The sequence below is a fragment of the Nocardioides alkalitolerans DSM 16699 genome (genome assembly GCF_000426525.1).
Classification (GTDB): Bacteria; Actinomycetota; Actinomycetes; order Propionibacteriales; family Nocardioidaceae; genus Nocardioides; species Nocardioides alkalitolerans.
Map to the genome: position 1 here is coordinate 111675 of NZ_KE384533.1, position 108244 is coordinate 219918.

The window sequence follows — 108244 nt, forward strand, 5'->3', positions numbered from 1 at the left end:
CGCCGCGTTCACCCGGCGGACGACCTCGAACAGGCGGTCCGCCTCGGCCGCCGGCAGCGACGCCGTCGGCTCGTCGAGCACGAGCACCCGCGCGCCCTGCGTGAAGCCCTCGACCGCTCGCGCGATAGCGATGCCCGTGCGCTCGGACGCCCGCAGCTCGCCGACGGGGCGGGTGAGGTCGAACCGGTAGCCCAGCTGCCCGAGGAGCTCCACGGCTGCCTCGCGCTCCGCCCGCCAGCTGATGGTGCCGAGCCGGGAGCGGCGGTAGCCCCGACCGAGAGCCAGGTTGTCGAGAGCACCGAGCGACGGCACCAGGCCGAGGTCCTGGTGGACGAACCGCAGGCCCGCGTCGGCCGCGCCGGCGGCGTCGCCGAGGGCGAACTCCTCGCCGGCGAGGACGGCGGTGGCGCCGGGATCGGGGCGGTGGTAGCCGGCGAGGACCTTGATCAGGGTGGACTTCCCCGAGCCGTTCTGGCCGACCAGTCCGAGGATCTCGCCGGCTCGCAGGTTGAGGTCGACGTCGGTGAGGGCCCGCGTGCCGGCGAAGGACTTGGAGAGGCCCGCGATCCGGAGGAGGGGAGCCTCCTCGGTGTGCGCCGCCATCAGACGAGCGCCTTCTGGCGACCCGACCGCACGGCGAGGGCGACCGCGATGATGAGGGCCGCCCCGTTGAAGAGGTCGTCGACCCAGAAGGGCGCCCCGATGAGCTGGACGCCCTTGACGCCCGTCGCGAGCACGTACACGGCGACGAGTGTTCCGAGCACGTTGACGTTGCCCTGCCGGAACTGCGTCGCGCCCAGGAAGGCGGCGGCGAAGGCGGGCAGCAGGTACGGCGTGCCCGCGTCGAGGGAGGCCGAGCCGATCCGCATGACGAAGACGATGCCGGCGGCGGACGCGATGAGGCCCGACACCACGAGAGCGATGGTCGTCAGCCGGTTGACCCTCACCCCGGCGAGCCGCGCGGCCTCCGTGTTCGAGCCGATCGCGTAGAGGTAGCGCCCGGTCTGGCGGAGCTCGAGCACGTACCACATCACCACCGCGATCAGCACCATGAACACCACCGACATCGGGATCCCGAGGACCTCGTGGCGACCGAGGTCGGTGAAGCTCTGCGGGATCCCCGCCACGATCTGCTGGCCCCCGGAGATCCACTGGATGGCGGCGACCAGGATCGAGCCGGTGCCGAGGGTCGCGATGAACGAGTTGACCCGCAGGCCCACCACGATGAACGCGTTGACGAGCCCGATCACGACGCCCGACAGGAGCGTCAGCCCGATGGCCAGGGGCACGCCCAGCTCCAGCTTCGCCATGAAGGTGGCGACGAGCACGATCCCGAGACCCATCGACCCGGCGATGGAGAGGTCGAACTGCGCCGCCGCGATGGGCATGAGGAGGGCGAGGGCCATGATCGCCGTGATGGCCTGTCCGGCGAGCACCGTTCGGAACGTGTCCGTGGTCAGGAACGTCTCGGGGGTCAGCAGGCCGAACACGGCGATGAGGACCGCCCAGATGAAGAGCAGGCTGACGTTGCTCAGGGTGAAGAACCGGGCGGTGCGCGGGATGTCCTGCTCAGAAGGTGGTGCGGTCTGCTCGACCGGGGTGTCGACTGCGGTCATGTTCGGCTCCTGGGGCGCGTTGTCGGGTGCCGGTCCCGCTCCAGGTGGGAGCGGGACCGGTGAGGGGCGTTCGTCAGCTCGTGGCCTGCCAGAGCTCGAGGAACTGCTCCTGCATGTCGGTCGGCAGGTTGAAGAGCAGGTCCTCCTCGGACTCGCCCTCCACGGTGTCGGCGGTGACGAGCCGCAGGGGCATCTGCCACCGCTCGATCTGGGGGTCGCCGTTGAAGTGCCGCACGAAGGCGTCGACGGCCTGCCAGTTGAAGTACGTGACCGAGAACTGCACGTAGCCGTGCTCGGTGCCGTTGCGGACGTTCTCGAGCGAGCCCGCGCTGGCGTTGGCCCCGACGATGCGCACCTGGTCGGCGGCACCGGCCTCGCGCAGAGCGGCCGGCACGCCGCTCGTCATCACGGAGTCCGCGAACGCGACGTAGTTGACGTCGGGCGCGCGCTGCACCTCGCTCACGACGATGCCGGGGGTGTTCGTCCCGATGTCGGAGACCTGGGTCGTCACGACCTCGGCGCTGCACGACGAGCAGTTCTCCTCGATCGTCTCGGCCGCGGTGGCGATGATCTGCTGCCCGATGGGGAAGTTGGCCATCTCGAAGAGGAGGACGTTCGCGGTGCCCTCGCTGTCGGCGATGATGTAGTTGCCGAGCACCTCGCCGACCGTCTCGAACTCGGGGATGCCGTCCTGCACGACGACGATCGGACCTTCGGCCACGTCGGGGCTGGCACCGAGGACGATCGGGATCCCTGCGGCCTCGGCCTCCTCGTACGCCGCCGAGAAGGTGGCGCTGGGGACTCCGTTGACGGCGATGCCGTCGACCCCCTGGTCGATGGCGAACCGCACCTTCTCGAGCACGTCCTCGGGCGTCCCGTCGAACGGGATCGCGATGCCCTCCCACCCGATGGCCTCGGCCGCCTCGATCCCCGCCTCCTGGGACTTGATGCACACCTCGACGTTGCAGCTGAGGAAGGCGATGGTCTTGCTCCCGGACGGCGCCTGGCTCACGGGCGTGTCGGCACCGATCGAGGTGGGCGCCTCGCGGTAGGGCTCGACGAACGCCTCGGCAGCGTCGAGCTGCTCGTCGGAGGCCGGCGGGCCGGCGGATTCGGCGCTCGAGCCGCAGGCGGAGAGCGCGGCGGCCGCCACGGTGAGCACCGAGCCGATCGCGGCGGCTCGTCGGAGGTGGGGCTGGGTCTTCACGGCGGTTGCTCCTTCATCGGGTTCCGGCCGGTCACCCAGGGGATCCGAGCCCGGGCCGTGCCGTGTGATCTGCGTCTCAGCGGATTGAAGCGATTGATGATCACCGACGTCCACGCGCTCGGGGAGGTCTGCGCTTTTCGGCGCCTGCAGGGGCGGCCGGGGGCCGACGGGCGAGCGGCAGCGCGCAATTCGGATAGTCGCTCCCGGCCACCGACCGACCCGTCCTCGACGTGAGCAGCCCCCGTCCTGGGCGGAGGACGGGGGCTGCGGACGGGAGCGCCGAGCGGCGCGGGAGGGACTCAGAGACCGGCGACGTGCCCCCGGCGACGGGTGACCGAGGGCAGCTCACCGAACTCGCGACGGTAGCTCTCCGCGAACCGACCCATGTGGAGGAAGCCCCAGCGCTGGGCCACCTGGTTGACCGTCACGAGCGCCGCGGCGTCGAGGAGGTCGTCGCGCACCCGACGCAGACGCACCGACCGCACGTAGCTCATCGGCGTGGTGTCGTGCTCCCGGCGGAAGCCGTCCTGGAGCGAGCGGACGCTCACGTGCACCCTGCTGGCCAGCGAGAGCGCCGACCAGGGCGCCGCCGGATCCTCCTCGACGAGCTCGATGGCGCGGGCCACCGCGTTCGTCGTCGTGCTGCGGAAGCGTTGCTCGAGCACGTCGCTGAGCGAGTTGCGGTGGGCCAGCAGCAGGCCCTCGACCACGAGCCGTTCGAAGTGGTGGCGGGTCATGGCCTGCTGGATCAGTCCGGAGTCCGCCTCCAGCTCGCCCGCGAGCAGGTTCACCAGCCTCCACCAGCTGCGCCCGCTGGGAGTCGTGAGGTCCATCCTGGGCTCGAAGACGACGGGAGCGGGCGGGGTGCGGCCGAGGAGGGCCTCGGCCTCCGATCGCACCAGGTCGGGTGGGATCATGAAGCACATGAGCGTGGTCCCGGCGGCCCAGTAGGTGTCGGGGGTCTGACCCGGGCCCCACACGGAGGCCCGGCCCGGGGTGATGAGCTGGGGCTCGTCCGCCGCTCCCCCGCAGAGGACCTTGCCCGTGAGCGGCAGGCACACGTGGTACTGCCCCGACTCGTCGGTCCCGTGCAGGCGGCTCGGCTTCCGCACGTGCAGGCGGCCGGCGACCACGTGGCTCAGGGTGGCCGCGTCGAGCGTGAACTCGAACGACTGGCGTGGGCCGACCTCGATGGAGCTCGGCTCGTACGTGCTCGACACCGTCGACTCCGCGATCTCGCGGTCGTCGGTCCTCAGGACCCGCTTCACCACGGCACTACCCACTCCGCACCGACCACCTCTGCTCCGGTCAGTCCGTCCTCGAGCCGGGCTGCGCTGCCATCTCGTCGGGCGCGATCGTCACGTGCGCCCGGAGGCGTCCGTGGGCATCGACCCATCCCTTGCTCCTGGCATAGTCGACCATCGACCCGAGTTCGTCGAGCCATTCCGCGTCCACGCTGTCGCCGGCGAGCTCCATGAGCACGTCGCGGTGGATCCAGGCGTGCGGGGGCACCCTCAGCTCGATGCTCAACGAGTCGAAGACGGACGACTCCTCCAGGACGGTGCGTGGTGGGACCACGGTGTGGTCCGTGACGATGCGCATGGGGTGCTCTCCTTCGGGGTGGGGAGGGGTCGACGGTCACCACAGGTCGTGGTGGTCGGTCCCGAAGTCCGACAGCTCGACGCGGGCGGCCGAGTCGAGCGACGGCAGGAACCGGCCGAACGCCCCGGAGTGGTAGGTCAGCGGCGCGGTCGTCTGGCCCGACCGGATGGCGACGACCCGGGCGATGAACACGAGGTGGGTGCCGGCGAGCACCTCCTGGCTCACCTCGCACTCGAGCGACACGTGGGTCCCCCGCAGCACGGGGTGCTGGGCGGACGAGCGGTCGAAGGGCAGGCCCTCGAACTTGCCGGCCCCCTTGCCCGCGAAGCGCATCGCGAGCGCACCCTGCCGTCGGGAGAGGACGTTCACGACGAACCCGCGGTTCTCCTGCACCGCCCGGCCGGTGTCCGAGGTGACGTTGAGGCACACGAGGACGCTCGGCGGGTTGTTCGACACCGAGGAGAACGCGCTCACGGTCGCTCCGAGGTCCTGCCCCTCGTGCCGGGTCGTGATGACGGTGACGCCGGACGAGAACCGACCCATCGCCGACCGGAACTCCGCGTCGGTGACGGGGTGGACGACGGCCTCCTGCTCCACGACGCTCATCGCCCCGCCACCGGTACGTCGACCGCTCCGGCCGGTTCCGTCGCCCGGGCCGGTGCAGGTTCGAGCGAGAAGCCCTCGTAGCCGCGGCGTGCGACCTCCGCGCAGATGTCCCGGTAGGACTTCTGGCCGGCAGCCCACAGCGGGATCCGGCGCCACTTCCCGGCCACGTTCGCGCCGCTGTAGTAGGAGTTCGTCGCCAGCGGGAAGACCGTCCCCTGCACGATCTCCTCGACGCGGTCGGTCCACTCCTTCTGGGCGACGTCCGTCGCCTCGATCACGCCGAGCCCGTGCTCGGCCAGGTAGCCCAGGCACTCGTCGATCCACTCCACGTGCTGCTCGATCGCGACCGTCATGACTGCCAGCACCGCCGGGCTGCCCGGCCCGGTGACGGTGAACATGTTGGGAAAGCCGTGGACCCCGAGACCGAGGTACGTCGTGGGGCCGTCGCTGTCGCGCCACACCTGGTCGAGCCGTCGACCGCCACGGCCCCGGATGTCGATCCGGCCGAGGGCGCCGGAGAGCGCGTCGTAGCCGACGGCGTACACGATCGTGTCGACCTCGTACGTCGTACCGTCCGCCAGCTCGACGCCCTGAGGCACGATCCGACGGATCGGGTTCTCGCGCACGCTGACGAGCCGGACGTGCTCCTGGTTGTAGGTCGCGAAGTAGTTCGTGTCGCAGCAGAGGCGCTTCGCGGCGATCGGGTGGTCCGTCGGCACCAGCAGCTCGGCCGTCGCGGGGTCGTCGACGGTCTCGCGGATCCGGTCGCGCACGAAGTCGGCCAGGAGCGTGTTCGCGGCGACGTCCGTCATCGTGTCGACGAAGGCGACGTTGAAGATCGGTGCACCCCCGAACTCCCAGCGCCGGCGCATCTCCGCCTGGGCCTCGTCGGCGTCGTACGAGTGGGCGCTGCGGGGGTTCACGTCGACGGTGACGCCGCTGGGCGAGTCCCGCTGCGCCTGGCGGTGCTGCGGGTACACCGACTTGCGGGCGGCCACCTCGTCCGCGGTGAGCGGACGGTTGCGCGCCGGGATGCTGAAGTTGGGCGTGCGCTGGAAGACCGTGACCTCGGACGCCGCCTGCGCGATCACGGGGATCGACTGGACGCCGCTGGACCCCGTGCCCACGACCGCCACCCGCTTGCCGTCGAACGACACGTCGTGCCGGGGCCACCGGGAGGTCTGGTACCACTCGCCGCCGAAGGTCTCGAAGCCCTCGAACGGAGGGTCGAGCGGCGCGGACAGGCTGCCGGTGGCGAAGACGACGAACTGGGCGTCCAGCGTGCCCCCGTGGCTCAACCCGACCGACCAGCGGCCTCGCTCCTCGTCGTACGCGGCGCTCTCCACCCGCGTGTCGAGGGTGATGTCCCGGCGCAGGTCGAAGCGGTCCGCGACGTGGTGGATGTAGCGCAGGATCTCGGGCTGGGCCGGGTAGAGCTCGCTCCACGTCCAGTCCTGGTCGAGCTCGGGCGAGAAGGAGTAGGAGTAGTCCATGCTCTCGACGTCGCAGCGGGCCCCGGGGTAGGCGTTCCAGTACCAGGTGCCGCCGATGTCGGGCCCGGCCTCGATGACGCGCACGGTCAGGCCGCGTGCGCGGAAGCGGTGCAGCGCGTAGAGACCGGCGAGGCCCGCCCCGACGACGACGACGTCGGGGCGTCCGGTGGTGGGGGTGTCGTGGTTCATCTCTGGTGATCTCCTCGAGCCGGGTCGTGCCGCAGCAGGACCTTGATGTGGTGGGTCGCGGGGTCGCGCAGGTCCGCGAACGCGTCGGCGGCGTCGGCGACGTCCGCCACGCGGGTGATGAGGTCGTCGGTGGGAAGCGCGCCCGACGCGAGCAGCTCGACGGCCCGGGCGAAGTCGGCGCGGGAGTAGCCGGCCGAGCCGACGATCTCGACCTCCCGCAGGATGGCGTCCGAGGCGTCGAACGACACGGGACCACCGAGACCCACGAGCACGACCCGGCCGCCGCGACGCACGGAGGCGACCTGGGCGGCCACCGCGACCGGGGCGCCGGTGCAGTCGACGAAGGTGGCCGCGTCCAGCTCGGCGAGCTGCGCGTCGGTGGTGATCTCGGCGGTCCCGACCCCCAGGGACGACGCCAGGTCGCGGCGAGCGGGGTTGCGCTCCACCGTCGTCACGTCGGTGAAGCCCTCGGCCCGCAGGATGAGGGAGACCAGGACCCCGATCGGGCCGGCGCCGACGACGACGACGGGGTCGCCGGTCGCGCTCGTGACCTTGGTCGCCGCACGCCGCGCGACGGCGACGGGCTCGGCCAGGGCCCCCTGCTCGAGGGTGGTGCCGGGCGGGAGGCGCACCAGCGCCGCCTCGTCCGCCACCACCGTGGAGGCCAGCCCGCCGACGCGCTGCACGCCCAGCACGCTGCCGAAGTGGCCACCGTCGACGCAGAGGTTCTCGCTACCGACGGCGCAGTAGCGGCAGCGCCCGCAGCTCTCGTACGGCACCACGGCGACGTGGTCACCGACCGCGACGCTCCTCACGCCGTCGGCGACGGCGGCGACCACCCCGGCGAGCTCGTGCCCGAGCACCGACCGCACCGGGAACTCCTCGTCGCCCAGCATGTGGAGGTCGCTGCCGCAGATCCCGCAGAAGGCGACGTCGACCGCCACCTGCGTCCCCGCGACGGCGGGCGCCGGGCGGCGAGCGAGTGCCAGTCCGCGTCCCTCGGTGATCTCCATGACCCTCATCCGCGACGGCCCGCTCAGTCGGCGTCGGCGACGACGGGGCGCTCGGTCCACCACGCCGGCGGCCAGATCTCGCTGCCCTGCATGACCCCGTCGACGAGACGGCGGCGGCGCACCTGCTCCTCGGAGCGTCGGAACGCCGGCGCGACGTACCGCATGAAGAGCTCGTTCGACCGACGCCACTTGTCGGACGTCACCCAGTTGCGGTCGTTGAGGACCAGGGTGCCGAAGGGCCCGACGGTCTCCCGCAGCTGCTGGATCTGCTCGATGCAGTCCTCGGGCGAGCCCATGATCATCGGCAGGTTCTCGACCAGGTACTCCAGCGTGAGGACGTCGTCGGACTCGCTGGGGTCCGACTTCAGGAGCGCCCCGGCGCCGAGCCCGATGATGTAGTCGTAGGACTGCCGGGCGGCCTCGCGCAGCTCCTCGATCGCCGACGCCTTGCTGTCGGAGACGTAGACCTCGCGCAGGATCCGCCAGCCCTGACGGGCCACGAGCGGGTCGCGGCCCGCCTCGCGAGCGCCGCGGTCGATGGCCTCGCCCTGCGTCCGCAACGTCAGCGGGCCGTCCGCGGGACCGTCGGGACGCACGTAGTACATGCTCATCGCGCCGTACCCGTTGCGGCCGCACAGCTCGTACTTGCCCGGGGAGCGCAGCCCGGCCACCGCGATCGGCAGCGGCTCCTGCAGGGGGCGGACCTGGAGCTCCCGGTCCTTGAACTGCCAGAACTCCCCGTCGTGCGAGAACGGCTCGGTGGCGTTGAACAGCTGGTCGACGACCGGCAGCGCCTCCTCGAAGCGCTCCGCCGCCGTGTCGGAGGTGCCGAACAGGGCCTGGTCGAACGGCAGGCCGCCTCCACCGAAGCCCGCGATCAGGCGGCCGTGAGTGAGGTGGTCGAGGAAGGCCAGCCGCTCCGCGACCAGGAACGGGTCGTGGTAGGGCAGGTTGATCGTCCCGGTGCCGAGCTTGATGCGGCTCGTCAGGGCCGAGGCCTTCGCGATGTAGTAGTCGGGGACGGGCACGTTCTCGTAGCCGCCCGCGTGGTGCTCGCCGATCCAGAACTCGTCGAACCCGAGCTTCTCGGCGACCTGGATCTTCTCGAGGTCGAGGTCGTAGGAGAGGGTCCAGTTCTCCCACGGCACGTGCTCGGGCATGGAGAAGATTCCGAACTTCATGGTGGCTCCTTGTCGATGGGGCTGTCGATGGGTGCAGCGGTGGGGCGCGCCGGTCAGACCGACGGGCGCGCGGTGGTGTCGAGGTAGAGGTCCGACTGGAGGAACTCGATGCGAATGCCGTCCGGGTCGGTCATGTAGATGACCTTCCCGCCGTCCAGCGGCCCCCCGTTGATGGGGACGACCCGCCGGCTGACCGGGTCGAGCCCCAGGCCGACGAGGCGGTGGTAGAGCTCGTCGATGTCGTCGACGTACCAGGCGATGTGGCAGGTGCCCGGGTTCGGGTGGTACGGGTCCACCGGCGTGCGCTCGACGTTCCGGTACTCGATGACCTCCATGTAGGCGTTGGTGCCGGGCAGGCGGAGCAGCGCCATGTTGAGGCTCGCCTCCGGCAGGTCCACCGCCTCCCGCGTGTGGGCGTCCTCGACGAGCCACTCGGAGACGACCTCGAGGCCGATCTGGTCCCGGTAGAAGGGCAGGGACACGGAGAGGTCGCGCACCTGGATGCCGACGTGGCTGAACTCCGTCACGCGGTTGGGCGTGACCTGACCAGCGCGCGCCGGTCGGCTCTCGGGCTGCGTCGTGCTGTCGATGGTCGTCATCGGGTCCTCGTCTCGTCGGTGGTGGTCTGCTGTCGTCTGCTGGATCGGGCGGCGCGGTCGCGGATGGCCGCCGCGACGGCGCCGACGGCCTCGTCGGCCAGGGGTGTGATCGCGTGGAGGGTGGCGAAGCCGTGGATGGCCCCCGGGTACTCGAGGACCTCGCACGCCACTCCGGCCTCCTCGAGCCGACGGCCGTAGGCGATCCCCTCGTCATGCAGCGGGTCGAACCCCGCCACGACGACCAGGGCGGGGGCGACGCCGCCGAGGTCGGTGGTGCGGAGCACGGAGGCCCGGGGGTCGAACCGGTCGGCCTCGCCGACGTACTGGGTCCAGAACCAGTCCATGTCGGCGGTCGTCAGCAGGTAGCCGGCTCCGTTGCGGCGGTACGAGTCGCGCTCGAGGTCCGCGTCCAGGACCGGGTAGAGGAGCGCCTGGAGCGCGACCTCGACGCCCGCGTCGCGGGCCGCGACGGCCGCTGAAGCGGCGAGGTTCCCTCCCGAGCTGTCGCCCGCGACGACGAGCGGGAGGTCGTAGCGCTCCGCCGCCCAGGCGACCGCGTCGGCCGCGTCCTCGACGGGCCCGGGGAACGGGACCTCCGGCGCGTGCCGGTAGTTCACGTTGACGACGATCGCCCCGGCCTCCACCGCGAGCTGGCGGCAGAGCTGGTCGTGGCCCTCGAGGTCGCCGAGCACCCACCCGCCGCCGTGGAGGTAGACGACCACGGCCGTCGCTGCGCCGTGCGGCGCGTACTCCCGCGCCGGCACGGACCCGGCTCGGGTCGGGACGGCCAGGTCGACCACCGTCGCGACCTCGATCGTCCGGGTGCGCATCGTCGCGAGGAAGGCAGCGTTGCCGGCGCGCGCCTCCTCGGGCGTCCCGGCGGTGATCGGCGGGGCGTCGGCCTCCGCCGCAGCGGCGAGGAACGCCGCCAGCGCCGCGTCGACCTGCTCACCCATGGCACACCTCGATCCCGTTCGGACTGCGACGGTCACGTGACCGCCGTCACACGAGGATGAGGACCGGGGGTCGCCCGACTCAACGAAACGGGGCGGACCGGCTCGCACTCTGCGCAAAGCGGATAGAGCGGGGAGGCCGGCCGGCGACGCCCGGTCACGCCGCGGGAATATCTCGCCCCTCCCGATTGTCGTACGATCATCATGCAATCACGGCGGTCCCTCCGGACCGCCCCACCCGAGGAGAAACCCATGACCGACCTCTCAGGCCAGACCGTGCTCGTCACCGGCGCCAACCGCGGACTTGGGCGCGAGTTCGTCACCCAGCTGCTCGAGCGCGGTGTCGCCACGGTGTACGCCGGGGCGCGCGACCCGCAGTCGGTCGAGCAGACCGACGACCGCGTCGTCGCCGTCCAGCTCGACGTGACCGACCCGGAGTCGGTGCGCCGCGCGGCCGCGACCGCCGAGGGCGTGGGCATCGTCGTCAACAACGCGGGCATCTCGCTGGCCGGCTCGCTCCTCGCGACCGACACCACCGACCTGCGCCGCGAGCTCGACGTGAACCTCCACGGCCCGCTGGCCGTGACGGCGGCGTTCGCCGACAGCGTCCGCGAGCGGTCGGGCGCCGTGGTCAACGTCGCCTCGGCGCTCTCCTGGTTCGCGCTCGGCGGCACCTACAGCGTCGCCAAGGCCGCGCTCTGGGCCGCCACCGACTCGCTGCGCCTCGAGCTCGAGCCGCACGGCGTGCAGGTGCTCGGCGTCCACATGGGCTACGTCGACACGGACATGACGCGCGGCGTCGACGCCCCCAAGGTCGCCGCCTCCGACGTGGTCCGCCAGGTGCTGGACGGGCTCGAGGCCGGTGCGCGCGAGGTGCTCGCCGACGACACCGCCCGCGGCGTCAAGGCCACGCTGCACCTGCCGGTGGAGCAGCGCTACGCCGACTTCCTCCCCGCCACCGCCCCCGCGACAGCGGGCTGAGGCCGTCATGAGGGCGTACGTCGTCGAGTCCTACGGCACGGACGGCCTGGCGCAGGCCGAGGTGCCGCGTCCGACCGTCGGCCGCAGCGACGTGCTCGTCGAGGTGCACGCCGCCGGCATCAACCCGCTGGACACGATGGTGCGCAACGGGGAGTTCAAGCAGCTGCTGCCCTACCGGCGCCCCTTCGTCCTCGGCCACGACGTGGCCGGCGTGGTGGTCGAGGTCGGCGCCGACGTCGACCGCTTCTCGGTCGGCGACCGGGTCTTCTCCCGACCCCGCGACCTCCGGACCGGGACCTTCGCCGAGCTGGTCGCGATCGACCAGGCCGACGTGGCGCCCGCCCCGGCGAGCCTCTCGACCGCCGAGGCGGGCGCCGTACCCCTCGTCGCCCTGGCGGCCTGGCAGGCCCTGGTCGAGGTCGCCGACGTCCAGCCGGGTCAGAAGGTGCTGGTGCACGCCGGGGCCGGGGGCCTCGGGTCGACCGTCGTGCAGCTCGCGCGGCACCTCGGGGCCCACGTCGCGACGACGGCCCGCGGCGGCGACGCCGAGCGCCTGCGCGCCCTGGGGGTCGACGAGGTCGTCGACTACACGACCCAGGACTTCACCCAGGTGCTCAGCGGGTACGACGTCGTGCTCGACTCCCTCGGCGGGGCCAACCTCACCTCGTCGCTCGAGGTGCTCAGGCCCGGCGGCATCGCCGTCAGCGTCGTCGGTCCACCGACCCCCTCGTTCGCCCGGCAGCTCGGGCGCCCGGTGCTGGCTCCGGTGATGTGGCTGCTGAGCGCCAGGGTGCGCGCCCGCGCCCGGAGGCTCGGGGTGCGCTACTCGTTCCTCTTCATGCGGGCCGACGGCGACCGGCTCGCGCAGCTCGCGGCCCTGTACGACGCGGGCGTCCTGCGGCCCGTGCTGGACCGGACCTTCCCGTTCGACGAGACCCTCGAGGCCGTCTCGTACGTCGAGCAGGGCAGGGCCAAGGGCAAGGTCGTCGTCGTCCGCTGACCCCGGCGCGGGTCGGGCCCGCGCCTCGTAGGATCAGACCCTCCCTCGCCCGTCGGGCGGGGCCCCACCAGTGAGCAGGACAGGAGTCCCGTGGCCAGGTACGACGAGGCCCACAAGGCGGCCACCAGGGCGCGCATCCTGGAGTCCGCCGGCCACCGGTTCAAGAGCGACGGCATCGACGGCTCGGGCGTCGCGGTGCTGATGAAGGACGCCGGGCTCACCAACGGCGCCTTCTACGCCCACTTCGACTCGAAGGACGACCTGGTGGAGGCCGTGGTCGCCAACGAGCTGGCCCGCCAGGTCGAGAGCTTCTCCGACCTCCCCGAGGGAGCCGCCGGCGTCGAGGAGCTCGTGCGCCGCTACCTCTCGACGGCGCACCGGGACGACCCCGCCCACGGGTGCCCGTCGGCAGCCCTGCTCGACGAGATCGCCCGCTCGCCGGAGCACGTCCGGGTGGCCTTCACCGCGGGCCTCCTCGGTGTCGTCGACGCGATCGAGGCCCGCCTCGTGCCCGGCTCGACACCGACCACGCGGTCCCGCGCCCAGGGGATGAGCGTGTTCGCCCTGATGATCGGCACGGTCCAGGTCGCCCGCGCGACGACCGACCCCGTGCTCGCGGACGAGGTCATCGAGCGCGGGCTCACGAACGCGCTGACGCTGCTCGGGCTGGGTCCGGGCGAGGAGGGCTGAGAGCGCTCGGTCGGCGACCCCGCGTCAGTCCTCCCGCTTGCGCAGCAGGAACCGCTGCACCTTGCCGCTCGGCGTCTTGGGCAGCGCGTCGACGAAGTGCACGACGCGGGGGTAGGCGTGCGCCGAGTACCGGTTGCGCACGAGCTGCTGCAGCTCGACCGCGAGGGCCTCGTCGCCGGCCACCCCGTCGGCGAGCACGACGTACGCCGTGACCGCCTCGCCGCGGATCTCGTCCGGCTTGCCCACCACCGCGACGTCGACGACGGAGGCGTGGGTGATGAGCACGCTCTCCACGTCGAAGGGTCCGATGCGGTAGCCGGAGGCCAGGATCACGTCGTCGTCGCGGGCCGAGAAGAAGAAGTGGCCGTCCTCGTCGACGCGTCCCGTGTCGCCGGTGAGGTACCAGCGGCCGTCCGGCGTGAACCGCTCGGCCGTCTTCGCGGGGGCGTCGACGTACCCCGTGAAGAACATCGCCTGCGACGCGGGCACGTCGAGCGCGATCTGGCCGTCGACGAGGCCGGCGGCGAAGCCGGGCAGGGCCACGCCCATCGACCCGGGCCGCACGGGCTCACGCACGTCGTCGTGCCAGCAGTTGACGATGCACATGCCGTGCTCGGTCTGGCCGTAGTGGTCGCGCACCTCCACCCCCAGCGCCTGCTCGCCCCAGGCCAGCACGTCGGGGGTGAGCGGCTCGCCGGCGGACGACGCGCGACGCAGCGAGAACCCGGTGAACGCGGGGTCCTTCGACATGGCGCGGTACATCGTGGGCGCGCCCGCGAAGCTGGTCACGCCGCACCGGGTGAGCACCTCGCGCGTCGAGTCCGGCGTGAATCCGGCGTCGAGCAGGATGTTGGCGCGGCCCAGGGCCAGCGGCCCGAGGATCCCGTAGTAGAGCCCGTAGGCCCACCCCGGGTCGGCCGCGTTCCAGAAGACGTCGTCGGCCTGCACGTCGAGCCCGAAGTGCGTGTACGACGCGAAGGCCGCCAGCGCGCGGACGGGGATGGGCACCCCCTTCGGCTTGCCCGTCGTACCGCTCGTGAACAGCATCGCCAGCAGGCCGTCACCCCCGGCGGCGACCGGCGCGGCGAGCGGCTCGGAGGCAAGGAGGGCGTCCCACTCCGGCCCCGTCTCGAGCACGTCGAGCCCCTCGATCGGGTCGACCTTGGCGCGCTGGGACGGCTCGGTGACCACGAGCCTCGCGCCGCTGCCCGCGACCCGCAGCTCGATGGCCCCGGTCGCGAAGGCGGTGAACAGCGGCACCAGGGTGGCGCCGAGCCGCCACAGCGCGAGCAGCGTGACGACGTACTCGAGCCGCTTGCCCATCAGCACCCCGACGCGGTCGCCCTCGCCGACGCCCCGCTCCGCGAGGCCGGTGGCGACCCGCGACGAGAGGTCGCGCAGCTCGCCGTACGTCAGCGCGCGCGACGTGTAGTCGGCGTCGACCAGCGTGAAGGCGACGGCCGCCGGGTCGTGGCGGTCGCAGAGCAGGAGGGCGGCGGTCGCGCCGGGGTCGCCGTACTCGGCCAGCCAGCCGTCGAGGGTGCGGGTCACGGCGTCGTTCACGGGGGTCACGTCCTTGCGTCGGGGGCGGGGTCGAGGTCGGGTCGGGAGAGGTGGTCGGCATCACATCGTGGGCCGCGGGTCCCGGCGGCGCCACCCTCTGAGGAGGGGGCGCCGCCGGGCCGGTCGGGCGTCAGCGCACGCCGGCGGCGACGTCCATGCGGGACCGCCCGCTCAAGGCGAGGGTCGAGCCGATGCTGACGAGGGCGAGGACCGCGAGCATGGCCCCGATGGCGATGCTGCCGTGGTCGGCGGCCAGGCCGGGAGCGAGCAGCGGGGGCACCGCGCCGCCGAGCACGCCGCCGAGGTTGTAGCCCGCACCGGCGCCCGTGTAGCGGAAGCGCGTCTCGAAGAGCTCGGGCAGGTAGGCGCCCACGGGGCCGAACGCGAGCCCGAAGATCGACAGGGTGACCACGAGGCCGACGGCGAAGGCGAGCGACGAGCCGGTGTCGACCAGCGGGAAGAGCACGAGCGCCCAGACGAGGGCGGCCGCACCCGAGGTGAGGATGACCGGTCGTCGGCCGATCCGGTCCGACCACACGCCGCCGGCGAGGGTCGCGAGACCGAGGCAGAGGGCGGCGACGATGCCGACCGACAGCACGAACTGGCGCTCCAGCGCGGGTCCCTCCGGGTTGGTCCCGTACGCCGTCAGGTAGGCCGTGCCCATGTAGAAGAAGCCGAAGAGCACGCTCATCAGGCCCGCAGAGAGCAGGATCTCGCGGGGCTGCGTGCGCACGACGTCGACGAACGGCAACGACCGTCGGGCGGTGACGTCGCTGGCGTCCTGCTCGGCCCGGAAGACGGGCGTCTCCTCGATGCTGAGCCGGATGTAGAGGCCGACGGCCACCATCAGCGCGCTGGCGATGAACGGGATCCGCCAGCCGTAGGTCAGGAACGCCTCGTCCGTGGTGCCCAGCACCAGGTCGCTGACGAGGAAGGTCGCGCTCGAGAGGGCGAACGCGAACGCCGGCCCGAGCTGCGGGAAGACGGCGTAGAAGCCGCGTCGGCCCGGCGGCGCGTACTCGGCGGCCAGGAGGTTCGCGCCGGCCCACTCCCCGCCGACGGCGAGCCCCTGCAGGAAGCGCAGGACGACGAGCGCGATCGGGGCGGCGACGCCGATGGTGGCGGCCGAGGGCAGCAGGCCGATCGCGACGGTGGCGAGGCCCATCATCAGCAGCGTCGTGACGAGGGTGCCCTTCCGGCCGATCCGGTCCCCGTAGTGGCCGAACACGACCGCGCCCAGGGGCCGGGCGACGAAGGCGACGGCGAAGGTGGCGAACGACGCGACGGTGCCGGCGGTGGAGCCGAGGGCGGGGAAGAACACGGTCGGGAAGACGAGGGCCGCCGCGGTGCCGTAGATGAAGAAGTCGTAGTACTCGATGGTCGTGCCGACGCAGCTGGCGACGGCGACGCGCCGCATCGGGGTCGGGCTGTCGGCGGGGCCGGGGCCCGGGCCGTCACCGGGCTTCAGGGACTGGGTCGTCATGGGGGTCGCCTCCGTGGTCGGGGCAGACGTACGTCGTCTGCCGCCGCGGAGTGTTGTGCGGCAGGTCACAGACCTGCCACCCTCGGAAGGGGGTGCCGTGCCGCACCCTCCTTGGAGGGTGGTGATCGGCGTCACCCACCACGAGAGTGGGGCCCGGACCCCTCGGGCCGACGCGCACCGCGACCCCGAGGGACGCGAGATCAGGAGTGGTGATGGACGAGGACGGTGGCGGCGTCGCCGCGGTGCTGGACCGCGGCTTGGAGGACGCGCAGCGCAGGACGGGCCTCACGGTCGCGTTCACCGGCCTGGTGCACCCCGATCGCCGGCAGTTCGTCATCAGCGCGCTGCGCGGCACCTGGACGAACTCGCTGAGCAACCTCGCCGTCCGCTCGGGCGAGGGGCTCGGCGGCAAGGCGCTCGCCCTCTCGCGACCCGCCACGGTCGCCAACTACCGGGACGCGCGCGGGATCACCCGCCGCTACGACTACGCGGTGGCGCCGGAACGGCTCCGGTCGATCGTGAGCCTCCCGGTCGCGCTCCCCGGCCAGGCCCCGCTGGCCATGCTCTACCTCGCGGAGCGGCACGAGGTCGGGTTCGACGGGCGCCTCTACGACCGCCTCGGCCCGGCGCTGCTCACCATGGCGCAGGACCTGCGCATCGAGCTCGAGGTCGCCCGCCGGGTGCAGGCGGCCCGCGCTGCGGCGCTCGCCGAGCGGGAGCCCACCGCCGGCCGGTCCGCCGGGGCCGATCTCGTCGCCGACATCGCGTCGGTCATGGCGCGTACGACGGACGCCGCCACCCAGCAGGAGCTCCGCCGCATCCTCGCCGGCCTCGCGGACCCCCGCGCCTCCACGGACAGCCCGCCCGCCTCGCCGCTCACCCGCCGGGAGACGGCCGTGCTCCGCTCGGCCGAGACGGGTTGCTCGAACGCCGAGATCGCCGACGCGCTCGGCCTCGTCGAGAGCACGGTGAAGTCCTACATGAAGAGCGCGATGGCCAAGCTGGGCGCCGACAACCGGGTGCGCGCGTGCCGCACGGCGCGCCGGGCCGGCTACCTCGACTGACGCACCCCGGACGCCCGCCCGAGAACGAGAACAGCCCCCGGTCCACATCTCTGCGGATCGGGGGCTGTGCGTCGGAGCCGCCTGTCAGAATCGAACTGACGACCTAGTCATTACGAGTGACTCGCTCTACCGACTGAGCTAAGGCGGCGCGCTGCCCGGCCTTCGTCGTACGTGACGACTCCCGCCGGGCAACCCGGGAGAGTATAGGGGAGCCCTCGCCGGTGATGCGAATCAGGCAGCGACGAGCGTGCGCGAGCCGAGGACGGCCTCGGCGTCGGCCGCGTCGGCGCCCGGGCTGACCCAGGTCTGGCCGGTGTCGCCGCACCAGCAGGTGAACGTGGCGACGAAGCCACCGTCGACCGGGGTGGCGCTGGTGAACTGGCTCTCGAACGTGAGCTGACGGGTGTTGCACGCGGTGCAGTGGTGGACGAACACGGGTGACCTCCTCAGGGATGGATCGGGGACACTCCTAGTATGTCGACGTCAAGATTCAAGGGGTAGCCTCACTTTCCATCGGAAGGCATAGGATCTGCCTTGTGCTCTCCCTTCACCAGCTCACGTGCTTCCTCGCGACGTACGAGCACGGCTCCCTGACCGCCGCAGCGGCCGAGCTGGGCTACGCCCAGCCCAGCGTGTCCGAGCAGATCCGCGGCCTCGAGAAGTCGCTCGGCGTCCAGCTGTTCCGGCGCGTCGGGCGCGGCGTGGTGCCGACCACGATGGCGGAGGAGCTGCGTCCCCACGCCGAGAAGACCCTCGCCGCCGCCGAGGACGCGCGTCGCGCGATGGCGGCCGCGAAGTCCTTCGAGACCGGCACCATCCGCTTCGGCATGTTCGGCACCGCCCGGCTCTACGCCGGCGCCGGTCTCGTGGCCGACGTGCTCGCGCGCTACCCCGGCGTCCGGGTGGAGCTGATCGGCCAGAACTCCTCGGACGTGCACGAGGACCTGCGCCGCGGTCGGCTCGAGGCCGCCATGATCGCGGTGCCGGGTGCCGTGAGCGAGGGCATGACCGTCACGCCGGTCGCGAAGGACGAGCTGGTCTACATCAGCGCCGACCCCGCCCACCTGACCACACCCGTCACGGCCCACCGGCTGTCCCTGGCCAACCTGGTGATGCCCGAGACCACCTGGCGGGCCGACGACTCCACCCGCATCCTGCTGCGCCAGATGCTGCACGGGACGGGCCGCAACCCGCAGACCCGCATCGAGGTCGAGGACGTCGAGACCGCGGTCGAGCTCGTCGGCATGGGCCTCGCCGACTCCGTGATCCCCCTGGGTGCGGCCGAGCAGCTGCTCAGCCGCCTCGCGCCGAACGCGGGCTGGGTCTCGCTGCGCCCGCGCCAGTACGACGTCATCGCCGTCGTCCACCGGGCCGACGCGACGCTGTCACCGGCGGCGCGGCTCATGATCGAGCTGGCGACCGCCCGGATCCAGCAGATCGCGGAGCCCTACACGCCGCGCTGACCTCGGCCCACCGGACGGTGGCACCGCGCGATCAGCAGGTGGTGCCGTCCTCCGGCACGTCGCCGTCGACGAGGAACGCCTCGACGGTCTCGTCGATGCAGTCGTTGCCCGCGCCGTACGCGGTGTGCCCCTCGCCCTCCCGGGTCAGCAGGACCCCGGACTCGAGCTGCCCCGCGAGCGCGACGGCCTCCTCGTACGGCGTGGCCGGGTCTCCCGTCGTGCCGATGACGAGGATGGGCGCGGCGCCGGCGGCGCGGATCTCCCGCGGCTCCTCGCTCTGACGGCCCGTGTAGCCGCTGCACCAGCCGAGACCGAGCTCGCCGCCGTCGCCGAACGTCGGGGCGGCCTGCTCGAACTCGGGCGCGTAGGCCGCGGCCTCCTCGGGCGTGAGCGCGCTCGGGTCGTCGAGGCACGAGATGGCGTAGAACGCCTCCATGATGTTCGACCCGTAGGTGCCGTCGGCGTTGCGGTCGGCGTAGAAGTCGGCCAGCAGCAGCAGGAGGCTGCCGTCTCCGTCGAACGCCATCTCGAGGCCGTCGGTCAGGTAGGGCCAGTTCTCCTCGCCGTAGAGCGCGGCCTGGACGCCCGTCGTGGCCAGCTGCTGGGTCAGCAGGCGGTCGTCGCCCTCGACGACCATCGGCTGCGCCAGCAGCCCGTCGAGGAAGGCCTCGACGTTCGCGACGCCCTCGTCGACCGTCGCCCCGAGCACGCAGGACGGGCCGGAGACGCAGTCCTCGACGTAGTTGCGGAACGCCAGCTCGAAGCCGGCGGTCTGGCTGAGCGAGCCCTCGATGCGGTCGAGGGAGGGGTCGACGGCGCCGTCGAGCACGAGGCGCTCGGAGCGCTCGGGGAAGTACTCGGCGTACGTCGCGCCGAGCGAGGTGCCGTAGGAGAAGCCCAGGTAGTGGAGCTGGCTGTCGCCGAGGACGGCGCGCAGCACGTCCATGTCGCGGGCCGACTCGACGGTGGAGACGTGGTTGACGAGGTCGCCCGACAGCGCCTCGCAGCCGGCACCGAAGCGCTGCTGCCACTCGACGGCCGAGGTGGCCGCGGCGGGGCTGTTCGGATCGACCGAGACGGAGAGGTAGTCGTCGAGCTCGGCGTCGGAGAGGCAGTCGATGGGCGAGCTCTCCCCCGTGCCGCGCGGGTCGAAGCCGACGATGTCGAAGCTGTCGAGCAGCTGCTGGCCGTAGAGGGCGCTGCCGCGGGTGGCGAGCTCCGAGCCCGCCGAGCCGGGGCCACCGGGGTTCACGACCAGCGACCCGATGCGTGCCTCGTCGTCCTCGGCCGGCGACCGCAGGACCTTGAGCTCGAGGGTGTCGCCCTCGGGGTCGGTGTAGTCGAGCGGCACCTCGAGGCGCGCGCAGTCGTAGTCGTCGCCCTCCTCCTCGCAGGCCGTCCAGTCGAGCTCCTGGGAGTAGAACGGCTCGAGCTCGGGGCTCGGCGCCTCCTGCGCGTCGCCGCCGCCGGCCGGCTCGTCGCCGTCGCGGTCGCCGTCCGCCTGCTCGGTGCCACCCGTCACGCGCTCCCCGTCGTCGCCGCGCGTCAGCACGATCGCGGTGACACCCCCGACGAGCACGACCACCAGCGCCAGGACCAGCGCCACCACTCCACCGCGCTTCACGCGTTCCCCCTCCGTCGGAGGGCCGACGCGGCCCCCGCACCACCCGAGCCGCCCGCCGGGTCGACCGGGGGCAGCAGGCTCACCATCATCGACTCGAGCGCCAGCATGACAGGAACGTTGAACTCCAGCATCTGCTCGCGCGCCGCGAAGATCGCGTCGATCCGGCGCAGGTTGCCCTCCGGACCACCGTCCTCGGCGAGGGTCGTCACCTGCTCCCGCAGCTCCTCGTTCACGAGGCCGCCGGGCGCGCCGACCGCGGTCGCCACGGCGTCGCGGTAGACCGACACGAGGTCCATGAGCGCGCGGTCGACGACGTCGAGGTGGCGGCGCTTCGCCCGCGTCTTCTGCTCCCGCTCGAGCGCCGCCCGGGCGGGGGCGTACTCCCGCGGCTTGCGGCCCCGCTCCACGACGCCGTACGCCGCGTCGAGGTCGGCGCGCTCGACCGCGTCGAGCTCGGTGGTGATCGACTCGGCCTCCGCCTTGCTGGTCTCGTTGAGCTGCGCGGCCGCCGACATCGCCGCACCCAGCGTGCGCAGCCGCGTGGGGATCGAGACGACCTCGCGCCGGCGGGCCCGCGTCGCGTCGTCGGAGGCCAGGGCCCGGGCGCGACCGATGTGTCCCTGGCTGGCGCGGGCCGCGTACGTCGCGAGGTCGTCGGGCACCCCCAGGGTGCGCACGAGGAAGTCGGCGACGTCGGCCGCCGACGGCGTCGTGAGGGTCACGAGCCGGCAGCGCGACCGGATCGTGGGCAGCACGTCCTCCACCGTGGGCGCGCAGAGCATCCACACGGTGCGGTCGGTGGGCTCCTCGATGGCCTTGAGGAGCGCGTTGAACGCCTGGTCGGTGAGGCGGTCCGCGTCCTCGACGACCAGGATCTGCCAGCGGCGACCGGCGGGGGCGAGGGCGGAGCGCCGGACCAGGTCACGCACCTGGTCGACACCGATCGACAGCCGCTGGGTACGGATGACGCCGACGTCGGCGTGGGAGCCGGCGAGCACCGTGCGGCACTCGTGGCACTCGCCGCAGCCGCCCCGCTCGCACTGGAGCGCGGCGGCGAAGGCGATCGCCGCGTTGGAGCGGCCCGATCCCGGAGGGCCGGTGAACAGCCACGCGTGGGTCATGCCGTGGCCGGTCGAGGCGGCGCCCGACAGCGACGTCACCACCGGGCGCTGGCCCACGAGGCCGTGCCACACGCTCACTGCGGCGCACCGCCGTCGTCGGCGGCCGGGCGACGGACGGCCCGGTCGAGCAGCGGCTCGACACCGGCCCAGACGGCAGCGGCGATCGACCCCACCTCGCCGCGGGCGTCGAGGACGCGGTAGCGGGCGGGGTCGGCCCCCGCCATCCGGAGGAAGGCCTCCCGGACCCGCTCGTGGAACTCGAGGCCCTCGGCCTCGATGCGGTCGCGGCCCTCGAAGCGGCCCAGCCCGACGCTCGGCGGCACGTCGAGCACCACGGTCAGGTGGGGACGCAGGTCGCCCGTCGCCCAGCGCGCCGCCTGCTCGAGCCCGGCCAGCCCGGCGGGGCCGTCGTCGAGCGCGCGGCCGGCGCCCTGGTAGGCGAGGGTCGAGTCGACGTACCGGTCGGTGATGACCACCGCACCCCGCCGCAGCGCGGGGAGCACGACCGACTCGACGTGCTCGGCCTTGTCGGCGGCGTAGATGAGGGCCTCGGTGCGGGACGCGAGGGCGCCCGTCGAGGGGTCGAGCACGATGCGGCGCAGCTCGCGCCCCACGGGTGTGTCACCCGGCTCGAAGGTGGAGACGACGTCGTACCCCGCCGCCCGCAGTCGGTCTCCCAGGAGCCGCGACTGCGTGGACTTGCCGCCGCCCTCGCCGCCCTCGAAGCACACGAAGACGCCGGTCGTCGCGAGCTGGCCGGGTGCGTTCACGCGGACGAACCTACGAGGTGCCACCGACACCCGCCACCGGAGCCTCCCCCGCCCGGGTCGGGCGGCCGACGTCCACCCGCCAGATGCTCGGGTGTGATTGGGTTCAACTCCCCACGTGCGGGGTACGCCGGGTTGTCCTCGAACGAAGGAGCACATCGTGGGTTGGGTCATCGTCCTGGTGATCGTCGTCGCAGCAGTGGCTGCCGGCGTCGTGTGGTTCATGACGCGCAGGAAGGCACCGGCCACGGGCAGCCAGACCGGCCGCCCGGTCGACGTCGTCGCCGAGGCCGACCTCGCGTCGGTCGAGCCGCTGCGCCGCATCCGCAACGGCGACCTCGTGGAGTACGAGGGCGTCAAGCTCTTCGTGCGGGGCCGCATCGACTTCGACGAGTCGGGCTACACCTGGACCGAGCACTTCCTCGACGACGACACCACCCGGCGGTGGCTCTCGGTCGAGGACGACGAGGGCTTCGAGGTCGCGCTGTGGCGCAGCCTGCCCGACGGCGACATCGAGCAGGGCGCCCCCGGCGACCGCGACGTGATCGTCGGCGGCATCGCCTACCGCCGCCAGGAGGAGGGCTCGGCCTCGTTCACCTCGTCCGGCTCCACCGGCACGGCGCCCCAGGGCACGGTGCGGTACGCCGACTACGCGAGCGCCGACGGCAAGCACCTGCTCGGCTTCGAGAACTTCGGCAGCCGCTGGGAGGCCTCGCTCGGCGAGCCCCTCCAGCCCTGGGAGCTCATCGTCTACCCGGGCTCCGACGAGCCCACGACCCGCTGAGGAGCGCCCGTGAGCTCACGCGCCAAGGGCCTGATCATCGTCGGGGTCCTGCTCCTCGTCGGCATCGTCGCGATCCCGGTCGCGTTCGGCGCCTTCGGCAACGGACCCAAGGACTGGATCGACGACAACTACACCCACGTCAGCGGGTCCGACCCCGACGACGAGACCGTCACCTGGCGCTCCGACGACGACGTGACCACCACCGCCGCCGCGATCGCGTCCGGCACCGACCCGTCCGACCGGCGCGAGAGCAACGGCCAGGCCTTCCTGCGCTACTCCGACGACTGGATGGTCACGGTGAGCGAGGACGGTGACGGCTCGCGCATCCAGCTCGACGAGTTCGACCGCGGCTACAGCCGCAACAGCACGTACGTCGGCTACTGGGGCGGTTACTACGGCGGCCGCAGCGGCGGCAGCGACTACCGGGGCGGCGGCTCCGGCTCCGGCAAGTAGTCCCCACTCCCCCTCCTCGGCTCCCGGCTCTCCCTCGGCCCTCTCTCGGCCCTCTCTCGGCCCTCTCTCGGCACCGCCCGAAGAACACGAAAGGCACGACATGCCCGTTCTCCTCGACGAATCCCTCGCCACGCTGGCGTTCGCCGGCGTCGGGATCCTGCTCCTCGTCGTCGGCTTCTTCATGGTCGACCTGCTCACGCCGGGCCACCTCGGCCGCCAGGTCTTCACCGAGCACCGGCGCGACGCCTCGCTGCTCCTCGCGGCCAGCCAGGTCTCGCTCGGCTTCATCATCGCGACGGCCTTCTACACCGCCGAGGGCGACACGTGGGACACGCTGCTCGAGGGCTCCGTCTTCGGGCTCATCGGCGTCGCGCTCCTCGGCCTGTCGTTCGTGATCCTCGACCTCGTCACGCCCGGCAGCCTCGCCGAGCTGATCGTCGACGACACCGACGACCCGGCCGTGTGGGTCGCCGTGGCCATGCAGATCGCGGTCGGCCTCGTCGTCGCCGCGTCGATCACCTGAGCACCACCCCGGTGACCGCGCCGGCGTCGTACGACGGGGGCCGCGGCACCGCAGCCACCTCGCCTTCCGGCGACGGGCCGGCCCGTCCCGGTGCACGGGTGCTGCGCATCGTGGTGCTGGCGGCGGTGTTCGTGTGCGCGGCCTGCGGCCTCGTCTACGAGCTGTCGCTCGTCACGCTCGGCAGCTACCTGCTCGGCAACACGATCACGCAGACGTCGCTCGTCCTCGCGGTGACGATGTTCGCGATGGGCGTCGGCGCGGTGGCCGCCAAGCCCCTGCTCGGCCGCCCCCTGCGGGCCTTCGTGACCGTCGAGCTCGCCCTCGCGGTGGTGGGCGGGTTCGCGGTGCCCGTGCTCTACGGCGCGTTCTCGTGGCTCTCGATCTACACGCCTGCGATGCTCGTCGTGACGTTCGCGATCGGCCTGCTGGTCGGGGCCGAGATCCCCCTGCTGATGGCCCTGCTGCAGCACCTGCGGCGCCAGGACGCCGCCCGCGCCGTCGCCGACATCAACGCCGTCGACTACGTCGGGGCGCTCGTCGGCGGACTGGCCTTCCCGTTCCTGCTGCTGCCGCTCTTCGGCCTGCTCGAGGGCAGCCTCGTCGTCGCGGCGGTGAACGTCGTGGCGGCCGCGGTCGTGGCCGTCGCCCTGGGGCGCCGCGCCCGCACCCGTGGCCCGCTCCTCGCCGCGGTCGCCGCCTGCGTCGTCGTCGCCCTCGCCCTGGGTCTCATGGCGTGGCGCGCCTCGGCCTTCGAAGCGACCGCCCAGCAGGCGCTCTACCGCGACCCGATCGTCCACAGCGAGCGGTCGGACTACCAGTCGATCGTCGTCACCCGCGGCTGGGTGGCGGGCGCCGAGTACGACGACGTGCGGCTCTACCTCGACGGCGACCTGCAGTTCTCCTCCGTCGACGAGTACCGCTACCACGAGATGCTCGTCCACCCCGCCCTCGACGGCCCCCGCGGCCGCGTCCTGGTGCTGGGGGGCGGCGACGGCCTCGCCCTGCGCGAGGTGCTCGCCTACGACGACGTCGAGGAGGTCACCCTCGTCGACCTCGACCCGGCGGTCGTCGACCTGGCCCGCACCTACGAGCCGATCACCCGCCTCAACGAGGGCGCGTGGGAGGACCCCCGCGTCTCCTACGTCTCCGCCGACGCGTTCGGCTGGGCGCGCGACCGGGCCGACCAGCTGGCGGAGGGCGACGGACCGGAGGGCGACGCGCCGTACGACGCGATCGTCGTCGACTACCCGGACCCCGACTCCCCCGCCCTGGCCAAGCTCTACTCGGTCGAGCACTACCGCACGCTCGCCGGCCTGCTCGCCGACGACGGCCGGATGGTCGTGCAGTCCGGGTCGCCGTTCTTCGCTCCCGACGCCTTCTGGTGCGTCCGGCGCACGCTCGCCGAGGCGGGGTTCTCCACGACGCCGTACCACGCGGACGTGCCGTCGTTCGGCGACTGGGGCTTCGTGATCGCGACGCCCGCGGGCACCCCCGCCGCGACCCCGGGCCTGGGCGCCGGGGCGCCCGACGACCTCCGCTACGCGAGCCCCGAGATGCTCGCCGCGGCGACCGTCTTCCCGCCCGACCGCCAGGACCGTGCCGGCGACGTCTCCACGCTCCTCGACCCGGCGATCCTGCGCTACTCGCAGCAGGAGTGGGTGGGGTACTGATGCCGTTCCTGCTCGCCCGGCTCTGGGTCCGGTTCACCGGCAACATCAGCTGGCGCACCCCGCTGCTGGTGCTCGCGTTCGTCTTCACCACCAGCTGGGCGCTCATGGCGCTCGCCGAGGGCGACGCCGACATCGCCGACCCCGGCACCTACTGGTGGTGGTTCCTCGTCACCGCCTCGACGGTCGGGTACGGCGACTTCTTCCCCGCCACGATCGGCGGCCGCATCGTCGGGGCGTACGTCGTCATGGGCGGCGTCGTCACCCTCACCACGTTCTTCACCCACCTGGCCTCCACCCTGGCCACCGCGAAGGGACGCCGCATGCACGGCCTGCTGAGCCACGACCTGACCGGCCACCTCGTGCTCGTCGGCTACACGGCCGGACGCACCGACCGGCTCGTCGCCGACCTGCGCGCCGAGGGCGACCAGCCGATCGTGGTGTGCGCCTGGGAGGACCAGGTCGTCGAGCACCCCCTGGTCGACACCGACGGCGTGCACTTCGTGCGCGGCGACCTCACCGACCTCGCCGTGCTGCGCCGGGCGTCCATCGGCGCCGCCTCCGCCGTGCTGGTCGACGCCCGCGACGACAACGAGGCGCTCACGCTCACCGTCGCCGCCGAGGAGGCCGCGCCCGGCGTCCACACGGTCGTCACGCTGCGCGACGTCGCCCGCCGACGCACCATCCGGCGCATCGACGCCACGGTCCACTGCGTGCAGTGGCACGCCCTGGGGCTCGTGTTCGACGAGCTCGCCGACCCGGGCATCGCCGACGTCTACGACCAGCTGATGACCCCCGGTGGCGAGGGCACCTGGTCGACGACCGTGCCGACCGAGGTCTCGCTGTCGTACGGCGCCTGGCAGCGCGCCCTGGGCGAGCACCGGCGTACGACGCTGCTCGCCCTCGAGACCGACGGCGCCGTCGTGGTCAACCCCGGCTGGGACACCCCGGTGCCGGCCGGCGCCCGCCTCTTCTACGTCGGGCCGCAGCGCCTCGGCGCCGACGAGCTCGCGGCCGCCGCCCGGGGCTGATCCCCCGGCGCTCGCACGAACATCGCAGAACACCCGCCGATCGGGCCTGTGGAGGCCCGCCCGGCGGGTGTTTTGCGACACTCGTGCTGCGGACGGCGACCTAGCTCTTCGCCGCGGCCTTCGTGGTCTTCGTGGCCGCCGTCTTCTTCGTCGCGGTCTTCTTGGCGGCCGTCTTCTTCGCCGCCGTCTTCTTGGTGGCGGTCTTCTTGGCCGGCGCCTTCTTAGCGCCCTTCTTGGCCGCCTTCTTCGCAGGGCCCTTGGCCCGGCGCTCGGCGAGCAGCTCGGCCGCGCGCTCCAGGGTCAGCGAGTCGATCTCGTCGTCCTTGCGCAGCGTGGCGTTGTACTCGCCGTCGGTCACGTACTCACCGAAGCGACCCGCCTTCACCACGACCGGCTGCCCGGAGACCGGGTCGTTGCCCAGCTCCTTGAGCGGCGGCGCCGCAGCCGCGCGACCCCGCTGCTTCGGCTGGGCGTAGATCGCCAGCGCCTCGTCGAGGGTGATCTCGAGCAGCTGGTCCTCCGTCGTGAGCGACCGCGAGTCGGTGCCCTTCTTGAGGTAGGGGCCGTAGCGGCCGTTCTGCGCGGTGATCTCGACGCCCTCGGCGTCGGTGCCGACGACGCGCGGGAGGCTGAGCAGCTTCACGGCGTCGTCGATGGTCACCTGGTCGAGCACCATCGACTTGAACAGCGACCCGGTGCGCGGCTTCGCCGACTTCGGGGCGTCCTCGGGCAGCAGCTCGGTGACGTAGGGACCGAAGCGGCCGTTCTTGGCGACCACGACGAGACCCGTCTCGGGGTGGCGACCGAGCTCGCGCTCCTCGCCGGACGGGTTCGCCAGCAGCTCGATGGCCTTCTCGACCGTGAGCTCGTCGGGCGGCAGGTCGTCGGGCACGTTGGCGCGCTTCGCGAACGCGGTGCCGTCGTCGTCCGGACCCTCGAGGTAGGGGCCGTACTTGCCGACGCGCAGGTGGATGCCCGACTTCTCGGCCTCCTGGCCGCCGGAGTACGGCACCGGGAAGGTCGCCAGCTCCTTGGCGTCGATGTCGCCGAGCTCGTTGACGAGGGTCTTCAGCCCGTCGACGTCGCCGGAGCCGAAGTAGAACTCGCCGAGCTCGGTGTTGCGGTCCTTGCGGCCCGCGGCGATCTCGTCGAGCACGTCCTCCATCTCGGCCGTGAACTCGTAGCTGATCTGGCGCGGGAAGTGGTCGGTCAGCAGCCGGACCACCGAGAACGCGAGCCAGGCCGGCACCAGGGCCGTGCCCTTCTTGTAGACGTAGCCGCGGTTGAGGATCGTGCCGATGATCGACGCGTACGTCGACGGGCGGCCGATCTCCCGGTCCTCCAGCTCCTTGATGAGCGTCGCCTCGGTGTAGCGCGCCGGCGGCTTCGTCTCGTGGCCGTTGGCGCCGAGCGAGGCGGCCGACACCGCGTCGCCCTCCTCGAGCGCCGGCAGGCGGGTCTCCTGGTCGTCGGTCGCGGCACCGTGGTCGGTGCCCTCGACGTACGCCTTCAGGAACCCGTGGAACGTGATGACGCGACCCGAGGCCGAGAACACGACGTCCTCGCCCGTGGCGGCGGTGCCACCGAGGCGGATCGAGACGCTCTGGCCGATCGCGTCGCGCATCTGGGAGGCGACGGTGCGCATCCAGATCAGCTCGTAGAGGCGGAACTGCTCGCCGCGCAGGCCGGTCTGGGCGGGGGTGCGGAACGACTCGCCCGCCGGGCGGATGGCCTCGTGGGCCTCCTGCGCGTTCTTGACCTTGCTCGCGTAGGTGCGCGGGGAGTCGGGCAGGTACTCCGCGCCGTACAGCTCCCGCACCTGGTCGCGCGCCGCGCCCACGGCGCCGGCGGACAGCGTGGTCGAGTCCGTACGCATGTAGGTGATGAAGCCGTTCTCGTACAGCCGCTGCGCCACCGACATCGTCACCGAGGCGCTCATGCCCAGCTTGCGCGAGGCCTCCTGCTGCATCGTCGTGGTGCGGAACGGCGCGTACGGCGAGCGCTTGTAGGGCTTCGACTCCACCGAGCGCACGTCGTACGTCGCGTCGCTCAGCGCGGTCACGAGACCCTCGGCGCGCTGCCGGTCGAGGTGCACGACCTTGCCCTGCGAGGCGCTCTTCAGCAGCCCGTCGGGGCCGAAGTCGGAGCCGCGGGCCACCCGGGCGCCGTCGACGGAGTGCACCTTGGCCGGGAACATGCGCTGGTCGTGCTTGCTGCCGGCGTCGAAGGTGCCCTCGAGGTCCCAGTACGAGGCGACCCGGAAGCGCATGCGCTCCGACTCGCGGTCGACGACGAGGCGGGTCGCCACCGACTGCACGCGGCCGGCGGACAGGCCGCTCATGACCTTGCGCCACAGCACGGGCGAGACCTCGTAGCCGTAGAGGCGGTCGAGGATGCGGCGGGTCTCCTGGGCCTCGACGAGGTCCATGGCCAGCTCGCGCGGGTTGTCGGCGGCCTCGAGGATCGCGGCCTTGGTGATCTCGTGGAAGACCATCCGCTTGACGGGGATGCCCTTCGGCTTCAGCTCGTCGAGAAGGTGCCACGCGATGGCCTCGCCCTCGCGGTCCTCATCGGTGGCGAGGAAGAGCTCGTCGGCGTCCTTCAGGAGGCTCTTGAGCTTGGAGATGTGGGACTTCTTGTCGCGCGGCACGACGTAGTACGGCTCGAAGCCGTTCTCCACGTCGACGGCGAGCCGTCCCCACGGCTTGTCCTTGATCTTGGCCGGGGTGTCGGCGGCGTTGTTCGGCAGGTCACGGATGTGCCCGATCGACGACTCGACGACGTACCCGGAACCCAGGTACCCCGCGATCGTGCGTGCCTTGGCAGGCGACTCGACGATCACCAGCTTGTGTGCCACGGAACCTCTTCGACCTGCCTCTCCCCGGGGCGTGCGGGTTTCCGCACGGCTCACCGGCGGCTCACAGTAGCGCGCAGTCCCGACGCCGCGGTGTCGGCCGTCCACCACCGCCCCGCCTGTGGAGGAGCGGTCGCGCACCGTCGGTGGGCGGTGCGAGGCTCGTGGGCACTTCGAACAGGCGACCGAAGGCGTCGCCGCGACACCGAGGAGACTCCGCGATGACCGACCCGCTGTGGCCCCCGTCCGACCCGATGTTCCCCGAGCCCGTCGACGAGCGGTGGGCCGCCGACCCCGTCGGCCCGCGGGGGTACGACCACGTCGCCGGCCGGGCCTTCGAGCAGAGCGACGTGCTCCCGGGCGAGCAGCTGACCCACCTCGTGCTCGTCGACGGCCGCCTGGTCGACGTCTGGACGGAGCCGGTCGAGTCCACGCGCTGGGCCGCCGTCGCCCGGGCCTTCGACCGCGCCGGCCGGCCGGAGCCCGCACCCGCACCGGTCGACCCTCCCCGCCACGAGAGCGTGCTCGCGTGGCTCGACGACGTCGTCGGGGGCCGCCAGGCCCTGCTCGCGCTCACGACCGCTTCCGCGCCCGCCCCCGCCGAGGCCCCCGTCCTGCTGCCCGCCCACCTGCGCGACCGCTGGCAGGCGGTGCGCGACCTGCTGTCGGCCGTCAGCGACGAGTGCTTCGACGCGCCCACCGAGGCCGCGCTGCACCGCGCCCTCGACCGCCTCGTGGTCGACGACCCGCAGTCCGTCGCCGCGGCCCGCTCGGCCGTGCACCTCGCCGGCGGGCTCTGCTGGCTGGTCGGCAAGGCCAACGGCCTCTTCGGTGCCCACGCGGCCACCCAGGGCGGCGTGCGCGACCTGCTCGGGCTCTCGCCGTCGATCTCGACCCTGGGCCCGCCGCTGCAGCGGTCGTTCGGAACGCCGTGGCCGGCGTCGGTGGGTCGCTACGGCGGCCGCAGCTGGTACGGCGCCCCCGACCTCCTGACGACGGGTTGCGTCGACCTGCTCACCGACCGCACGCGCCGGATGGTCGTGCGGATGCGCGACCGCGCCCTCGAGGAGGCCGCCCGCACGGGCGCCGTCGACCAGGACGCGGCCTGACGGACGCCGCTCCTCAGACCTCCAGGTAGCCGCCGGCCACCAGGTCACGCGCGACGGGCAGGTAGGTCTCGCGCAGGGCGACGGGGTCCTCGTCGAGCAGCTCGCCGAGGGCGTCGACGATCTGGCCGAGCGTGAGGTCGCCGTCGCTCGCGCCGACGAGGGCGGCGGTCACCGTGTCGGCCGCGTGGCCGCGGCGGAACCCGCGCTGCTGACGCAGCACGATCGCCTCGGGGTCGGCCGCACCGGGCTCGCCCACCGTCTCCTGGCGCACGTCGGGCCGGCGCCGCAGCCGCACGTCGAGCAGCGACTCGTCGTCGATCGCGGCGAGGTCGTCGATCGCGTGGCCCCAGCCGCTGATCGCGGCGGCGATCGGCTGCTCCACGTCATACGGCCACTTCTCGAGACGAAGGGTCGGGGTGCCCGGGGCCTCCTCGGGGCGCCGGCGCAGGTTGATCCAGCCGAACCCGACGCCCTCGATGCCCTGGTCGGCGAACCACGAGAGCCAGGTGTCGTAGCGGCGCAGGTACTCCGGCGTGCCGGGGGCTCCCTCGTCGGCGAGCCACAGCTCGACGTACGCCGCCGGGTCGACGACCTCGCGCTGCACGACGAAGGCGTCGCACGCGAGGCCGGGCTCGCCCGCGGGCGGCTCGAGCCAGCCGGCGAGCCGCTCGTCCCACGGCGTCCCCTCCTTGATGACCCAGTTGGCCAGCACCTGGCACCACCCGCCCGGGGTGAGGTGGCGAGGCGCGGCCCGCACGATGTCCTCGACCACGCGGTCACCGGGCAGCCCGGAGTCGCGGTAGACGAGGCGCTCGCCGGTGCCGGGAGAGATGACGAACGGCGGGTTCGTGGCGATGAGGTCGAACTGCTCGCCCCGCACGGGGTCGAAGTAGGAGCCGTCGCGCACCTCGATCGAGGGCAGGTCGTTCAGCGCCGCGTTGAGGCGGGCCAGCCGCAGCGCGCGGGGGTTGACGTCGGTGGCGACGACGCGGCCGGCGTGGGTCGCGAGGTGCAGGGCCTGCACACCGCAGCCGGTCCCGAGGTCGAGCGCCGACGTGACGTCGTCGCGGATGGTGAGCTGGGCGAGCGACGTCGAGGCCGAGCTGATGCCGAGCACGTGGTCGCTCGTGACCCGGTTGGGCGTGCCGTCGAGACCGGGGGTGAGGTCGCTCACGACCCAGAAGTCGTGCTCGCCCGACGCGTCGGGAGCGGCGTACGGGCGGCAGTCCAGGCGGGCGCGCACCTCCCCGACCGTCGTCTCCAGCAACCCGTCGACCGCGAGCCGGTCGACCAGACCGGGCAGCGCGAGGTCGGCCGCGGCGCGGGGCACGGCGGTCTGCAGGAGGAAGAGCCGGGTGAGGGTCGCGAGCGGCGAGCCGTCCGTCGTGCGCCGGAGCCCGGGCGCCGTCTGGTTGCGGGCCAGGGCGGAGTGCGCGGTCGCGCCGAGCAACCGTGCCACGGCGTCCACGGTGAAGTCGGCGGCGATCAGCGCCTCGCGGAGCCGGTGCGGGAGTTCACTCGTTGCGGTCACGCCCGCGAGCGTAGCGATCCGGGGAGACCGGGCCCCGCGGGGTGCGCGCGTGTGGTCCCCGGCGAGGGGAGCAGCAACGAGACACGCAACGAGAAAGGCCCCCTCCGCCGAAGCGGAAGGGGCCTCCTCATGGTCTCGGACAGGTGCGTCCGAAGGCCGCGCGGTCGATCAGACCGGGCGGACGTTCTCCGCCTGCGGGCCCTTGGGGCCCTGCGTGACGTCGAACTCGACCTTCTGGTTCTCGTCGAGGGACTTGTAGCCCTGGGTCTGGATCGCGGAGTAGTGGACGAAGACGTCGTCGCCACCGTTCTCCTGCGCGATGAAACCGAAACCCTTCTCGGCGTTGAACCACTTCACGGTGCCCTGAGTCATGTGACTCTTCTCCTCTTGTCGGGGCGAGAGCCGTCACTTCGACGACCCACACCAGATGCGGTGATACGTCGCTCCGACTGTCGTGAGTGGCAGGCCCACGAAGAAAAGCGCCGTTGGATCACAAACTCCGCGGGCGATACCTGCTGGAACTTGCACCTGTTGCGACGACGACACTACCAACCCGAGCCCCGCGCAGGACATTCACCGGCAGGGTGAATTCCACGATGTGGGGTGAAGAGTCTGCAACGGGCTGATGACGACTGCGCAACACGGCCCTGGGGGCCGCTTCCCATGCGGCGGCCCGCTCGAGAATGACATCCGTTTGCCTCATGTGCGACAGTGTTGTCTCACATGCGACAGTGACAGATGTCGCTCCCCCGTGCTCAGGAGAGAACCCCAATGGTCACGCGCGACGACGTCCTCGACCGTGCTCTGCGCCACCTCAACGTCGACCCCACGGCGTCGATGGGCGCGATCGCCGAGGCCGCCGGCGTCAGCCGCGCCACCGTGCACCGCCACTTCGACAGTCGCGAGGCCCTCGTGCGCGAGCTGTGCGACCGGTCGCTCGACCGGTGGGAGGAGTCCCAGGTCGCCGCCGGCATCGTGGCGGCCACCACCGCGCAGGACGCCGAGCTCTGCCGGGCCGCCCTCGACCGGCTGATCTCGGCGTACGTCGACGACGCCGAGGACTTCGGGTTCGCGCTCACCGACTGCTTCATCGACGTCGACCCTGACCTGCGGTCCCGCACGGAGACCCTGTTCGAGCTCGACATCGCGTTCCTGGTCACGGCCCAGGAGCAGGGCGTCGTCCGCCGCGACCTCCCCGCCCGCTGGCTCGGCCACACCCTCTACGGGCTCTCCGTCGCCGCCCGCGACGCCCTGCGCAACGGCGACGTCGCCCGCCGCGACCTCGACGCCATGGTCCGCACCACCTTCCTCGACGGAGCCTCCGCATGAGCACCCCGCCCACGACCCCCGCCGGCACCCCCGCCGGAACCCCCGCCGGCACCCCCACCGGCACGCCGATCGACAAGGGCCACCCCCGCCGCTGGGCCGGCCTCGCCGTGCTCTCGGCCAGCCTCCTCGTGGTCGTCATGGACATGACGATCCTCAACATCGCGCTGCCCGAGATGTCGACGGAGCTGCGCCCCAGCTCCGTCGAGCTGCTCTGGATGGTCGACGTCTACGCGCTCGTGCTCGCGGGGCTGCTCGTGCCGGTGAGCGCGCTCGGTGACCGCTGGGGCCGACGCCGGATGCTCGTCACCGGTTTCGTGATCTTCGCCCTCGCCTCGCTCGCCGTGCTCGTCGCGGAGACCCCCGCCCACGTCATCGGCGTGCGCGCCCTGCTCGGCATCGGTGGCGCGATGATCATGCCGTCGACGCTGTCGCTGATCCGCTCGCTCTTCCCGGACCCGACGGAGCGCGCGACCGCGCTCGGCGTCTGGGGCGCGATGGCGGCCGTCGGTGGAGCGCTGGGCCCGGTGGTCGGTGGCCTGCTGCTCGAGAAGTGGTCGTGGCACTCGGCGTTCCTCGTCAACGTGCCCGTCATGGTCGTGGCGATCGCGGCGGCGCTCTGGCTGCTGCCCGAGAGCCGCTCGGCCCGGCCCCCGCGGGTCGACGTGACCGGCGTCGTCCTCTCCTTCACCGGCATGGCGGCGCTCGTGTACGCCGTGAAGCACGTCGGCAAGCACGGCGTCGACCTCACCGGGGTCGCCGTCGCCGTCCTGGCCGTGGCGGCTCTCGTGCTCTTCGTCCGTCGCTGCCTCACCACGCCCGACCCGATGCTCGAGGTGCGGCTGTTCCAGGGCCGCGCCTTCACGGCAGGCGTCGTCACGGCGCTGGCCACGAGCATCGCCATGATCGCGATGCTCCTGCTGGGCGCGCAGTGGCTGCAGCTGGTGCAGGGCTGGTCGCCGCTGCAGTCGGGCCTCGCCCTGCTCCCCCTCGCGGTCGGCGGCCTCATCGGCTCGCCGCTCGCCCCGTCGGTGGCGCGCGTCGTCGGCGCCCGCACCGTGCTGGCCGGCGGGCTCGCGATCGGAGGCACCGGGTTCCTCGTGCTCTTCCTGGCGCCGAGCCCGCTGGGCTACCCGGCGGTCGCGCTCGCCCTCAGCCTCGTCGGCATCGGGATGGCGTCCCTCGCCGTGGCCTCGGCCGTCATCATGGCCGGCGCGCCCGTGGACCAGGCCGGCAGCGCAGCAGCCATCGAGGAGAGCAGCTACGAGCTGGGCGGCGTCCTCGGCGTCGCGGTGCTGGGCAGCCTCGCGGCGGCGATCTACCGCAACGGCCTCCCGACGGCCGATCTCACGTCGTACGGCGTGAGCGACGCCGCGGCGGAGACCTCCCGCGAGTCCCTGGGCGGCGCGCTCGAGGTGGCCGGCGGGCTCGGCGGCAACGGCGCGGCGATGGCGGCCGACGCAGCGGCCTCGTTCACCGACTCGCTCACGTGGTTCGGCCTCGCCGGCGCGGTCGTGATGCTCTCGGCCTCGGTGCTCGTCGCCTGGCTCACGCCGCGCGACCTGGACCTGAGCGAGGTCGAGCACTGACGCCCGCGCCGGTCGCGGTACGGCGGGAGCTCCTCGGCCGGGCCCTCAGCCCGTACGGCGACGGGCGAGCAGCGCGGCCGCGGTGCCCGCGACGGTGAAGGTCGCCGTCGTCACCAGCACCACGGTCAGCGGCGCCGCCCAGGCGTCGGTGGAGTCGTGGAGCACCCCGAGGAGCGTCGGACCGAGGGCGGCCACGACGTACCCCGAGCCCTGCACGAGGGTCGAGGTGGCGGCGCCCTCGCGGTCGGTGCGGGAGACCCGCACCACGATGCTGAAGATGGCCGCGAAGCCGCCGCCCTGGGCGATGCCGCCGAGCACGCTGCCCACCAGGTAGGCCTCGGGCGCGACGAGCAGCTGGAGCGGGAAGCTGAACCAGAGCGCGCCGACCGCCACCACCGTGAGCCACTCGGGCACCCGCAGCGCGAGCAGCGGCACGCCCAGCGCGCCGATGATGGCGCTCACCTGGAAGACCGACGCCAGGCCGCCGGCCGCCCCGGCGCTCGCACCGGCCTCGTCGGCCAGCACCGAGGGCAGCCAGGCCGTGAGCGAGTAGTACGACGTCGCCTGGCCCGCGAAGGCGACGGCCAGCAGGAGCACGACGGGGTTGCGCCACACCGGACCGGTGACCACCGGCGCCGCGACCGGCGCCTCCTCGACCTCCGCGGCCCGGCGGCGGTCGTGCAGCACGTAGAAGCGCCAGGCCACGATCGCGACGAGGGCGACGACGGTCGGCACGACGAGGGCGAAGCGCCAGCTCGTCGCGCCGGCGAGCGGGGCGGCCGTGAGCAGCACGGCCATCGAGCCGACGTTCATGACGGCCGTGTACATGCCGGTGACGGCGCCGGCGTACGCCGCCGGTGTGCCCCGACGGATGAGCACCGGCACGACGATGTTGCCGATCGTGATGCCGAGGCCGATGACCACGGTGCCGGCCACGGCCGCCGCGAACGAGCCACCCGACCGCACCAGGCTGCCGACCACGACGCCGCCCAGGCACAGCAGCACCGCGGACTCCGCGCCGAAGCGACGGATCACCAGCAGCGCGACCGGCGCCGCCAGGCCGAAGCAGAGCACCGGCAGGCTCGTCAGCAGCCCGACCTCGCCACCGGAGATGTCGAGGGCGGCGCGGATCTCGTCGGTCACCGCCGAGACGCCCACGAAGGGCGCCCGCAGGTTGAGCGCCGCGAGCATCAGGGCCGCGACGAAGAGCCACGGGAAGGGGGAGCGGGCGGGCGTCGTACCGGGTCCGCTCGTCACGCGAGCACGCTACGCCCCGCGCATCGGGCCACCCGAACCGAGGTACGGCGCACCGCGGCCCCGGCGCCCGGCCCCGGGCTGCGATACTGCGGCTGGCGCTCGTGAGGTCCGGCCCCCGGCCTCCCTCGGCGCCCCGCGGGCCCTTAGCTCAATTGGCAGAGCGTCGGACTTTTAATCCGCTGGTTGTGGGTTCGAGTCCCACAGGGCCTACCAGGACTGACCTGGCGATACGGGCCACGGGCGCCCCCTATCGGAGGCGCCCGTGGGGCAAACGTGGGGCAGGACCCTCGACTAGGCCCCCCCGACGACGCCGAGCGCGGCCGCCTCGGGCCTCTTCTTCGGCTTGGCCGGGATGACCGGTGCTCCGAGCGCCCCGAGCACGTCGTCGCGGTTCGTGTTCTCGAGGTGCGCGTAGCGCTGGGTGGTGGCCGAGGAGACGTGCCCGAGCAGCTGCCCGACCTTCGCGAGCGAGTAGCCGGCCTGCAGCAGCCACGACGCGTACGTGTGCCGGAGGTCGTGGATCCGGGTGTGCCCGATCTCGGACGCGACGACCGCGCTCTTCCAGACGTCCGACCAGTTCGAGTTGCGGAGCACACCGCCGCGCGGGCTCGTCACCAGGAGCGGACCACGGCACGTCTGGCCGTGCTCGTGCGGCACCCCGCAGGGGCCGCGGTCGTGCTCGAGCGCGCTGAGCCGCGTCACCAGGTCGTCGGTGAGCGGCACCTCCCGCCGGCGCTTGCCCTTGGGGTAGGCCTTGATCAACCCGTTCTTCTCGTCGTACGCCTCGATGACGCTGAACATGCCGCGGTCGAGGTCGGTGCGGTGGACGTGGAGGCCAGCGAGCTCGCCCCACCGCAGGCCGGTGTAGACCAGGAGGTCGGCCACGAGCTGGTCGTCGGTGGTCGGCAGGTTGCCGAGGACGAGGGAGTACTCCGTCCGGCTGAGGAACCGCTCGGCGCCCTGGCTGGGCACGGAGAGCCGCATACGGGCGGTGGGGTTGACGTCGATGATCTCGGCGTCGATCGCCGCGGTGAGCGAGGCGGACATCAGCGCGACGATCCGCTCGATGGTCGCCGGCGTGAGCCCGGAGCGCCGGAGCTCCGCGACCCACAGCTTGATCGCGTGACGGTTGATCGCGCCCACGGGTACGTCGCGCCACTTCGGCTTGAGGTAGAGGTCGAGGCGGCTGGCGTCGACCTTGCGCGTGGAGGCCGCGACGTCGCGTACCTCCCACCAGGTGTCGCACCACTCCCCCCACGTCTGTCGGTGCGCGTCGGGGTTCGAGATCAGCCGGCGGCGGACCTTCTCCTCTTCCTTCGCGGCCGCGGCCCGTGCCCGGGCGGCGTGGGAGAAGGTGCCGTCGGCGCTGCGCTGCTTGCCGGCGTTGTCGCGGTAGAGGCCTCGGTACCGGCCGCTGGCCAGCCGCTCACTCCACGCCATCGTGGTCCTCCCGAGCCTGTGCGAAGCGGTTCGTGAGCCACGCCCGCTCCATCGGGCTCATGTGGCGCAGGCGGTAGCGGAGCACGTAGACGTCGACGCCGAGCTCCTCGGCGGCCTCCTCGTCCGTGTAGGCCCAGAGCAGCGCCTCGAGCACGTCGCGGATCTCGGGGATCATCAGGAACGCCGTCTCGCGGCGGACCTTCTCTTCGTCCTTCGCGCGGAGCCCGAGCGGTTGAGGGCCGCGCTCGATGTGCAGCACCTCGTGCTGGACGGTGCAGCGCCGCTCCTCCCACGACATTCCGCGACGCAGGCTGATGGTCTGGTCGCGGTGGTTGGTGAGCCCCATCGGCCCGTCGTCGTGCCACAGCAGCCGGACGTGGACCAGGCGCCTGAGGTGGCGCCATGGATTGACCCTGAAACCGACCCCCGTCATGCGGTGGACGGTAGCGACGGCCGCCGACATCAGTCGTCGTCGCCGAGCCGCTTCGGCTCGGTGTCCTCGCTGCGGGCGGCCATGTCCGCGTCGTCGAACGACGAGAAGTCGGGACGGGCCGGACGGGCTGTCGGGCCGTAGGTGGCCGGCTCGCGGTCGCGACGTACGACGGCGCGGACCATCAGCTCGCCCGGATCGAGCCCCAGGGCCTCGGTGACAGCCTCAACCACGGCGGTCGTCATGCCGCGTTCGGCCTTGAGGTAGCGGCGGAGCGTGAGGCGCTCGATACCGGACTCGTCGGAGAGCCACGTCTGCGTCTTGTCCTGCGCGCCGAGCTCGCTGCGGATCTCCGCCGCGAGCGCGCCGTTCAGTCCGCGCCGGTGGTCCTTCTCGATGGGGCTCATGGCCATCACTCTAGTGCCTAAAGCGGTCACAGTCTGTAGCCATTTGGATAAATCTGTTCCCGAACGGTTGTCTGAAATGCCACTCGTGTGCTTCTGTTGCCACATGGCAACGAACTACACCCAGATGGTCACGACCTCCGTCGTGACCCTGATGCGCGACCGTGGCCTCAACCTCACGTCCCTGGCGACGCGCAGTGGAGTTCCGCGCCGCGCGATCGAGAGCGCCGTGCAGAGCGGCAAGCCCTGGCGGACCAACCACCTCGAGGCTATCGCGGTCGCCCTCGACGCCGACCTGGCCGCGATCGTCTCCCCCGGGATGCTCCGGGCCGGTGATGCCGCGTGACCACCACGAACCGTCAGCTCTGGCTCTCGGTCACCCAGGCTGCCGAGGTCGCCCAGCGCCACCCCGTCACGGTGCGCAAGGCCCTGGCCGAGGAGAAGCTCCACGGCCACCAGCGCGCCGCCGGCGCCAGCTGGCGCATCCACGCGGACTGCCTCGAGGCATGGCTCCGCAACGAGCCCTGCCCCTGCGCGGCCGCACCGACGGGCGTCACCCAGCTACACGGCGCGAAGGCGGCGTCATGAGCACCGCTGCCGCAACCGCGGGCCGGCCGGTGCCGCCGGGCTTCGTCGCTCTCGACGACGAGCAGGCCGTCCACCCGGCCGAGGTGCGGGTGATCGTCGCGGACCGGACCGGCACCCGCGTCTACCTCCGCGGTGCTGGCCGCCCCTACCTCGACGTCGCGAAGCCGATCCACGAGGTCATGCGCCTGCTCGCCCACCTCCCCTGAACCTGCACCACCCCAGCACGACGGCAGCCCCAGCCGACCACGCCTCCACTCCGAAAGGCCCCACCCATGACCACAACCGTCCGGACGATCCCGCTGCGGGAGTTGTCCGCCCACCCGAAGAACCCTCGCCACCAGGCCGTCGCGGACGACGAGCTCGTGGTGTCGATCAAGCAGCACGGCCTCGTGCAGCCCCTCGTCGTTGCGCCCGCGGCCGACGGCGCCGACGGCTTCGTGATCATCGCCGGACACCGCCGCCACGCGGCCGCGAAGAAGGCCCGCCTGAAGGACCTGCCCTGCATCGTCCGCGAGGACCTCGACACCGACGCCACCCAGGTGATGGCGATGTACCTCGAGAACTCCTCGCGGGTCGACCTCACCCCGATCGAGGAGGCCGAGACCTACCAGGCCCTCATCGACCTCGGGCTGAAGCAGAAGGACATCGCGCAGAAGACCGGTCGCGCCGCCAAGACCGTGTCCACGCGGCTGCGGCTCCTCCGGCTGCAGAAGAGCACCCAGAAGAAGGTCCACGAGGGCCAGGTCACGATCGAGGACTCTCTCGCGCTGGTCGAGTTCGCCGACGACCCCGAGGCCACGGCCAAGCTCGAGAAGGCCGCGGGCACCTACAACTTCCAGTACGAGCTGGCGCGCGCCCGCCAGGCCCGCGAGGTCGCCGCCCAGATCGCGACCGACGTCGCCGCGCTCGAGCAGGAGGGCGTGCCGAACGTCGGTGACCTCCCGACCGACTTCAACGCGTACGGCAGTTTCGTTCGAGAGGCTGGCCTCACCGCGATCTCCCGCGACGCGGTGGCCGACCACGCCGGCCACGTGAAGTACGGGGTGCGCGGGCCGGGCTACCTGGGCGACGTCGCCCGCCTGATCATCTACTGCGCCGACCAGTCGGCACACGTCGCGGCGGACCAGGACCCGGCAGCGATCGCGGCCGAGGCGGCGCGTCGCGAGAGCGAGGAAGAGGCGGCTGCCGCGGACCGCGCGCACGCCGAGATGAAGACCGCCGCCCGCAAGGTGCGCCTCGACACCGCAACCGAGACCGCCACAGCCCACGTCGCCAAGGGCGGGCCCGCGGTCATCGAGTTCATCCGCGCCGCGCTGCCGTCCCTCATCGAGCTGTACGTCGAGCGGTACGGCCACGAGACGTACGTGCAGCGTCTCGACCTGCCGGGCGAGACGTGGGACATGTGGTCCGGCCCGGGCCTGCAGTCGTGGCGGGACCACTTCGCCGACCTCCGGGAGGCCTCCCCGGCCCGCGTCGCGCGCATCTTCACCGAGGTCCTCGCCCTGGCCCCCGACGGCGAGCTCGACGCCGAGGGCTACTCGGGTGCCGAGCCGGACCTCACCCACATGCTCCTGGCGCCCTGGCTGGACTACCTCGAGTCCGTTGGCCACGAGTGGCACGAGGTCGAGGTCCCCTACATCGACGCCGTACGCCGCGCCGATGAGGCAGAGACCGAGGGCGACGAGGCCGACGCCGAGGCGGTGCCGGCATGAGCGACCCGACCACCACCCTGCTGGACCCGCGCGTCCTGTTCACCAACCCGCCCTGCGTCTGCTGCGCGTGCTGCGAGGACTACTGCCCCGACTACGAGACGCACGGCGCCGAGCCCAACTGGGCCGGGCCCCTCTTCCGCGTCAACATCGAGGGCGTCGAGTACGTCGGACCGAACTGGCTCCTGATCCGTGTCGACGCCCTGCAGCAGGAGCGCATCGACATCGACGTGCTGCCCATCGAGCCCACCTACCTGGTGGGGACGATCGCCGCGCCCACCAAGCGACCCGATGACCCGACACAGCCGCTCACCGTCCGGGCCCTCGACGTCCTGGACCGAGCGGGTGTCGTAGCTGCCGGTGGCGGCGACGCCGCGCACCTCTACGTCGACGAACGCCACGTCGGGTGGGTCAGGCCCGCCAAGACTGGCCACGGCACCCCAGCCGTGGACCTCCCGATCGCCCGGGTCCTGGCCCGTGAGATCGGCATCGACCTCCGCAAGGCAGCCGCCGCGCTCGCCTTCATCCGCAAGGTGGAGGGACCGGCATGAGCGACCCGTCCAAGACCAGCGACGAGACCCGCGTCGTCGAGGTCCACTTCTCCGCCGCCGCTGGCCGCGACGTCATGAACATGCTCGTCGAGGTGTGGCTGTGCGCTTTCAGCAACGGCGCCGCGTGGGGCCTCACCCGCCCCGGTCCGGTGGCCGGGCCGGCCGCCTACGACATCGCCGTGACCGTGCGCGACGAGATGCGCGGCGACCGCCTGCGGGTCGAGGAGATCCACCAGGACATCGCCCGCCACCTCCGCGACCTCGACATCACCGAGCCCCCTGGGAGCCCCTCGTGAAGGCCACGATCGCCTCGCCCGCCCTGTTCGACGACGCCCTGACATGGGCAGTCCTCGCCTACCCCGACGAGGAGCACGCCGCTCCTGTGAGCGTCATCGCGGACGCCGACTCCGGGGAGGTCCGGATCACCGGACTCGACGCCGCCCATGCCCACACAGCGTCTGTGCCTGCCGACGTCCTGGCCAGCGGCCAGGCGTGGATCGACGGAACCGCCGCGCAGCGCCTGTTCAAGAACGTCGGCGCCGGCACTGTGTGGCTGCAGGTCACCGACGGCGTCGTGCCGACCCTGAGCGTCCGCACCCCGAACGTGCGCGGCGAGCTCTCGACCGAGATCGCGCCCGGGCACACCGACTACCCCGGCCCCGACGTCGAGTGGGTCACCCACGGCCAGATCCAGGGCGACCTCTTCGCGACCACCGCCACCGCTGCGGCGAGGTTCGCTGAGCTCGACAGCCTCTTCGCCGTGTACGGCGGTGTCCGTCTCACCTCACAGGGCAGCACGCTGATCGCCACGGCGGGGTCGAAGCACACGATGGCCACGTTCAACGCGGGCTACGAACCCGCCGGCGTCGACGCTCTGGACGTCGTGGTCCCGGCGGTCGAGCTCGGCCGCGCCGCCCGCGGCATGCTGTTCACCGGCTTCCCCGTCACGATCGCCACGGCGCCCGGGCGACGCGCGCCGTGGGTCCGGCTCACCACCCCCGGCCGGGTCGCTCACATCCGGACCATCGACCAGCGCTGGCCGCTGACTCCCGCCCCTGCGGCACCGGTGGCCACGGCCGAGATCCCGACCCTCGACCTGCTCCACGCCGTGGGCCGCCTCGAGAGCCGAGACCCCGACCAGGCCATCGACCTCCACCTCGGGGAGCACTCCCTGGTCCTCGCCGCGACGAGCCGCTCAGGCGCCGCCCGGGTCGAGATGCCCTGGCCGCGCCGTGGTGCCGCGGTCGGTGGGGTCCGGGTCGGTTCGCGACTCCTGCGCCACGCCCTGGCCAACGTGCTCGGCGTCATCGACCTACTCGACGTCAGCGTGTCAGGCCCGCACGCCCCGCTCGTCATCACGGCTGCGGGCGACGACACCTCCCTGGTGCAGATCCAGTCGATCCGCCCGGCCGGGAGCGTGCGCGGTGTCTGAGCCGGCGATCACCTTCCGGGCCATGTGGCCCATCCGCGACGAGTCGTGCTCGATCACGGATCTGTGCCGCGAGGCCACCGAGGAGCTGCCCGGGCTGGTGGCGCGAGCCAACGCCAAGCTGCTCAGCCCCGGCGCCTTCTCGATCAAGCCCGCGTCGAAGGTCCCCGGCTCCGGCAACACGACCCGCTCGGTGCTGCTCTACGAGGCCCCGGCCCAGGCGGCCCCGGTCGCCCGGCCGTACCACCGGCGTCTGTCGAGGGCGGCGTCATGAACGAGGACAACGAGCTGGTGCTCGTGCTGCTTCCGTACGTCGGGCTGCTCCTGGCGTTCGCGCTCATCGGCGCCGGCGACTGGCTGTGGCGGCAGATCTCGTTCCGCCTGTTCCGCAACCAGGAGACCGACGCCCAGGACCGCGCCCGGGACCGCGGCCGCGATATCGGGAGCGACCGATGAAGCGCCGGCGTCTGTTCGACCGGATTGTGTGCCTCCTCACCGGTGGCCACCAGGACCTCAACGTCCCCGGACACGGCCGCGTGTGCGTGTTCTGCGGCCAGCCGGGCCCGGGGCGGTGGCGCTGATGCCTACCTACGCCCAGAACACCGACGTCACCTCGGAGAAGTCGCGCTCGGAGATCGAGCGCACCCTGAGCCGGTACGGCGCCCGCCAGTTCATGTACGGGTGGGACGAGGCCCGCGCGATCGTCGGCTTCGCTCTCGACGGCCGCCAGGTCCGGTTCGTGCTGCCCATGCCCGACCGCAAGGACCGGACGTTCACCCACACCCCTGACCGCGGGCTCGAGCGCACCGCCGCCGCGCAGGAGAAGGCCTACGAGCAGGCCGTGCGGCAGCGGTGGCGCGCCCTCTCCCTGGTCATCAAGGCCAAGCTCGAGGCCGTCGAGGCGGGCATCGTCACCTTCGACGAGGAGTTCGCGATGCACTTCCTCCTCCCGTCGGGCCGCACCGTCGGTGAGCACGTGCTCCCGCAGATCGAGGAGGCCTACGCCTCGGGCACGGTCCCCGCGCTCCTCCCGGGCGGCGACCGATGATCCGCGTTGAGTTCTCCGACATCGCTGACGTCGCCCGCCTCATCGACGGGCTGCTCGAGGCGGGCGCCGCGTGCGAGGTCGCCACCCCGATGGCCGCGAAGGCGTACGTCGACCTCTCCAACCGGGTGGCCGACGCCCTCGATGCGCTGCCCGCCCCGTCGGGGTTCCGTGCCGAGGTCGAGCTCCGTCGCGCCCAGCGTGCCGGGGCCCGCCCGAAGGTGGTGAAGACCCGGTGAAGCGCCCCGGCGAGTCCGCGGCCCTCTACGTCGACATGGTCCGGTCGGTCGAGCCCGGCGACTACATCGTCACCGGCACCGGCCGCACCTATCTGGTCGACGCCGTGCGCGTCCAGGAGCGCGGCAAGCACGTCGGCCGACAGCACCTCACCACCGTCGTCATGGAGCCGGGTCATGAGCCCGAGGCCGACGCGACGGTCCACCGCATCAGCTGGTACCGCCGGCCCCGATCGAGGAGCACCCGATGATCAGCGACCACCGCGCCCGCCGGCGGCCGTTCGCGCAGACCTCCGCTGACCACCTCGTCGACGCGCTCGACCGAGCGTCCTTCCGGTACGCCGGCGAGGCCGAGCTGCAGCGCGGTCTGGCGAACGTCCTCGACGAGGCGGCCCGCCGCGCACCGACCGGCCACCCCATGGTCGTGTCCCGGGAGGAGCGCCTCACCGACGGCCGGATCGACTTCCTGGTGACGACCCCGCACGCGTTCGTCGGCATCGAGGTGAAGGTCGCGTCGTCGGCCGAGACCGTCGAGCGGCAGCTGCGCCGCTACGCCCCCGACGTCGACTGGCTGATCCTCGTCACCACCCGCAGTTCGCACCGCTCCCTCGAGGGGCTCATCGATGAGACCCCCGTGACGGTGGAGTGGATCGGGGGCCTGCGATGACCGCCCCGTCGACGTTCGGGACGCTCTCGTGGGAGCCCACCTCCAACGGCGGCCTGTTCGTGTTGCAGACGGTCCCGTGGGTCACGATGCGGGTGAAGCGGATGTTCCCCCGCATGGAGCAGCGCTCGACCCCGGGCCTGTGGCTGCGCGCAACCCCGGAGGTCGCCCGCGACCTCGAGTGGCTCCTGACCCGCTACCCCCTCGAGATGAGCAAGCCCACCGCGGTCGTGGTGTCCGACCTCGCCGCCGAGCACCGCGAGCGGGAGAGCACGCGCGCCCTGATCCTCGCCGGCGACCACCGCCTCGACCTGAAGGAGCCAGCCCGCCCGGCCCGCGAGTACCAGCTCGTCGCGGCCGACCTCGCCCTCTCCACGGGACAGTTGCTCCTCGCTGACGACGTCGGCCTGGGCAAGACGTTCTCGTCGCTGCTGATGCTGCGCGACCCCGACACTCTCCCGGCCGTCGTCGTCACCCTCACTCACCTCCCGAAGCAGTGGGCCGGGGAGGTCGCGAAGTCCCTGCCGTGGCTGACCACCCACGTCGCGACCCGCGGCCAGGCGTACGACGTCGAGGCCGACGTGCTGATCCTCAACTACGCCAAGCTGGCCGGCTGGTCCGAGCACCTCGCCGGCCAGGTCCGCACCGTCATCTTCGACGAGGTCCAGGAGCTTCGTCGCACCGGCTCGGCGAAGTACATCGCCGCCAAGCGCCTCGCTGAGCCCGCGTCGTGGCGCATGGGCCTCTCCGCCACCCCCGTCTACAACTACGGCGGCGAGATCTTCTCCATCTTGCAGATCCTCGCCCCCGACGCGATCGGCTCCCGCCAGGAGTTCTTCCGCGAGTGGGGCGGCACGGAGATGGCCCACGACCGTGTCCGCCTGAAGGACCCCGGCGCGCTCGGCACCTACCTGCGCGACCAGGGCCTCATGCTGCGCCGCACCCGCACCGACGTGCACCGCGAGATCCCCGACCCGATCCGCATCGTCCACACGATCGACCACGACCCCTCCGAGCTCGACGCGATCGCCGGCGACGTCACCGCCCTGGCCCAGCTCATCGCTGACTCCGACGCCAACCCCAAGGAGCGGTTCCGCGCGTCGGGTGAGATCGACTGGCGGATGCGGCAGGCCACCGGACTCGGGAAGGCGTCGTACGTCGCTGAGTTCGTCCGGCTGCTCCTCGAGTCGGAGGAGAAGGTCGTGCTGTTCGGATGGCACCGCGCCGTCTACGACCACTGGCTCGACGCCCTGGCCGAGTTCAACCCGGTGCTCTACAGCGGCTCGGAGTCCACCAACCAGAAGAACGCCGCCAAGGCCGCGTTCGTCGACGGCGAAGCCCGCGTCCTGATCATGTCGCTGCGCTCCGGCGCCGGCCTCGACGGGCTACAGCACGTCTGCTCGATCGCGGTGTTCGGGGAGCTCGACTGGTCCCCGGAGATGCACAACCAGTGCATTGGCCGACTGGCCCGCGACGGCCAGGAAGCGACCGTCGCCGCCTACTTCCTCATCACCGACGACGGCACCGACCCGCTCATGGCCGAGGTCCTCGAGCTGAAGCGCCAGCAGTCGGAGCCCCTGCGCGACCCCAACCTCCCCCTCGTCCAGACCAACGACGCCGGCATGAACCGCGTCCGGCTCCTGGTCGACGCCGTCCTCTCTCGATCGGAGACCACACGATGACCAACCTGACCGGCCGCATGGCCATCAGCGCTCGCGTCAACGAGCTCGACCCGCCCGCACCTCACCCGCTCACCGACGCGATCGCGCACGTCATCTGCGTCATGGGCGGTCACCTCCCCAACCAGGACAACGAACGCCCCGACGCGTGCACCTACCACCGCAAGCACGCCGCGGCCGCGCTCGAGAAGGCCGGGGTGAGGCTCGACTCCCCCGCCACCGGCGACCTCCCTCCCCGCACGTGGGACCCGATGTGTCACCCGACCGGCGCCGAGCTGTTCGCGTGGGTCCGCTCGTTCGGGCCGGGCCACGATGCCGCGGTGGCGATCGACCGCCTCGACCGCGCCGTGTCCGACTCGATCGAGCTCGACGGCCTGCGCCACCTCATCGCCGGCCTGGCCCGGGAGACGGCGGCCGTCATCAACGCCCGCCCGGCCGGCTCCCGGCCGTGGACCCCGAACGAGTACTCCACCTCCGGTCTGGGCGGCACCGTGCACGTGAAGGTCGCATGCAACGGCTGCGGCCGCCTCCTGGGCGACCCGCTTCCGGGTGAGCTCGAGGCCCTGGTCGCCGGCGAGGGCATGCCCGACCTGCGACCCGAGTGCGGGTGCAACCCGTGATGGCCACCTCGACGATCGCCCGCACCCCCGTGGAGCGCTGCGACGCGCAGATCGCTCTCTCGGCCCGTGCCCGCCTGACGTGCATCCGTGCCCGGGCCCACGCCGGCGACCACCGCACCAGCAACGGCACGGCATGGACCCAGCCCACCCACATCAGGGCGGTGACCCGATGAAGCCCCACCCCTTCGAGCCCAGGTACGACGGCAGCGCATGCCGCGTGATCGTCGAGGTCGTGGACCACCGGCCGGTGGAGTGCGGGAAGCAGCCCGACGAGGAACCTCACGACGGCACTCGCCACCAGCCCCCGGACCTGGAGTTCCCGCCTCCGTCGTGCCCGTTCTGCTGGCAGGACTGCGACTACGACGACGGCCCGTTCTGCGAGCCGTGCGGTGTCAGGTGGAGCAGCAACGGCACGGCCGGCCGCTGGGACGACCCCGCGTTGCCGGCGTGCACGTCCTCCTACAAGCCGCACGACCATGCAGCCCTCGGGGCTGAGAACGAGCGCATCCGCCACTTCCGTCTCTACTGCCTCCTGCCCCATGGCCACGAGGCCCAGCACCGCTCCGCCGACGGCACGGTGTGGGCTGACCACCAGGCGACCGACACGGCGGTGACCCCGTGACGACGATCTCTCAGCACGCCCGCCTCACGGAGCTGCTCGTGGAGCACCTCGGGTGGGACTGGCCCGCGGCCCCGGACGTTCCCGCCAGCGGCCGGGAGGTCTGCTCCGACGTCGCCACCCAGCTGATCGCCGCCGGCGTCCAGCTGGCCCCGAGCCTCACCACGGCTCAGGTCGACCCGGACGACGACGCGATGGGCCAGGCGATCGACCGTCTCCGCGAGGCCGCCGACACCCAGCACGTCGCGACCTTGAAGTGGCAGCAGGCCGCGGCCGTCCTGCGAAAGCTGTTCTGGCTTATCCAGCTGCACGACCACGGGGCGGTCCCCGTCCGGGTGCTCCTGCCCGCGGCGGAGCCCTGCACTTCAGCGATGACCGACCCCCCGATCGACTCCACGAGCGCCGCCATGATCAACACCCTGCGAGGCGCTGCCGGAAGCGTCCCGCCCGCACCTCGCCGGGACGCACTGCTGCGAGACGCGGCAGCCCACATCGAGACCCTCGCTCGCGACAAGGCTGCTGTGGTGGGCGAGCGGGACGAGTACGGGTCGCGTCTCGTCGCGACCGCCACCCGCGAGGAGTGGGAGTACGGCGTCGACTACACGCGCGAGGTGGGACGGCATGTCTACGACGGCTGGAGGGGCCCCTTCACCGACCTGAACGAGGCGCGGGCGAGCGCTGCCGCGCTCCTCGACGGCAAGGTCATGCGCCGTCGCCCCGCCACGCCGTGGGTGCCCGTAGAGACCGAGGGCGGTGAGCCCAGCCGGTCGATCGAGGACCTGATCGAGCGGTCTTCTCTCGGCACCCCTGAGGCGAAGGCTGCGCGGGCGTCGGTGTCGGACGAGCACGCCGCTCGCGTCGTTGCCCGTGCCCACGAGCTCGACCGCGAGGACGGCGGTGGTGAGCGATGAGCGACCACCCGCACCAGGCCGTCCCCGAGGGCAAGTACGAGGTGAGCCCCGCCGAGTGGGCTCTCGTCCTCAGCGACTGGAAGCGCAGCGACGCGAATGTCACGGTGCACCTGCGTGGCGGGATCAGCGTCGGTCCCGGGAAGGTCACCAACATCCCCGGCGGCGTGATCGCGAGTGGCGGGCTGCGGGCTGCTGCCCGAAGCCCCTACGGCGACCCCGATCGCCGCTGGACTTTCGATGTCCGCGAGGTCATCGCCGTCACCGCTGAGGCTGCCCGATGAGCGCGCTGGTGCCGTCGACCGAGATCGAGGCCAAGGTGGGCGCGTCTCGGCACGAGACGAAGCACCTCGGTCGGGCGGTGTCGGCCGAGCAGGTCGTCTACGTCCTCCACTCCAAAGAGTGCCGCGACAGCGGTATCGACCTCCGCGACTGCCCCTTCTCGACGGCACTGGACCGAGGCATCGACACCGACCGCTGGGCGGGTCACCAGGACCAGGCCGTCGTGCTGGTCGTCGCTGAGCACGGCCGACTCGAGGTGGGTGCGCAGTGAGGTCCTTCAAGCTCCGCGTCCTCGGCTTCACGGTCGCGTCTCTGACCGTCTCGGACAGCGAGCCGGAGACGACGGTCGGGGACGCCACGGCGAGCCCGGTGGGCTTCGCCATGACGGCGCACCCGAGCGAGTCGGACCCGTTCCGCGCGGCGCCACCTGGCCCTGACGAGGAGCCCGACGAGGCGGTGCGTCGTGCGTAGGCGCGCGTCGCGCCCCGTGTGCAGCGTGCCGTCGTGCTCGCGGGAGTCGTGGCGTCGCTACCTGCCTGGGTGGCGGTGCGCGGAGCACACCCCAGCGGCTCTCGCGGGCCGTGCCGAGGTGGCACCGGACCCGGCGCTGACCATGGCGGGCCTGATCGCCGCGGCCCGGGCCGAGGTCGACGAGCTCGAGCGGGTGCCTGCGTGAGCCGGCGCAGGTCCCGGTCGGCGCCGCAGTGCCGTCGCTGTCACCAGGTCGTCGTGTGGTTCGGCTCCCCGCACGGCGCCGGCCGCCGACCATTCGACCCCAAGGTCCTCTCGGGCCGCGACGACTCGTCTGCGGGTGCGTTCCCGGTCTGGGCGAACCGCGCCTGGCGGACGGTCGACCTGATCGCGGAGCTGATGGTCGTCCGCTCTTGCTCGTCGTCCGCGGCCGAGTCCGAGGCCCGTGACCTCCCCTGGCACCGCACCCACGTGTGCCCCACCGATGATTCACAGGAAGGCCCCTGAGTGGACTGGGTCAAGCTCCCCACGAACTACTACCTCGACCCGGCGATCATCGCTGCCGGCGACGAGGCCGAGATGCTGTTCGTTCGAGCGTTCGCCTACGCTGGCGACCACGAGACCGATGGGATGATCCCCGCCGCGGCGATCATCCGTCTGACCCCGCACAACCCTGCCGAGCGAGTTGCCGCGCTGCTCCGCGAGGGCCTGTGGGTCGAGGTCGAGAACGGCTACCGGATCGCCCGCTGGTGGGACGACCTTCAGGAGACCGCCGCGTCTCTCGAGGGCAAGCGCGCCGCTGAGCGCGACCGCCAGCGTGCGTACCGGGAGCGCAAGAAGCAGGCGTCCGCCGCGGCGCCTGGTGATGGTCCCCGCGCCGCCGGGGCGTCACGCCGTACGTCACGCGTGACAAACGCCGCTGTCACACCCCCAGAGGTAGAGGTAGAGGTAGAAACTGCTGCTGCCGCAGCAGTACCCGCCGCGGCGGCCGCATCGTCAACCGCCGAACCGACCAACGTCGCCGGCGGCCTGCCGGTCGCAGTCGACATCCTCCGGACTCGACTGCAGGGCCACACCCAGCTCGCCGCCCTCCGCTTCGACCAGCTCACCCGCACCCAGCTGGCCGACCTCGAGCAGCTCGTCGACACCCACGGCGACGCCCGCCTCGTCGACGTCGCGGTCCGCACCTGCCGGCCCACCCCGCCGGTGTCGGTCGCGGCGTTCCTCGGCACCTGGCGATCGCTGCCGCCTCCCGGGCAGCGCCTCGCCGTCGTCGCGGCCCGCTGCGACGTCCACGACTGGGTCGCCCTCGACCAGGCCGGCACCTGCCGCTCCTGCGCCGCAGACCGACTCGCGGGCGGTGACCGATGAGCCCCCTTGAGCGTCGTACGCCGCTTCAGCCGGGCCAGGGCCTGCGCCGCACCCCGATGCGCCGCACGGGCCGCAAGCCGGTCGCCCGGCGCCGCGACACCGGCCCCTCGTCCGCTGTCCGCGACATCGTGGCCGCACGGTGCGGCGGCCGCTGCGAGATCTGCGACCGCCCCCTCGCCGGCACGCCCTGGTCACGCCACCACCGCAACCCGCGCCAGATGGGCGGCAAGCGCCGCGCCGGGATCAACGAGGCCTCGAACCTTCTCGCGATCTGCGGCACCGGCACCACGGGCTGCCACGGCCGCGTCGAGGCCAACCGCCGCGTCGCGTACACCGCCGGCTGGCTCGTCCACGACCGCGACGACCCCCGCCTGGTCCCCGTCGAGCTCGCACGCGGCCTCACCTGGCTCGACGACGACGGCATGTACCTGACCACCCCACCCAGCACCACCGAGACGGGAGCACCGTGAGCCGCAGCAACACCGAGCCCGCACCCACGGCCGGCCACCAGAGCCGCGTCCTCGAGGACCTCCTCGTCGACATCAGCGTGCTGCTCACCAAGATCCGCGCCGACGCCCCACTGATCCAGGCCCTCTCCGACACCCGCCAGGCCCGCCGTCCCTACGTCGCCCACTCCACCCGCCTGAAGGCCGGCGCCGCGTACGCCGAGCACAAGGCCGACGCCCGCCTCGCCCAGGCGAATGGGTTCCCCGGGCTCGCGGCCGCGCCGGCCCCGGGCAACATCGGCGGCTGGGCGACCGCCGCAGAGATCGACGTCATCCTCCGCCACCAGCTGCGCCGCCTCATCGGGGCGTACGAGGCCGCCGGCGTCGTACCGGTACGCCTGGGTGCGCTGGTCCGCGCCACCCGCGACGGGGACCGCTCGAGCGTCGTCGGCTGCATCGACGCCGTCCGCGAGCTCACGTACGGCGTCCGTGGCGTCGCCCTGGCCCGGGACCTGCTCTCCGATCTGCAGTACGCCCTCGACCTGGGCGAGCAGCTCCTCGACGGCGACGACCGCATGGACCTCTCGGGCGACTGCCCCCACTGCGCTCAGCGGTCCCTCGTGGTCTACGTCCGCGCCGGGATCATCCGCTGCGAACGCGAACGGGACAGCAGCGGCCAGCGCGTGCCCTGCGTGTGCGGCAGCGACACCTGCTCCTGCGCCACCGACCCCACGGTCTCGCACTCCTGGCTCCGCGAGACCCGCTACTACGCCGCCTCCTGGCAGGCCCTGTCCGACCACCTCAAGGCCACAGACCCGAACCGAAAGGCAACCCAGTGACCACTGCCCCGGCAGGCAACCTGCCGTACCTCACCCCGGCCATGACCGCCGACCTGATCGAAGTACTCGCGGCCGAGACGAAGACCGCGCTGGTGCTCTGCCCCAACGTGACGAGCGGACGTCAGGCCATGCTCGACCTCACCACCGAGATGCTCGCCGCCGACCTCAGCTACGAGGCCCGCTGGAGCCGCAGCCACGAACGCGTGTACGTCCGCGAGCTCGGCTCCTGGGTGGTGTTTCGGTCGACGGGCAGCAGCGGCCACCGCGGCCTCGTGGTCGACCTCCTGGCGATCCGCACCCTCGAGCACGACACCGACCCCACGGACGACCCCAACTTCGTCCTCGGCCCCATCCTCCGTCCTGACGGCCAGATCAGGAGGTACACCGCATGAGCACCTTCCTGAGCGACACCACCAGCGTGGCCCTCGGGGTCGCTCTGGGCCTCCTCCTCGCCTTCCTCGTCCTCATGGTGGGCGTGAAGGTGCTGGACCGTATGTCGACCCCGCAGACCGTCAACGTCCAGTGGGGCCAGGCCGAGCCGCTGTGCGGGATCTGCGGAGGGGTCATCGACTACGCGCCCTCGCATACCGGCCCGGACAGCGCCTCGGTCGACTACATCGTGCCTCTCGCCGATGGCGGGGCCGACAGCCTGGAGAACCAGCACGCCGTTCACCGTCGGTGCAACCGGCAGCGCGCCGTCAGCCAGCCCGCCGCAGAGTTCGCCCCCGAGGAAGAGCCCCCGCCGTTCGAGGGCGAGACCTCGCCGTTCGCCCCGTTCGGCTACTTGGTCGACTGCATGGTCAGAGGGTCACGTGTCGGGCTACTGACACGAACGGGTTTGGACGCCGAGGGTGCACTGCACGCGTTTGTTGAGGAGCTGGAGCGTCGATACCCGGGCGTCGCCTTCTACATCGATCGGCCGACGTTGTCCCGCTCAATGCGCCTCAGCGTCAGCATCGGCGGGAGCCTGTCGATCGGCACCAGCGTGGACCGCATGCCACCGGAGAACCCGTTCATGCTGCTGGTGCTCTGCGACGACGTTCCCGACTCCGACATTGAGGGCGCCGCGGCCCTACTCGCACCCCAGGGGGTGATGTACCGCTACGAGCCGACCGACCCCTCTGACCGGCGACCTCTCGACCCCACCGGACTCGCCCTCTTCGCCCAGGAGTGGTCGTGGCAGCGGAAGCACTGACGCCGCGGGCGCACGACCTCCCCCCGATGTGGGACGGCGTGCCGGTCACCTGGAGCGCCTGGGAGACCGAGGCCCCGACGACCATCCGGCTCCACGTCGACGACATGGGCGCCTGCGGCCGATGCGGCAGCCTCGAGCTCACGCTCACCGCCCGCGGTGTCCTCGAGGGCGACCTGCACCCTCTCCGGCTGTACGTGTCGCGGTGCCCCGACTGCCACCTCGACACCGTGCTCGACCTGGTGGGCGACGAGTCGTGGGAGCTCGACGACACCGACTACGACGACCAGGGCAGCGCGCCCCCACCACCAGAGGCCGCCACGTCGACGACCAGGCCACGGCCGGGCCCGGCGCCCACCGGCCGGCCGCTGCCCGCAGAGATCGCCACCTGCGACCGCTGTGGCGCGGACATCATCTGGGCCATCACCGTCGCCGGCCCGAACGGCCCGGGCGGCAAGCGCCAGCCCCTCAACCCTCACGAGGACCCCGCCGGCAACGTCGCCGCAGTGTCACCACGTCGTGGCAGGGTCCTGGCCCGAGCACTGATGGCCGACGAGCACCACGACCCTCACCTCGAGCTCCTCGCGATGCCCCACGCCGCGACCTGCTCACCACGACAGGAGCACCCATGGACCTGACACCCATGACCCCCGAGCACGAGGCCGCCGTCTCGGCCGAGCTCGTCCGCCTCACCCTCGGGCACCCCGGGCGACAACGTCCCGAGCTCGTCAAGCGCCTCACGCTGCGCGAAGTCGCGCTCGAGGTCGGCCGGATCGTAGGCGAGACCGTGCGTGCCGTCGCGCGCGTCCTCGACGAGCCCGCGATGCGCGCCCTTGGCCACGCCCACCACACGGGGCACGACCCCGACGCCTACACGCTGATCGGAGACTGACCCATGCCCCTGAACGACACGACCAACGTCGCTCTCGCTGTCGATGACCGGCTCCGCTTCGACGGCAAGGCCACCAGCTGGCGGGTCCGAGCTGTCTCGGACGACGGCCGATACGTGCTCGCCACCGCCTCGCTGTTCGGCGACGTCGCCTACACCATCCTCGACTGGGAGCAGGGCGTCCGCGGCCCCCTGAACGTCATCGGGGGCGGCATGGGCATCGACACCACCAGTGGCCCCGACGAGCAGATCAACAAGACGATGAACATGATCACGGGCACCGATCAGGCCCTCGCGGCCAGCACGTGGGAGGTCTCGCGCCGCAACCGGGTGCCGATCGCCATCACCCGCCACGTCAAGGCCGGAGACGCCAAGTGACCGAGACCACCTCACCTCCCGGGCTGTGGCTCTCCACCGAATCGCTCCTGAGCAACCACGGCTTCAACGACGGCGACATGCCCGACGACGTCTGGGACGCCCTCGACGCCGCCAGCATCCCCCACGACGAGATCGACTGGCACCACGTGCTGCGCGGGTACGTCCGCACCATGCTGCTGCCCGCCAGTCCGCACCGCGTCGAGGTGGAGGACGTCTCGACCAGCCACAACCCGATCCGCGCGACCAAGGTCGATGGCCGGTCCGTCGACGCCTTCCTCGGGCCCGACCAGCTCGGACCCGCGATGCGCCACGTCGGCGTGCTCGTGCCCATGGGGCAGCTCGTCGAGGACCTGCGCCAGGCCACCACCGGCCTGCACCTGGCCGCCGCCGAGCTGCTCGACCGGTACGGCTTCGACGACGGCCGCTGCCCCGAGGGGTTCTACGACTGGCTCGAGGCCCGCGGCCTCCCCGATCCCACCCGCGCCGAGTGGTGTGCAGTACTCCGACGAGCCGTCCGGGCCGCCCTCCTGCCCCTCAGCCGGTTCGCGCACATCGAGATCCGCGACGTCGACGCGATCGTCCACACGCCCCTGCAGCTCGACCGCGTCGACGGTCGCCCGGTGCGATGGAACGGCAACCGTGCCACGCCCGACCATCTCGCGTTCTTCCACAGCGACATCGCGGTCACCGTGCCGTGGTCCGACCTAGGAGATCTCCTAGCGCGCATCCGCGCCGGCGACGAGACGGGCGAGGGATGGACCTGGCGATGACCGCCCGCGACCTGGTTACCCTCTCGTCCGCCGCCAAGACCCTCGGACTGGCGCGCACCACGATCAGCACCTGGGCGAACCGTGACGGGCTGCTACAGCCCGTAGGCATGAGCCCAGACGGCATCGCGCTGTACGACCTCGCGTCGGTGCGCGCGATCGCGGCCGAACGCACACGCCGGCGACGGCCCAGAGGTTGACAGCACAACGATTTTGCGTCACCCTCCTGTCATCCTCACCTGACTTGCACCCGAGCCCCGCCGCCCTCGTTGGCCGCGGGGCTCGCTGCATCCCGACCACGTGGAGGCATGGGGCCCCCTCGTCGGGCGGACAGCCGGCCCGAGTCTCCCCCGTCTCGGGCCGGCTGCACCGTCACCCATGGGCTGTCAGGGAGGTGACCCCCTGGTGCAGGACGACACCCCCCTCCCCTCGAGCTACCCCCCACCCCCCTCACGCTCTGAGGCGGGCGCTCGAGCACCAGGCGGGCAGCGATGAGCACGACGCAGCCCCGGGCCGCACGCAACACCACGACGCGTGACAGGCACCGTGCGCAGATCCGCAGAGCCAAGCCGCCGTGCGGGATCTGCGGCGCGGACATCGACTACGGGCTTCCCCACCTCGACCCGGGCGCCTTCGTGGTCGACCACATCGTGCCGCTGGCCAAGGGCGGCGCGGACACGCTGGAGAACAAGCAGGCAGCTCATCGCCTGTGCAACCGCGTGAAGTCGGACAAGACCGATGAGTCCGGCCTGGTCACGATCAGGGTCTTCGTCACCGATCGCTGTTGGTGGTGAGGGGGGTGGGGAGGGTCCCCCGCCCCCACCCGGTCTCGCCCCTCTTGGCATAGGCGAGCACCCCCCATCCCGTTTTTCCACGTTGCGGGGAGGTGGTCCCAATGCCCCGCAAGCCCACCCTCCGCTCGGTCGGACCCGACGAGACGCCCCCCGAGACCGCTGAGGAGAAGGCGGAGAAGCGCAAGCCGCGCACCGTGCTCGCCGCGGCGCAGTCGGGCTCGCGCCTCGAGGAGCTGCGGGCGATGCGCGTTGTCATCGCCCGTCGACTCGACGACCCGAACACCCCGGCCCGCGACCTCGCCGCACTCTCGCGTCGCCAGCTCGAGATCGGCCGCGAGGTCGAGGCCATCGAGATCGCGGAGGACGAGGACCACTCGGTCGTCGTGAAGACCGACGACGAGGCGTGGGATGGGACGGGGTACTGAGGTGCCCCTGAACCATGCCGGCCGCTGCACCCGCCACTGACGATCGCCCGCTCTCCGCGGTCGCGCGCCACGTCGTGGCGCCCGCGGAGATCGCGGCGACCAGCTGGCCCAAGGTGCGCGACACCTGCCACCGGCTCGGGTGGGGTTTCGACGGGTGGCAGGACGGCGGCGGCCGGCTCATCCTCGCGAAGCGCGCCGACGGGTCGTACGCCGCGGACACCGTCGCCATCTCTATCCCCCGTCAGGCCGGCAAGACGTACCTGATCGCGTGCATCATCTTCGCGCTGTGCCTGCTCGAGCCCGGCACCACCGTGATCTGGACCGCGCACCGCAAGTCCACCGCCCGCGAGACGTTCGACCAGTTCGACGGCATGTCGCTGCGACCCAAGGTCGCGCCCCACATCCGCCAGGTTCTGCGCGGCAAGGGCGACGAGGCGATCCTCTTCAACAACGGCTCGCGCATCCTGTTCGGCGCGCGTGAGTCCGGGTTCGGTCGCGGGTTTGCCGGCGTCGACGTGCTCGTGTGCGACGAGGGTCAGATCCTCCCCGAGTCCACGCTCGAGGACCTGGGCGCCACCCAGAACACCGCACCCAACCCGCTGTTCTTCGTCATGGGCACACCGCCGCGACCCAAGGACGCCGGCGAGTACTTCACCGCGCTACGCCAAGAAGCCCTCGACGGGGAGTCCGACACCACGCTGTACATCGAGACCAGCGCCGACCGCGGCGCCGAGCCGATGGACACCGAGCAGCTGCGCAAGGCCAACCCATCCTTCCCGCACCGCACGACCTACCGCGCACTCCTGCGACTGCGGAAGAAGCTGAAGAGCCCCGACTCGTGGAACCGCGAGGCGCTCGGCATCTGGGACCAGGTCTCCGTGCACACCGCGGTGCTCCGCGCGGCCGCGTGGACGCTGCTCACCGACGAGGGCCCCGACTACGGCGCCCGGCCCGACGGCATGGCCGTCGACATGTCCCACGCCCGCGAGATCTCGGTGGCCGCGTGCTGGCCCAACGGCGAGAAGTCCCACCTCGAGGAGGTGTGGGCCGGCATCGACGAGCCCGCCGCGATCGACTGGATCGTCCAGGCCGCCGGTCGCCGGGTCCCCGTGGTGATCGACTCCCAATCCCCGGCCGCGTCGATGATCCCCACCCTGAAGGCCCGAGGCGTCAAGGTCGTCAGCGGCTCGGGCGCCGTCATGGGCCAGGCCTGCGGCGGATGGCTCGCGGCCGCGAACGGCAACCTGCTCACCCACTGCGACCAGGACGTCATCGCCGCGGCGATCGCCGGCGTACGACGCCGCCCGATCGGCAAGGCCGGAGCGTTCGGGTGGGACCGCACCGACCCCGCGGTCAACATCGCGCCCCTCGTCGCGATCACCCTCGCGCTGTTCGCCTCGTCGATCCGCAAGAAGCGGCAGTCGGCCGGCGCCCGTCGCGCCGTCGTCATGAGCTGAGGAGGTGGTGGCCACCGTGAGCGACCTGATCCCGACCTTCACCGCGCCCCCCGCCGGCGCCGGCACGGACACCCGCTCCAGCACTGGCGCGGGCGCTGGTGCTGCCCGGTTCGACGGGTCGGCGCCCGCGCACCTGCGCCTGCACCGCCTCAGCGACGCGGAGGAGAAGAAGCGCAACCGGCTCGTCGCCCAGCTGCGGGTCGCGCAGAAGGTCAACGCTCGCCAGCAGTCGTACTACGAGGGATCGAAGCGGGTCCGCGACCTCGGCATCTCCATCCCCCCGCACCTCAAGGACGTCGAGGCCGTCACCGCCTGGCCCGAGATCGTCGTCGACGTCATCGACGAGCGCTCCGACTGGCGAGGCTGGACCGTCGACGTCGACGACCCCGACGGCGAGCCGGGCGCCGGCGACCCGCTCGGCCTGGGCGAGGCGTACGACGTCAACCACCTCGGCATCGAGGTCAGCCAGGCCGTGCTCGACTCCCTGATCAACGGGATCGGGTTCCTCTCCACCGGCACGGGCGAGGACGGCGAGCCCGACGTCCTGGTCAAGGCGGAGTCGCCGTCGATGATGACGGCCACCTGGTCCCCGCGGTTGCGGCGCGCGGTCGAGGCGCTGCGCGAGAACAAGGCCTCTACCGGTCGCATCACCGGCTGGACCCTGTTCGAGCTCGACAGCACCATCACCACCGAGCGCCGCGACGGCGGCGGGCTGCTGGTCGTGGACCGCGACGAGCACGAGATGAACCGCATCCCCGTCGCGGTGCTGCTGAACCGGCCGCGCTCCTCGCGCACCTCGGGGCGCTCGGAGATCACCCGCGCCGTTCGGTCGTTCACCGAGTCGGGCATGCGGACGTTGCTTGGCATGGAGGTCTCCCGCGAGTTCTACGCCGCGCCCCAGCGCTTCCTGATGGGCGCCAACGAGGACATGTTCCTCGACGAGAAGGGCAACCTGAAGCCGGCGTGGGAGGTCCTCCTCGGCCGTGTGCTGGTCGCCCCGCTCAACGAGGTGGACGAGGCCCCCACCGCGGGGCAGTTCTCGGCCGCGTCGCCGCAGCCGTTCACCGAGGTCCTGAAGTCGCTCGCGCAGATGGTCAGCGCCGCGACCGGGCTGCCCGCCACCCACCTCGGGTTCGCGACCGACAACCCCTCGTCGGCCGACGCGATCGACAAGGCCGACCGGCGGCTGAATAGCCGCGCTCGGCGCCGCCACAGCCAGTACGACCTGGGCCTCATCGAGCTCGGCCGAACCATCTGCCTGTGGCGCGACGACGATCTTCCGCCGGCGGGCATCATCCGCTCGCTGTGGACCGACCCGGGCGCACCGCCGCCGGCCGCGCAGGCCGACCGCGCGGTGAAGATGATCACCGCCGGCGCGCTCGACCCGACGTGGGACTTCACGCTCGAGCAGTTCGGACTCACCGACGACGAGATCCGGCGCGTGAAGAAGGAGCGCCTGCGCACCCAGGGGCGCACGTCGCTGACCGAGATCATCGACCGAGTCCAGGCCGGGGCCGGCGGCGCACCGGCCGACGGCGCGGGCGGCGAAGGCGACGGCAGTGGCGACGGCGTTCAGCCTCCAGCGTGACGTCGGTGCCCTGACGGGCCTGGCCCAGACCGAGATCGACGCGCTCTTCGCCCAGCTCGTCGACGCTGCCCAGGCGCGCGAAGCCCTCAACGACGTCCTGCCCGCTCTGATCCTGCAGTACGGGCAGGCCGCGGCCGCGATGGCCGCCGACTGGTACGACGAGCTCCGCCTCGAGTTCGGCGTCGCCGGCCGGTTCACCGCCACGCCGGCCCAGCTCGGAGACCCGGGCGCGGCCGCGCTCGTCGGATGGGCCGAGACCACCTCGACCGACCTCAGCGCAATGTCCTCGCTCATCGCCGGCGGCGTCGCCCGCCGCGTGGGGAACTGGGCCCGACAGACCGTCATGGGCTCGAGCCTGGCCGACCCCCGCGCCAGCGGGTGGCAGCGCGTCGCCCGCACCAACGGCTGCGACTTCTGCGTGATGCTCGCGCGCCGCGGCGCGGTCTACACCCAGCGCGGCGTCAACTTCGGCGCCCACGACGACTGCAACTGCGGAGCCGCACCCAAGTGGTCCGGCCGAGGCGACGTGTTCGACGTCGCCGACTACCGCAAGTCCACCCGCACCGACCGCACCACCGACGCCCAGCGCGAGGCCTCGAACGCCCGGGCCCGCGACTGGATCGCGAACAACCTCTGACCACCCGCCGCGCCGCACGACGACGGCGCGGGACCACGGGGTCATCGTCGGCCCACTCCCACCGGAGGACGTCCCATGCGCACCAACAACCTCACCCCCGCTCTCGACGCGTTCCGCCGCGGCCTGCCCGTCAAGCCCGTCGGCTACCTGCCCAACGGCCGCGCGGTCTACCCGATCGCCGGCGGCGCCCCCGACGACGGGGACGGCAAGGGTGGCGACGACAACGGCGACGACGGCGGCAAGGACAAGGGCGGCGACAACGGCGGCGCCGACAACGAGGACAAGTTCACCCCGATCACCAGCCAGGCCGACCTCGACAAGGTCCTCGGCAAGCGCCTCGAGCGCGAGCGCGGCAAGTTCCCCGACTACGACGACCTGAAGAAGAAGGCCGAGCAGTACGACAAGCACCTCGAGGAGACCGCCACCGAGCAGGAGAAGGCCGTCAAGGCCGCACGCCAGGAGGGCGAGAACGCCGCGGTCGAGCGGACCAACACCTACCTCATCAACGCCAAGGCCGAGGTCGCTGCCGCCACCGCGAAGTTCCGCAACCCGGCCACCGCGGTCAAGCTGATGGACCTCTCCGGCGTCACCGTCACGAACGGCGTGGTCGACGCGGCCGCGGTCAAGGCCGCCGCCGAGAAGCTCGCCGAGAGCGACCCGTACCTCGTCGACACCGGCGACGGCAAGGGCCGCCGCCCCAGCCCCGACAAGAACCAGGGCGGCTCCGATGACAAGCCGAGCGCCTCGGTCGCCGCCGGCCGCGACGCCTACGCCGAGCAGAAGGCGCGTCGCAACGGCGGCTCCACGAACTCGGGCTCCGGCTCGAGCAACAACTCCTGACCGACCCCGCCCCGGGGCGATCAGCCGCACGCAGGCGGTACCTGCGGCCCTCACGTGGCCCGTCGGGTCGCGGACTTCCCTCACCCACTCTCTGACCAAGGAGAAGCACATGCCTCGTCTCGTCCGCGAGACCTTCGGCGCTGGTGACACGTCCTGGCTCGACTCGGCCCACGGCATCGCCAACTGCCGCACCGAGCTGCTCGACATCAGCGCGTTCACCCCGGCCACCCACTACCCCAACGGGTACATCCCCTCGGGCACGCCCGTGGCCAAGGTCGCCGGCCTGCTCGTCCCCTACACCTCCGCCGAGGCCACGGTCGCCGGCGCAGGTGTCCTGACGGGCCACCTGTTCACCGACCAGCGCGTGGTCGGCACCCAGGACTTCGCGGTCCCGGTGCTCGACCACGGCCGCGTCAAGGCCGCGAAGGTGCCGCAGGGCACCGACGCGTTCACCGCCCCCGTCGCGGCCGCCAAGCGCGCCGCCGTGACCATCAACTACCGCTGAGGAGGGGACTAGCTCATGAGTCTCTGGACTGACGTCATCGACCCCGCGACCCTCACCGGGTACGTGCGCGCCTACATCGAGGACTACGAGGCGCAGCAGGGGTCGCTCGCCCGCTGGCTGCCGAACCGCTACGTGCCCGACACGGTCGTGCGGTTCGTGCAGAACGACAACGGCCTGGTGCCGATCGCGGAGTTCCGCGCGTACGACGCCGAGCCGACCATCGGCAGCCTGCCCGGCGGCAAGCGCATCACCCTCGAGCTGCCGGCGCTGGGGCGCAACATCCCGGCCTCCGAGTACAACCAGCTCCGGGCGCGCAACGCCAACATCTCCGACGAGCGCGCGCTCCCGACGCTGGAGAACGCCGGCCGCGTCGCCGGCCGCGCGGTCGTCGGGGCGATCGAGCGCCTGCGCGGCACGGTCATCGACTCCGGTCGGGCCACCGTGCCGGGCTTCATGGACGACGACTTCGGGCGCTCCCCGCAGTCGGCGTTCACCGCCAGCGAGCTGCTGTCCGACCCCGACGCCGACCTGCTCGGCATGGCCCAGGACTGGTCCGACGGGTACAACGACCGCAACAACGGCGAGGATCCCGGCGCCGTGCTCGTGTCGAAGAAGGTCCTGCGCAACATGGCGAAGCTCCGGCAGTTCGCCACGGTGCTCGCCTCCGGCGGCAACCGCCCGGCCACCCAGGCCGACGCGCGCACGACGTGGGAGGCGGCCGGCCTGCCGACCATCTACGTCTACGACCGCAAGGTCAACGTCGCCGGCGTCACCACGCGGGTTCTGGACCAGGACAAGATGTACTTCCTGCCCAGCCCGGTCGACCCGAACGAGGAGGAGGGCGCGCCCCTCGGTGCCACGCACTGGGGTCAGACCCTCACCTCGAGCGACCCCGCCTGGGGCATCGGCGACGCCGAGCAGCCGGGCATGGTCGTCGGGGTCTACCGCAACCCCAAGCCGCCCATGATCGCGGAGACCATCTCCGACGCGATCGCGCTGCCGACGGCGGCCAACCCCGACCTGGCTATGGCCGTGGAGGTGCTGTGATGGTGACCGCACGCACCCTCGCGAAGGCCGTCCAGGTCGGGACCGACTTCTACCCGGCGGGCTCGCGTCCGCCGGCTGAGGTCGCGGAGCTGATCACCAACCCCAAGGTGTGGGCCACGGCCGACACCGACGGCGAGGACGGCGGAGACGGCACCGGCGCGGGCTCCTCGAGCTCGAGCACGCCGGCGAAGAAGAAGACGACGAAGCAGGCCACCAAGCCCGCAGCGTCGTCCACGGCCAAGACCCCGGCCGAGCCCAAGACCAACCCCGAGGGCGACGCCCAGGGCGAGGCCGACGGCGAGAACGGTGACGGCCAGGTCGACGGCGAGGCCGACGGCCAGGGCACCGACCCGGGCGCCGGCGAGAAGGGCGAGGGGGCTCTCTCCGAGCCGCCCCGCTCCGGCAAGGGCTCCGGCCTCCCGGCGTGGAAGGCGTACGCCGAGTCGCTCGGGCTCGAGGTGCCCGACGACGCGCAGCGCGACGACGTGATGACGCTCGTCGACCTGCACGACGCCGACTCGGACGACGACGACTCGTCCGAGGACTGAGGGGAGAGGGGGCGCCACGATGGCTGGACCGTTCGCGACACACACCGATCTGGCCAACACGTGGCGCCCCCTCGACCCCGAGGAGCAGACCCGCGCCGACGCGCTGCTCGCCCGGGCCTCCCGCAAGGTCCGCAACCGCTGGCCCGACGTCGATGCCCGGATCGCCCTCGACGCCGGGGACCCCCGCCACCTCGACCCCGAGTCCGTGAAGGACGTCGTGCTCGAGATGGTGCAGACCGCGATGAGCGTCGTCATGCCGGGCGTCACCCAGCAGTCGACCACCACCGGGCCGTTCTCGAGCTCGCAGACATTCGCCAACCCCGCCGGCCGGCTCTACTTCACCGGCGAGATGGTCGCGGTGTTCGAGGGCTTCCGCCGGCGCAAGGCGTTCTCGATCGACCTCACCCCGGCCCGTCAGCCCGACTGCTACTGATGTTCTGGTTCGGCGAGACCGTCGTGCGTCTGCGGGCGGAGAGGCACGCCGACCCGTACAGCGGGCGCGACACCCGACGTGTGTGGGACGACCCGGGGCACCCGCCCGCCGAGCTCACGATCCACCGCGTCGGGTTCGATCCCGGCGGCTCGGCCGAGCCCGTCACCGCCGACAACGAGCAGCGGGTCATCACCCAGCCCACCATCTACGACCTCACGTACGCCGACGTCGCCGCCGGCGACCGCATCCGCCGCGAGTTCACCGGCGTGACCTACGAGGTCGACGGCACCCCCGCGCCCTGGCGCAATCCCTACACCGGCGAGACGCCCGGGCAGGTCATCAAGCTCAAGATCGTGGAGGGCTGAGGTTTGCCGACACCCCGCATCCGCATGAACAGCGCCGAGATCCAGAGGATGCTCAACGGCGAGGGCCGCTACTCCGGTGTCCGCGAGGACCTCACCGCGCGCATGGAGAAGGCGCTGGCCTACGCCGACGCCAATGCTCCGGTGAAGACCGGCAACTTCAAGGACGGGCTCGAGCTACGGCAGGACACCACCGACCGCGCCGTGGTCCGCCTGGTCGGCACCGCCCCGCACTCGCATCTGGTCGAGACCCAGTCCGGGATCCTGGCCCGCGCGCTCGATGAGGCCGGCGGCGAGTGAGCCCGCCTCTGCGTCCCACCGTCGTCATGCCCGACGCGGTGCTATGGGCCACCGAGTACCTGCGCGCTCAGCTCGACGTCCGCCCCGAGGCCTTCACCGCCGACGTGCTGGTCAGCGACGAGGTGCCCAACCCGCGCGAGCCGCGGATGGTCATCGTGCGCCGCGACGGCGGCCGCTCGGAGACGCTCTTCGACAACCCCCGCCTCTCGTTCCGCGTGTGGTCCCCGCGCAAGGAGGACGCCAACGCCCTCGCCGCCATGGTCGAGGCGCTCGTGCTCGCCGCCCCCGGGCACGGCCCCGTCATCCGGGCGACCTCCGAGTCCGGTCCCAGCAAGGTCACCGACGAATCGGCCGTGCCACTCCGGTACCTGGTCATCTCCATCCGCACGAGAGGAAAGCAGCTGTGAAGCTCACCCATCCCGACAGCAATCAGACGATCAACGTCGACGAGGCCCGCGTCGACATGTACCTCTCCCAGGGCTGGCGCGAGGCCACGGCCGACGCCCCCAAGGGCAACGCGCCCCTCCCCGAGTGGCAGGCGTTCGCCCGCGAGAAGGGCTTCACCGACGACGACCTCGAGGGCAAGACGCGCGACGACCTGCGCACCGCCCTGTCCTGACCCACCCCGCTCGACCGCCGCCGCGCCGGCACCCACCACCACAACCGAGAGGAGCAGCCGTCATGGCTCTCGACAGCAGCAAGGTCCGCGTCGCGATCACCGGCGTGGTTTCCGTGGGCGACCGCACCGCGACCCCGCCCACTGGCACCGGGTCCGCGATCACGCCGGCGTTCAAGGACGTCGGCTGGATCAGCGACGCCGGCGTGACCCGCACGATGCCCAGCCAGGGCGAGGCCACCCGCATCCCCGGCTGGCAGAACGGCGCCACGGTGCGGACGATCCGCAGCGCCCCGACCGAGAACCCGACCTACAAGCTCGTGATGCTGGAGACCAAGATCGAGGTCGTCCAGTTCGTGCTCGGCGTCACGGTCACCAGCACTGCGACCGAGGGCTCCTACGAGATCGACACGAGCAAGCCACGCAAGCACCAGCGCATGGTGCTCGACGTCATCGACGAGGCCGAGCTCATCCGCGACTTCATCCCCTACGGCATCGCCACCGAGATCGGTGACCAGGTCTACGCGAACGGAGCCCCCATCGGCTGGGAGGTCACCGTCGAGGGCGAGCGCGACCCGGTGCTCGGCTACAACGCCAAGCAGTGGAACACCGGCCTGAAGACGCCGGCCTGATCCGCCCGCCCTGCCAGGAGCCGGGCGCTGACGCTGCCTACCTGGTGGGGGCGGGCCCCTCATCCACCCCGGCCGACTTCGCGCGGAGGTCGGTCGGGGTGCACCACCCCATCCGCGCACGCTCATTCATCCGCGTACAGCTAGGAGATCCGCGCATGTTCACGATCACCACGAACCAGGAGTTCGGCCAGGACGAGGTCTACACCGTCGACGTCGACGCCGACTCGTTCCACCAGGACGAGGCGCTCGTCGTCTTCGAGAAGACGGACACCCCGGATGCAGCCTCGCACCCCGACGACCCCGCGCCCACCTCCGGGCCGTTCAAGACTCGCCGCGTCGTCGCCGGGTTCCCGATCCACGCCGTCGTCGCCATCCTCGAGAAGAAGGAGGCCTGACCCATGGGCGTCTCCCAGAACCCCGCGAAGAAGGCCGCGGCCAAGAATACGCCCGCGCGACGTGCGCCGGCGAAGAAGACGACGACCTCCCCCCGAGCGCCCCGCACGGCCCGGCCCGCCGCGGCGAAGCAGCCGACCGACCGCCAGACCAAGACGAACGCCGTGACCACGTTCGTCGGTCTGGACGGCGAGACATACACGCTGCCCACGATCGGTGAGGACATCGGAGCCAAAGTGCCCGGCGGCATCACCAAGGCCGCGATCATGAACCCCGATGACCGAATGGCCCAGCTGCGGCTGACGTTCGCCACCATCGAGTCGGTCGAGATGGCCGCCGAGACCCGCGCGGCGCTCGAGGCGCTCACCACCGAGGAGATGCTCAAGGTCGCGGCCCGGTGGATGGGGGAATCCAAGGGCTCCTCGGTCTGATCGCAGCCCACCGAGGGGCCGTTGAGTACGACTGGCGCACCCGCTTCGCTCTGCCGCTCTCCGCGATCGGCGGTGAGGCAATGACCATCACCGAGGCCGCCCGCCTCGTGCACCAGCTGATGGTCGACCCGGGGTCCCACACCTTCGCGGCCGCGAACGAGTGGACCTACCCGATGTCCCGTGAGGCCATCGTCACCGCTGACCTGTTCGACCTGCAGCACGCCAGCAAGACCGGCAAGAAGAAGCCCGACCCCTACCCCCGCCCGTGGCCCGACCCCAAGAAGCAGAAGCAGACCTCGCGCCACGGCGACGCGGCCGGGCGTTCGCCTGAGCAGGTCGGGGAAATCCTCAAGGGCTTCGGTCACGACATCGTGAAAGGTGAGGTGATCGACGATGGCCGGTGAGGTCGCTTCCGCGTTCGTGTCTTTGATGCCGTCGGCGCAGGGCTTCGGCCCTGCGCTCGACGCCGAGACCTCGGGCCCGGTGGGTCGGGTCGCGAAGAACCTCGGGAAGATCATCGCCGCCGGCATCCTCGCGGGCACGGCCGTGGTGGGCGCGGGGATCTTCGAGGCCATCGAACAGGAGAGAGACGCCGACCGGATGGCGGGCGCGCTAGGCCTGAGCCCGGAAGAGTCCAAACGACTGGGCGGCATCGCCGGCGGCCTCTACGCCGACGCCTACGGGGAGTCGTTCGGCGAGGTCACCGGCGCAGTCGAGGCGGTCGTGTCGTCGATCGCGGGGATGTCGTCCGCGTCGTCGGCCGACATCGAGTCGGTGACCGCGGCGGCTCTCGACTTCGCGTCGGCGTTCGAGACCGACGTCGCGCGTTCCTCTCAAGTCGCGGGCCAGCTCATCTCCACGGGTCTGGCGAAGGACGCCACCGAGGCGTTCGACCTCATCACCACCGCAAGCCAGCGTGTGCCCAAGGCGCTGCGCGAAGACATCCTCGACGCCGGTGACGAGTACGGCCAGTTCTTCGCGACCCTCGGTTTCAGTGGCGAGCAGGCGTTCGCGATCCTCGTTGACGGCGCCGAGAAGGGCATGTTCGGCATCGACAAGGCCGGCGACGCGATCAAGGAATTCACGATCCGCGCCACCGACATGTCGACGGCGACGCAGGACGCGCTGGGCACCCTCGGTCTCGACGCTGGGCAGATCGCCAACGACATCCTCGCCGGCGGCGACACCGCGTCCGCGGCGTTCGAGAAGATCCTCACGGGGTTCAACTCCCTGCCCGACGGCGCGACCAAGGCGAACGCCGCGATCGCGCTATTCGGCACCCCGCTCGAGGACCTCTCGGTAGCCGGCATCCCCGAGTTCATCAACTCGCTGTCCGGCGGGTCCGAGAGCATGGCCGGATTCGCCGGCTCGGCCGAGGCGCTCGGGGAGACGCTGGGCGACAACGCCGCGACCAACATCGAGAAGTTCAAGCGGCACATCACCCAGGGCGTCGTCGACGCCGTCGGCGGCTACGCCCTCCCGGTCATCAACGACCTCGCGAACTCGCTGACGGACAACCTCGCGCCGGCCGTCTCGGTCGCCGCCGACATCTTCCGCGACGACATCCTCCCCGTGGCCCAGCTCGTCGGGGAGAAGGTGCTCGAGCTCGGTGGCGCCGCGGTCGACGCGGGCGAGAAGGCCGTGCCGATGTTCGTCGCCATCGCCGAGGCCCTCGAGCCGCTGGCCGCCTTCGTCGCCGCCGCCGTGATCGGCGCACTGTCTGTCTCGTTCGACGTCCTGATGAGCGCGATGGAGCCCGCCGGCGCAGCGTTCGACTGGATCGCCGGGCTGGCCGAGCGGTACCCCACGCTCTTCGGTGCGGTGGCCGCCGGGCTGGTCGGCATCACGGTTGCGCTCTACGCGTGGAAGACCGGCGTCATGATCGTCACCGGCGTGACGAAGGCATGGGCCATCGCGCAGGGAGCGCTCAACGCCGTGATGCTGATGAACCCCATCGGGCTCGTCGTGCTCGCGATCGTCGCACTGGTCGCGGCCTTCGTGTACGCGTGGACCAACTCCGAGACGTTCCGCGAGTTCGTCACGAACGCGTTCGCGAAGGTGCTCAGCATCGCGATGTCGGTCGTCAACTTCTTCCGAAACGACATCCCCGCCGGCTGGTCCTGGCTGCGGGCGAAGACGGTCGAGATCATCGGATCGATGGCCGCGTGGATCGGGCAGAAGATCGAGGCTGTCAAGGGCGTGTTCCGCAGCATCGGCGTCATCGTCGGCATGGTCATCGGCTACTTCGTCAGCATCAAGGACGGCACGATCGCACGGGCCGTGGAGATGGTCGCCTGGTTCGGCGGGATCGGTGGCCGCCTGGCCGCCGGCGCCCGGGGCATGTGGGACTGGATCGGTGACACATTCCGCTCCGCGCTCAACGCGGTCATCCGGATGTGGAACAACTTCGAGCTGACGATCGACATCCCCGACGCGATTCCCGGCCTGCCCGACGAGTGGACCATCCGCACACCCAACATCCCGCTCCTGGCCGAGGGCGGGTTCGTCACGAAGCCGACCCTGGTCATCGCTGGCGAGGCGGGCACGGAGGCGATCGTGCCGCTGCCCCGGCTCGGGGAGTTTGCCGACCGCGCCACAGGCGGACGTCGCGACGGAGACGACGGCGTGAGCTCGGCCGACCTCGATCGAATGGTCGACCGGCTGGCCGAGGCCATCAACTCCCGGCCGAACGTGCTCAAGGTCAACGACCGCGACGCCGCCTACCTACAGATGCAGCAGGACCGAGCGATGGAGGACCTGGCGTCATGATCACCACCCCCGGTCCAGTGGACCTGACCGCGAACCAGATGAACCCGACCGGTGCGCCGTTCGCGCTGCGTCTGTTCGGTCAGTGGCTGCACCTCGAGGGCATCGCTCCCGGGGTAGGCGTGACGAACGGGCGCGCGGTGTCGCGGATGGTGTCGGTCGACGGGGTGGCGTGGGACCAGCGGGCGCCCCGTGGCCCGCGGTCGTGGGACGTGCAGTGGGAGTGGGCGACGAAGCGATCGGTGACAGCGCTGACCCTGGCCGCTGACTTCCCGGACGACGTGTGGCTGCTCGACCGCGCGGCCGCGGTCGCGAATATGCTCGACAACCGCGCCTGCCTCGGCACTGGTGCGGTGCTCCTCGCTGGCGGCACGCCGCTGCCCCGGCTCACCGCCAACCGGGTGGCCACCACGATGGTCCGTGGCGGGGTCGCGACCTTCGCGGCGCTGTGGTCGACCGAGCCGGCCGGCACCGTCGTCGGCGCGGTGTCGTGGCCGGGCGGCGACGCCCAGCTCGTCGCGCCAGGCGGGACCGCGGCACAGCGGGCGGAGGTCGCGTTCACCCCCGACGCCGACGGACCCGTGACCCTGACGGCGTTCGCCGGCACCACCGGGCTGCAGGTCACCGAGGACTGGCTCCCCGAGGAGTGGATGGCTGGGCAGCGCACGCCGTGCCGCGTGTCGGTGTCCGACCCGGCCGAGAACCTCCACCGGATGTCCGCCGGGGAGCAGGCGCTCGCTGACTACTCCGTGACCCTGCGAGAAGTCGGGTGAGCGAGGGCCGCCACGTCACCCTCGGCTGGTTCGTGGTGTCGCTTCCTGCCTCGCTCGACGGCACCGAGTGCCCCGACTGCGGCTTCGACACCGTCGTGCTGTTCCCCGTGACCCTGCTCAGCGAGTCCGGCGTCACCCCGTGGGGGCACGCCGCGCGCTGCACCCGCTGCTGGATGGAGGCCAACGAGTGAGCTTCACCGACCCGTCACCCTCCGAGATCACGCCTATCGTCCGGGTCGACCTCGGTGCCCCGCTCGGCGTGCGGACCGTGACGTCGTGGGACCTCGAGCGCGAGCTCGTCGCCGCGGCCGTCGCCGGCACCGTGCGCGGCCCCGGTCTCTCGATCGGCAGCGGCAACCTCACCATCGCGCACACCGACCTCTCCCGCACGCCATGGGCCAAGGGCGCCCTGCGCATCAAGACGGGCGGCGAGGCCGTGCTCGTGGGCGAGGCCTCCGACGGCGAGACCATGGCCCTCGATACGTGGCTGGTCGGCCCCAAGTCAGGCTCGATCGGTGGCGCCAGCATCAGCGTCCCACTGCGGGAGAAGCAGTACGCCGGGCGCCGCCAGCAGAACCTGCTGCCGATCCTGGCCGGTGCGCACGCCGACCCCGCGTGGATCGTCGACGTCCTGGCCCGCCAGCTCGGCTACTACACCACCCCGCCGCCGGTGCCGTCCGCGCTCACCAGCCTGCCCATGAACGGGGCGGTCTGGGAGGAAGCGAACGCCGCCAACCCCAGCGAGTTCGAGGTCCCCACCGGGTGGGGCGCATTGCGGGGTGCGCTCGGCCCAACCGGGCTCGTCGACATCGCGGTGCAGCTAGGGGTGTCGGGGTGGATCTACACCCAGGGCGTCTACATCCCGATGTCCGACCCGCGGCTGATGCGCGACGAGCCGCTCTTCTGGACGCTCGACGTGCGCGGCGTCGTCGAGGGCTGGTTCGGGTACGGCCCCACCGGCCAGGTCCACATCCGCATCGACCGTGACGCCGGCGAGCTCGCGATCCGAGGCGGCACCAGCCGGGCGTGGGTCACCGTGCCGTTCACCCCCGGCGCGAACGGCGACTACCCCGACCGGGTTCAGGTGCAGATCGAACGCACCGGCACCCCCGACCCCTCCGACAACCCCCGCTCGAGCATCGGAACGTTCGGCCCGTCCCGCGCCCGTGCCCGCTCCTCGGCAACCGCGCCCTGGTCGGCATGGGCGGTCGAGCCGTGGGTCGGGGTGACGAACGGGATCTACGACCTGGCCTACAAGGCGGCCGCCGGCTCCTCGTTCGCGGCCGCGCAGGTCACCACCGTCGCGGACCCGCTGCTGTGGAAGCCGCCGACTGCCGACATCGACAAGCTCGGCGGCATCATCGTCGCCCCGTACCTGCCGGCCACCACCGACGTGTGGTCGGGCATCCAGGCGGTCGCCTCGTCGTGGCTGGCCGCGGCATGGCGCGACCGGGACGGGGTCCTGCGTCTGCGCGAGCGCGGCTACCTCGCCGGCAACGGGCCGGTGCGAGAGTCGATCGACGTCGGCCGCAAGGTCGAGGACCTCCCATGGACCCTCGACCCCGCCGACACCGCCGACCGCCTGGTGGTTCAGTGGTCCCCGGTCGACGTGGTCACCCCCATCGCCAACGAGTTCCCCGTGCTGTGGGAGGCACCCGAGGCGCTCCGCGTCGACCCCGGCAAGTCCGTCACCCTCATGGCCGACCTCGACCGTCTCGGGTTCGAGCACGGCACCCAGTTCTCCCCGAGCAACGCCGTGCCGTGGTACCCGATGTGGAGCATCTACGGTGAGCAGCTCTCCACGTGGTCGGCCAACCCCGAGCGCGACGGCTCCGGGCCACAGCCCGGAGACGGCGCCCTGCAGATCACCACCCGCCGGATCTCCGCCGGCCGGGTCGAGGTCACCATCCGCAACGCCTCCGCACAGGTGCTGTGGACCGTCGACGCCCAGGGCAACCCGCACCTGAAGATGCGCGGCTGGGGTCGCATGGACCAGAACCAGCCCGCCACCATCGAGCGCGGCGTGCCCGAGGACCTGGCAACCAACAAGCTCGAGGTGTCCCTCGGCTCCCACGTGCAGCGCGCCGAGGACGCCGAGGCGATCGCGGACCACCTCTACGCCCGGCTCTCGGCCGAGCGGATGTTCCGGATCAACAGCCTGCGGGTGGTGCCCGACTGGTCGCGCGACATCGGCCAGATCGTCGAGCTGTTCCACGAGCGGTCGGCGCTGCGGGTCAAGGCGCTCATCGTGAAGGTCGCGATGAGCGGTGACGGCGGCAGCGTCACCCAGCAGCTCGACGTCGTGTGGCTCGTGCCCACCTACCGCGACCTGCGCGAGGCATGGGTCGGCCGCTCCTACGCCGACCTCAAGGCCCACTGGGCCGGCCGCACCTACGCCGACCTCACCGACGACCCTCTTTCGACAGGAGCCTGACGATGGGCAACACCCCCCTGGGCATCGCGTTCCCCGACGACGACGACCCGATCGACGTCACGGAGTCCATCAAGGAGACGGCCGAGTCGGTCGACGACTACCTCACCCCCAAGCGAGAGACCATCGCGCTCGCGGACCCGTTCGCGAACACGCTGATCCTGACCAAGGTCGGTCCCCTCGTGGTGCTCACAGGCGGCGTGCAGCGCCAGGGCCAGCCCGCCGCCGGGTCCGTCGTCATCGGCACCCTCCCGCCCGGCTTCGCCCCACAGTCCGAGGCCGGCACGATCGTAGGAACGGCGTTCGGCACGAACACCACCTACCAGCTGCTCGTGCGCCCCAACGGCGACGTGCTGTTCCGGCTCTCCGCAGCGACCGGCAACACGATGCACGTCGCCCTCACCTGGGCCACCGCGTGAGCACCGAGGCGCCGACCAACGGCGAGCTCGTGCGCCGCATGGAAGAGGTCTTCGCGCGCCTCACCCAGCAGCTCGAGGCCCTGACCGGCGAGATCCGCGAAGACCGCCGCGTCAACGAGCGCACCTACGTGCGCCGCGACGTGTACGACGCGGAGCGTGCCGCCGACAAGGCCGCCCGACGCGACCTCGAGAAGGACATCGCGGAGCTGGTCGAGGCCCGCAAGTCCGACGCCGGCTTCCGCCGCCAGGTCCTGTTGTGGGGCGCTGGCCTGACCATCACCGTCATGGTGACCATCGTCGTCGCCGTCGCCAACCTGCTCGCGAGGTGAGCACGATGAAGGCACGCATCCCGATCCCCTCTCACCGCACCGTTGCTCGGGCGTGGCTGCTCGCCGGTGTCGTGTTCGTCGTCGTCCTGGCGTGGCTTGTCTGGACCGTCGCGGTCCAGGCGCACAACGCCGAGAAGCTCGAAGACCGCGATCGCGAATCGCTCGCGGACCGAGCTGACCTACGTGACGACGTCACCGCGCTCGACGAGGCGCTCGTCGAGGCGAACCGCCGCCTCGAGTCCGTCGGCGAGCAGCCCGTGGCCACGCCCACGACGACGTCGACGCCAGGCGCCCCCGGTGCCGCAGGGCAGCCCGGCCCGCGGGGTGCACCTGGTGCTGACGGCGAGAACGGCGAAGACGGCGAGGACGGTGCGCCGGGAGCAACGGGCGCCACCGGAGAGCCCGGATCCAGCGGTGCAGCCGGCGAGCCGGGCGCTTCTGTCACGGGCCCGCCCGGGTCGACCGGGGCGACGGGACCTCAGGGCGCTCCTGGCCCCGCAGGGCCGCAGGGAGAGCCCGGCGCGGCCGGTTCCCCCGGGGCCACCGGGCCGGCAGGGAACGGCATCGCCTCCGTCATCTGCGAGGGCCTCACGCCCGGCACCACGTTCACGTTCACCTACACCGACGGCACCACCCAGACCGTCACGTGCAGCACGCCGGTCGAGCCCGAGCCGGAGCCCGACCCCACCGACCCGCCGGGCCTCGACCCGGTCCTGCCCTGAGGAGACACAGACCATGACGCGACCCCTCGTCGGCGGCACCCCCGCGGACCACGTCGGCACCTACACCAGCGGCGGCCAGCGCAACGTCGGCCCGGCCGTCGCCACGTGGTGGTCCTTCGACGACCCCACCGTCCAGCTGACCGACCTCCTCACGCTCGACGGCGACCCCGTCACGTCGGTGCGCCTCGGCTCGGAGGGTCTGATCCCGCCGCACTACTGGCCCGACGAGGTCAAGCTCGCGTGGCTCAAGGTGTCGGGCATCGCCGAGCCGTACCTCTACCGCGTCAACGAGGGACCCGCCGGCCCGGTCGGTGCGCCCGGAGCCCCCGGGGGTTCGGACGCCGAGACCGCCCAGCGCATCAACGAGGGCCCGCTCACGAAGGCCGCCCTCGGTGGAGCCGTAGCAACGCAGGCGATGACGCACGTCTCCGTCCTCGCACCGTGGCTTCGGCGCCTACGGGAGAGTCCGCTCCTCGCGAAGATCGGGCTCGTCGGGGACTCGACCTACGACAGCGGCGCGTCGGGCCTCGGCCTCCACAACGCGGTGAAGGCGCACATCACCCCGGGCGGCCTGCTCGAGGGCATGGTCGACGCCGGCGTGCTCAACCACGGCCGCAACGGCGCGACCACGGCCGTGATCACGAACGCCGCGAACATGGCTCTCCTGGCCGCTGCCGCCCCGGACCTGATCATCGCTGGCCCCGGCATCAACGACGTCCGCCAGCGGGTCCTCACCACCCACACCGAGGACGTCACGTGGCTGCGCGCGATCCTCGTGACTGGCTTCAACGCGATCCGCAAGGCGTGCCCCGGCGTGCCGATCATCGCGTCGATGCCGAACAGCTTCACGACCACCGACGTCGGCGGCGCCGGCTACGTCGTCAACGGCAACCCCCAGGAGTGCTCCGCGATCCTGCGCGACGCCTACCTCTCGCTCATCGCGCAGTGGCCCGACGTGCTCGTGCACGACACCCAGGAGGAGGTCTTCGGGACCGTTGCGCTGGCGACCTCGCCCTACATGGCCGACCAGATCCATCCCTCCAACGGTGGCTACAACGCCAAGATCGCCGCACTCGCGCCGCTCATCGGCCGCCTGCTCGCCTACAGCACGGGCCGCGCGGCCGCCGCCCGGCTGGCGTCGCCCTACGCCCCCTGGACCATCTACGGACGAGAGGTCGAGGACACCAGCCGCTACGTGCTGGTCGCCAGCGGGCTCTACGTCGGCAGCGCCGGCGGCGAGGCCGTGCCCTCCCAGAACCGCTACGTCGACTTCAACTACAGCCACGCCGCCTCGGCGAACATTCAGCGCAACGACCTCATCGAGATGCCCGACGGCACCACCTTCCGCTACACCGGCAGCCGCGGCACCCCCGGGGCGGACCGCCTCCGCATCACCGACACCGGCGTGCCGCTCTCGCACTCCAACCCGCCCGCCACCGCGGCCACGAACCTGATCGCCGGCCGCGGCACCGTGCGTGTCTGGCGCCGCCGCACCGCGATCGCCGTGCCCTCGACCCCGACGCCCGTCGTCACCCAGAGCGTCATCGCCGACACCGCGTCGTGGCGGTTCAAGCGGATCGGCGTCATCGCGACCGCGAACACCGACCTCGCCAACGCCGCCCAGCGCGTCATCGACATCAACGCCGCCTCCGTCACGGCCGAGGCCCCCTCGGTCCCGGCCAGCGACTGGGCAGTGGCTACGGGTGACCGCGTCTACATCGACGGCATGAGCGCGATCGACGCCGCCGAGTTCTTCACCATCGGCACCGACGGCATCACCTCCGGCGCCCAGGGGCCCTCCCTGCGACTCACGGGCATGAGCCAGCTCAACCGCAGCGCGCTCGTCGGGCGCCTCGCCGTTGTGGTCGGCACCCACGCCTGATCGATCGGGTCAGCCTCGCGAGGCCCGCACGATCGCTGCGATCTGCTCGAGCGATGCAGCCGAGGGGGCGGGGAGCGCCGAAGCCACGTCCGCGGCTCCGGCCTCCGGGTCGCTGCTGATGAAGACCTTGTCGGCCAGCATCATCCGCACCTTGCTCGTGTCATCAGGTCCCATCGGGGCGGTGAACAGGTCGACGGTCTCCAGCTGGGCGGCCGTCGTCTCGGCCCAGCGCGACGTCTTGCGGTGCCGGCCCGACTCGGAGACGAGGTAGCTCGACAGCGCGAGCAGCGCGAGCACGTAGGGCAGATGGCCTAGCGCCTGCTGCCAGCTCGACGCGATGCCCGCTCCTTCCTGAACGACGGCCGTTACGGCTGCAGCCGAGAAGATGAGGACGGCGAGGATGCGCAGGTAGTCAGCTGTGCGGCGCTCACGCGCAGCCATCCTCTGGTAGTGGCGACCAAGCTCAAGCGACCCCAGCTCACCGCGACGATTGTCCTGCTCCTCTACGGCATCGCGCGACTCCTGAACCTGCGACACGAGAGCGTCGGACACGCGTCGGTCGTTGGATGCTCGCGCGCGAGCCGACTCAAGTCGAAGATAGGCGGCGTAGCGATCCTGCATCTCGATAGCTCCGCCGACGAGCTCTTGAAGCGCCTCTCGCCCGTACTCGGCCTCGTTCAGCATCCGCTGAGCGTCGTCGATGGCCACCATGACGGCATGCCGCAACGTCTCGACGACGGGCACGACGACGGATCCGATCTGGTCGGACGACTCCTGGTGAATCAGCGCCTGGAAGAGGTCTTCAAGTGCGCCCTGCCCCCGGTTGACCGATTCCAGCGGTAGCCGCCGCAGCGCGCCGTAGGGCGCGCCCTGTGACGGTACGGAGTCGGCGGCCATCGTCAGGACATCGTTCGCGATGTCGACGAGGTAGGGGAAGTCGGCGCCGAGCCGAGCCGCCATCGACTCGGGCGGGTTGCTCGCGAACGACATGACGTCGCTCGCTCGCCGGAGCATCTGACTGAAGGGCATATCTGACACCGCGCGAGCGTAGATGGCTGCCGCCGCTTCCGTCCGACCTTCGCCCAAATGCCCCACCCCGCACCACCCCCTGACGGCCGCCCGGCCAGCACGACCGGGCGGCCGTTCCCGTCCCACCACCAGGAGGTACGCCATGCGCCGCTTCGAGCTGCACCGCGACCAGGACGTCACCGGCATCTCGGGTGTCGGCGTCGTCGCCGAGGGTGTCGTCTTCAGCGACGGCACCACCGTCGTCCGATGGATCGTCGGCGACCACCAGTCCACCGTCATCTGGCGCGGCGTCGAGTCCGTCGAGGCCATCCACGGCCACGGCGGCGCGACCCAGATCGTGTGGGTCGACTGATGGCCATCACCCCGGACACCCCCGGCTTCACGTCCTACGGCGGGCGCACGGCGTGCACATGCCTCGCGCAGTGGCTCCCCGTCCTCGAGCGCCTGGCCCAGCACCGCGGCATCCTCGACGGCGACCTCACCATCACCCAGATGACCGGCCGCGCCGCCGCCTCCGCCGGCACCCACAAGGAGGGCGGCGCCGTCGACTGGCTCGAGACCATCCGCGCGCTCGTCGACCTCGCCCGCGAGATGGGCGGCGCCAGCTGGATCCGGCTGCGCCCGGCGTTCGACATCGACCACACCCACACGGTGCTCAACGGCTGCGCGCACAACGGCCCAGCCCGCTACCAGGTGACCGCCTACCTCGCCGGGTTCAACGGCCTCGGCAAGGGCGGCCGCGGCGGCCGCGAGACCGACGAGCCGCGCAAGCTCCGCACCTGGCGCGAGGGCATCACGTGGGCCAAGGCCCAGCTCGAGAACACACCCACCGAGGAGGACGACGACATGTCGAAGTACGAGGACCAGCTCGACGAGATCCTGACCCTGACGAAGCGCACCGACGCCCGGGTGCTCACCACCCAGGGCGCGGTCGAGAAGATCCACGGCCTGGTGGCCGGGGTCGCGAAGGCCATCCCCAACATGAGCCGCTGGATCGGCTACCTGATGAAGGGGGTCGAGGGCCAGGGCGCCAGCCTCGTCGCGCTCCGAGCCCAGGTCGACGCCGCGCTCGAGCAGAGCAGCGACCCGTCCGTGCGCGCCGACCTCGAGCGCATCGCAGGCGAGCTCGACGCCGTGATCGACAAGGTGGGCGCGTGATGGCCAAGCACCGCGCCAGCGACACCACCCAGATCCGTCGCCCCTGGCGTACGACGGTCCGCACCGCCGTGCAGACCGCGCTGGCCGTCGTGCCCGTGCTCGGCCTGGTCGTGCCCGAGGTCGTCAGCATCGTGCTCGAGGAGGCCGGGGAGTCGATGCCGGCGGGCGTCCGTGTAGTGCTCCTCGGGGCATCGGCCGTCATCGTGGGCGTCGCGGCCGCGGCCGCGCGCATTATGGCGATCCCCCAGGTCGAGACGTTCCTCCGCCGCCACCGCCTGGTGCGCGGGCTCGCCGCCAACCCGGAGCCGAGGAAGGACAGCGTTTCCCGCACCTGAGGCACGCATAGTCGACGGCTCGGCCGCCCCGCCCCCGCCCTCCTGACCGAAGGGCGGGGGCATTTCCGCGTCAAGGTGTGACGAGCGACTCACCGGCGTGGGTGGTGGACACACTTGCCCACCCGGTGCATTCTGGGGGCTATCCCGCCCTGCCTCTCGGGGGAACGCCGAGGAACACGCGCATCACGGTCCACCGTGGTGGAGCCCGTCACCTAAATGCCCGAAGGCGCCGACCGAAGTCGACGCCCTCGAGGTTGATCTTGAGAGAAGAACCGGTGTCAGCTCGTTGCAGCGAGCTGGTTCACCAAGGTCCGGAACGCGCACTCGCCGGGCTTCCGGTCGAGGCAGGGCGGGAACGTAGCTCCAGCCGTGTGTCGGGTGATCAGGCCGTACTGGTCGGCCCAGTCTCCGCTGACCGGGACGCGCTGCCCGGTCTTCCATGCTCCACGAGGCCCCTTGGGGCGATGAGCTCGGGTCACTGTCTTACTCCTTGCAGGTGTCTGGAATGGTGTGGTTGTGCAGAATGTGACGTCGCTCAGCGACTGGCGGTCCGCGCCCGCGGGCGACGACCCGCGCAGGTGCACCGAGTGCGCCGGCGAGTGGTTCCGCCTCGAGGGCCGCGACGGTGGTGCTCCCGCGGTCACCCTGAACCATGCTGGCGACATCACGGGTTACGCCGCAGGTCGCGTTGTGTGCAATGACTGTGGGCACAACCAGCAGTAGCCGGCTCCTGTTGCCAGGGCCGGCTGAGGGGGCGAGTGCGACGTCAGTGCATCGCGTGCAGAAGCTCATGGTGGTGGACCTGACGGTTGCGGGCGGGCTCGTGTCTCATGAGACCGGACCTTTCGTTGACGGGGCAGTGGAACCGTTGCTGGGGAAGCAACCTTGAACGTGGCTAGGGCGAGGGTAATGCCCGTCAACGACAGTTCCCGGTAGCACGCTCATCGTCGGCGTGTCCGCCAGTCTCAAAAGAAAACGAGGCGGGCCCCGACCCCTCGGGACCCGCCTCGTGCGTCAGGTGCACAAACGCCACGTTCGCCACCGTCCAACATCCGCAATCCACACACTGCCCCATCCTGGGGAGAAACATGTGGATATCCGCTGAGTGTCGTCGTACGACCTCCATCAGCGCTCCGGGGACACTTCCGCTGGTCGCGGCGAGTGGCGGGCGAAGCCCCGGTCGAACGACTACGGCGCGAGGGGAGCCGTCTCGTTCGTCCACCCGGCGCCGTCCCAGTACCGCTGGACGTCACCTGCGGGGTACCAGCCGGCGGGCACGCTCGGGGGCGGGGCGCTGAGCGCGGCGGGCTGCTCGACCTGCTCGATCACCACTGCGTCAACCACATCGCCGGCGCTCACCGTGCGACCCCTCGCGTGCTCGGCGGCGACGTTCACCTTCGCGGCGAACTTCCTGGCCTTGCCCTCGTCCTTCGCCTTCAGCTCGACAAGGATCGCGTCGCCGGGGACCTCGATCGCCAGGTACACCTTGTTGCGGCCCTTCTTCAGCGCGAGCGCGAAGACACCGGTGAGAAGGACGCGGGTGGCAGTGATGCGGGGCTGGATGTTCTGGCCCAGGTCGACCTGGGCGGCGCACTCGGCAATCGGCCAGGACGTGAACCCACGCTTCAGCTTGTCGCCAACGATCCGGTACTGGCCGAACCCCGCGTCGTGCCTGTGCTGCTCAGACCACTCCGACAGACCCATCTCATCTCCCTGATGTTCGTACTCTTCGCCGAGCCCACGCTACGACGGTCGCCGGTCCGCCGTCCTGCGTTCGCCCCCACTGTTCCTGTCGGTGGCCGGTGGCACCCTCGCGGGCATGCCCCATGCCGACCCGACCACAGCGCTCGACGAGCGCGACGTCGCGATCCTCGAGTTCGAGCGCAAGTGGTGGAAGTACGTCGGCGCGAAGGAGGAGGCGATCCGGGCCGAGTTCGACATGAGCGCGGTCCGCTACTACCAGGTCGTCACCGCCCTCATCGACCGGCCCGAGGCGCTCGAGCACGACCCGCTCCTGGTGCGCCGACTACGCCGTCTCCGCGACGCCCGGCAGAAGCAGCGCTCAGCGCGCCGGCGGCTCGGCTTCGACGACTGAGCCCCCCGCGGCGTGGGGCAGATCGTGGGGCAGCGAGCCATTTCGAGCCGCTTCGATCGACTGCACATCACATCCCACCGCACCCGTTCTGACCTGGCCAGACACTCGATCCGCTCGCATCGGCTTCGGACGGCTCGCAGACCCCCAGCGCCCTTTTAATCCGCTGGTTGTGGGTTCGAGTCCCACAGGGCCTACTCATGAGAAATCGGGCAGGCCCCGCGTCGACGGGGGACTGCGACGCGGGGCCTGCGGGATCGGGGGTGGAGTCTCGGGTCTCCACCCCCGACACCTCGCAGTCTGCCACCGCGGTGGTGAGGCCGTCGGCCGAACGCGGAAACCCGTGAGCCCGGTCTCACGAGCCCTCGTGGAGCGGTCTGCTCCACGAGGCCGACAGGCCCGGAAACGGCCCGTAACGGCGTCGGCAAAGCGTAGTTTGGGAGTCATGAGCACCCCACGGGACGACGGCGGGCCGGCACCGGCCGACCTCCTGGACCGCTGGTTGACCAACCGCGGCTCCGACACCGCGTCCGACGCCGCCGGGGACCAGCCCGCGCACCGCGCCGAGGGTCCGCCGCTCACCGGCCGCGCCGCCGGCAGCGCCGCCATGCCGTCCGCCGTCGACCGCGACCTGGTCTCCCCGGCGGCCGAGCCCGCCGCCCCGGCCGCGCCCACGGTGGCCCCCGCACGTGCCCTGGAGCAGTCGGTGTTCGCCGCCTTCCACGAGGCCCGCGCCGCCGAGAACGCCCCGACCGTCGCACCGGCTCCCGCACCGGCTCCCGCATCGGCTCCCGCACCGGCTCCCGCACCGGCTCCCGCACCCGAGCCGGCCCCGCCCGCCCCCGACCTCTCACCCACGGCGGCGGCGTCTCCGCTCGTGGCCGCGGCGCGCAGCCTGGAGCAGCAGCGCGCGGCGGCGGCCGTGGACGTCGACGAGGACCCAGTGGTCGCTCCCCCGGCGACCGACGTGCCCGGCTCCGCCGCGCAGCCCGCGGCTCCGGCCGGCGCCGGGACGCGGAGCCGACGCGTGTCCGCCGCACCAGCGGTCGACGAGGCGCCCACGACGGTCGAGTTCGGGTCGTCCCGCATCGGCCAGGTCACGCTGAGCCTGCTCGTGCTGGCCGGCATCGTCGTCACGGCCGGCCTCGGGTGGGCGGCGTACGACTCGCGGGCCACCACCGACATCGCGCTCGCCGGTGTCGCGGGTGTCCTCACCCTCGTCGTCTGGGCGGTGCGCGCCGGCTCCGGCTCGGCCAGGGTGACGATCGACCGGGGGATCCTCCGCGTCCAGCGCGGCTCCAGCTCGTTCAGCTTCGACCTCACCAACGTGCAGCTCGACGTGGAGGAGAACGGCACGCCGGGACGCCGGGACTGGTCGTTCGTGATCCACCGCCGCAGCCTGGGGCCGGTGGTCATCGACAAGTCGCTGGTCGACCCGGAGCGGTTCATGGCCGCCGTACGGCGCTACCGCCGCGACGTCTGAGGCGTCTCAGACGCCGACGTCGTCGGCGTGCGTCCCCGCCACGTGGTCGCCGGCGACGTGGGAGCCGTTCGGACGCTCACGCACCGGACCGCTCACCGTCGCGGCCGCGATCGCCGTCGTGATCGGCACGCTCGCCACCAGCCCGATGGCCGACGCCAGCGTGCGCACGATCTCCTCGGTCAGCATGTCGCTCGAGATCACGTCGAGGATCGGGCGGTCGTAGAGGGAGAGCAGCATCAGCACGCCGAGGGCGGTGCCGGCGTACGCGAAGACGATGGTGTAGATCGTCGAGGCGATGTGGTCGCGGCCGATGCGCATGCCGCGGGAGAACAGCTCCCGGCGGGTCATCGAGGGGGCGGCCTCGCGCAGCTCCCACACCGCCGAGCTCTGCGTGATGGTGACGTCGTTGAGCACGCCGAGGCCGGCGATGATGATGCCGGAGGCGAGCAGGGCCTGGAAGTCGAGGCCGTCGGCGTACAGCTGCAGGAACTGGCCGTTGTCGTCGCTCATGCCCGAGAGCCGGGTGGCCCCCACGGCCCACAGCCCCAGCGCCGCGGTGACCGCGATGCCGAGGAGCGTGCCGGCGAGCGCCGTGCTGGTGCGCACCGACGGCCCGTGCGCGAGGTAGAGGACGACGAACATGATCAGCGACGACCCGACGACGGCCACCCCGATGCCCGACTCCCCCGCCAGCAGCCCCGGGAGCATGAACCACCAGACGATGCCGGCGGCCAGCACGAGCCCGACGAGCGCCAGCAGCCCCCGCAGCCGTGCCACGACGGCGACCACGACGACGAAGAGGATCGTCATGGCGGCGAGCGGCGCCTCGCGGTGGGTGTGGGAGAACCCGTACGTCGCCACCTCGCCCGTCTCCGTGGGCACGCGCAGGAGCACGACGGAGTCGCCGGGCTCCAGGCCGGAGCGCACGACCGACGGCTCGGTCTGGACGCGCACCTCGGCCCCGTCGTCGGGACCCTCGACGAGGCGGGCGACCAGCGTGTTGCAGTTCTCCGGGAACGGCTCGTCGGCGTTCTCCGGCGGCGGGGCCGCGGGGTCGACGACGATGACCGGGCACGACTCCTCGACCGACACGATCTCGGCGTCGGGGAAGGTCACGCCCTCGGCGGCGTACGCCACCTTGTCGGGGGTGTCGCCCTCACCGGGCCAGAGGAGCGCGAGACCCGCGAGGGTCGCGACCGCCGCGAGGGCGAGGAACCCCAGCAGGACCCGCCGGGCCACCCGCCCGACGGGGACGTCGACCTTCCGGCGACCGTGCCCGTGACCGTGGCTCACCCGACGCGGACGCCACGCTCACCGGCGTCGGTGAGCCGGGACTCCTCGGCCGCCTGGGCCTCCAGCTCGAGGCGGCGGCCCTCCTGCTGGCGGAGCAGCTCGGCGTCGAACTCGCCGGGCCGCGACACGAGGTCGTGGCTGCCGCGCTCGAGCCGCGCGAGGGCGCTGCGGGCGAAGATCTGCTGCTCGGTGGTGGTGCGCTCCGAGCGGCCGCGGCCGATGAAGGAGACGGCCCAGTGCAGCAGCGCCGTGAGGCGGTTCTTGAAGCCCGTGATGTAGACGAGGTGCACCGCCAGCCACATGAGCCACGCGATGATACCGGTCAGCCGGAACTTGCCGACCATCGCGACGGCGCGGAAGCGGCTGATGATGGCCATCGAGCCCTTGTCGAAGTACTTGAACGGCTTCTGCGGGGCCTTCCCCTTGAGCCGGCCGTCGATCTCCTTGGCGGCGTACTTCGCGCCCTGGATCGCGACCTGGGCGACGCCCGGGAGGTTGTCGAGGCTGATCATGTCGCCGACGACGAAGACCTCGGGGTAGCCCGGCAGGGTCAGGTCGGCGTTGACGCCGATGCGGCCGGCGCGGTCGAGCGGCGCGCCCGACTGCTCGGCGAGCAGCTTGCCGAGGGGGCTGGCCTGCACGCCGGCGGCCCAGATCTTCGTGACCGAGTTGACCCGCTCGACACGACCGTCCTTGTACTTCACCTCGAGCCCGCGCTCGTCGACGTTGGTGACCATCGCGCCGAGCATCACCTCGACGCCGAGCTTCTCGATCTCGCGCTGCGCCTTGCCGCCCAGGGTCGCGCCGAACGGCGGCAGCACCTGGGGGGCGGCGTCGGCGAGGATGACCCGCGCCTTCTGGGTGTTGATGTGGTGGAAGTCCTTCTTGAGCGTGCGGTGCGCGAGCTCGGCGATCTGGCCCGCCATCTCGACGCCCGTCGGGCCCGCCCCGACGACCACGAAGGTCAGCAGGTGGTCGACGTTCTCGCCGCGCGCCGCGCCCAGCTCGGCCATCTCGAACGCTCCGAAGATGCGGCCGCGCAGCTCGAGCGCGTCGTCGATGCTCTTCATGCCGGGGGCGAACTCGGCGAAGTGGTCGTTGCCGAAGTAGCTCTGGCTCGCGCCCGCGGCGACGATCAGCGAGTCGTACGGCGTGATCGTCTCGCGGCCGAGCACCTGGGAGCGGACCGTGCGATTCTCCAGGTCGATCCCGGAGACCTCACCCAGCAGCACCTGGGCGTTCTTCTGGTTCGACAGGATCTCGCGGGTGGGCGGCGCGATCTCGCCCTGGGAGAGGATGCCGGTGGCCACCTGGTAGAGCAGCGGCTGGAACAGGTGGTGCGTCGTCTTCGCCACCATGGTGACGTCGACGTCGGTGCGTCGGAGCGCCTTGGTGCCGAAGAGGCCCCCGAACCCGGAACCGATCACGACGACCTTGTGACGCCCGGACGTTGCCTGCTCAGCACTCATGTCTCCACCTTCCACCCCGAACACTTCGGACGAGGACCATTGTTCTCCTGTCTGCGACCTAAAGCACATCGTCAGGGGTGGTTTCGACCACAGGGCGCGCGGGTAACGACGACGAGATGTCCACCACGACCGCGTCCGTTCCGGGCTGACGCGCGACCGCCACCACCGAGGTTGCACCGATGCCCCAGAGTCGAGACGCACTCCGCCTCGAGCCCGGCCCGACCTGCGTCCAGCAGGCCCGACGCTGGGCCGTTGCGGTCTGCCGTGAGCTCGGTCGCGACGACCTCGTCGAGAGCGCCGAGCTGGGCGTCTCCGAGCTCGTGACCAACGCCGTGCTGCACGCCACGGCCCCGATCGGCCTGCGTGTGCGGGGCACCCGGACGCACCCGCGCCTCGAGGTCAGCGACAGCTCGCCCCAGCCGCCCGTGCTGAACCCCCCGGTGATCGGCGACGACCTCGACGAGATCGACCTGCTGATGACGGTCGGTCGGGGCCTCAGCATGGTCGCCATGAACTCCGCCGCCTGGGGCGCCGAGATCACCCGCGAGGGCAAGGTCGTCTGGTTCGAGCCGACGGCCGAGCCGCGGGACGACGCCGACCTCGCCGGCGAGGTCTACGACGCGACCGGGGTCGAGGGCGGGCTCCTCGCGCCCGACGCACTGCTCGTGCACCTGCGCAACCTGCCGCTCCGGCCCTACCGCGAGTTCCGGCGCCACTACAGCGAGCTGCGTCGGGAGGTGCGGCTGCTCGCCCTGGCCCACGAGAACGACTACCCCCTGGCGAAGGAGCTCTCGCAGCTCTTCGACACCTTCGAGCACCACATCGACCACGCGAGCGCGACCGAGCGGGTCGACGAGGCCGTCGCCGCGGGCGCCGACCACGCGGACGTCGACATCGCCGTCGGTCCGGACGCCCCGAAGCTGATCGGCCAGATGCTCGAGCTGCTCGACCTCGCCGACGCGTTCTGCCGCGCCCAGCGCCTGCTCTCCCTGGCGCGCACCAACGAGCAGCGGGCCTTCCAGCGGTGGTTCCTCACGGAGATCGGCGCGCAGGCCCAGGGCGAGTCGCCGCGGGCGTGGAGCGGCACGCCGGCCAGCTCCTCCGACGACGCCCACGCCTCCTGACGTACGGCGCGTGCCGGCTCAGCCGTAGCCGAGGGCGTGCAGCTGGTCGTCGTCGATGCCGAAGTGGTGCGCGATCTCGTGCACGACGGTGATGCGCACCTCCTCGGTCAGGTCGTCGAGGTCGTCGCACATCTCCATGAGCGGGCGGCGGAAGACGAAGATCCGGTCGGGCAGCACCAGCCCGTAGTCGGACGTGCGCTCGGTGAGGGCCACCCCGTCGTACAGGCCGAGGATGTCGGGCTCGTCCTCCGGCGGCTCGTCCTCGACGAGGACGACGACGTTGTGCACCAGCCGCGCCAGCTCGTCGGGGATGTCGTCGAGCGCACGGTCGACGAGCCGCTCGAAGGCGTCACGGTCCAGGTCGACGGGCACCCGTCCATCCTGCCAGGCCCGCGGCCACCGGACCCGAAATGCCGATCGCCCCGGATCCGTGTGGATCCGGGGCGATCTTCGGCGACCCCGACGGGACTCGAACCCGCGGCCTCCGCCGTGACAGGGCGGCGCGCTAACCAACTGCGCTACGGGGCCAGGATGGTGCTCGTGCTGCGCTCCGTGAGGAGCAGCAGGACCATAACGTACCGCGGCCCCCGATTCCCAATCGGACCCGGGTGGGTCCGAGAGAGGCCCGGAAGGCCGGCTCGACGCGTACCCCCAACGGGATTCGAACCCGTGCTACCGCCGTGAAAGGGCGGGGTCCTGGGCCGCTAGACGATGGGGGCCCCACCGCGCGTGACCCGAGGGCCCGAACGGCGGGGACCAGCATAGAGCCACCTCGATCCGGACACGATTCGTGCACCCCCGATGCCTGAGGTAGGGTTTCTCCTCGCTCGGGCAGGTAGCTCAGTTGGTACGAGCGATCGCCTGAAAAGTGATAGGTCGGCGGTTCGACCCCGCCCCTGCCCACGAGCACGAGGGCCACGACAGCTCGCTGTCGTGGCCCTCGCCCTATTTCCGTGCGGCGCCGGTCAGCGGGCGTCGATCGCCTCGACGTCGCGGTGGTAGCGACGGTTGACGAAGAGGGTCTCGTTCCCGAACGGGATCGCGTGCCACAGCCCGCTCGCGGGCCCGAGCCGCGTCGTGCGGGGCAGCTCGGCCAGCAGCTCCTTGGTCTTCGTCTGCGAGAACGTGCCGGAGTCGAACACGAGGATGCGCTGGGTGGTCGCGACCACCGTGCGGTAGCGGTTGCTCGTCCGGAAGACCTTCGCGTTCTGGGCCGCGAACACCCCCTCGACCTTCTCCCCCGGCGCCAGGTGCTGCTGAGCGTTGGCCGCGATCCTCTCCCGGAAACCCATGGTCCGGACCCTACCGACGGCGCCCGTTTCCGCCCCTCCGACAGACTGATCGACGTGCCGGAGCTTCCCGAGGTCGAGTCCGCCCGCGCCGTCATCGAGGGCGCGGCCCTGGGCCGCCTGATCGCCGACGTCGACGACAACGACACCTACGAGTGCCGTCCGCACGCGCCCGGCGAGATCCGCGACGCGTTGGTCGGCCGCACCCTGACCGCCGCCCACCGCCGCGGCAAGGCCATGTGGTGCGCGACCTCCGGGTTGGAGGGCGACGCCGGGCCCGGCCCCGACCTCGGCATCCACCTCGGCATGAGCGGCCGCATCTTCGTGCGGCCCGCCGCCGACGCCGACGAGGTGGAGGGCGGCGACTACGCCGGCAACGACCGGGGCGCCCGCAAGCCCGAGTGGTACCGGTTCACGATCACCTTCGACGACGGCGGCAGCCTCCGTCTCTTCGACAAGCGGCGCCTCGGGCGCGTCCGCCTCGACCCGGACATCGACGCGCTCGGCCCGGACGCCGCCGAGATCTCCCGTGACGCCTTCCGCGACCGCGTCGGGCGGGGCACGGCGCCGCTCAAGGCGCGGCTGCTCGACCAGGCCACCATCGCGGGCATCGGCAACCTCCTCGCCGACGAGACGCTCTGGCAGGCCCGGCTCAGCCCCCTGCACCCGGCGGGCGACCTCGACGACGACCAGCTCGACGACCTGCGGCGCGTGCTGCGCCGAGCGACCCGGGAGGCGATCCGCCACGGCGGTGTGCACACCGGCGAGGTCATCCGCCACCGCCGTGCGGGCGCCCACTGCCCGCGGTGCGGCAGCGCCATGACGCGGGGGGTCGTGGGCGGGCGCACGACCTGGTGGTGCCCGCAGGAGCAGCTCTGAGGCCGGACCTCCGGTTCCGGCTCGCCCTCGTCACCGACGCCGGGAGCGGTCCCGGCCGCGAGGTCGCCACCCGCCTCGCCCGGCTCGGGGCGGCGGTGCTGGTCGCCGATCCCGACGCCGCGGCGGCCCGGGCCACCGCGGCGGGGGTCGCGGAGCGCCGTACCCGGTCGTGGTCGTTCGCGGCCGACGTCACCCGGCCCGACGACCGGCTGCTGCTGGCGGCGCGGGCGCGCGACCTCGGCGGCGCGGACCTCCTCGTCACGGCCGCGCGGGGCGACGACCTCGACGGTGCCGCCCACCTGGCACGGCTCTTCCTCGACGACCTCGCGACCCGGCGAGGTCGCCGCGACCACCCCGGGGCCGTGGTGCTCACCGCACCCGGCCACCTCGCCGACGCGCTCCGCGCGCACGTGACCGCTTTCGCGGCGGACGCGGCCGGGGCCCGCGTGCACGGCCTCGTGGCGGACCCGGTCGACGACGAGGGCGTACGACGCACCGCGGCCGCCGCGCTCGACCTGCTGGTCCGCTCGACGACCGGGGAGGTCGTCGCGGTCTGACCCCGTCGCGCCGTGCCCGCCTCAGCCGTGACGGCGGGCGCGGAGCACGGCGTCGGTGACCGTCACGTCGGCGTCGCCGACCCGGGCGGGCCGCTCGCGGGCGGCCCGGACCTCGACGGTCCAGCCGTCGTCGTCGACCGCGGTCGCGACCTGCTCGGCGGTGAACAGCACGTCGGCGATCCGCTGCCGCAGACCGACCGCGAGGTCGGCGGGATGGTGGCCGACGACGAGCAGCGTGCCTCCCGGCGCGACCCAGCCGGCCAGGCGGCGCACGACGTCGACGACGTCGACGGCGTGGAAGTACTGCGCGGAGACCAGGTCCCACCGCTCGTCGGTGACCAGGGAGCGCACGTCGCCCTGCCGCCACACGACGCCGTCGCCGCGGCCGGCGTCGGACGCGTGCCGCGCCGCCCGCTCGAGGGCCACCCCCGACAGGTCCAGGGCGGTGACGGCCCAGCCGCGGTCGGCGAGCCACAGCGCGTCGGCGCCCTCGCCGCACCCGACGTCGAGCGCCCGTCCGGGCGGCAGCGCGGCGGCCTCGGCCTCCAGCTGCGGGTTCACCGCGCCGCTCCAGACCGTGGCCCGGGCGTAGCGGGCGTCCCAGGAGGCCTGCTCCGGCACGTCGGCCCCGGTCGCGTGCTCGCGGGTCACGTGGTCGTCGGTCACGTCGAGAAGTACCCGGGCCGGCCGGACCGGAGGAGGGCGACCTGCCAGAGCACGGCGACGACCAGCACCGCGGCGACGAGCGCGACCAGGCCGTTGACGACGCTGCCGAACGCGACCGCGTGCAGGCCCTCGGGCGCCCGCCGTACGGCGGTGACCAGCCCCACGACCGCCGCCACCGCCACCGCGAGGGCGAGCAGGGGCGCCCTCACGACCGGCGGGGGCACCTCCGCCCGGACGGGTCGAGCCCGGAGGAACACCAGGGCCGCGACGACCAGGACGGCCACCCCGAGCACCCCGGAGGTGTACTGCAGCCACTTCACCCCGAGCAGGGGCCCGTGCTGCGCGGCGAGCCACGGCACGTGCTGGGCGCCCCACCGACCGGGGTGCGTGAGCTCGTCCCACGCCACGTGGGTCAGCGCGCCGACCGCGCCACCGAGCGGCACGAGGCACCACGCACGCACGGAGAGCCGCACGTGCGGGTCGAGCCGGGCGCGCACGTACGGCGGGGAGAGCCCGACCAGGGCGTCGCGCACCACGCCGTACCAGAGCGCGACGACGAGGAGCCCCACCGCCGGCGCCCAGGTGAGCAGCCCGAGCACGCTGTGGGTGAACGCGTAGCCGTCCGGCGACCGGGCGAAGAGCGGCACGTCGGGCACCATCGAGCCCACCACGAGCGGCGTGAGCGGCACCCCCAGCCACCGCAGCGGCAGCACGGCCACCGGGTGGGCGAGGGTCACGGGCACGCGGTGATCGTAAGGTCCCCGGACGCACCAGGGCCGCCGATCACGTGGATCGACGGCCCCGGGGCAGGTGGTGCGTCAGATCTCGTTGCGGCGCTCGCTGACGGTCTGCGAGCCGTCGGGGTGCGTGGTCGTGGCGACCGCCCGCGTGCCGCGGCTGCGGTTCAGCGTGAGCGCCGTCAGCAGGATCACGACGAGCCCCACGCCCGCCATGATCCAGCCGACCATCACCAGGTCGACACCCTCGACGCGGTCGCTGACCGCCAGGGCCAGCACGAGGCCGACCACCACCAGGAACCCACCGAATCCGTAACCCATGACGACTCCTCCAGCTCGGCGGCACCGGGAACGGCCGGGCGACGACGCCCGCGCCCCCGGCGCCAGATTGGGTTGCCGGTACCCAGTTAGCCTCGTGTCGTGCGAGAGGGCGGGACCGAGGCGGTCGTCGAGGCGGGGCCGAGGGTCGTCGCCCTCCACGTGGCCCCCGCCCACCGGGCGCCCATGCTCCCGGTCGACCGGGTCGAGGCCGTGGCCGGGAAGGGCCTGGTCGGCGACCGGTTCTTCGGCACCCGTCACCGCCACGTGACGGTCCAGACCACCGACGACCTCGCGGGCGCGACCCGCTGGCTGGGCCGTGAGGTGACCGCGCCCGGCACCCGTCGCAACGTCGTGGTCTCCGGTGGCCCCCTGCCCACCGAGCCGGGGTCCCGGCTCCGGATCGCGGGCCTCGACCTCGAGGTGGTGCGGGTCGCCGCGCCCTGCCGGATCATGGACGACGAGCTCGGGCCCGGCGGCGCCGCCTCGCTCCGGCGCCGGGGCGGCGTGGTCTGCCGGCTGCTCGACAGCGGGACGGTCACGATCGGCTCCCCCGTCGACCTCGACCCGCCCCGCGACGACCAGCTGTTCTGACCCCTTCCCCCGCCCGCACCGCTGGCGCGGCACCCGCGGACGGAGGACCATCACGAGGGTGACCCGTCACCCGGCCGTCCGCGCCGCCTCCGTCGCCCTCCTCGGCGTCGTGCTGACGCTCGCGAGCGCCTGCGGTGGCAGCACCCCCGAGGCCGAGCCGCCGGCCCCGGCCACGGCCACGGGCCCGGGCTCGACCCCCTCCCCGACCGCGGCCTTCACCGTGCCCGCCGCCGCTCCCAGCGGCCGCCTCGAGGCGGAGGTGCAGCAGAGCTCGCGGGACGCCCTGCGCGGCCAGTTCCAGGTGTGGCTCGACAACGGCACCGGGGCCGAGGTCGTCCCGACCACGCTCACGTACGTCGACCCGCGGCTCACCGGCACCCGGACCGGCGAGCGCATGCGCACAGCTCCCCCGGGCTCGCACCGCGGGTTCCCGGCCGACCTGGGTGCCCCGGCGTGCGCCGCGGTCCCGGCGGCCGACGTCCCCGCGGCCGGAACCGCGGCGCCGTACGTGGTGGTGGCGACCGCCGACGGCGAGGAGCGCCTCGAGGTCGCCGACCCCGCTCGGGTGATCGAGCGGTACGTCGCGCAGCGCTGCCTCGAGCTGGCCGTGGCCGACGCCGCCACGATCGCCTTCGGGGACGGGCTGCGGGTGACGTCGGCGGACGGTGGCACCGGCGCCCGGGCCGACCTCGACCTCGTCGTCACCCCGACGGCGTCGGCGACCCCGCTCCGGGTCGTCGCGGTCCAGGGCACGACCCTGCTCTCGGGCGTCGGCGGCACCTGGCCGGTGGACGTCGAGGTCGGGGGCACCGGCGCGACGGCCGAGCCCGTACGACGCGTGCTCGAGGCCCATCCGACGCGCTGCGACCCGCACGCGGTCGCCGAGTCGGGGCGCGCCACGATCTTCCGCGTCGAGGTGGTGCTCGGCACCGGGGCCGACGCCCGATCGGGACTGGTCGACGTGCGGCTGGGCACCGAGGCCGGCCGGCAGGCGTACGACTTCGTGGCCGGCGCGTGCTGGGGCGGATGAGCACCACGGCTCATGCGGGCGACACCGGTCCGGGACGAGAGTGGTCGGCATGACCGTCCCCGCCGCCCCGACCGCCGCCAGCTCCCCGACCGCCCCCGGACGGCTGCGGCGTGCGATGCGTGCGCTCGCCGCCGTCCACCTCGTGTTCGCCGCCGCGTCGGTCGGCCTGGCCGGGCTGCTGGTGCACGACTACCTGACCTCGACGCCCGACGAGTCGCTCGCCGGGCTCGGCCTCATCGTGGCGGCGCTCCTCGCGCTCGCCGCGCTCCTCCAGGTGGCCCTGGCCCTCCCGGTGCTCCTGGTCCGGCCCAGGCCCCGACTGGCGGCCGGCCTCGCGATCCCCGCCGGGCTTTGGGGTCTGGTCGTGACGGCAGCACCGACCAACTGGTTCCTCGGAGGCGCGGGCCTGCTCGCCGACGTCGTCGGCGTGGTCACGACCCTCATCTCCCTCGGCCTCGTCGGCTGCGGGATCGCCGCCCTCGTGATGGGCTCGCGGGCCCCCCGTCGGCCGGCCACGGACGGCGGCTGGGGCACGGACGGCGGCTGGGGCACGGACGGCGGCTGGGGCACGGTCTAGCGGCCCGCGGGCTCCCCGACCACGGGGAGCTCCGACGTACCGCCCATGCGCGCCGCCCGCTCCTCGGCCTCCGCGTCGCCGTGGAAGAGGCCGGCGGCGTCACGCTCCGGGGCGCCGATGATCGACCGGGGCGCCTCCAGCAGCTCGACCCGGCCGCGCGGCATGCCGCGGTCGGCGTTCTCCCGCACCCAGGCCACGAGGTGCTCCCGCACGTGGCAGCGCAGGTCGAAGAGCGTCGGGGCGTCGCGGGCCGTCACCAGCACCCGGATGCGCACGAAACCGCCCACCGCATCGGTCACCTGCAGCACCTTGGCCCGCTGGTCCCAGAGGTCCGTCAGCTCGAGCGCACGGTCGAGCTCGTCGCGCAGCGCGGCCGTGTCGACGCGCCAGTCGAGGTCGAGCTCGACGGATCCGAGCAGCTGCGAGGTGTCGCGGGTCCAGTTCTCGAACGGGGTGGTCGTGAAGTACGTCGAGGGCAGCACCATCCGGCGCTCGTCCCACAGCCGGACCACCACGTAGGTGAGCGTGATCTCCTCGATCCAGCCCCACTCCTGCTCGACGATGACGGCGTCGTCGATGCGGATCGAGTCGCTGAAGGCGATCTGCAGGCCGGCGAAGACGTTGCCGAGCACGGTCTGGGCGGCGAGCCCGGCGACGACGCTGATGAGGCCCGCGGACGCCAGGACGCTGGCCCCGACCGCCTCGACCCCCGGGAAGCTGAGCAGCACGGCGCCGGCGGTGATGACGACAGCCACCGTCACGGCGAGGCGTCGCAGGATGAGCACCTGCGTCCGCAGCCGTCGGGCCACCTTGTTGTCGGAGGCCTCGACGTCCGCCCGGTTGCGCAGCAGCGCGAGGTCGACGACGAAGAGCAGCACGACGGTGAGGAACCAGCCGACCGTCACGATGGCCAGCACCCGGGCCGCCGCGGCCGCGAGGTCCCACCACCCGCCGACGTCGTCGGGGCGGACGCCGGCCACCACGGGGTTGAGCGCGACCATGAGCACGAGCACGCGGAACGGGATGCGGGCCCGCCTCTCCAGGTCGGCCGCCGGCACCCACCGCCGGCCGAGCACCCGCAGCGCGAGCCGCGCCAGCAGGATCACGACCCCCGCGCTCAGGAGCGCCACGAGGGCCGTCACCGCCAGGTTCGTCCAGTCGAAGGCCATCACCCGATGATGGCGAGCCCGGGCCGTCCGCCCCAGGGAACAGGCACGTGCGTCGAGTCACGTCGCCCCGTCGAGCCGGCGCGCGAGCGGTACGGCGGGGGCCTCAGCGGCTGCGGAACGGGTCGGCGGGGTAGACGCCGAGGATCTTCACGTCGGTCGTGAAGAAGGCCAGCTCCTCCAGCGCGCGGGCGAGGCCCGGGTCCGTCGGGTGCCCGTCGACCTCGGCGAGGAACTGGGTGGCGATGAACTCGCCGCCGACCATGTAGGACTCGAGCTTGGTCATGTTGACGCCGTTGGTCGCGAAGCCGCCGAGCGCCTTGTAGAGCGCGGCCGGCAGGTTGCGCACGTTGAAGATGAAGCTGGTGACGACCGGGCCGTTGCCGGCCGGCGCCCGCACCTCGTCGGGCGACAGCACCACGAACCGCGTCGTGTTGTGGTCCTCGTCCTCGACGTCGCTGGCCAGCACCTCGAGGCCGTAGATCTCGGCCGCGAGCGGCGGGGCGATCGCGGCCTGGCTGGTGTCGCCGGCCTCCGCGACCTCCCGGGCGGCGCCGGCCGTGTCCCCCGAGATGATCGGCCGCCAGCCGTGCATGCCGATGATGCGGCGGCACTGGCCGAGGGCGTGCACGTGGCTGTGGACGGTCTCGATGCTGTCGAGCGTCGCGCCCGGGACCGCCATGAGCGTGAACTGGATGCGCAGGAAGTGCTCGGCCACGATGTGGAGCCGCGACGTCGGGAGGAAGTGGTGGATGTCGGCGACGCGCCCCGCGAGGGTGTTGTCGATCGGGATCATCGCCAGGTCGGCGTCGCCCCGCTCCACCGTCGCGAAGACGTCCTCGAACGACGCGCACGGCACGGCCTCGAGGTCGGGGTAGTGGCGCTGGGAGATGAGGTGCGAGTTCGCACCCGGCTCCCCCTGGTAGGCGATCCGGCGGGCAGTCACGGGGCCAGAGTCTGGCACCTGCGCGCGCGTCTCCGCGCCGGGTTTCCCGGCGTGGGACGCGGGCGGGCCGTCAGCGACGCACGAACCAGCGGCCCAGCAGCGTGCTCTCGTCCTCCAGCAGCAGCTGGAGGTCGAGGTCGGTGCCCACGGGCGGGCCCGCCGTGATGCGGGGGTGCTCGCCGCCCACGATGCGGGGCACGAAGGTCGCGCAGAGCTCGTCTGCCACACCGCTGGAGAGCAGGTCGCGCAGCAGGTGCGGCCCGCCCTCGGCGTGCAGGCGCCGCAGGCCCTGGGCGACGAGGTGCTCCCGCAGCGCGACGAGGTCGACGCTGTGCGAGCCGAGCACGAACACGTTGTCGGCGCCGAGGAGCGACTGCGCCTCCGTGAGGCCGTCGGCAGCCCGGCACGTCGCCAGCATCACGGCACCCGGCTCGGCGCCGCGCAGCTTCTCCGGCACCTGGCCCTTGCGGCTGACGAGCACGATCGGGCGGTCGGTGGGGCCGTAGCCCTCCGCGGCCGCCGTGCCGGCCCCCACGATGACGACGTCGGCGATGCTGCGGAGCACGCCGAAGACGCGGTTGTCGGCCTCGTTGTGGATCGAGTCGGAGAGCTCGGAGTCACCCGTGGCGGCGCCGTCGAGGGTGCTCACCATGTTGACCCGCAGCCAGGAGTCGGCGCCGGGCACGGCGTACAGGCCGGCGAGCTGCTCGTCGGACACCTGGTCGGTGCCCGCGGACGCGGGGTTGCGGCGGTCGAGCAGTACGCGCACGAGGGGCCTCGTCTCGGGGGTCGGGGGTCACGGGTCGCCCCACCCTAGGGTGCGGGCGCCCGCACCGGCGGGCGGGCCGGAGGAAGGGCCGGGTACGCGTACTCAGCCGCACCTGAGCCCGGCTGGTCTGCCCGCACACCCCGATCGCTGACGTAATGGGTCGCATGCTCTTCGCCGACCCGTCCTCGTGCCCCGACTGCCGCGCGCCGTACGCCGGCGGTCGGACGGTCTGCCCCCGCTGCGGTCTCCCGCTCACGGGCGACCTGGCCCGCACCCTGTTCTCGACCCTCCAGCGCGCCGACGAGCTGGTCGGTGCACTGCGGGCGAGCGTCGCCGTCCCCGCCGCCCCGGCACCGGCGCCCGTGCCCGCCGCAGCGGTCGCGACGGCCGGACCCGCTGCGTCGCCCGAGGGCCCCGCGCCGGTCTGGCGGAGCACGGTCACCTCCGCCCCGCGCAGCGGGATGCTCGAGACCGGGGTGCCGAAGCTGCTGCTCGGCCTCGGTGCGTTCTGCCTGCTCGTCGGCTCGCTCGTCTTCCTCGCCATCGCGTGGGTGCTGCTCGGCGTCGGCGGTCGCACCGCCGTGCTGGTCGCGATGACCACGGGCGCGGGTGCGGCGTCGTACCTCACCGCCCGCCGGACCCTGCCCGCCGCGGCCGAGTCGTTCGCCGCGGTCACGACGGGCCTCCTGCTGCTCGTCGTGAGCGGTGCGCGTGCCGCCGGGTGGTTCGGCGAGATCGAGCTCGGTGGGGTGCTGGTCGTCATGGGCGTGGTCGTCGCGGGTGCGGGGCTGGGCGGCGCCGAGGTCGTGCGTCGCACGCCGGTCGGCCGGCTCGTCACCGGCGAGCTCGCCGTGGTGCTCGGCGGGGTGCTGGCCGCGACCGGGTTCGTCGCCCTGGTGCCGTCGCCCGCCGCCGGGTTCGTCGGCGCGACCCTCCTGCTGGGTGCCCTCGCGGTCGTCGGCAGCGCCCGCGGCCTCCGGGTCCTCGCGCACGGCGCCACCGCCACCGCCGTCGGCGCCTGGCTGCTCCTGCTCGGCGTGGCCGCCGTCCGTGCCGCCGAGCACCTCTCCTTCGCGGGCCTGTGGACCGAGGGCCACGTCTGGCCGCTGCTCGCCGCCGCCGGGCTCGCCGCGCTGCCGGCGGCCGCTGCGTGGCTCGCCCGCCCGCTCCGGGTGAGCGCCGCGGCGGTGGCCGGTGCCGTCGCGGTCGCCGCCGTCGTGCTCGGGCTCCACGACGTCTCGCTCGAGGCCGCGACGATCGGCTGGTCCCTCGTGCTGCTCGGGGCCGCCGCTGCGGCGTACGTCGTGCCCCGCGACTGGCGGGGCGCCCTCCTGGGCCCCGTGCTGGTGAGCGCGGCCGTGCCCGCGGTCCTGCTCCTCACCGTGCTGGCGGCGGCGGCCGCGAACGTCACCGGGGTGCGCGGCGGCTCCGAGCCCGACGTGCGACTGCAGCCGGCCCTCGACCTCGACCACCCCTGGGTGGCCCTCGTGGCCGCCGTCTCCCTGACCGCCGCGCTCGTCGCGGCCCTCGATCGGCACGTCCCCGCGACGCGCGGGGTCCGCGGGGGCGTGCTGCTGCTGATCGCCACCGGCGTCGCGGTCGTCGCGTCGTACGACGTGCCGCTCGCCGTCGTCGTCGGCCTCCTGGCCGCGATCGGGTGCGCCGGCGTCGCCCTGGCGACCCACCACCGCCACCTCACGGAGGCGTGGGTGACCGGTGGCGTCGCGCTCACCGCCGCCGTCGGGGCCGGCGCGCCCGTCGACGCGCTCCTCGCCGGTGCCGCGATCGTGGCCCTCGGCGCCTGCGCCGCGGTCCTGCTGCTGCGGGTCACCGGCCTGCCGGGCACCGTCGCCGCCGGCGCCCTGCCGCTCGCCGTCGCGCTCGTGGTCGCCCCGTTCGGTCGCCTGCTCGAGCATCCCGCCCACGTCGGCCTCACCGTGACCGTGCTCCTCGTCGGGCTCCTGGTGGTCGGCCTGCCGCGCCTGCCGCTCGAGGTCGCGGCCACGGGCGTCACGACGTACGTGGTGCTCGTGACCTTCGGGAGCGAGCTCGCCGACCCCACGACCGCCTGGGTCGAGGAGCCCCTCACCTGGGTCGCCGTGCAGCTGACCGTCGCCGGGCTCGCCGCCGCCGCGTCGTCGGTGCTGCACCCGTCACGGCGTCCGCTCGGGTGGGTCGGCGGCGCCCTCCTCGTCCTGGCGTCGTGGGCCCGCCTCGCCGACACGGGCGTCACCACGCCCGAGGCCTACACGCTCCCGGGTGCCCTCGTCCTGCTCGTCGTCGGTGTCGTCGCGCTGCTGCGCGACCCGCGCCGGGCCACCGTCCCCGTCCTCACGAGCGGTCTGCTGCTCGCCCTCGTGCCGAGCCTGCTGATCGCCCTCGGCGAGCCGGCCGGCGTCCGCAGCCTCCTCGTCGGCGTCGCGTCGCTCGCGCTCGTGCTCGGTGGCGCCGCGCTGCGCTGGACCGCACCGCTCGTGGTCGGCGGCGTCGTCGGGGCCCTGCTGCTGGTGCGGGCGCTCGCGCCGTACGCCGCGCAGCTCCCGCCGTACGTCGTGATCCTCACCGCCGGCGCCGCGCTCGTCACCGTGGGCGTCACGTGGGAGGGCCGCCTGCGCGACCTGCGTCGCGGCCAGGCGTACGTCGCCCGCCTGCGCTGACGGGAGGGGTCCGGGGGTCCTAGGCTGTCGCCCAGGTCACGCCACCCCTGTGGCCGCCCGTCAGCACGCCACCCACCCCCGTGGCGTCGAACCACCGAGGAGAGCCATGAGCACCCCCGCAGACCCCGAGCCCGCCGACCTCTTCGAGCTCGCCACCGAGCACGAGCAGGTCGTCTTCGCCAACGACCCCGACAGCGGCCTGCGCGCGATCATCGCCGTGCACTCCACCGCCCTCGGCCCCGGCCTCGGCGGCACCCGCTTCCACCCCTACGCCACGACCGACGCCGCGCTCCGCGACGTGCTCGCCCTCTCCCGCGGCATGTCCTACAAGGCCGCACTCGCCGGGCTCGACCTCGGCGGCGGCAAGGCCGTCATCATCGGCGACCCCCGCAAGGACAAGTCCGAGGCGCTGCTGCGGGCGTACGGCCGGTTCGTCGAGTCGCTGAGCGGCCGCTACCTGACCGCCTGCGACGTGGGCACCTACTCGGTCGACATGGACCTCGTGGCCCGCGAGTCGCGCTACGTCACCGGCCGCACCGTCGCGCACGGGGGCGCGGGCGACAGCTCGGTGCTCACCGCGTACGGCGTGTTCTGCGGCATGCGGGCCGCTGCGGCCCGGCTCTGGGGCGAGCCCACGCTCGCCGGTCGCACCGTCGGCATCGCGGGCGTCGGCAAGGTCGGCCGGCACCTCACCGGCCTGCTCATCGAGGACGGCGCCTCGGTGGTCGTCACGGACGTGTACGACCCGGCGGTGGCCGGCGTCCTGGCGGCGTACCCCACCGTGCGCGCCGTGGCCACGACGGAGGAGCTCGTGCGGGAGGACCTCGACGTCTACGCGCCGTGCGCGCTGGGCGGCGCCCTGGACGACGACACCATCGCGGCCCTCAAGGCGCGGATCGTGTGCGGCGCCGCCAACAACCAGCTGCCGCACGAGGGCAGCGACGAGCGTCTCGCCGAGGCGGGCATCCTCTACGCGCCCGACTACTGCGTGAACTCCGGCGGTCTCATCCAGGTGGCCGACGAGCTCGAGGGCTTCTCGTTCGAGCGCGCGCAGCAGCGCGCCTCAGGCATCTTCGACACGACCGCGGCGGTGTTCGAGCTCGCCGAGACCGAGGGCGTGACGCCGGCCGTCGCCGCGGACCGCCTCGCCGAGCGCCGCATGCGCGACGTCGGGCGTCTGCGGGGAGTCTGGCTGCGGGGCTGAACGGACCGAAACGACCACCACCCTCCGACCCGGGGGTCGGAGGGTGGTGGTCGATCAGTTCAGTCGCGCTGTGGGCCGGGGTAGTCGGCCCACTTGTCGTACTCGTCGCTCGTCGGCTCCACCGGGGTGGAGTCCTCGTCATCCGAATCGCCGTGCAGCTCCCGCGCCAACGCACCGAGGTCGGTGTCGTGCGTGCGGTACTTCAGGTCGCGTGCGACCTTCGCCTGCTTGGCCTTTGCTCGGCCGCGCCCCATAGGGTCGACCCCCTCGCGCTTGGCCGGGGCTCAGAGGCGCCCGGTCTGTCCTGTGTGTCGTGGGTGCCACGCTACCTGCTCGCTGGTCGTTCCCGCACACCCGGAGCGTGTTTCGGACTACGCCGTGGGCGAAACCGCCCTTTCAGGGCCGTCTCAGGCGAGCTGGCGCCGTACCTCGGCCGCCACGGCCCCGCCGTCGGCCTTGCCCTTGACCTGCGGCTGGACGACGCCCATCACCTTGCCCATGGCCCGCATGCCCTCGCCCGCGGCTCCGGTCGAGGCGATCGCGTCGGCGACGACCGCCGAGATCTCCTCGACGCTGAGCTGGGCCGGCAGGTAGTCGGCGATCACCCCGGCCTCGGCGCGCTCCTTGGCGGCCATCTCGGCGCGACCGCCCTCCGAGAACGCGGTGGCGGCCTCGCGGCGCTTCTTCGACTCGGTCGAGAGGAGGCCGACGATGTCGTCGTCGGAGAGCTCGCGGGCCTCCTTGCCGGCGACCTCGGCGTTCGTCACGGCGGTGAGCACCATGCGGAGCGTGGAGGAGCGCACGTCGTCACGCGCCTTGATGGCGGTGGTGAGGTCGGCGCGGAGGCGGTCCTTGAGGGCACTCATGGAAGCCATTGTGGCAGCCTGTGCGCGTGCCGCCCATCGCTTTGTCCGCCGCCTCCCGTCGCCCCACCTCCTCGAGGCGGACGATCGCCGGGGTCGTCGGCGGCGGGCTGCTGGGCAGCGTCGCGGCCGGGGCGGCGGCCACGGCGTACGCCGCCTGGGAGGCCCGGCAGTACACGCTGCGCGAGGTCAGCGTGCCGCTGCTGCCGCCCGGCGCCCGCCCGCTCCGGGTGCTGCACCTCTCCGACATCCACCTGCTGCCGACGCAGGAGCGCAAGCTCGCGTGGCTGCGCGACCTGGCGACCACGGCGCCGGACCTCGTCGTCGACACCGGCGACAACCTCTCCCACCCGGACGCCGTGCCGGCCCTGCTCGACGCCCTGGGCGACCTGCTCGCCGTCCCGGGGGTGCACGTGCTGGGGTCGAACGACTACTTCGCGCCGTCGCCGCGCAACCCGCTGCGCTACCTCCTGCCGGACGACGGGCGCCGTGCCGTCGCCACGCCCCACCTGCCGTGGCGCCGGCTGCGCGACGCGTTCGCCGAGGCCGGCTGGGTCGACCTCACCAACCGCCGGGACACGCTGCTCGTGCGCGACCTGCGGCTCACCTTCGCCGGGGTCGACGACCCGCACCTGGGGTACGACGACCTGGACGCCGTCGCCGGGCCGGCCCGGGTCGGCATGGGCGCCGACGCCGACGTGCTGCTCGGGGTGACCCACGCGCCGTACCTGCGGGTGCTCGACCAGTTCGCGTACGACGGCTACGACGCCGTCATCGCCGGCCACACCCACGGCGGCCAGGTGTGCCTGCCGTTCAAGGGCGCCCTCACCACGAACTGCGACCTCGACACCGCCCGCGCCAAGGGCCTGCACCGGCACCCGGCGGACTCGTCCCCCGACGACCCGGGGTCGTCGTGGCTGCACGTCTCGGCGGGCCTCGGGACCAGCCCGTACGTGCGGCTGCGGACCTTCTGCCGGCCCGAGGCGACCCTCCTGACGCTCACGCCGAAGCCCCTCCCCGACCCCTCCTGACCGGGGGCGGGGCCGATTGCAGAGGTCGCCGCCGGCTCGGGTATGCTCGCGGACGCTCGTGGGCCGGAAGGCACACGATCGGGCTGTGGCGCAGCTTGGTAGCGCGCCTCGTTCGGGACGAGGAGGCCGCAGGTTCAAATCCTGTCAGCCCGACAGCTGGGCCCGGGATCCGCGAGGATCCCGGGCCCGCTTGCATTTCACCGGCCGCCGTCCGGGGCCGCGTGGCACACTCAGCCGCATGGTGGAGAAGGACCAGGGGTCCCGCTCGGACAAGGAGCTCGAGCTGTCCCTCGAGCTGCCCTCGTTCGGGCGACGCCGGAAGAAGAAGGACAAGGCGAAGGACGTCGAGGCGCCCGCCGCCGTCGCTGTCGCGCCGACCGTCGAGGGGCCGGTCGCCGTCGAGCCGGAGCCGGTCGTGGAGCCGGAGCCGCTGCCCGAGCCGGCACCCGTCGCGCCGCCCGAGCCTGTCGCGCCGCCCGAGCCCGTCGCGCCTCCCGAGCCGCTGCCCGAGCCGGAACCCGTCGCTCCGCCGGAGCCGCTGCCGGAGCCCGAGCCCGTCGGCGAGGCCCCCACCGCTCCCCTGCTGGCCGCGTTCGCAGCGGTGGAGCGCGCCGCCCCGGTCGACGAGCAGCCGGAGCCCCCGCCGGACACCCAGCCCGAGCCCGACACCGAGCCCGACACCGAGCCCGACACCGAGCCCGACACCGAGCCCGAGCCGCGCCGTACGACGCCCGTGGCCACCGACCGCGCGAGGGCAGGGCTGTCGTCGGCCCGCGAGCGGGTCGGGGGCCGGCTGGGCGGCCTGACCGCCCGCCGTCAGCGGCGGACCACCGAGATCGCGCCCGCCGTGACCACGACGGTGTCGAAGCCGGCTCCCCCGGGCGTGACGCCGCCGAAGCCCGTCGAGGACCCCGTGCTGGTCGAGGCCGCCGCGCGGGCGGCGGAGGTCGACCCCGCGCCGGCCCCCGCCCCGGCCGTCGCACGGGCCGTCGCGCCCGCCGCCGTGGAGGCCGAGCGCGCGCCGCAGGCCGAGCAGACCGACGTGCTGGTCGAGACGGCCCCGCCGGTCGCCGCGACCGAGGCGGGGGAAGAGGTCGCGCCCGAGCCCGGCCCGTCGCGGGCCGAGCGCCTGCGCGGACGGCTCGCGGAGGTCTCGCTCCCGGCCCTCGGCGTCACGGCGGCGCTCGTCGTCACCGGGGTGCTCTGCGGGCTCTTCATCGCGGCCTCGAGCGCGGTCTCCCTGCAGGCGTGCACCGTCATCCAGGGCACCGGGTCGTGCGGACGCCCCGTGCTGCTGGTGCTCATCGTGATCATGGTGGCGAGCGTCGTGCTCGGCACGCGGCTGCTGCGGGCGTGGGACGTGCCCGACCCCGGCAGCACCACCTTCCTCGCCATCGGGCTCGTGGCCGTCGTCTCGCTCGTGTTCCTGATCGACGTCATCTTCTCCTGGGCGATGCTCGTGATCGTGCCCGTGACGTCCGTCGTCACCTTCCAGCTGTCGCACTTCATGACCACGAAGCTGGCGGAGAACATCGACACCGACTAGGCGTCACGGGGTCGGCGGTGCCGACCCGCCCCGGACGCGACGAGGCCCGGACCCCGAGGGGGTCCGGGCCTCGCGTCGTACGGAGGACGGGGTCAGGCGCCCAGCGTGGTGCCGGCCGAGCGGAGGTCCTGGCAGGCCACGACGACGCGCTCCGACATGCCGGCCTCGGCGGCCTTGCCCCAGGCGCGCGGGTCGTACTGCTTCTTGTTGCCGACCTCGCCGTCGACCTTCAGGACACCCTCGTAGTTGGCGAGCATCCAGCCGGCGATCGGGCGCGTGAACGCGTACTGCGTGTCGGTGTCGACGTTCATCTTGATGACGCCGTAGTCGACGGCCGCGCTGATCTCCTCGGCCGTGGAGCCCGAGCCGCCGTGGAAGACCAGGTCGAACGGCTTCGAGCCGGCCGCGAGGCCGAGCTTCTCGACGACGCTCTCCTGCGCGGCCTTGAGTATCTCGGGCCGGAGCTTCACGTTGCCCGGCTTGTAGACGCCGTGCACGTTGCCGAAGGTGAGCGCCGCGAGGTAGCGGCCCTTCTCACCGGTGCCGAGCGCGGCGACGGTGGCCAGCGCGTCCTCGGGGGTCGTGTAGAGGTGGTCGCCCATGCCGCCCTCGACGCCGTCCTCCTCGCCGCCGACGACGCCGATCTCGACCTCGAGGACGATCTTCGCGGCGGCGGAGAGCGCGAGCAGCTCCTCCGCGATCTGCAGGTTCTCCTCGAGCGGCACGGCCGAGCCGTCCCACATGTGCGACTGGAACAGCGGGTTCTCGCCGCGGTCGACCCGCTCCTTGCTCAGGGCGAGCAGGGGACGGACGAAGCCGTCGAGCTTGTCCTTCGGGCAGTGGTCGGTGTGCAGCGCGATGTTGACCGGGTAGTTCTTGGCGACCTCGGCGGCGTAGGCCGCGAACGCGACGGAGCCGGTGACCATGTTCTTCACGGCCGGACCCGAGAGGTACTCCGCGCCACCGGTCGAGACCTGGATGATGCCGTCGGAGCCCGCGTCGGCGAAGCCCTTCAGCGCGGCGTTGAGCGTCTGCGACGACGAGACGTTGATGGCGGGGTAGGCGAACGACTTCGTCTTGGCCGCGTCGAGCATCTCGGCGTAGACCTCGGGGGTGGCGATGGGCATCGGTGGATCTCCTCGGTAGCACGTGGGCGACCTCGCCACCCTAGCGGGACGCGGGACCGTCGGGTCAGCCGCGCCAGACCGAGCCGTCGGGGGCGCCGAGGTCGGCGTGCTGCCGGATCCAGCCGTGCATCGCGATCGCGGCGGCCGCGCTGGCGTTGATCGACCGGGTCGACCCGAACTGCGCGATCGAGAAGGTGCCGTCGCACGCCCCGCGCGCCTGCGCGGAGAGACCCGGACCCTCCTGGCCGAAGAGAAAGCACACGTCGTGCGGCACCGCCATCGTCTCGAGCTGCGCCGAGCCCGGCAGGTTGTCGATGCCGAGCAGCGCGACGGGGGTGGTCAGGCCGTGCAGGTAGGACGCCAGCTCGGGCACCGACGCGTGGTGGCGCACGTGCTGGTAGCGGTCGGTGACCATCGCGCCGCGCCGGTTCCAGCGACGGTTGCCGACGATGTGCACCTCCGCGGCGAGGAAGGCGTTGGCCGAGCGCACGATCGTGCCGATGTTGAAGTCGTGCTGCCAGTTCTCGATGGCGACGTGGAAGCCGTGCCGGCGCGTGTCGAGGTCCGCGACGATCGCCTCCAGGCGCCAGTAGCGGTAGCGGTCGACCACGTTGCGCCGGTCGCCCCCGGCGAGCAGCTCCGCGTCGTACTGCTCGCCGCTCGGCCACGCCTCGGGGCCGCCGGGCCAGGGGCCGACGCCGACCTCCGGAGGACCGTGGGGCATCGGGTCGTACGGCGCGCGGCCCGCGTCGTACGACGGCTGCCGGGCCTCGGGACCGCTCACGGGATCGGGCACGGTGCCGACCGGCTCAGGCCGGGTCGCGCTCGTCGTCGAGCGGGTTGGTGTGGTGGCGTGAGCGGCGGATCGAGCGGACACGGAAGATCACGAACGCGGCGACGGCGAGGACCACGGCGACGATGACGACCTTCTGGACGATGCCCATGTAGGGCTCGACCTTGTCCCACTGCGAGCCCGCGAAGTAGCCCGCCATCACCCAGATGCTGTTCCAGATGAGGCTGCCCGCGGTGGTGAGCAGGAGGAAGAGCGGGAACGACATCCGCTCGATGCCCGCCGGGATGGAGATCAGGCTCCGGAAGATCGGGATCATCCGGCCGAAGAAGACGGCCTTCTTGCCGTGCCGGGCGAACCACGCCTCGGTGCGCTCGAGGTCCTCGGTCTTGACCAGCGGCATGCGGTCCCAGACCCAGTACATGCGCTGGCGGCCGAACGCGACACCCAGCCAGTAGAGGACCGCGGCGCCGACGACGGAGCCGACCGTCGTCCAGAAGATCGCCTCGAACAGCGTGAAGTCGCCCTGGTTGGCCGTGAATCCGGCCAGCGGCAGGATCACCTCGCTCGGCAGCGGCGGGAAGAGGTTCTCCGCCGCGATCGCGATGCCGGCGCCGATCGGGCCGATCTTCTCCATGAGGTCGACCGCCCAGCCGGCGAACCCGGTCAGCTCGTCGGGGTCCGTCGTCGCCGCGACGGTGAGGAGGGTCTGGCCGGCTGCAGTCACGGGCACGAGGATACGGAGCCACCCTGGGTGGGGGCCGCATCGGCGAGGCGCCCTCGTACGGCGTCGGGTGCAGACCCGGGCCTGCGGAAGACGGGGGCGTCAGTCCGCATCCCGCGAAGGGCCTCCGCTCAGATGTCGAGCTCGTCCTTGCCGACGGCGAAGCGGTAGGGCACGCCCTGGGCCTCGACGTGCTCGGCCGCGCCGGTGTCGCGGTCGACGATGACCGCGACGCCCACGACCTCGGCCCCGGCGTCGCGGAGCGCGGCGACGGCCTCCAGCACCGACCCGCCGGTGGTGGAGGTGTCGTCGACGGCGAGCACCCGCCGGCTGGCGACGGGCGGGCCCTCGATGAGCTTCTGCAGCCCGTGCACCTTCTGGGCCTTGCGCACGACGAACGCGTCGAGGGTGCGGCCCTGGGCGGCAGCGGTGTGGAGCATCGCCGTGGCCACGGGGTCGGCACCGAGGGTGAGGCCGCCCACCGCGTCGTACTCCCAGTCGGCGGTCAGGTCGAGCATGACCTGGCCGATGGCGGGCGCGGCGGCCGCGTCGAGGGTCACGCGGCGCATGTCGACGTAGTAGTCGCCGACCTTGCCGGAGCTCAGCGTCACCTGGCCGCGCACGATCGCCTTGGTGTTGACCTGCTCGATGAGGGTGCGCCTCGCGGCGGCGTCAGGGGTGCTCACGGAGGGTCAGCCTAGCGCCGGGCGGCCGCCTCGACGGCGGCGAGCGTGCCGGCCATGAGACCGCCGATCTCGTCGGCGCCGAGGGCGGTGCGGGTCGCGACGGCGCCGTCGGCGCCCAGCAGGACGGCGGCCGGCGTGCCGGGCATCCCGAAGAAGGAGCGCACGCCGTGGGAGCCGAGGTAGGTCCGGTCGCGCAGGGCGGGGTACGCCGCGGTGAAGTCGTCGCGGGCCGACGAGGTGACGACGGCGACGCCGACGCCCGGCCCGACCTCGTCGAGCCAGTGCGGCAGGTCGCGCAGTACTCCGGTGCACTGCTCGCAGCCCGTGGAGGCCACGACGACGAGCAGGGCGCGTCCCCGGGCCAGGTCGGCGAGGTCGCGCGAGACACCGTCGACGTCCACCAGCTCGAGGGCCGGCACGGGCGCGCCGGTGAGGTCGACGGGTAGGTCGGTGAGCGCCGGGAGGGCGGGGAGGACGCCGGGGCCGCTGGTGGCGGGCGCCGTCGTGCCGGGGGTACGGCGGAGCGCGGCCACCGCGAACGAGACGGCCAGCAGGGCGGCGAGGAGCGCCGTACCGAGGACGGCGGCCGGCAGGTCGCCGCGGTCGGTGGCGTCGGCGAGCGCCCGGACGAGGCCCGGGTCGGACCACCCGGCGACGAGGGCGACGGCCGCGACGACGGTGAGGCCCGCGGTGCGGAGGACGCTGACGGCGTCGACCGGCTCCCGCGACCAGGAGCCGAAGCAGCCGCACGCGACCGGGACGTCGCGGCGGGCGGCCGCGGCGAGGGCGGCGGTGAAGGCGACGAAGAGGCACACGGTGAGCACGAGGGCCGCGCGGCCGGCAGCGCCGGGCAGCAGGAGCCCGACGGCGCAGGCGAGCTCGGCGGCGACGAGCAGCGGCGCGCCGGGGACGGGTCGCAGCACCGGCGGGGCGAGGTCGCGCCAGGCGGCCCGGGTGCCGTCGAGGTCGCGGAGCTTGGCGCACGCCGCGACCGCCAGCACCCCGAGGAGGGTGCCGGCGGTCGCGACGAGGAGGGCGCTCATGGGTCCTTCGGTCAGGGTCGGCTGCGCCGCGGGCGTTGGCTCAGGTGGCGTTGCAGAGGGTCGTCGTCGACGACACGATGGCCGCCGTCTTCGCGCCCGTGCCGGTGTAGCCCTCCGGGAGGGACGCGGCGGCGTTGAGCTGGAACGTCTGCGTCGCGGTCGACAGCGAGGTGCGGAGGGCCATGGTCTCGCCCGCGGGTATCTCGGTCGTCACGGTGACGAAGCGAGAGGAGCCGGACAGGTACGTCACGGTGGCCGTACCCGCGCCCGTCGCCCGGAAGGTGCCGATGTCGGCGACGCCCGACCCCGTGATGATGACGGTGTTACCGACCGGGAGGGCGGTGGGGCCGGCGGTGAGGAGGAAGCCCGGGCCGACGATGCCGCTGGCGCCGCAGCTGCCGCGTAGCGCGAACGCCCCCACGTCCACGGCGCTCGCGGCGAAGGCCGGTGCGGCCGACACGACGGCGACCGCCGGGACGGACCAGGCAGCGGCACGGGTCACCGACCGACGGCTGTAGCTGCGACGACCCGCGGGCCGCGACCCCTCGATCAGGTCTGGCATGGCTGACGCTCCCCCGCTCGGACTTCCGACCCCCGTCCTGCGAAGGATAGGGACTCGGAAGGTGCCGTGTGGCCCGAACGGATCGTTCGACACCAGCAGCAGGGGCTGGACCGGGAAGGTCGCCGCGAACGTCAGCCCGGACCGCCCGCGAGCGTCGCCCCGAACCCCTGACGGATCGCGACGACGCCTCGCGGGTGGATCAGTTGGCCGAGCAGAGGATCAGCGTCGACGACACGTTGCCCGCGGTCTTCGCGCCCGTGCCGCTGTAGCCGGACGGGAGGGTCGCCACGGCGTTGAGCTGGAAGGCCACCGAGATCGACAGCGTGGTGCGGAAGGCGATGGTCGCACCCGCCGGGACGGCCGACGTCACCGTGATCTGGCGCGAGGTGGGCGACAGCACCTGCACGTCAGCCGTGCCGCCCGACACGGAGAACACGCCGATGTTGGCGACGCCCGAGCCCGTGATGATGACGCTCGTGCCCACCGGCAGCGGCGTCGTGGGGCCGGCCTGCAGCGTGAAGCCCGGGCCGAGGAGGCCGAGCGTGCCGCAGGAGCCGCGCAGGGCGAACGCACCCACGTCGACGGCGCTCGCGGCGAACGCCGGCGCGGCCGAGACGACGGCGACGGCCGGGACGGACCACGCGGCGGCGCGGGTCACGGAACGGCGGCTGTAGGTGCGACGGCCCTCGGACCGCGACTCGGTGAGATCAGACATGTGGCGCTCCCCAGATGGAACTTCGAAACCCTGACCTGAGGACAGTAAGCACGAATCAGGTGGCGCATCCTGCGTGAAGGGATTTGACCTCAAGATCGGGCTTGAATTTGTCCCGATCAGGGGGTGCGGTCTAGACCGGGCGACGACTTGCGGCGAGCC

130 protein-coding genes and 6 tRNA genes (1 of these 136 running past the window's edge) are annotated in these 108244 nt (G+C 72.5%); 88 read left to right on the forward strand and 48 right to left on the reverse strand.

What is annotated here, in order from left to right:
* The 11 genes from K329_RS27580 to K329_RS27610 form a co-directional block, all read right to left on the reverse strand.
* Window positions 1–603, reverse strand: the 5' portion of a protein-coding gene (locus tag K329_RS27580) for a sugar ABC transporter ATP-binding protein (RefSeq protein WP_052337050.1). 996 nt of this gene lie to the left of the window's left edge; only the first 603 of its 1599 coding nucleotides appear in the window; its start codon is at window positions 601–603; the stop codon falls past the left edge of the window.
* Entirely contained in the window at window positions 603–1616 is a 1014-nt protein-coding gene (locus K329_RS0117265; protein ID WP_028474033.1) for an ABC transporter permease, read from the reverse strand. The genes K329_RS27580 and K329_RS0117265 overlap by 1 nt, the downstream gene beginning before the upstream one ends.
* A 73-nt stretch (window positions 1617–1689) precedes the next feature.
* Complete coding sequence (locus K329_RS0117270) at window positions 1690–2823, reverse strand: sugar ABC transporter substrate-binding protein (protein ID WP_028474034.1); 1134 nt, start codon at window positions 2821–2823, stop codon at window positions 1690–1692.
* Between the two features lie 299 nt (window positions 2824–3122).
* Window positions 3123–4094 carry an AraC family transcriptional regulator gene (locus tag K329_RS29745; RefSeq protein WP_052337051.1) on the reverse strand — a complete coding sequence of 324 codons (972 nt, stop codon included), beginning with the start codon at window positions 4092–4094 and terminating at the stop codon, window positions 3123–3125.
* Window positions 4095–4131: 37 nt separating this feature from the next.
* Window positions 4132–4425: a hypothetical protein gene (locus K329_RS0117280; RefSeq protein ID WP_028474035.1), complete on the reverse strand. Its 294-nt coding sequence runs from the start codon at window positions 4423–4425 to the stop codon at window positions 4132–4134.
* Window positions 4426–4461: 36 nt separating this feature from the next.
* Entirely contained in the window at window positions 4462–5031 is a 570-nt protein-coding gene (locus tag K329_RS27590) for a flavin reductase family protein (RefSeq protein WP_052337052.1), read from the reverse strand.
* Window positions 5028–6713, reverse strand: coding sequence for a flavin-containing monooxygenase (locus K329_RS27595; protein WP_052337053.1), 1686 nt, complete (start codon window positions 6711–6713; stop codon window positions 5028–5030). The genes K329_RS27590 and K329_RS27595 overlap by 4 nt, the downstream gene beginning before the upstream one ends.
* Window positions 6710–7726 carry a zinc-dependent alcohol dehydrogenase gene (locus tag K329_RS0117295; protein ID WP_028474036.1) on the reverse strand — a complete coding sequence of 339 codons (1017 nt, stop codon included), beginning with the start codon at window positions 7724–7726 and terminating at the stop codon, window positions 6710–6712. The genes K329_RS27595 and K329_RS0117295 overlap by 4 nt, the downstream gene beginning before the upstream one ends.
* Before the next feature lie 23 nt (window positions 7727–7749).
* Window positions 7750–8907 carry an LLM class flavin-dependent oxidoreductase gene (locus K329_RS27600; RefSeq protein ID WP_052337054.1) on the reverse strand — a complete coding sequence of 386 codons (1158 nt, stop codon included), beginning with the start codon at window positions 8905–8907 and terminating at the stop codon, window positions 7750–7752.
* 53 nt (window positions 8908–8960) lie between these two features.
* Window positions 8961–9506, reverse strand: a complete 546-nt coding sequence (locus K329_RS29750) for a VOC family protein (RefSeq protein WP_052337055.1) — start codon at window positions 9504–9506, stop codon at window positions 8961–8963.
* Window positions 9503–10462 carry an alpha/beta hydrolase gene (locus K329_RS27610; protein ID WP_052337056.1) on the reverse strand — a complete coding sequence of 320 codons (960 nt, stop codon included), beginning with the start codon at window positions 10460–10462 and terminating at the stop codon, window positions 9503–9505. The genes K329_RS29750 and K329_RS27610 overlap by 4 nt, the downstream gene beginning before the upstream one ends.
* Window positions 10463–10711: 249 nt before the next feature.
* Here K329_RS27610 and K329_RS27615 point away from each other — a divergent pair, with 249 nt between their 5' ends.
* From K329_RS27615 to K329_RS0117325, 3 genes are all read left to right on the forward strand, one after another.
* A complete protein-coding gene (locus K329_RS27615; protein WP_052337057.1) occupies window positions 10712–11440 on the forward strand; it encodes an SDR family oxidoreductase in 729 nt (242 codons plus the stop codon).
* A gap of 7 nt (window positions 11441–11447) precedes the next feature.
* Window positions 11448–12440: an NADP-dependent oxidoreductase gene (locus K329_RS0117320; protein ID WP_028474037.1), complete on the forward strand. Its 993-nt coding sequence runs from the start codon at window positions 11448–11450 to the stop codon at window positions 12438–12440.
* Between the two features lie 90 nt (window positions 12441–12530).
* Window positions 12531–13130: a TetR/AcrR family transcriptional regulator gene (locus tag K329_RS0117325; protein ID WP_028474038.1), complete on the forward strand. Its 600-nt coding sequence runs from the start codon at window positions 12531–12533 to the stop codon at window positions 13128–13130.
* A 24-nt stretch (window positions 13131–13154) separates the two neighbouring features.
* Here the strand turns inward: K329_RS0117325 and K329_RS0117330 are convergent, their stop codons facing one another.
* A complete protein-coding gene (locus K329_RS0117330; RefSeq protein WP_028474039.1) occupies window positions 13155–14693 on the reverse strand; it encodes an AMP-binding protein in 1539 nt (512 codons plus the stop codon).
* A gap of 130 nt (window positions 14694–14823) precedes the next feature.
* On the reverse strand, window positions 14824–16176 hold the full coding sequence (locus K329_RS0117335; RefSeq protein WP_028474040.1) for an MFS transporter: 1353 nt from the start codon (window positions 16174–16176) through the stop codon (window positions 14824–14826).
* A gap of 212 nt (window positions 16177–16388) precedes the next feature.
* Here K329_RS0117335 and K329_RS0117340 point away from each other — a divergent pair, with 212 nt between their 5' ends.
* Window positions 16389–17240 carry a LuxR C-terminal-related transcriptional regulator gene (locus K329_RS0117340; RefSeq protein ID WP_028474041.1) on the forward strand — a complete coding sequence of 284 codons (852 nt, stop codon included), beginning with the start codon at window positions 16389–16391 and terminating at the stop codon, window positions 17238–17240.
* A gap of 75 nt (window positions 17241–17315) precedes the next feature.
* Here K329_RS0117340 and K329_RS0117345 read toward each other — a convergent pair.
* Together K329_RS0117345 and K329_RS0117350 are read right to left on the reverse strand one after the other, a co-directional pair.
* A tRNA-Thr gene (locus tag K329_RS0117345) sits at window positions 17316–17388 on the reverse strand.
* 83 nt (window positions 17389–17471) lie between these two features.
* On the reverse strand, window positions 17472–17675 hold the full coding sequence (locus K329_RS0117350) for a hypothetical protein (RefSeq protein ID WP_028474042.1): 204 nt from the start codon (window positions 17673–17675) through the stop codon (window positions 17472–17474).
* Between the two features lie 101 nt (window positions 17676–17776).
* Here K329_RS0117350 and K329_RS0117355 point away from each other — a divergent pair, with 101 nt between their 5' ends.
* Window positions 17777–18703, forward strand: a complete 927-nt coding sequence (locus tag K329_RS0117355) for a LysR family transcriptional regulator (protein ID WP_028474043.1) — start codon at window positions 17777–17779, stop codon at window positions 18701–18703.
* Between the two features lie 31 nt (window positions 18704–18734).
* On the opposite strand, the gene K329_RS0117360 is transcribed toward K329_RS0117355, so the two are convergent.
* From K329_RS0117360 to tmk, 3 genes are read right to left on the reverse strand one after another with little or no spacing between them, the layout of a single operon-like run.
* The gene (locus K329_RS0117360; protein WP_028474044.1) at window positions 18735–20327 is read right to left on the reverse strand and encodes an alpha/beta hydrolase; all 1593 of its coding nucleotides are present in this window, start codon (window positions 20325–20327) and stop codon (window positions 18735–18737) included.
* Window positions 20324–21526 (reverse strand): DNA polymerase III subunit delta', encoded by a 1203-nt coding sequence (locus K329_RS27620; protein WP_084541415.1) that lies wholly within the window; start codon window positions 21524–21526, stop codon window positions 20324–20326. Before K329_RS27620 ends, K329_RS0117360 begins: the two co-directional genes overlap by 4 nt.
* Window positions 21523–22218, reverse strand: coding sequence for a dTMP kinase (tmk, locus tag K329_RS0117370; protein WP_028474045.1), 696 nt, complete (start codon window positions 22216–22218; stop codon window positions 21523–21525). Before tmk ends, K329_RS27620 begins: the two co-directional genes overlap by 4 nt.
* Window positions 22219–22375: 157 nt before the next feature.
* On the opposite strand from tmk, the gene K329_RS0117375 reads away from it, so the two are divergent.
* The 5 genes from K329_RS0117375 (at window position 22376) to K329_RS0117395 (ending at window position 26673) form a co-directional block, all read left to right on the forward strand.
* Window positions 22376–22999, forward strand: coding sequence for a DUF4178 domain-containing protein (locus tag K329_RS0117375; RefSeq protein WP_028474046.1), 624 nt, complete (start codon window positions 22376–22378; stop codon window positions 22997–22999).
* A 9-nt stretch (window positions 23000–23008) separates the two neighbouring features.
* Window positions 23009–23452, forward strand: a complete 444-nt coding sequence (locus tag K329_RS29755) for a DUF4247 domain-containing protein (RefSeq protein ID WP_052337059.1) — start codon at window positions 23009–23011, stop codon at window positions 23450–23452.
* 100 nt (window positions 23453–23552) lie between these two features.
* Window positions 23553–23975, forward strand: coding sequence for a DUF350 domain-containing protein (locus K329_RS0117385; protein WP_028474047.1), 423 nt, complete (start codon window positions 23553–23555; stop codon window positions 23973–23975).
* Between the two features lie 11 nt (window positions 23976–23986).
* Complete coding sequence (locus K329_RS0117390) at window positions 23987–25645, forward strand: polyamine aminopropyltransferase (RefSeq protein WP_028474048.1); 1659 nt, start codon at window positions 23987–23989, stop codon at window positions 25643–25645.
* On the forward strand, window positions 25645–26673 hold the full coding sequence (locus K329_RS0117395; RefSeq protein ID WP_028474049.1) for an NAD-binding protein: 1029 nt from the start codon (window positions 25645–25647) through the stop codon (window positions 26671–26673). Before K329_RS0117390 ends, K329_RS0117395 begins: the two co-directional genes overlap by 1 nt.
* Before the next feature lie 100 nt (window positions 26674–26773).
* Here K329_RS0117395 and topA read toward each other — a convergent pair whose 3' ends face one another.
* Entirely contained in the window at window positions 26774–29530 is a 2757-nt protein-coding gene (gene topA, locus K329_RS27630; RefSeq protein WP_043644116.1) for a type I DNA topoisomerase, read from the reverse strand.
* A gap of 218 nt (window positions 29531–29748) precedes the next feature.
* Here topA and K329_RS0117405 point away from each other — a divergent pair, with 218 nt between their 5' ends.
* Window positions 29749–30636, forward strand: coding sequence for a hypothetical protein (locus K329_RS0117405; protein WP_028474050.1), 888 nt, complete (start codon window positions 29749–29751; stop codon window positions 30634–30636).
* A 13-nt stretch (window positions 30637–30649) separates the two neighbouring features.
* Here the strand turns inward: K329_RS0117405 and K329_RS0117410 are convergent, their stop codons facing one another.
* Together K329_RS0117410 and K329_RS0117415 are read right to left on the reverse strand one after the other, a co-directional pair.
* On the reverse strand, window positions 30650–32167 hold the full coding sequence (locus K329_RS0117410; RefSeq protein WP_028474051.1) for a DUF7059 domain-containing protein: 1518 nt from the start codon (window positions 32165–32167) through the stop codon (window positions 30650–30652).
* A 168-nt stretch (window positions 32168–32335) separates the two neighbouring features.
* Window positions 32336–32539: a cold-shock protein gene (locus tag K329_RS0117415; RefSeq protein WP_028474052.1), complete on the reverse strand. Its 204-nt coding sequence runs from the start codon at window positions 32537–32539 to the stop codon at window positions 32336–32338.
* 399 nt (window positions 32540–32938) lie between these two features.
* On the opposite strand from K329_RS0117415, the gene K329_RS0117420 reads away from it, so the two are divergent.
* Both K329_RS0117420 and K329_RS27635 read left to right on the forward strand, forming a co-directional pair.
* Window positions 32939–33496 carry a TetR/AcrR family transcriptional regulator gene (locus K329_RS0117420; RefSeq protein WP_028474053.1) on the forward strand — a complete coding sequence of 186 codons (558 nt, stop codon included), beginning with the start codon at window positions 32939–32941 and terminating at the stop codon, window positions 33494–33496.
* Window positions 33493–35082, forward strand: a complete 1590-nt coding sequence (locus K329_RS27635) for an MFS transporter (protein WP_084541418.1) — start codon at window positions 33493–33495, stop codon at window positions 35080–35082. The genes K329_RS0117420 and K329_RS27635 overlap by 4 nt, the downstream gene beginning before the upstream one ends.
* Before the next feature lie 45 nt (window positions 35083–35127).
* On the opposite strand, the gene K329_RS0117430 is transcribed toward K329_RS27635, so the two are convergent.
* Window positions 35128–36339: an MFS transporter gene (locus K329_RS0117430; protein WP_028474054.1), complete on the reverse strand. Its 1212-nt coding sequence runs from the start codon at window positions 36337–36339 to the stop codon at window positions 35128–35130.
* 137 nt (window positions 36340–36476) lie between these two features.
* Here K329_RS0117430 and K329_RS0117435 point away from each other — a divergent pair.
* Window positions 36477–36552, forward strand: a tRNA-Lys gene (locus K329_RS0117435).
* 78 nt (window positions 36553–36630) lie between these two features.
* Here K329_RS0117435 and K329_RS0117440 read toward each other — a convergent pair.
* From K329_RS0117440 to K329_RS0117450, 3 genes are read right to left on the reverse strand one after another with little or no spacing between them, the layout of a single operon-like run.
* Window positions 36631–37779 carry a tyrosine-type recombinase/integrase gene (locus tag K329_RS0117440; RefSeq protein WP_028474055.1) on the reverse strand — a complete coding sequence of 383 codons (1149 nt, stop codon included), beginning with the start codon at window positions 37777–37779 and terminating at the stop codon, window positions 36631–36633.
* Window positions 37766–38212, reverse strand: coding sequence for a hypothetical protein (locus K329_RS0117445; protein ID WP_157571806.1), 447 nt, complete (start codon window positions 38210–38212; stop codon window positions 37766–37768). The genes K329_RS0117440 and K329_RS0117445 overlap by 14 nt, the downstream gene beginning before the upstream one ends.
* A gap of 29 nt (window positions 38213–38241) precedes the next feature.
* Entirely contained in the window at window positions 38242–38616 is a 375-nt protein-coding gene (locus tag K329_RS0117450) for a helix-turn-helix domain-containing protein (RefSeq protein WP_157571807.1), read from the reverse strand.
* Between the two features lie 103 nt (window positions 38617–38719).
* Here K329_RS0117450 and K329_RS0117455 point away from each other — a divergent pair, with 103 nt between their 5' ends.
* The 57 genes from K329_RS0117455 (at window position 38720) to K329_RS0117755 (ending at window position 75626) form a co-directional block, all read left to right on the forward strand.
* Window positions 38720–38959: a helix-turn-helix domain-containing protein gene (locus tag K329_RS0117455; RefSeq protein ID WP_157571808.1), complete on the forward strand. Its 240-nt coding sequence runs from the start codon at window positions 38720–38722 to the stop codon at window positions 38957–38959.
* Complete coding sequence (locus K329_RS27640) at window positions 38956–39201, forward strand: helix-turn-helix domain-containing protein (protein WP_043644121.1); 246 nt, start codon at window positions 38956–38958, stop codon at window positions 39199–39201. Before K329_RS0117455 ends, K329_RS27640 begins: the two co-directional genes overlap by 4 nt.
* Complete coding sequence (locus K329_RS31025; RefSeq protein WP_157571809.1) at window positions 39198–39407, forward strand: hypothetical protein; 210 nt, start codon at window positions 39198–39200, stop codon at window positions 39405–39407. Before K329_RS27640 ends, K329_RS31025 begins: the two co-directional genes overlap by 4 nt.
* A gap of 66 nt (window positions 39408–39473) precedes the next feature.
* On the forward strand, window positions 39474–40913 hold the full coding sequence (locus tag K329_RS29760; RefSeq protein ID WP_084541419.1) for a ParB/RepB/Spo0J family partition protein: 1440 nt from the start codon (window positions 39474–39476) through the stop codon (window positions 40911–40913).
* Window positions 40910–41461, forward strand: a complete 552-nt coding sequence (locus K329_RS0117475; RefSeq protein WP_028474059.1) for a hypothetical protein — start codon at window positions 40910–40912, stop codon at window positions 41459–41461. The genes K329_RS29760 and K329_RS0117475 overlap by 4 nt, the downstream gene beginning before the upstream one ends.
* On the forward strand, window positions 41458–41757 hold the full coding sequence (locus tag K329_RS0117480; protein WP_028474060.1) for a hypothetical protein: 300 nt from the start codon (window positions 41458–41460) through the stop codon (window positions 41755–41757). The genes K329_RS0117475 and K329_RS0117480 overlap by 4 nt, the downstream gene beginning before the upstream one ends.
* Complete coding sequence (locus K329_RS0117485; RefSeq protein ID WP_028474061.1) at window positions 41754–42893, forward strand: hypothetical protein; 1140 nt, start codon at window positions 41754–41756, stop codon at window positions 42891–42893. Before K329_RS0117480 ends, K329_RS0117485 begins: the two co-directional genes overlap by 4 nt.
* Complete coding sequence (locus K329_RS0117490; protein ID WP_028474062.1) at window positions 42886–43164, forward strand: hypothetical protein; 279 nt, start codon at window positions 42886–42888, stop codon at window positions 43162–43164. Before K329_RS0117485 ends, K329_RS0117490 begins: the two co-directional genes overlap by 8 nt.
* Window positions 43161–43346, forward strand: coding sequence for a hypothetical protein (locus tag K329_RS0117495; protein ID WP_028474063.1), 186 nt, complete (start codon window positions 43161–43163; stop codon window positions 43344–43346). Before K329_RS0117490 ends, K329_RS0117495 begins: the two co-directional genes overlap by 4 nt.
* A gap of 124 nt (window positions 43347–43470) precedes the next feature.
* Window positions 43471–43938 carry a hypothetical protein gene (locus tag K329_RS0117500; protein ID WP_028474064.1) on the forward strand — a complete coding sequence of 156 codons (468 nt, stop codon included), beginning with the start codon at window positions 43471–43473 and terminating at the stop codon, window positions 43936–43938.
* Window positions 43935–44174 (forward strand): hypothetical protein, encoded by a 240-nt coding sequence (locus K329_RS0117505; RefSeq protein WP_028474065.1) that lies wholly within the window; start codon window positions 43935–43937, stop codon window positions 44172–44174. Before K329_RS0117500 ends, K329_RS0117505 begins: the two co-directional genes overlap by 4 nt.
* Window positions 44171–44422 (forward strand): hypothetical protein, encoded by a 252-nt coding sequence (locus tag K329_RS0117510; RefSeq protein WP_028474066.1) that lies wholly within the window; start codon window positions 44171–44173, stop codon window positions 44420–44422. Before K329_RS0117505 ends, K329_RS0117510 begins: the two co-directional genes overlap by 4 nt.
* Window positions 44419–44838 carry a hypothetical protein gene (locus K329_RS0117515; protein WP_028474067.1) on the forward strand — a complete coding sequence of 140 codons (420 nt, stop codon included), beginning with the start codon at window positions 44419–44421 and terminating at the stop codon, window positions 44836–44838. Before K329_RS0117510 ends, K329_RS0117515 begins: the two co-directional genes overlap by 4 nt.
* The gene (locus tag K329_RS27650) at window positions 44835–46517 is read left to right on the forward strand and encodes an SNF2-related protein (RefSeq protein WP_043644126.1); all 1683 of its coding nucleotides are present in this window, start codon (window positions 44835–44837) and stop codon (window positions 46515–46517) included. Before K329_RS0117515 ends, K329_RS27650 begins: the two co-directional genes overlap by 4 nt.
* Window positions 46514–47134, forward strand: a complete 621-nt coding sequence (locus K329_RS0117525) for a hypothetical protein (RefSeq protein WP_028474068.1) — start codon at window positions 46514–46516, stop codon at window positions 47132–47134. Before K329_RS27650 ends, K329_RS0117525 begins: the two co-directional genes overlap by 4 nt.
* The gene (locus K329_RS31030) at window positions 47134–47307 is read left to right on the forward strand and encodes a hypothetical protein (RefSeq protein ID WP_157571810.1); all 174 of its coding nucleotides are present in this window, start codon (window positions 47134–47136) and stop codon (window positions 47305–47307) included. Before K329_RS0117525 ends, K329_RS31030 begins: the two co-directional genes overlap by 1 nt.
* Complete coding sequence (locus K329_RS0117535) at window positions 47304–47756, forward strand: hypothetical protein (RefSeq protein WP_028474069.1); 453 nt, start codon at window positions 47304–47306, stop codon at window positions 47754–47756. Before K329_RS31030 ends, K329_RS0117535 begins: the two co-directional genes overlap by 4 nt.
* Window positions 47753–48664: a hypothetical protein gene (locus tag K329_RS0117540; RefSeq protein ID WP_028474070.1), complete on the forward strand. Its 912-nt coding sequence runs from the start codon at window positions 47753–47755 to the stop codon at window positions 48662–48664. Before K329_RS0117535 ends, K329_RS0117540 begins: the two co-directional genes overlap by 4 nt.
* Window positions 48661–48945, forward strand: a complete 285-nt coding sequence (locus K329_RS0117545; protein ID WP_028474071.1) for a hypothetical protein — start codon at window positions 48661–48663, stop codon at window positions 48943–48945. Before K329_RS0117540 ends, K329_RS0117545 begins: the two co-directional genes overlap by 4 nt.
* Window positions 48942–49214 carry a hypothetical protein gene (locus K329_RS0117550; RefSeq protein ID WP_028474072.1) on the forward strand — a complete coding sequence of 91 codons (273 nt, stop codon included), beginning with the start codon at window positions 48942–48944 and terminating at the stop codon, window positions 49212–49214. The genes K329_RS0117545 and K329_RS0117550 overlap by 4 nt, the downstream gene beginning before the upstream one ends.
* Window positions 49211–49414 (forward strand): hypothetical protein, encoded by a 204-nt coding sequence (locus tag K329_RS0117555; protein ID WP_028474073.1) that lies wholly within the window; start codon window positions 49211–49213, stop codon window positions 49412–49414. The genes K329_RS0117550 and K329_RS0117555 overlap by 4 nt, the downstream gene beginning before the upstream one ends.
* A 507-nt stretch (window positions 49415–49921) precedes the next feature.
* Window positions 49922–50785, forward strand: a complete 864-nt coding sequence (locus K329_RS27655) for a hypothetical protein (protein WP_043644131.1) — start codon at window positions 49922–49924, stop codon at window positions 50783–50785.
* The gene (locus K329_RS27660) at window positions 50782–51255 is read left to right on the forward strand and encodes an HNH endonuclease (protein ID WP_157571811.1); all 474 of its coding nucleotides are present in this window, start codon (window positions 50782–50784) and stop codon (window positions 51253–51255) included. The genes K329_RS27655 and K329_RS27660 overlap by 4 nt, the downstream gene beginning before the upstream one ends.
* Complete coding sequence (locus K329_RS0117580; RefSeq protein WP_028474075.1) at window positions 51252–52070, forward strand: hypothetical protein; 819 nt, start codon at window positions 51252–51254, stop codon at window positions 52068–52070. The genes K329_RS27660 and K329_RS0117580 overlap by 4 nt, the downstream gene beginning before the upstream one ends.
* On the forward strand, window positions 52067–52462 hold the full coding sequence (locus K329_RS0117585; RefSeq protein WP_028474076.1) for a hypothetical protein: 396 nt from the start codon (window positions 52067–52069) through the stop codon (window positions 52460–52462). The genes K329_RS0117580 and K329_RS0117585 overlap by 4 nt, the downstream gene beginning before the upstream one ends.
* A complete protein-coding gene (locus tag K329_RS31510) occupies window positions 52459–53265 on the forward strand; it encodes an HNH endonuclease signature motif containing protein (RefSeq protein WP_211225899.1) in 807 nt (268 codons plus the stop codon). The genes K329_RS0117585 and K329_RS31510 overlap by 4 nt, the downstream gene beginning before the upstream one ends.
* Window positions 53247–53900, forward strand: coding sequence for a hypothetical protein (locus tag K329_RS29765; protein WP_157571812.1), 654 nt, complete (start codon window positions 53247–53249; stop codon window positions 53898–53900). The genes K329_RS31510 and K329_RS29765 overlap by 19 nt, the downstream gene beginning before the upstream one ends.
* Window positions 53891–54154, forward strand: coding sequence for a hypothetical protein (locus K329_RS0117600; RefSeq protein ID WP_028474077.1), 264 nt, complete (start codon window positions 53891–53893; stop codon window positions 54152–54154). The genes K329_RS29765 and K329_RS0117600 overlap by 10 nt, the downstream gene beginning before the upstream one ends.
* A 3-nt stretch (window positions 54155–54157) precedes the next feature.
* Window positions 54158–54529: a hypothetical protein gene (locus K329_RS0117605; RefSeq protein WP_028474078.1), complete on the forward strand. Its 372-nt coding sequence runs from the start codon at window positions 54158–54160 to the stop codon at window positions 54527–54529.
* Window positions 54526–55299 carry a hypothetical protein gene (locus tag K329_RS0117610; RefSeq protein WP_028474079.1) on the forward strand — a complete coding sequence of 258 codons (774 nt, stop codon included), beginning with the start codon at window positions 54526–54528 and terminating at the stop codon, window positions 55297–55299. Before K329_RS0117605 ends, K329_RS0117610 begins: the two co-directional genes overlap by 4 nt.
* Window positions 55296–55496 (forward strand): hypothetical protein, encoded by a 201-nt coding sequence (locus tag K329_RS31040; RefSeq protein WP_157571813.1) that lies wholly within the window; start codon window positions 55296–55298, stop codon window positions 55494–55496. The genes K329_RS0117610 and K329_RS31040 overlap by 4 nt, the downstream gene beginning before the upstream one ends.
* A 291-nt stretch (window positions 55497–55787) precedes the next feature.
* Entirely contained in the window at window positions 55788–56090 is a 303-nt protein-coding gene (locus K329_RS0117620; protein ID WP_028474081.1) for an HNH endonuclease, read from the forward strand.
* A 101-nt stretch (window positions 56091–56191) separates the two neighbouring features.
* Window positions 56192–56515 carry a hypothetical protein gene (locus tag K329_RS0117625; protein WP_211225900.1) on the forward strand — a complete coding sequence of 108 codons (324 nt, stop codon included), beginning with the start codon at window positions 56192–56194 and terminating at the stop codon, window positions 56513–56515.
* Between the two features lie 14 nt (window positions 56516–56529).
* Window positions 56530–57972: a terminase large subunit domain-containing protein gene (locus K329_RS0117630; protein WP_052337064.1), complete on the forward strand. Its 1443-nt coding sequence runs from the start codon at window positions 56530–56532 to the stop codon at window positions 57970–57972.
* A 16-nt stretch (window positions 57973–57988) separates the two neighbouring features.
* A complete protein-coding gene (locus K329_RS27675; protein WP_169721613.1) occupies window positions 57989–59560 on the forward strand; it encodes a phage portal protein in 1572 nt (523 codons plus the stop codon).
* Window positions 59532–60197, forward strand: coding sequence for a VG15 protein (locus tag K329_RS27680; protein ID WP_052337066.1), 666 nt, complete (start codon window positions 59532–59534; stop codon window positions 60195–60197). The genes K329_RS27675 and K329_RS27680 overlap by 29 nt, the downstream gene beginning before the upstream one ends.
* Before the next feature lie 75 nt (window positions 60198–60272).
* Window positions 60273–61037 carry a hypothetical protein gene (locus K329_RS29770; RefSeq protein ID WP_052337067.1) on the forward strand — a complete coding sequence of 255 codons (765 nt, stop codon included), beginning with the start codon at window positions 60273–60275 and terminating at the stop codon, window positions 61035–61037.
* Between the two features lie 109 nt (window positions 61038–61146).
* Window positions 61147–61542, forward strand: coding sequence for a hypothetical protein (locus K329_RS27690; protein ID WP_211225901.1), 396 nt, complete (start codon window positions 61147–61149; stop codon window positions 61540–61542).
* Between the two features lie 15 nt (window positions 61543–61557).
* Window positions 61558–62589, forward strand: coding sequence for a major capsid protein (locus K329_RS0117655; RefSeq protein WP_028474084.1), 1032 nt, complete (start codon window positions 61558–61560; stop codon window positions 62587–62589).
* A 2-nt stretch (window positions 62590–62591) separates the two neighbouring features.
* Window positions 62592–63137, forward strand: coding sequence for a hypothetical protein (locus K329_RS0117660; protein WP_157571814.1), 546 nt, complete (start codon window positions 62592–62594; stop codon window positions 63135–63137).
* A 19-nt stretch (window positions 63138–63156) separates the two neighbouring features.
* A complete protein-coding gene (locus K329_RS0117665) occupies window positions 63157–63570 on the forward strand; it encodes a Gp19/Gp15/Gp42 family protein (protein ID WP_028474086.1) in 414 nt (137 codons plus the stop codon).
* The gene (locus tag K329_RS0117670; protein WP_028474087.1) at window positions 63570–63935 is read left to right on the forward strand and encodes a hypothetical protein; all 366 of its coding nucleotides are present in this window, start codon (window positions 63570–63572) and stop codon (window positions 63933–63935) included. The genes K329_RS0117665 and K329_RS0117670 overlap by 1 nt, the downstream gene beginning before the upstream one ends.
* Window positions 63936–63959: 24 nt before the next feature.
* On the forward strand, window positions 63960–64232 hold the full coding sequence (locus K329_RS0117675; RefSeq protein WP_052337068.1) for an HK97 gp10 family phage protein: 273 nt from the start codon (window positions 63960–63962) through the stop codon (window positions 64230–64232).
* Window positions 64229–64639: a hypothetical protein gene (locus tag K329_RS29775; protein WP_052337069.1), complete on the forward strand. Its 411-nt coding sequence runs from the start codon at window positions 64229–64231 to the stop codon at window positions 64637–64639. Before K329_RS0117675 ends, K329_RS29775 begins: the two co-directional genes overlap by 4 nt.
* Window positions 64636–64851, forward strand: coding sequence for a hypothetical protein (locus K329_RS0117685; protein ID WP_028474089.1), 216 nt, complete (start codon window positions 64636–64638; stop codon window positions 64849–64851). The genes K329_RS29775 and K329_RS0117685 overlap by 4 nt, the downstream gene beginning before the upstream one ends.
* A gap of 62 nt (window positions 64852–64913) precedes the next feature.
* Window positions 64914–65480 (forward strand): phage tail tube protein, encoded by a 567-nt coding sequence (locus tag K329_RS0117690; RefSeq protein WP_028474090.1) that lies wholly within the window; start codon window positions 64914–64916, stop codon window positions 65478–65480.
* 155 nt (window positions 65481–65635) lie between these two features.
* A complete protein-coding gene (locus K329_RS0117695; RefSeq protein WP_028474091.1) occupies window positions 65636–65875 on the forward strand; it encodes a hypothetical protein in 240 nt (79 codons plus the stop codon).
* Window positions 65876–65878: 3 nt separating this feature from the next.
* Entirely contained in the window at window positions 65879–66304 is a 426-nt protein-coding gene (locus K329_RS29780; RefSeq protein ID WP_028474092.1) for a hypothetical protein, read from the forward strand.
* A gap of 80 nt (window positions 66305–66384) precedes the next feature.
* Complete coding sequence (locus K329_RS29785) at window positions 66385–66708, forward strand: hypothetical protein (protein ID WP_028474093.1); 324 nt, start codon at window positions 66385–66387, stop codon at window positions 66706–66708.
* Window positions 66698–69073 (forward strand): phage tail tape measure protein, encoded by a 2376-nt coding sequence (locus tag K329_RS29790; protein ID WP_084541421.1) that lies wholly within the window; start codon window positions 66698–66700, stop codon window positions 69071–69073. Before K329_RS29785 ends, K329_RS29790 begins: the two co-directional genes overlap by 11 nt.
* On the forward strand, window positions 69070–69843 hold the full coding sequence (locus K329_RS0117725; protein WP_157571815.1) for a hypothetical protein: 774 nt from the start codon (window positions 69070–69072) through the stop codon (window positions 69841–69843). The genes K329_RS29790 and K329_RS0117725 overlap by 4 nt, the downstream gene beginning before the upstream one ends.
* Window positions 69840–70034 carry a hypothetical protein gene (locus K329_RS0117730; protein ID WP_028474096.1) on the forward strand — a complete coding sequence of 65 codons (195 nt, stop codon included), beginning with the start codon at window positions 69840–69842 and terminating at the stop codon, window positions 70032–70034. Before K329_RS0117725 ends, K329_RS0117730 begins: the two co-directional genes overlap by 4 nt.
* Complete coding sequence (locus K329_RS0117735) at window positions 70031–72277, forward strand: hypothetical protein (protein WP_028474097.1); 2247 nt, start codon at window positions 70031–70033, stop codon at window positions 72275–72277. Before K329_RS0117730 ends, K329_RS0117735 begins: the two co-directional genes overlap by 4 nt.
* Window positions 72278–72279: 2 nt before the next feature.
* Window positions 72280–72693, forward strand: coding sequence for a hypothetical protein (locus tag K329_RS0117740; RefSeq protein WP_028474098.1), 414 nt, complete (start codon window positions 72280–72282; stop codon window positions 72691–72693).
* Window positions 72690–73022, forward strand: coding sequence for a hypothetical protein (locus K329_RS0117745; protein WP_028474099.1), 333 nt, complete (start codon window positions 72690–72692; stop codon window positions 73020–73022). The genes K329_RS0117740 and K329_RS0117745 overlap by 4 nt, the downstream gene beginning before the upstream one ends.
* Before the next feature lie 5 nt (window positions 73023–73027).
* Complete coding sequence (locus K329_RS31970; protein ID WP_052337071.1) at window positions 73028–73744, forward strand: collagen-like domain-containing protein; 717 nt, start codon at window positions 73028–73030, stop codon at window positions 73742–73744.
* A 13-nt stretch (window positions 73745–73757) separates the two neighbouring features.
* Window positions 73758–75626: an SGNH/GDSL hydrolase family protein gene (locus K329_RS0117755; protein WP_028474100.1), complete on the forward strand. Its 1869-nt coding sequence runs from the start codon at window positions 73758–73760 to the stop codon at window positions 75624–75626.
* 9 nt (window positions 75627–75635) lie between these two features.
* Here the strand turns inward: K329_RS0117755 and K329_RS0117760 are convergent, their stop codons facing one another.
* Window positions 75636–76664 (reverse strand): hypothetical protein, encoded by a 1029-nt coding sequence (locus tag K329_RS0117760; RefSeq protein ID WP_043644135.1) that lies wholly within the window; start codon window positions 76662–76664, stop codon window positions 75636–75638.
* A gap of 133 nt (window positions 76665–76797) precedes the next feature.
* Here K329_RS0117760 and K329_RS0117765 point away from each other — a divergent pair, with 133 nt between their 5' ends.
* The 3 genes from K329_RS0117765 to K329_RS0117775 are packed head-to-tail and all read left to right on the forward strand — an operon-like array spanning window position 76798 to window position 78148.
* Window positions 76798–77007 (forward strand): hypothetical protein, encoded by a 210-nt coding sequence (locus K329_RS0117765; RefSeq protein WP_028474102.1) that lies wholly within the window; start codon window positions 76798–76800, stop codon window positions 77005–77007.
* On the forward strand, window positions 77007–77813 hold the full coding sequence (locus tag K329_RS27720; RefSeq protein ID WP_052337072.1) for a hypothetical protein: 807 nt from the start codon (window positions 77007–77009) through the stop codon (window positions 77811–77813). The genes K329_RS0117765 and K329_RS27720 overlap by 1 nt, the downstream gene beginning before the upstream one ends.
* Entirely contained in the window at window positions 77813–78148 is a 336-nt protein-coding gene (locus K329_RS0117775; RefSeq protein ID WP_028474103.1) for a hypothetical protein, read from the forward strand. Before K329_RS27720 ends, K329_RS0117775 begins: the two co-directional genes overlap by 1 nt.
* A gap of 1188 nt (window positions 78149–79336) precedes the next feature.
* Here the strand turns inward: K329_RS0117775 and K329_RS29800 are convergent.
* Window positions 79337–79852: a DUF2510 domain-containing protein gene (locus K329_RS29800; RefSeq protein ID WP_052337073.1), complete on the reverse strand. Its 516-nt coding sequence runs from the start codon at window positions 79850–79852 to the stop codon at window positions 79337–79339.
* A 115-nt stretch (window positions 79853–79967) separates the two neighbouring features.
* On the opposite strand from K329_RS29800, the gene K329_RS0117785 reads away from it, so the two are divergent.
* Complete coding sequence (locus K329_RS0117785; RefSeq protein WP_028474104.1) at window positions 79968–80243, forward strand: DUF3263 domain-containing protein; 276 nt, start codon at window positions 79968–79970, stop codon at window positions 80241–80243.
* 442 nt (window positions 80244–80685) lie between these two features.
* Window positions 80686–81723, forward strand: coding sequence for a hypothetical protein (locus K329_RS31975; RefSeq protein ID WP_028474105.1), 1038 nt, complete (start codon window positions 80686–80688; stop codon window positions 81721–81723).
* Window positions 81724–81729: 6 nt separating this feature from the next.
* Here the strand turns inward: K329_RS31975 and K329_RS27730 are convergent, their stop codons facing one another.
* Together K329_RS27730 and K329_RS0117800 are read right to left on the reverse strand one after the other, a co-directional pair.
* The gene (locus tag K329_RS27730; RefSeq protein ID WP_052337286.1) at window positions 81730–82962 is read right to left on the reverse strand and encodes a YibE/F family protein; all 1233 of its coding nucleotides are present in this window, start codon (window positions 82960–82962) and stop codon (window positions 81730–81732) included.
* Window positions 82963–83012: 50 nt separating this feature from the next.
* Window positions 83013–84485 (reverse strand): NAD(P)/FAD-dependent oxidoreductase, encoded by a 1473-nt coding sequence (locus tag K329_RS0117800; protein ID WP_028474106.1) that lies wholly within the window; start codon window positions 84483–84485, stop codon window positions 83013–83015.
* Between the two features lie 179 nt (window positions 84486–84664).
* Between K329_RS0117800 and K329_RS27735 the strand changes: the two genes are divergently transcribed.
* Window positions 84665–85609 carry an ATP-binding protein gene (locus K329_RS27735; RefSeq protein WP_052337074.1) on the forward strand — a complete coding sequence of 315 codons (945 nt, stop codon included), beginning with the start codon at window positions 84665–84667 and terminating at the stop codon, window positions 85607–85609.
* An 18-nt stretch (window positions 85610–85627) separates the two neighbouring features.
* Here K329_RS27735 and K329_RS0117810 read toward each other — a convergent pair whose 3' ends face one another.
* The 3 genes from K329_RS0117810 to K329_RS0117820 all read right to left on the reverse strand — a co-directional run bounded on the left by K329_RS0117810 (window position 85628) and on the right by K329_RS0117820 (window position 86328).
* Entirely contained in the window at window positions 85628–85981 is a 354-nt protein-coding gene (locus K329_RS0117810) for a metallopeptidase family protein (protein WP_028474107.1), read from the reverse strand.
* An 82-nt stretch (window positions 85982–86063) separates the two neighbouring features.
* Window positions 86064–86137: transfer RNA gene (locus tag K329_RS0117815), tRNA-Asp, on the reverse strand.
* Window positions 86138–86255: 118 nt separating this feature from the next.
* Window positions 86256–86328: transfer RNA gene (locus K329_RS0117820), tRNA-Glu, on the reverse strand.
* Between the two features lie 110 nt (window positions 86329–86438).
* Here K329_RS0117820 and K329_RS0117825 point away from each other — a divergent pair.
* Window positions 86439–86512: transfer RNA gene (locus tag K329_RS0117825), tRNA-Phe, on the forward strand.
* A 62-nt stretch (window positions 86513–86574) separates the two neighbouring features.
* Here the strand turns inward: K329_RS0117825 and K329_RS0117830 are convergent.
* Window positions 86575–86901 (reverse strand): PH domain-containing protein, encoded by a 327-nt coding sequence (locus K329_RS0117830; RefSeq protein ID WP_028474108.1) that lies wholly within the window; start codon window positions 86899–86901, stop codon window positions 86575–86577.
* A gap of 54 nt (window positions 86902–86955) precedes the next feature.
* On the opposite strand from K329_RS0117830, the gene K329_RS0117835 reads away from it, so the two are divergent.
* Complete coding sequence (locus tag K329_RS0117835; protein WP_028474109.1) at window positions 86956–87777, forward strand: DNA-formamidopyrimidine glycosylase family protein; 822 nt, start codon at window positions 86956–86958, stop codon at window positions 87775–87777.
* A complete protein-coding gene (locus K329_RS31045) occupies window positions 87756–88334 on the forward strand; it encodes an SDR family NAD(P)-dependent oxidoreductase (RefSeq protein ID WP_169721614.1) in 579 nt (192 codons plus the stop codon). The genes K329_RS0117835 and K329_RS31045 overlap by 22 nt, the downstream gene beginning before the upstream one ends.
* A gap of 21 nt (window positions 88335–88355) precedes the next feature.
* Here K329_RS31045 and K329_RS31050 read toward each other — a convergent pair whose 3' ends face one another.
* From K329_RS31050 to K329_RS0117855, 3 genes are all read right to left on the reverse strand, one after another.
* Window positions 88356–89000 carry a class I SAM-dependent methyltransferase gene (locus tag K329_RS31050; protein WP_052337075.1) on the reverse strand — a complete coding sequence of 215 codons (645 nt, stop codon included), beginning with the start codon at window positions 88998–89000 and terminating at the stop codon, window positions 88356–88358.
* Complete coding sequence (locus K329_RS27745; protein WP_052337076.1) at window positions 88997–89743, reverse strand: DUF4184 family protein; 747 nt, start codon at window positions 89741–89743, stop codon at window positions 88997–88999. Before K329_RS27745 ends, K329_RS31050 begins: the two co-directional genes overlap by 4 nt.
* Window positions 89744–89818: 75 nt before the next feature.
* Window positions 89819–90058, reverse strand: coding sequence for a DUF6458 family protein (locus tag K329_RS0117855; protein WP_028474112.1), 240 nt, complete (start codon window positions 90056–90058; stop codon window positions 89819–89821).
* 99 nt (window positions 90059–90157) lie between these two features.
* Here K329_RS0117855 and K329_RS0117860 point away from each other — a divergent pair, with 99 nt between their 5' ends.
* The 3 genes from K329_RS0117860 to K329_RS0117870 are packed head-to-tail and all read left to right on the forward strand — an operon-like array spanning window position 90158 to window position 92256.
* Window positions 90158–90649, forward strand: a complete 492-nt coding sequence (locus K329_RS0117860) for an MOSC domain-containing protein (protein WP_211225902.1) — start codon at window positions 90158–90160, stop codon at window positions 90647–90649.
* A 58-nt stretch (window positions 90650–90707) separates the two neighbouring features.
* Window positions 90708–91679, forward strand: coding sequence for a hypothetical protein (locus K329_RS0117865; RefSeq protein ID WP_028474114.1), 972 nt, complete (start codon window positions 90708–90710; stop codon window positions 91677–91679).
* 49 nt (window positions 91680–91728) lie between these two features.
* A complete protein-coding gene (locus K329_RS0117870; protein ID WP_028474115.1) occupies window positions 91729–92256 on the forward strand; it encodes a hypothetical protein in 528 nt (175 codons plus the stop codon).
* Here K329_RS0117870 and K329_RS0117875 read toward each other — a convergent pair.
* The 3 genes from K329_RS0117875 to K329_RS0117885 form a co-directional block, all read right to left on the reverse strand.
* Window positions 92253–93425, reverse strand: a complete 1173-nt coding sequence (locus tag K329_RS0117875) for a mechanosensitive ion channel family protein (protein ID WP_028474116.1) — start codon at window positions 93423–93425, stop codon at window positions 92253–92255. The genes K329_RS0117870 and K329_RS0117875 overlap by 4 nt on opposite strands.
* A 103-nt stretch (window positions 93426–93528) precedes the next feature.
* On the reverse strand, window positions 93529–94368 hold the full coding sequence (locus tag K329_RS0117880) for a prephenate dehydratase (protein WP_028474117.1): 840 nt from the start codon (window positions 94366–94368) through the stop codon (window positions 93529–93531).
* Between the two features lie 70 nt (window positions 94369–94438).
* Window positions 94439–95137: a dihydrofolate reductase family protein gene (locus K329_RS0117885; protein WP_028474118.1), complete on the reverse strand. Its 699-nt coding sequence runs from the start codon at window positions 95135–95137 to the stop codon at window positions 94439–94441.
* A gap of 164 nt (window positions 95138–95301) precedes the next feature.
* On the opposite strand from K329_RS0117885, the gene K329_RS0117890 reads away from it, so the two are divergent.
* Window positions 95302–97794 carry an SCO7613 C-terminal domain-containing membrane protein gene (locus tag K329_RS0117890; RefSeq protein WP_157571818.1) on the forward strand — a complete coding sequence of 831 codons (2493 nt, stop codon included), beginning with the start codon at window positions 95302–95304 and terminating at the stop codon, window positions 97792–97794.
* Between the two features lie 106 nt (window positions 97795–97900).
* Complete coding sequence (locus tag K329_RS0117895; protein WP_028474120.1) at window positions 97901–98998, forward strand: Glu/Leu/Phe/Val family dehydrogenase; 1098 nt, start codon at window positions 97901–97903, stop codon at window positions 98996–98998.
* A gap of 59 nt (window positions 98999–99057) precedes the next feature.
* On the opposite strand, the gene K329_RS0117900 is transcribed toward K329_RS0117895, so the two are convergent.
* Window positions 99058–99252 (reverse strand): DUF3073 domain-containing protein, encoded by a 195-nt coding sequence (locus K329_RS0117900; protein ID WP_028474121.1) that lies wholly within the window; start codon window positions 99250–99252, stop codon window positions 99058–99060.
* Window positions 99253–99405: 153 nt separating this feature from the next.
* Complete coding sequence (locus K329_RS0117905) at window positions 99406–99864, reverse strand: GatB/YqeY domain-containing protein (protein ID WP_028474122.1); 459 nt, start codon at window positions 99862–99864, stop codon at window positions 99406–99408.
* Between the two features lie 35 nt (window positions 99865–99899).
* On the opposite strand from K329_RS0117905, the gene K329_RS0117910 reads away from it, so the two are divergent.
* From K329_RS0117910 to K329_RS29810, 3 genes are all read left to right on the forward strand, one after another.
* Window positions 99900–100892, forward strand: coding sequence for a metallophosphoesterase (locus K329_RS0117910; protein WP_425411497.1), 993 nt, complete (start codon window positions 99900–99902; stop codon window positions 100890–100892).
* A 79-nt stretch (window positions 100893–100971) separates the two neighbouring features.
* A tRNA-Pro gene (locus K329_RS0117915) sits at window positions 100972–101045 on the forward strand.
* Window positions 101046–101130: 85 nt separating this feature from the next.
* The gene (locus K329_RS29810) at window positions 101131–102438 is read left to right on the forward strand and encodes a hypothetical protein (protein ID WP_052337077.1); all 1308 of its coding nucleotides are present in this window, start codon (window positions 101131–101133) and stop codon (window positions 102436–102438) included.
* A gap of 92 nt (window positions 102439–102530) precedes the next feature.
* On the opposite strand, the gene fbaA is transcribed toward K329_RS29810, so the two are convergent.
* From fbaA to K329_RS0117955, 7 genes are all read right to left on the reverse strand, one after another.
* Window positions 102531–103565, reverse strand: a complete 1035-nt coding sequence (gene fbaA / locus K329_RS0117925) for a class II fructose-bisphosphate aldolase (protein WP_028474124.1) — start codon at window positions 103563–103565, stop codon at window positions 102531–102533.
* A gap of 64 nt (window positions 103566–103629) precedes the next feature.
* Window positions 103630–104289: a TrmH family RNA methyltransferase gene (locus tag K329_RS0117930; protein WP_028474125.1), complete on the reverse strand. Its 660-nt coding sequence runs from the start codon at window positions 104287–104289 to the stop codon at window positions 103630–103632.
* 85 nt (window positions 104290–104374) lie between these two features.
* Window positions 104375–105082: a DedA family protein gene (locus K329_RS0117935; protein WP_052337288.1), complete on the reverse strand. Its 708-nt coding sequence runs from the start codon at window positions 105080–105082 to the stop codon at window positions 104375–104377.
* A 128-nt stretch (window positions 105083–105210) separates the two neighbouring features.
* The gene (pyrE, locus tag K329_RS0117940) at window positions 105211–105765 is read right to left on the reverse strand and encodes an orotate phosphoribosyltransferase (RefSeq protein ID WP_028474127.1); all 555 of its coding nucleotides are present in this window, start codon (window positions 105763–105765) and stop codon (window positions 105211–105213) included.
* An 11-nt stretch (window positions 105766–105776) separates the two neighbouring features.
* Window positions 105777–106808, reverse strand: coding sequence for a MauE/DoxX family redox-associated membrane protein (locus tag K329_RS0117945; protein ID WP_028474128.1), 1032 nt, complete (start codon window positions 106806–106808; stop codon window positions 105777–105779).
* 40 nt (window positions 106809–106848) lie between these two features.
* Window positions 106849–107370, reverse strand: coding sequence for a hypothetical protein (locus K329_RS0117950; protein ID WP_028474129.1), 522 nt, complete (start codon window positions 107368–107370; stop codon window positions 106849–106851).
* A gap of 199 nt (window positions 107371–107569) precedes the next feature.
* Window positions 107570–108085 carry a hypothetical protein gene (locus K329_RS0117955; RefSeq protein WP_028474130.1) on the reverse strand — a complete coding sequence of 172 codons (516 nt, stop codon included), beginning with the start codon at window positions 108083–108085 and terminating at the stop codon, window positions 107570–107572.
* Window positions 108086–108244 lie beyond the last annotated feature (159 nt).

Excerpts from the sequence above, each read along its gene's own strand:
- K329_RS0117265 (WP_028474033.1), bottom strand. The coding sequence starts at position 1,616 with ATGACCGCAGTCGACACCCCGGTCGAGCAGACCGCACCACCTTCTGAG.
- K329_RS0117280 (WP_028474035.1), bottom strand. The coding sequence starts at position 4,425 with ATGCGCATCGTCACGGACCACACCGTGGTCCCACCACGCACCGTCCTG.
- K329_RS27590 (WP_052337052.1), bottom strand. The coding sequence starts at position 5,031 with ATGAGCGTCGTGGAGCAGGAGGCCGTCGTCCACCCCGTCACCGACGCG.
- K329_RS27595 (WP_052337053.1), bottom strand. The coding sequence starts at position 6,713 with ATGAACCACGACACCCCCACCACCGGACGCCCCGACGTCGTCGTCGTC.
- K329_RS0117295 (WP_028474036.1), bottom strand. The coding sequence starts at position 7,726 with ATGGAGATCACCGAGGGACGCGGACTGGCACTCGCTCGCCGCCCGGCG.
- K329_RS27600 (WP_052337054.1), bottom strand. The coding sequence starts at position 8,907 with ATGAAGTTCGGAATCTTCTCCATGCCCGAGCACGTGCCGTGGGAGAAC.
- K329_RS29750 (WP_052337055.1), bottom strand. The coding sequence starts at position 9,506 with ATGACGACCATCGACAGCACGACGCAGCCCGAGAGCCGACCGGCGCGC.
- K329_RS27610 (WP_052337056.1), bottom strand. The coding sequence starts at position 10,462 with ATGGGTGAGCAGGTCGACGCGGCGCTGGCGGCGTTCCTCGCCGCTGCG.
- K329_RS27615 (WP_052337057.1), top strand. The coding sequence starts at position 10,712 with ATGACCGACCTCTCAGGCCAGACCGTGCTCGTCACCGGCGCCAACCGC.
- K329_RS0117320 (WP_028474037.1), top strand. The coding sequence starts at position 11,448 with ATGAGGGCGTACGTCGTCGAGTCCTACGGCACGGACGGCCTGGCGCAG.
- K329_RS0117335 (WP_028474040.1), bottom strand. The coding sequence starts at position 16,176 with ATGACGACCCAGTCCCTGAAGCCCGGTGACGGCCCGGGCCCCGGCCCC.
- K329_RS0117340 (WP_028474041.1), top strand. The coding sequence starts at position 16,389 with ATGGACGAGGACGGTGGCGGCGTCGCCGCGGTGCTGGACCGCGGCTTG.
- K329_RS0117385 (WP_028474047.1), top strand. The coding sequence starts at position 23,553 with ATGCCCGTTCTCCTCGACGAATCCCTCGCCACGCTGGCGTTCGCCGGC.
- K329_RS0117395 (WP_028474049.1), top strand. The coding sequence starts at position 25,645 with ATGCCGTTCCTGCTCGCCCGGCTCTGGGTCCGGTTCACCGGCAACATC.
- K329_RS0117405 (WP_028474050.1), top strand. The coding sequence starts at position 29,749 with ATGACCGACCCGCTGTGGCCCCCGTCCGACCCGATGTTCCCCGAGCCC.
- K329_RS0117415 (WP_028474052.1), bottom strand. The coding sequence starts at position 32,539 with ATGACTCAGGGCACCGTGAAGTGGTTCAACGCCGAGAAGGGTTTCGGT.
- K329_RS0117420 (WP_028474053.1), top strand. The coding sequence starts at position 32,939 with ATGGTCACGCGCGACGACGTCCTCGACCGTGCTCTGCGCCACCTCAAC.
- K329_RS27635 (WP_084541418.1), top strand. The coding sequence starts at position 33,493 with ATGAGCACCCCGCCCACGACCCCCGCCGGCACCCCCGCCGGAACCCCC.
- K329_RS0117440 (WP_028474055.1), bottom strand. The coding sequence starts at position 37,779 with ATGGCGTGGAGTGAGCGGCTGGCCAGCGGCCGGTACCGAGGCCTCTAC.
- K329_RS0117445 (WP_157571806.1), bottom strand. The coding sequence starts at position 38,212 with ATGACGGGGGTCGGTTTCAGGGTCAATCCATGGCGCCACCTCAGGCGC.
- K329_RS0117450 (WP_157571807.1), bottom strand. The coding sequence starts at position 38,616 with ATGAGCCCCATCGAGAAGGACCACCGGCGCGGACTGAACGGCGCGCTC.
- K329_RS0117455 (WP_157571808.1), top strand. The coding sequence starts at position 38,720 with ATGGCAACGAACTACACCCAGATGGTCACGACCTCCGTCGTGACCCTG.
- K329_RS31025 (WP_157571809.1), top strand. The coding sequence starts at position 39,198 with ATGAGCACCGCTGCCGCAACCGCGGGCCGGCCGGTGCCGCCGGGCTTC.
- K329_RS29760 (WP_084541419.1), top strand. The coding sequence starts at position 39,474 with ATGACCACAACCGTCCGGACGATCCCGCTGCGGGAGTTGTCCGCCCAC.
- K329_RS0117475 (WP_028474059.1), top strand. The coding sequence starts at position 40,910 with ATGAGCGACCCGACCACCACCCTGCTGGACCCGCGCGTCCTGTTCACC.
- K329_RS0117480 (WP_028474060.1), top strand. The coding sequence starts at position 41,458 with ATGAGCGACCCGTCCAAGACCAGCGACGAGACCCGCGTCGTCGAGGTC.
- K329_RS0117495 (WP_028474063.1), top strand. The coding sequence starts at position 43,161 with ATGAACGAGGACAACGAGCTGGTGCTCGTGCTGCTTCCGTACGTCGGG.
- K329_RS0117500 (WP_028474064.1), top strand. The coding sequence starts at position 43,471 with ATGCCTACCTACGCCCAGAACACCGACGTCACCTCGGAGAAGTCGCGC.
- K329_RS0117505 (WP_028474065.1), top strand. The coding sequence starts at position 43,935 with ATGATCCGCGTTGAGTTCTCCGACATCGCTGACGTCGCCCGCCTCATC.
- K329_RS0117515 (WP_028474067.1), top strand. The coding sequence starts at position 44,419 with ATGATCAGCGACCACCGCGCCCGCCGGCGGCCGTTCGCGCAGACCTCC.
- K329_RS27650 (WP_043644126.1), top strand. The coding sequence starts at position 44,835 with ATGACCGCCCCGTCGACGTTCGGGACGCTCTCGTGGGAGCCCACCTCC.
- K329_RS0117525 (WP_028474068.1), top strand. The coding sequence starts at position 46,514 with ATGACCAACCTGACCGGCCGCATGGCCATCAGCGCTCGCGTCAACGAG.
- K329_RS31030 (WP_157571810.1), top strand. The coding sequence starts at position 47,134 with ATGGCCACCTCGACGATCGCCCGCACCCCCGTGGAGCGCTGCGACGCG.
- K329_RS0117535 (WP_028474069.1), top strand. The coding sequence starts at position 47,304 with ATGAAGCCCCACCCCTTCGAGCCCAGGTACGACGGCAGCGCATGCCGC.
- K329_RS0117545 (WP_028474071.1), top strand. The coding sequence starts at position 48,661 with ATGAGCGACCACCCGCACCAGGCCGTCCCCGAGGGCAAGTACGAGGTG.
- K329_RS0117550 (WP_028474072.1), top strand. The coding sequence starts at position 48,942 with ATGAGCGCGCTGGTGCCGTCGACCGAGATCGAGGCCAAGGTGGGCGCG.
- K329_RS27660 (WP_157571811.1), top strand. The coding sequence starts at position 50,782 with ATGAGCCCCCTTGAGCGTCGTACGCCGCTTCAGCCGGGCCAGGGCCTG.
- K329_RS31510 (WP_211225899.1), top strand. The coding sequence starts at position 52,459 with ATGAGCACCTTCCTGAGCGACACCACCAGCGTGGCCCTCGGGGTCGCT.
- K329_RS0117600 (WP_028474077.1), top strand. The coding sequence starts at position 53,891 with ATGGACCTGACACCCATGACCCCCGAGCACGAGGCCGCCGTCTCGGCC.
- K329_RS0117605 (WP_028474078.1), top strand. The coding sequence starts at position 54,158 with ATGCCCCTGAACGACACGACCAACGTCGCTCTCGCTGTCGATGACCGG.
- K329_RS31040 (WP_157571813.1), top strand. The coding sequence starts at position 55,296 with ATGACCGCCCGCGACCTGGTTACCCTCTCGTCCGCCGCCAAGACCCTC.
- K329_RS0117620 (WP_028474081.1), top strand. The coding sequence starts at position 55,788 with ATGAGCACGACGCAGCCCCGGGCCGCACGCAACACCACGACGCGTGAC.
- K329_RS0117625 (WP_211225900.1), top strand. The coding sequence starts at position 56,192 with ATGCCCCGCAAGCCCACCCTCCGCTCGGTCGGACCCGACGAGACGCCC.
- K329_RS0117630 (WP_052337064.1), top strand. The coding sequence starts at position 56,530 with ATGCCGGCCGCTGCACCCGCCACTGACGATCGCCCGCTCTCCGCGGTC.
- K329_RS29770 (WP_052337067.1), top strand. The coding sequence starts at position 60,273 with ATGCGCACCAACAACCTCACCCCCGCTCTCGACGCGTTCCGCCGCGGC.
- K329_RS27690 (WP_211225901.1), top strand. The coding sequence starts at position 61,147 with ATGCCTCGTCTCGTCCGCGAGACCTTCGGCGCTGGTGACACGTCCTGG.
- K329_RS0117655 (WP_028474084.1), top strand. The coding sequence starts at position 61,558 with ATGAGTCTCTGGACTGACGTCATCGACCCCGCGACCCTCACCGGGTAC.
- K329_RS0117665 (WP_028474086.1), top strand. The coding sequence starts at position 63,157 with ATGGCTGGACCGTTCGCGACACACACCGATCTGGCCAACACGTGGCGC.
- K329_RS0117670 (WP_028474087.1), top strand. The coding sequence starts at position 63,570 with ATGTTCTGGTTCGGCGAGACCGTCGTGCGTCTGCGGGCGGAGAGGCAC.
- K329_RS0117675 (WP_052337068.1), top strand. The coding sequence starts at position 63,960 with ATGAACAGCGCCGAGATCCAGAGGATGCTCAACGGCGAGGGCCGCTAC.
- K329_RS0117690 (WP_028474090.1), top strand. The coding sequence starts at position 64,914 with ATGGCTCTCGACAGCAGCAAGGTCCGCGTCGCGATCACCGGCGTGGTT.
- K329_RS0117695 (WP_028474091.1), top strand. The coding sequence starts at position 65,636 with ATGTTCACGATCACCACGAACCAGGAGTTCGGCCAGGACGAGGTCTAC.
- K329_RS29780 (WP_028474092.1), top strand. The coding sequence starts at position 65,879 with ATGGGCGTCTCCCAGAACCCCGCGAAGAAGGCCGCGGCCAAGAATACG.
- K329_RS29785 (WP_028474093.1), top strand. The coding sequence starts at position 66,385 with ATGACCATCACCGAGGCCGCCCGCCTCGTGCACCAGCTGATGGTCGAC.
- K329_RS29790 (WP_084541421.1), top strand. The coding sequence starts at position 66,698 with ATGGCCGGTGAGGTCGCTTCCGCGTTCGTGTCTTTGATGCCGTCGGCG.
- K329_RS0117725 (WP_157571815.1), top strand. The coding sequence starts at position 69,070 with ATGATCACCACCCCCGGTCCAGTGGACCTGACCGCGAACCAGATGAAC.
- K329_RS0117740 (WP_028474098.1), top strand. The coding sequence starts at position 72,280 with ATGGGCAACACCCCCCTGGGCATCGCGTTCCCCGACGACGACGACCCG.
- K329_RS31970 (WP_052337071.1), top strand. The coding sequence starts at position 73,028 with ATGAAGGCACGCATCCCGATCCCCTCTCACCGCACCGTTGCTCGGGCG.
- K329_RS0117755 (WP_028474100.1), top strand. The coding sequence starts at position 73,758 with ATGACGCGACCCCTCGTCGGCGGCACCCCCGCGGACCACGTCGGCACC.
- K329_RS0117765 (WP_028474102.1), top strand. The coding sequence starts at position 76,798 with ATGCGCCGCTTCGAGCTGCACCGCGACCAGGACGTCACCGGCATCTCG.
- K329_RS27720 (WP_052337072.1), top strand. The coding sequence starts at position 77,007 with ATGGCCATCACCCCGGACACCCCCGGCTTCACGTCCTACGGCGGGCGC.
- K329_RS0117775 (WP_028474103.1), top strand. The coding sequence starts at position 77,813 with ATGGCCAAGCACCGCGCCAGCGACACCACCCAGATCCGTCGCCCCTGG.
- K329_RS29800 (WP_052337073.1), bottom strand. The coding sequence starts at position 79,852 with ATGGGTCTGTCGGAGTGGTCTGAGCAGCACAGGCACGACGCGGGGTTC.
- K329_RS0117785 (WP_028474104.1), top strand. The coding sequence starts at position 79,968 with ATGCCCCATGCCGACCCGACCACAGCGCTCGACGAGCGCGACGTCGCG.
- K329_RS31975 (WP_028474105.1), top strand. The coding sequence starts at position 80,686 with ATGAGCACCCCACGGGACGACGGCGGGCCGGCACCGGCCGACCTCCTG.
- K329_RS0117800 (WP_028474106.1), bottom strand. The coding sequence starts at position 84,485 with ATGAGTGCTGAGCAGGCAACGTCCGGGCGTCACAAGGTCGTCGTGATC.
- K329_RS27735 (WP_052337074.1), top strand. The coding sequence starts at position 84,665 with ATGCCCCAGAGTCGAGACGCACTCCGCCTCGAGCCCGGCCCGACCTGC.
- K329_RS0117830 (WP_028474108.1), bottom strand. The coding sequence starts at position 86,901 with ATGGGTTTCCGGGAGAGGATCGCGGCCAACGCTCAGCAGCACCTGGCG.
- K329_RS0117855 (WP_028474112.1), bottom strand. The coding sequence starts at position 90,058 with ATGGGTTACGGATTCGGTGGGTTCCTGGTGGTGGTCGGCCTCGTGCTG.
- K329_RS0117870 (WP_028474115.1), top strand. The coding sequence starts at position 91,729 with ATGACCGTCCCCGCCGCCCCGACCGCCGCCAGCTCCCCGACCGCCCCC.
- K329_RS0117875 (WP_028474116.1), bottom strand. The coding sequence starts at position 93,425 with ATGGCCTTCGACTGGACGAACCTGGCGGTGACGGCCCTCGTGGCGCTC.
- K329_RS0117890 (WP_157571818.1), top strand. The coding sequence starts at position 95,302 with ATGCTCTTCGCCGACCCGTCCTCGTGCCCCGACTGCCGCGCGCCGTAC.
- K329_RS0117895 (WP_028474120.1), top strand. The coding sequence starts at position 97,901 with ATGAGCACCCCCGCAGACCCCGAGCCCGCCGACCTCTTCGAGCTCGCC.
- K329_RS0117900 (WP_028474121.1), bottom strand. The coding sequence starts at position 99,252 with ATGGGGCGCGGCCGAGCAAAGGCCAAGCAGGCGAAGGTCGCACGCGAC.
- K329_RS0117905 (WP_028474122.1), bottom strand. The coding sequence starts at position 99,864 with ATGAGTGCCCTCAAGGACCGCCTCCGCGCCGACCTCACCACCGCCATC.
- K329_RS29810 (WP_052337077.1), top strand. The coding sequence starts at position 101,131 with ATGGTGGAGAAGGACCAGGGGTCCCGCTCGGACAAGGAGCTCGAGCTG.
- fbaA (WP_028474124.1), bottom strand. The coding sequence starts at position 103,565 with ATGCCCATCGCCACCCCCGAGGTCTACGCCGAGATGCTCGACGCGGCC.
- K329_RS0117930 (WP_028474125.1), bottom strand. The coding sequence starts at position 104,289 with ATGCCCCACGGTCCTCCGGAGGTCGGCGTCGGCCCCTGGCCCGGCGGC.
- K329_RS0117945 (WP_028474128.1), bottom strand. The coding sequence starts at position 106,808 with ATGAGCGCCCTCCTCGTCGCGACCGCCGGCACCCTCCTCGGGGTGCTG.
- K329_RS0117950 (WP_028474129.1), bottom strand. The coding sequence starts at position 107,370 with ATGCCAGACCTGATCGAGGGGTCGCGGCCCGCGGGTCGTCGCAGCTAC.
- K329_RS0117955 (WP_028474130.1), bottom strand. The coding sequence starts at position 108,085 with ATGTCTGATCTCACCGAGTCGCGGTCCGAGGGCCGTCGCACCTACAGC.